Raw genomic sequence first — 84998 nt, 5'->3', positions numbered from 1 at the left:
GGGGGGGGGTTTTGGTGGGGGGGGGCGCGGGGGGGCGGTGCCGGCGGGGGGCGCGCTCCGCCCCCCCCGCCGTGGGGGGGGGGTGGGGGGGCCCCCCCCCCCCACAACACCGCGAGCGTCGGGGCGCCACGGTCCCGTCCAACGCGCGCCACTCCGACCCACCCGCGCCGCCGGGCGGCCCGGAGTGGCGCCGTGGACAGCTGCCGGGCCGGGCCCCCGGACGGGCCCATCGCCCGCCGGGGCGCGGACCCGACGCGGCCCCGATGCGGACCTCCGGCTTCGCCCGCCCCGCCCTGAGTCCGAGCGGCCCCCTGGACCCGCCCCATCCCGAGTCCGAGGGGACCCCGCGCGGTCCCCGGCCCGACTCTGTTCGGACGGATCAGGCGCGCGGCGCGATCACCACGGCCGTGCCGTAGGCGCACACCTCCGTGCCGACGTCGGCGGCCTCCGTGACGTCGAAGCGGAACATCAGGACCGCGTTCGCGCCGCGCGCCCGCGCCTGTTCCACGAGTCTTTCCATCGCCTGGTTGCGGGTCTCCACCAGGGTCTTCGTCAGACCCTTCAGCTCGCCGCCGACCAGCGACTTCAGCCCGGCGCCGATCTGGCTGCCGATGTGCCGCGAGCGGACGGTCAGCCCGAAGACCTCGCCGATGACCTGCTTGACCTCGTACCCCGGCACGTCGTTGGTGGTCACCACCAGCACGTCCGACTGGGACGTCTGACCGCCGCCGTACTCCTCGATGCCCATGCGTATGTACCTCCTGGCCCCTGCTTTTCCTGCTTCAAGCTTGGCTTTCGCCAAGATCGTACGCATCCGGGAAAGCCCCCATACGTCCCTGAGTCCCCCCTGAGGCACCCCGGATCGCCCGCCGGATCTACCCTTTCCGGCCCTTGCCCCGCACCCGGCCCCCGCGCCGGCGCCCGCCCCCACCCCGCGCCGATCTTCGGGCCCCCGGGCGCCGACCGCTGGAACCGAGGGTGTTCACTTCGCGTTGATAGCGTGGATGGGGCCGTCTGTACGACAATCCGGCGCAGGCCCCGCGCCCACCCCCGCCCCCACCGACCGCAGGAGTCCGGAACCCGTGAACACGCTTGCCCTCGGACCGAGCTGGCTGGACCCGGACTATCTGATCCAGACCTTCGGCCTGATCGGCGTCCTCGTCATCGTCTTCGCCGAGTCGGGACTGCTCATCGGCTTCTTCCTGCCCGGTGACTCGCTGCTCTTCACCACCGGCCTGCTCGTCACCACGAACAAGCTGGACACCCCGCTGTGGGCGGTGTGCGCGATGGTGGTCGCGGCGGCCGTACTCGGCGACCAGGTCGGCTATCTCTTCGGCCGCAAGGTCGGCCCGTCCCTCTTCAAGCGCCCCGACTCCAAGCTGTTCAAGCAGGAGAACGTCGAGAAGGCGCACGAGTTCTTCGAGAAGCACGGCCCGAAGTCGCTGATCCTGGCCCGCTTCGTGCCGATCGTCCGCACCTTCACGCCGATCATCGCCGGCGTCAGCCGGATGAACTACCGCTCCTTCATCGTCTTCAACCTCATCGGCGGTCTGCTGTGGGGCGCCGGCGTGACGCTGCTCGGCTCGGCGCTCGGCAAGATCGAGTTCGTCAACAAGCACATCGAGCTGATCCTCGTCGGGATCGTGCTGATCTCCGTCGTCCCGGTCGCCATCGAGGTCCTGCGCGCCCGCGCCCAGGCCAAGAAGAACCCCGCGCCGCAGACGCCCGACGCCCCCGACACCCACGACACCCACGGTGACCAGGGCACGTACGGCGACCAGGGCGCCCATGGTGCCTACGACGCCTACGGCAACCAGGGCACGTACGGAGACCAGGGCACCCATGGTGCCTACGACGCCTACGGCAACCACGGCACGTACGGCGATCAGGGCACCTACGGCAGCCAGGGCACGTACGACGCCCACGGTGCCTACGGCGACCAGGGCACCTACGGCAACCACGGCACGTACGGCGATCAGGGCACCTACGGCAGCCAGGGCACATACGACGCTCACGGCACGTACGGAGACCAGGGGACGTACGGCACCCACGGCACCCACGGCACCGACGGCCCCCAGAACCCGCCGCAGGAGCACGGCCGCCACGCCAAGCGCTGAGAGACCGGCCCCGCACCCGCGGACAGTCCCCGGACACGACGCGACGCGACACAAACACGACGCAACACACAACGCGACACGACAGTGGCCCGGCACCCCACGAGGGGTGCCGGGCCACCGCCGTATCGCGTCGCGTCCGAGGTCAGAAGCCTCGGGTCCGCTTCGCCGCCCGGCGGGCCGCCGCCGCGCCCGGCGCCTGCATGAACATGCGGGCCAGTTCGCTTCCGAGGTTCACCCCGATGGCGATCGCCAGCGCCAGCGCCGCCGCCTTTGCCAGCGAGGTGAAGCCTGCGTCCAGGTTGTTCTGGGCTATCGCGAGGACACCGAAGTACGTCGCCGAACCGGGCAGCAGCGGACCGATCGCCGCCGTCACGTACGGCAGCGACGAGGTGTGGTGGTAGCGGGCGATCAGCTGGCCGAACAGACCGACCAGACCGGCCGCCACCGCCGTCGCCACGACCGCGGACCCGCCCGCCGTCACCGCTATCGACGCGTAGATCACCCAGGCGACCCCGCCGTTCAGCGTCGCGAACAGCACCGTCGCCCGCGACTGCTGCAACAGGATGGCGAAGGTCGCGCACAGCACCATCGACGCCAGGATCTGCACCACCGGCCGCTCCACCGGCCGCAGCACGCCCTCCGGGTTCAGCGGCGCCCCGATCTGCACCGCCAGGTACAGCACCGACAGCACGCCCACCACGATCGCGACGAAGAAGTACCCGACTTCGAGGAGCCGGGCCGAGGCCGTGATGTAGAAGCCGGTCAGACCGTCCTGGACGGCCGCGACCAGCGCCCGCCCCGGGATCAGCGCGAACAGTCCACCGGTGATCACCGCCGACGGCCGCAGATCGGCGTGCAGCACCGTCAGGGCCACCCCCATCGCCGCCGGCGGCATGGCCGCGACGAGGAACTGGTAGAACTCCGGCAGCCCCTGACCCGCGCACAGCCACGCCAGCCGGTCGCCGAGCATCGCGCCGAGCGCCGCCACGAAGAACACCGTCGGACCACCGCCGAGCAGCACCGACGCCGCGCCCGCCAGTACTCCGGCCGCGGCCGTGAGCACCCAGCCGGGGTACGGGTGCCGGTTGCGGCGGATCTCCGCGAGCCGCCGGTACGCCTCCTCCGGCGGTACGTCGTGGTCCGGGTCGGCGATGTCGGCGAGCAGCAGGTACACCGCCGCGAGCCGGGTGTAGTCGGTGCCCCGGCGCCGCACCGTGCGGTTCGCGGTCACCGGGTCGTCCACCAGCGACGGCTGATGGGTGATCGACAGGAGCGTGAACGTCACCGTCGGCTCGCAGCGGTCGAGCCCGTACGAGCGGCAGATCGCGAACATCGCCGCCTCGACGTCCTCCGCGCCCTCGCCGCCCGCGAGCAGCAGCTCGCCGATACGCAGCGTCAGGTCGAAGACGCGGGCGACCGACGGCCCCGCCTCGTCCTCCGCGTGCACCGTCTCCGGCACCGGCCGGTCGGCCAGCGGCAGCCGCAGCATGGTCCGCATCCGGTCCTGCCAGGGCGCGTCCTCCGACATCCGCACCAGCGGTATGCCGTACGCGGGAGTGAAGGCGGGCGGAGAGGACTTCGTCGAATAGGTCGACGGTTTCGCGAAGGCGGAACCTTCCTGCTCCGGCGCGGACGGCGCGGGCTCCGGCGCGAAACCGCTCGGCAGCGCGAATTCGGACGTCGGATGCTGCTCGTCCTCCACCGGTTCCGGTGTCTCCACCCCGACCGGGGGAACGAACGCGCTGCGCGCCTCGTCCGATTGCGGCTTCCGGTCCTCCGGCGCCTCGTCGGGCCCCTCCGGTTCCGCCACCACTCTGTCCGCCCTCATTTTGGCCTGGTACCCGTACCGCCGGATCCCATTCCGGTTCGGCTGATGCCCAGTATGTACGCGCGAAGGGCGGCGCACCTCAGCAGGTGCGCCGCCCTTCGCGATGAGCCGGGGGACCGTCAGTGGCCGCCCTGCTCCTTGAAGCGCTCGTAGGACTTCACGATCTCGGCCTCGGCCTCGACGCGGCCGACCCAGTCGGCGCCCTCGACGGACTTGCCCGGCTCCAGGTCCTTGTAGACCTCGAAGAAGTGCTGGATCTCGAGGCGGTCGAACTCCGGCACGTGGTGGATGTCGCGCAGGTGCTCCATGCGCGGGTCCGTCGCCGGGACGACCAGCAGCTTGTCGTCGCCGCCGGCCTCGTCCGTCATGCGGAACATGCCGATGGCGCGGCACTTCACGAGGCAGCCCGGGAAGGTCGGCTCGTCCAGGATGACCAGCGCGTCCAGCGGGTCGCCGTCCTCACCGAGGGTGTTCTCGACGAAGCCGTAGTCCGCCGGGTAGGCGGTCGACGTGAAGAGGCGGCGGTCCAGGCGGATCCGACCGGTCTCGTGGTCGACCTCGTACTTGTTCCGCGACCCCTTCGGGATCTCGATGGTGACGTCGAACTCCACGGGTGGATCTCCTCCTGAATCAACACATGTCAATGCTCGCGACGACGCGCGGTGATTAAGTGTCTCTCACACATGCACCTGATCGCGAAAGGGGCTGGTCGCCACATGCCGGATTCGAGAACCTGGCAGGTCGTGGCGGGTTCCGCCGCGCTCGGCCTGGCCTTGGCCGTGGGCGCCGTCACCGCTTCCGGCCCGTGGGACTCCGGTCAGCGTAAGGCCGAGCGGGACCGCGCGGTCACCGGCGGTGTCCGAGGTGGCGCACATCACTTTGGCGACCGGGCCGCCGCCGACCCGCACCGGCCCGCGCCCGCTCCCAGCGCACCCGCCGTGCTCGGCGCCCTCGGCACCACCGGCGGGCCCGGCAGCCACGGCAACGCCCCCTCCTCGACGATCACCCGGCCGGGCGACGACCCCGCCGCCCTCGCCGCCGCGCTCACCCCCCTGCTCGCCGATCCCGGCCTCGGGCCGCTGCGCACCGCGACCGTCGTCGACGCCACCACCGGCAAGCGGCTGTACGGCGAGGGCGCGAGCACTCCGATGACGCCCGCGTCCACGATCAAGATCGCCACCACGGCCGCCGCGCTGTCCGCCCTCGGCCCCCGGCACCGCATCGCCACCACCACGGTCGCCAGCCCCGACGGACGCACCGTCACCCTCGTCGGCGGCGGCGACCCCACGCTCGACCGCACCCGGCTCAAGGCCCTCGCCGAGGCCACGGCCCGCGCCGTGAAGGCCTCCGGCGCCCGGACCTCCGGCGCCTCAGGCAACGGCGCCCCGGCCTCCGGAACGACAGCCTCCGGTACGGCGGGTGCCGAGGCCCCCGAGTCCGTACGCCTCGCCTACGACACCAGCCTCTACCAGGGCCCCGTCCTGCACCCCATCGGGCCGAACGAGAACATCTCCCCGGTCACCGCCCTCATGACCGACGAGGGCCGGCTCGACCACAGCCACCACGGCCCCGCGCCGCGCAGCGCCGATCCGGCAGGCGACACCGCCACCGCCTTCGCCGGCCTCCTGGAGGAAGCCGGCCTCACCGTCCAGGGCGACCCCCGGCCCGCGAAGGCCCCCAAGGGCGCCCGCCCGCTCGCCCGTACCGACTCCGCGAGCCTCGACGACCTCGTCGAACGCACCCTCACCCACAGCGACAACGACCTCGCCGAAGCCCTCGCCCGGCAGACCGCCCTCGCCCACCACCGGCCTGCGAGCTTCGCCGGGGCGCAGCAGGCCGTCCACGACGAACTCGGCCGCCTCGGCCTCCCGCTGGCCGGCACCCGCTTCGCGGACGGCAGCGGACTCGACCGCGCCGACCGGGTCACCGGCGCCCTGCTCACCGGCGTCCTCACCCGGGCGGCCGACCCGGCCCGCCCCACTCTGCGGACCGTCCTCACCGGACTGCCCGTCGGCGGCTTCAGCGGCACCCTCGCCGGACGCTTCGACGCCACCGCCGGCTCCGCCGCCGAGGGCGCGGGCCTCGTCCACGCCAAGACCGGCACCCTCACCGGCGTGAACACCCTCGCCGGCACCGTCGTCACCGCCGACGGCCGCCTCCTCGCCTTCGCCTTCCTCACCGGCAGGACCAGCGCGCCCGACGCCGCCCAGTCCGCCCTCGACCGGCTCGCCGCCGCCCTGACCCGGCCCGTCGGAGCCGCCGCGGGGCCCGCCGGGACCACCGGGCCCGGCAAGAAGCAGCAGCCGCACTGACCCCGCACTGACCCCGCACCGGCCCCGCATCCGGCCCGGCCCGGCCGGATGCGGGGCACCCGGAAGGACCCTTCCCCGCCCCGGCGCCCGGCGACCCCCGACCCGCCCCCGAACGAACCCTGATCCCCACCCCGGGACACCCCCGAGCCCGTGGCCCGCCCGTCCCGGAACCGTCCCCGAACCGGCGCCCGAACCCTCACCGAATACGCGCCGAGAACGTACCGTTGACGCATGACGAGCATCGGTGGTGCAGGCACATCGGGGATGGTCGACTGGAACCTCGCCGTCGCGACGGCGACCCGCCTGGTCCGGCCCGGCCCGGAAGTCGGCCGCGACGAGGCCCGCCGTGTCGTCGCCGAGCTCCGCGAGCACGCGAAGGCCGCCGAGGAACACGTCCGCGCCTACACCCGGATGTTCCCCGAGGGCCGGGACCCGGGCGACTACGCCGACACCCCCGTCCTCGTCGTCGACCGGGCCGGCTGGGTCAAGGCCAACGTCGCCGGTTTCCGCGAACTCCTCACCCCGCTCCTCGACAAGATGCGCGAACGGCGCTCCACCACCCCCGGCGGCGCCGTCCTCAGCGCCGTCGGCGGCAAGGTGACCGGTGTAGAACTCGGCATGCTGCTGTCCTTCCTGGCCTCCCGCATCCTCGGCCAGTACGAGACCTTCGCCCCCGCCACCCGCGATCTGCCCGCCGCCGCGGGCGGCGGCGGCCGGCTGCTGCTCGTCGCGCCCAACATCGTCCACGTCGAACGCGAGCTGGAGGTCGCCCCCCGCGACTTCCGCCTCTGGGTCTGTCTCCACGAGGAGACCCACCGCACCCAGTTCACCGCCGTCCCCTGGCTGCGCGACCACCTCCAGGGCGAGATCCAGGCCTTCCTCGCCGCCACCGACGTCGACCCCGCCACCGTCGTCGAACGCCTCCGCGAGGCCGCCCAGGTCCTCGCCGGCGGCAACCGCCCCGAGGGCGAACAGGGCGAGCCCGGCCCCACCCTCGTCGAACTCGTCCAGACCCCCGAACAGCGCGAGATCCTCGGCCGTCTCACCGCCGTCATGTCCCTCCTCGAAGGCCACGCCGACTTCGTCATGGACGGCGTCGGCCCCGACGTCGTGCCCTCCGTCGCCGAGATCCGCGAGAAGTTCCAGCAGCGCCGCGCCCGCGGCGCCTCCCGCCTCGACCTCGCCCTGCGCAAGCTCCTCGGCCTCGACGCCAAACTCCGCCAGTACCGCGACGGCGAGCGCTTCGTCCGCGCCGTCGTCGACCAGGTCGGCATGGACGGCTTCAACCGCGTCTGGACCTCCCCCAACACCCTCCCCACCAAGTCCGAGATCGCCCGGCCCGCCGACTGGGTGACGCGCGTGCACCGTAAGGCAGACTCGTAGACCGGAGTACGGAGCAACGGAACACGGGAGTACGGAGTCCGGCGTACGCACGCGGCGGGACGAGGGACCCGCGGCGGACGGCGTTCAACGGACGGCGGCCGACGGACGCGCTCAACGGACGGCGGACGCCAGGACCGGAAGGCGGAAGGCGGAAGGCGGAAGGGACGCACCCCACGGCCCTCCAGGCCACCGGGGTACCCCGCACACCCCGCCAATCACCCATCCGAGGGACCGTAGACGGCGGGTGAGGCGTGCAATGCTCGGGCAACGACCGGATTCTGTCACCATCGACGCACTCTGAGTGACCGAAGCGAGTGACCGAACCCCCACCTCCGGCCGTTAAGACTCCGACCGAGGCACCCCACACTCATCACGAAGGGCACCGGACATGGGTCCCCATCCTGCGGTCGCGGCGATACGCCTGGCGGTCCGCCGCGTACTCCACGACGTTCTCACCGAGCACCAGACCACCCCTCCCCCCGGCGCGTCCCCTGGCGAGCACCCGCTCGTGCTCGTCGCCTGCTCCGGCGGCGCCGACTCCATGGCACTCGCCTCCGCGCTCGCCTTCGAGGCCCGCAAACTCGACGTCCGCGCCGGCGGCATCACCGTCGACCACGGCCTCCAGCCCGGCTCCGCCCAGCGCGCCCGCGAAGTCGCCGACCGGATGACCGCACTCGGCCTCGACCCGGCCCTGACCATCGCTGTCACCGTCGGCCCCGAATCCACCGCCGCCGCCCACGGAGCCGTCTACACCGGCGGCGCCGCCCGCCGGGTCGGCCCCGAGGCCGCCGCCCGCGACGCCCGCTACGCCGCTCTCGACGCCGCCGCCGAACGCCACGGCGCCACCGGCATCCTGCTCGGCCACACCCGTGACGACCAGGCCGAGACCGTCCTCCTCGGCCTCGCCCGCGGCTCCGGGATCCGCTCCCTGTCCGGCATGGCCGCCGTCTCCGGCGTCGCCGGCCGCTACCGCCGCCCCTTCCTGGAACTCGACCGGCAGACCGTCCGCAAGGCTTGCATCGCCCAGGAACTCGCCATCTGGGACGACCCCCACAACACCGACCCCGCCTACACCCGCTCCCGGCTCCGCCACGAGGGCCTGCCCGCCCTGGAGAAGGCGCTCGGGAAAGGCGTCGTCGAAGCGCTCGCCCGTACCGCCCAGCTCTCCCGCGACGACGCCGACGCCCTCGACTCCTGGGCCGCCCACGCCGAAGCGGACGTACGCGACGAAGCGGGCCGTCTCGAATGCGCCAAACTCTCCGGACTGCCCCCCGCCGTACGCCGCCGCGTCCTGCGCCGCGCCGTGATCGCCGAGGGCGCCCCCGCCGGTTCCCTCTTCGCCCGGCACATCGAGGAAGTCGACCGGCTGATCACCGGATGGCGGGGCCAGGGGGCCATCAATCTGCCCGGCCGCGTCGAGGCACTGCGCCAGGGTGGCAGACTGGTCATTCGGCAAGGCTGACAGCAAAGTCGCAAGCTGCAACGAAAGTGACCCGGGTGAACGAGAAGGACATGGGTACCGACCTCCAGTCGGTCCTCATCACCAAGGAAGAGATCGACGCGAAGCTGGCCGAGCTGGCCGCGGAGATCGATGCGGAGTACGCGGGCAAGGACCTGCTCATCGTCGGCGTCCTCAAGGGCGCCGTGATGGTGATGGCGGACCTGGCGCGCACGCTGTCCTCCCCCGTCACCATGGACTGGATGGCCGTCTCCTCCTACGGAGCCGGCACCCAGTCCTCCGGTGTCGTCCGGATCCTCAAGGACCTCGACACCGACATCAAGGGCCGCCACGTCCTGATCGTCGAGGACATCATCGACTCGGGTCTGACCCTGTCGTGGCTCCTGTCGAACCTCGGCTCGCGCGAGCCGGCCTCCCTCGAGGTCTGCACCCTCCTGCGCAAGCCGGAGGCCGCGAAGGTCGACATCGACGTGAAGTGGATCGGCTTCGACATCCCCAACGAATTCGTCGTGGGATACGGCCTGGACTACGCCGAGAAGTACCGGAATCTCCCGTTCGTCGGCACGCTCGCCCCGCACGTCTACGGCGGCTGAGTCCCCCGTAACTCCCCCGGAACCCCGGGGAACCCGCACCGCCTTCCCGCCGTTGAAGCATGGGAAGGCGGTCGCGGGTGACAATGCTGGGGTACCGTCCGAAGAACAGCTTTTTCACACCGCAGCTCTTCTCAGCAGCATTTCCCTAACAGCATTCACCTACGGGCAGGAGGGACGGGGCGCCGCTTACGCCCCGTATGGATGGACGTGAAGCGATACTTCCGTGGGCCGGTCATGTGGATCGTGCTGGCCGTCCTCGCCGTGGTCGTGCTGATGCAGGTCGTCGGCTCGTCCGAGGGCTACAAGACGGTGGACACCGGCAAGGTCGTCCAGGCGATCGACAAGAACCAGGTCAAAACCGCAAAGATCACCACCGGTGACGAACAGGTCGTCAAGATCGACCTCGTCGACGGTGTCCAGATCAACAAGAGCAGCAAGGTCCAGGCCAACTACATCGGCACGCAGGGTGTCACCCTGGCCGACAAGCTCCAGGAGAAGTTCGAGGCAGGGCAGCTCAAGGAGGGATACACCATCTCTCCGACGAAGCAGTCCCCCTTCGTCTCCGTTCTGCTCTCCCTGCTGCCCTTCGTCCTCATCGTGGTCGTCTTCCTCTTCCTGATGAACCAGATGCAGGGCGGCGGCTCCCGCGTCATGAACTTCGGGAAGTCCAAGGCCAAGCTCATCACCAAGGACACCCCCAAGACGACCTTCGCGGACGTCGCGGGTTCCGATGAGGCGGTCGAGGAACTCCACGAGATCAAGGAATTCCTCCAGGAGCCGGCCAAGTTCCAGGCCGTCGGCGCCAAGATCCCCAAGGGTGTGCTGCTCTACGGCCCGCCCGGAACCGGTAAGACCCTCCTCGCCCGCGCCGTCGCCGGCGAGGCCGGAGTGCCGTTCTACTCGATCTCCGGCTCCGACTTCGTCGAGATGTTCGTCGGTGTCGGCGCCTCCCGCGTCCGCGACCTCTTCGAGCAGGCCAAGGCCAACGCCCCGGCCATCGTCTTCGTCGACGAGATCGACGCGGTCGGCCGCCACCGCGGCGCCGGCCTCGGCGGTGGACACGACGAGCGCGAGCAGACCCTGAACCAGCTCCTCGTCGAGATGGACGGCTTCGACGTCAAGGGCGGCGTCATCCTCATCGCGGCCACCAACCGGCCCGACATCCTCGACCCCGCCCTCCTGCGCCCCGGCCGCTTCGACCGCCAGATCGCCGTCGACCGCCCGGACATGCAGGGCCGTCTGGAGATCCTCAAGGTCCACCAGAAGGGCAAGCCGGTCGCCCCGGACGTCGACCTCGGCGCCGTCGCCCGTCGCACCCCCGGCTTCACCGGTGCCGATCTGTCCAACGTCCTCAACGAGGCGGCGCTGCTCACCGCCCGCTCGGACAAGAAGCTGATCGACAACGCGTCGCTCGACGAGGCCATCGACCGCGTGGTCGCCGGTCCGCAGAAGCGGACCCGGATCATGTCGGACAAGGAAAAGAAGATCACCGCGTACCACGAGGGCGGACACGCCCTGGTCGCGGCGGCCTCCCCGAACTCCGACCCGGTCCACAAGATCACCATCCTGTCCCGCGGCCGGGCCCTGGGTTACACCATGGTCCTGCCCGACGAGGACAAGTACTCGACCACGCGCAACGAGATGCTCGACCAGCTCGCCTACATGCTGGGCGGGCGCGCCGCCGAGGAACTGGTCTTCCACGACCCGACCACCGGCGCCGCCAACGACATCGAGAAGGCCACCGCCACGGCCCGCGCGATGGTCACCCAGTACGGCATGACCGAGCGGCTCGGCGCCATCAAGTTCGGCGGCGACAACACCGAGCCCTTCCTCGGCCGCGAGATGGCGCACCAGCGCGACTACTCGGAAGAGGTCGCCGCGCTGGTCGACGAAGAGGTCAAGAAGCTCATCGAGACCGCGCACAACGAGGCGTGGGAGATCCTGGTCGAGAACCGCGACGTCCTCGACAACCTGGTCCTGGCCCTCCTGGAGAAGGAGACCCTGGGCAAGGAGGAGATCGCCGAGATCTTCGAGTCGATCATCAAGCGCCCGGCCCGTCCGGCGTGGACCGGCTCGGCCCGCCGTACCCCCTCCACCCGCCCGCCGGTGCTCTCGCCGAAGGAGCTGGCCCTGACCAACAGCGCCAACGGCTCCTCCTCGACGCCGCCGGTGGACACCACCAAGACGATCGAGGTGTCCCCGGAGGACACTCCCGACGCCTGACCGGACCGGAACCGGCCGCCGGGAGACCGGCGGCCGGGCCCCGGAATGGAAGCCGCGCCCCCGCAGGTTTTAGCCTGTGGGGGCGCGGCCTATTTCGCGCCATGTCAGTAGACGGACGGAACGAGGCACACATGACCGACCCGGTGACGCCGACCGGCGAAGGCACGATCGGCGAGTACGACGAGAAGCGCGCCGAGAACGCCGTACGGGAGCTTCTCATCGCGGTCGGCGAGGACCCGGACCGCGAGGGCCTGCGCGAGACGCCGGCGCGCGTGGCGCGGGCGTACAAGGAGCTGTTCGCGGGCCTCTGGCAGAAGCCGGAGGACGTTCTGACGACGACCTTCGACCTTGGACACGACGAGATGGTCCTCGTGAAGGACATCGAACTGACGTCGCAATGTGAGCATCACCTCCTCCCGTTCCACGGCGTGGCGCACATCGGTTACATCCCGGCGGAGTCGGGCAAGATCACCGGGCTGTCGAAGCTGGCCAGGCTGGTGGACGTGTTCGCGCGCCGTCCCCAGGTGCAGGAGCGGCTGACCACCCAGGTCGCCGACTCGCTGATGGAGATCCTGGAGGCCCGGGGCGTGATCGTCGTCATCGAGGCCGAGCACATGTGCATGACCCTGCGCGGCGTCCGCAAGCCCGGCGCGAAGACGACCACCTCGGCCGTGCGCGGGCAGCTGCGTGACGCGACCACGCGCGCCGAGGCCATGTCGCTGATACTCGCGCGCTAGACAGCCGAGGGTCCGCTCGCCGAGCGGGCCGAGCCGTACGCGTACCGAAGCCCCTGGGGCCGACCCGACCGGGTCGGCCCTCAGGGGCTTCGTCGTGAGCGCGCGGCCCGGCCGGTCAGGAGGCCGGGGCGCGGCCCGGGGTGTCGTGGTCGCTGTCGTTGCCGTCGTCCTCCGGGAGCTTGCAGACGCGCTCCAGGAACAGGGCGGCGGCGATGACGCCGATGCCCGCGAGGACGGAGAGGCCCGCGTAGAGGGCCTGGTCGCGGCGGGCGGGGATGTCCAGGGAGCCGAGCAGGAAGACGCCGACGCCGCCGTAGAGGCCGGCGACGAGGGCGGCGACCAGGGCGCTCGCCTGGCCGAAGACGAGCGCGCGGGCGGCCATCAGGGGCTCGACGCCCTTGGCGCCGGGACGGCGCTCGCGCTGGGCCTTGAGGCGGGTGCGCAGCGAGAGGGCCGTGGCGGTGAGGACGACGGCGATGACCGCGAGCACGATGGGCGCGGCGAGCGGCACGCTGGGGAGCGTGCCGAGCGCGTCCCAGAGGCGGGTGGCGCCCCAGGAGAGGATGCCGGCGGCGACGAACAGTCCGGCGAGCACCTTGAGCCGCAGTTGTTTCACCGGGGGTGTCCTTCGTCGGGGCGGGTGGACGGGGGTCTTCGACGAGACTAACGACTACTCGGGCAGCCGCAGTTCCAGGTCGCCGCGCGCCACGACTCCGTCGCGGCCGACGGCGGCGAGCAGGTCGGCGACGGCGCCGTGACCGGGCACCTGGGCCTCGGGGTCGATGTCGTGCCAGGGCGCGAGGACGAAGGCGCGCTGGTGGGCCCGCGGGTGCGGGAGGGTGAGTACGGGGTCGTCGGAGACGACGTCGGCGTACGCGACGATGTCGACGTCGATGGTGCGCGCGCCCCAGCGCTCGTCGCGGACCCGGTCGAAGGCCTCTTCGACGGCCTGGGCCCGCTCCAGCAGGGAGGACGGGGGCAGGGTGGTCTTCACGAGGACGACGGCGTTGAGGTACGAGGGCTGGGTGCCGGGCTCGACGCCCCAGGGCTCGGTCTCGTAGACGGGGGAGACGGCCTTGACCCTGAGGCCGGGGGTGTCCTCCAGCGCGTCCACGGCGCCCTGGAGGGTCTCCAGGCGGTTGCCGAGGTTGGAGCCGAGGGCGAGGACGGCCCACTTGGGGTTGGAGAGGGTGACGTCGGCGGCGTCGACGGCCGCGGTGACGGCGGCCGGGACGGGCTGCACGGTGGGATCGCTCTGCGGATTCTTCATGCGCGACTCCGGGTGATGGTGACGGTCACGTCGTCGAAGGGGACGGTGATCGGCGCGTCCGGCTTGTGGACCACGACCTCGACCTCCTGGACCACGGCGTGCTTGAGGCACTGCTCGGCGATGCGCTCGGCGAGTGTCTCGACGAGGTCGACGGGGTCGCCCTGGACGATGGCCACGACCTCCTCGGCGACGATGCCGTAGTGGACGGTCTTCGTCAGGTCGTCGTCGGCGGCCGCAGGGCGCGTGTCGAGGCAGAGGGTGACGTCGACGATGAAGGTCTGGCCCTCCTCGCGCTCCTTGGGGAAGACGCCGTGATGGCCCCGGGCCTTGAGGCCGCGCAGCGCGACACGATCCACGCGAATCACTCCTGCCTGTCGTACCTTGTCGTACCTGTCGTATGTGTCTGGTTTCGCGGTGGTCACGCGGCCTGTTCGGACGGCCGGTTTCCTCGGTCGAATCTACCTGCGGGGTCGGACGGCCGGTCCGGGGGCTCTCGTCCTGGCTGCCCCCGGGGCGGGCTCGTCGGCTCTGACCTGCGCTTTTGTGAAGGGGTGGGGGCTTGTCGGGGACGGCTTGCCGGAAGCTTCGGCCGGGCCGGCGGACGGGGCGGAGGTCTCAGGCGGGGGTGCCGCCGTGGCCCCGGTCGTCGCCGGATCCGCCGTGCTCGCCGTGTTTGCCGGTTTCGCCTGTTTCACCTGGTTCGGTCTCCGGCATGACGGGTGAACCGTGGTGGGACCACACCTTCCACCCGTCGGGCGTCCGGCGGAAGACGTTGGTGGCGACGACGAGCTGTCCGACGAGCGGGCCGAGCGTGGCGCCGTCCTCGGCGGGGCCGCCGCTGAGGATGTTCTCGGTGCAGGTGACCAGGGCGATGTCGGCGGTGAGGGAGATCTCGACGTCGGTGAGGAAGAACTGGATGTAGTCCGTGTTCGCCATGATCAGGGCGTACGAGCGGAGCACCTCGCCGCGGCCGCTGAGGACGGGCCAGCCGGGGTGGACGCAGGAGACGGGGGTGGCGCCGTCGTCGAGCCAGAGGTCGCTGACGGCGTCGAAGTCGCCGCGTTCGACGGCCTCGTAGAAGGCGGTGTTGGCGGCCTCGACGGCGGCCCGGTCCGCGGCCCGGCTCGCCGCCCGGTCCGCCGCCCGGTCCGCCGCTCGGCCCGCGGCCCGGCCGTCGCCCCAGGCGCCGTCCCGTTCCTCGTCGCGCCCGCCGGTCATCGGGCTCCTTCGACGGCTCTGGCGACCCGTACGGCGTCGGCGGTGGCCCGTACCTCGTGGACCCGGACGGCCCAGGCGCCCTCGTGGGCGGCCAGGGCGGAGACGGCGGCGGTCGCGGCGTCGCGCTCGCGCGCGGGCGGCGGGGCGGCGCCCTCGTGGGTGGTGAGGACATGGCCGAGGAACCGCTTGCGCGAGGCGGCGACGAGCAGGGGCCGGCCGAGGGCGCGCAGCTCGGGGAGGTGCGCGACGAGCGCGAGGTCGTGCGGGGCCAGCTTGGCGAAGCCGAGGCCGGGGTCGACGACGAGCCGCTCGGGGGCGATGCCGCCGTCGACGACGGCCTCCATGCGGGTGCGGATCTCGGCGACGACCTCGCCGACGACGTCCTCGTACACGGCCCGGCTGTTCATGGTGTCGCTGAAGCCGCGCCAGTGCATGACGACGAAGGGGACCTCGGCGGCGGCGACGGCGGGCACCATGCCGGGGTCCGCGAGGCCGCCGCTGACGTCGTTGACGAGGGCGGCGCCCGCGGCCACGGCCTGGGCGGCGACGGTGGCGCGCATGGTGTCGACGGAGACGGTGACGCCCTCGGCGGCGAGGCCGCGGACGACGGGCAGGACCCGGCGCAGTTCCTCGTCCTCGTCGACGCGGGGCGCGCCGGGGCGGGTGGACTCGCCGCCGACGTCGACGAGGTCGGCGCCCTGGGCGACGAGGTCGAGGCCGTGCTTGACGGCTGCGGTGGTGTCGAACCAGCGTCCGCCGTCGGAGAAGGAATCGGGGGTCACGTTGACGACGCCCATGACCGCGCAGCGGTCCCACTCCGGCAGGCCGGGCACCGTGCCCCGGTCGATCTTCGTACTCATGCTTCCAGCGTAGGGGGTGGTTTCCGGCCGCGTTTCAGGCTGCGCGGATCTCCTGTTCGGCGGGGCCCGGGGTGCGGTGGGCGCGGGGCCCGGAGTCGTCGCGGCGGAAGCGGCGGGCGAGGAACCGGGGGATGGGCAGGGAGAGGTTCACGAAGCCTTCGGCCTGCATGGCGGCGAAGCCGATGCGGGGCAGATCGCTGCTCTTGCGGTAGACGACGAAACGCGGCTCCCAGCGTGGCTGGAACTTGGCGTTGAACTTGTACAGGGACTCGATCTGGAACCAGCGGGAGAGGAAGACGAGCAGTCCGCGCCACATGCGCAGAACGGGGCCGGCGCCGATCTTCTCGCCGCGGGCGAGGGCGGCGCGGAACATGGCGAAGTTGAGGGAGATCCGGGTGATGCCGAGCCGGGGCGCCTGCTGGAGGGCGGCGACGATCAGGAGCTCGTTCATGCCGGGGTCGGCGGACCGGTCGCGGCGCATGAGTTCGAGGGACATGCCGTCGGAGCCCCACGGGACGAAGTGGATGATCGCCTTCAGGTCGCCGTACGGGGAGTCGGCGGCGGCGCCGGGCCCGCTGGTGCCGCCGGGCCGGTCGGGATCGCCGGGGGAGTCGGAGTCGTCCTTGTGGGCGGTCGCTATCACCGCGTCGCCGTCGCCGGGGCCGCCGATGCGGCCGAGGGCCATGGAGAAGCCGCGCTCGGTGTCGGTGCCGCGCCAGTCCTCGGCGGCGCGCCGGATCCGGGCGAGTTCGCCGTCGCTGAGGTCGCGGACGCGGCGGACCTTGGTGGTGTAGCCGTTGCGCTCGATGCGCTTGACCATCTGCCGTACGTTGCGCATCGCGCGGCCGGAGAGGGAGAAGTCGGCGACGTCGACGATGGCCTCGTCGCCGAGTTCGAGGGCGTCGAGACCGGTCTCGCGGGTCCAGACCTGGCCGCCGGTCTCGGAGCAGCCCATGACGGCGGGGGTCCAGGAGTGGGCCTTGGCCTCGTCCATGAAGCGTTCGATGGCGCCGGGCCATGCCTCGACGTCGCCGATGGGGTCGCCGCTGGCGAGCATGACGCCGGAGACGACGCGGTAGCAGACGGCGGCCTTGCCACTGGGGGAGAAGACGACGCCCTTGTCGCGGCGGAGCGCGAAGTGGCCGAGGGAGTCGCGGGCGCCGTGCCGTTCGAGCAGGGCGCGCAGCCGGGTCTCGTCGTCCTCGGTGAGCCGGGCGGCGGGGTGCTCGGGGCGGAAGGCGAGGTACGCGGTGGTGAGGGCGGTCAGCATGCCGAGGGCGCCCAGCGAGTAGCCGACGGTCCAGTCGGTGTTGCCGGTGTAGGAGACCGGGCCCTCGAAGCCGAACAGGCCGTAGAGGACGTGTTCGAGGCGGTCGGTGAGGCTGGGGCTGCCGACGACCCGGCGCGGGTGGGCGCTGACGATGACGAGCCCGAGGACGAGGGAGCCGGCGCCCATGAGGACGAAGTTGGCGAGTGCGCGCCAGCGGCTGCGCGGGTCGGGCAGGGCGGCGAACTGGTCGCGGTGGCGTACCAGCAGGGCCAGGAGCGCGAGCGACAGGACGACGCCGGTCACGGAGTGGCGCCAGGCGAACTGCGCGGCGGCGCCGAGCGGCAGCAGGACCACGGCGGCGCGCCAGGCGCGGCGCTTGTTGCGCTTGAGACCGTGGGCGAGGAGGAGGAGCAGGACTCCGGCACTGAGGGAGAGGGCCGCGGAGAGCGGTCCGAGGGTGCCGGGGAGGACCTCGGCGACAGCGTGCATCCGGCTGGCCCGGAAGCGGGGGAAGACCCCCGCGACGATGTCGATGAGACCGATCAGGGTGCAGGCCGTTCCGACGAGTGCGGGTACCTTTTCGGGCTGTGGTCCCCGGGGAATCCAGCGTGTGCGTCCCCGTTCAGGAACCGATCCTGAATTGTCCCCATCTACCGTGACAGACATCGCTTCCCGTGCTTCCCGTGGATCCGCGAGTGATCGTTGATCCTCCGGAGGCCGTGTGGTGGTTTTCGGGCCGTACCGGAGGTTTGCGCCTTCTAGGACGGTCCAGCGGTGGGGCGGGTTCACTCCGCCGTCAGGGAAATTTCCGGGGAAGATCAGGGTAGAAAGCTCGGGCGACACATGGGTCTCACCAGCAAATACGTTCTCGCGCTGGCGGTCACCGCGGCGATCGCGCTGTTCGTTGTCACCGTGTGGCTGTGGCCGCGCCTCGCGCGCGGCGGCTGGCGCACGGTCCTGGGCCGGATCGGGCTGCTGCTCGCCACCCAGCTGGCCCTCTTCGCCTCGCTGGGTTTCGCGGCCAACAACTCCTTTCTCTTCTACGGCTCCTGGGCGGACCTGTTCGGCCAGGAGCAGGGCATGGGGGAGGTCGTCACCCATGCGGACGGCACCAGGGAGGTGAAGGTCGTCGGCCGGCAGCCGCTGGACGTGCCGGGGGCCGGGAGCCCGGCGCTCGGCGGGCAGATACAGAAGGTGGTGATAACGGGTCGGGAGTCGGGGATCACCTCTCCGGCGTACGTGTATCTGCCGCCCGAGTACTTCCAGCCGCGCTACGCGAGGACGACGTTCCCCGCCGCCGTGGTGCTGACCGGCTATCCGGGGACGGCGGAGAACCTGATCAAGGGGCTGCGCTATCCGAAGACGGCGTACGAGCAGGTCAAGAGCGGCCGGATGCGGCCGATGGTGCTGGTGATGCTGCGTCCGACGGTGGCGCCGCCCAGGGACACCGAGTGCGTGGACGTGCCGGGCGGCCCGCGGACCGAGACCTTCTTCGCCGAGGATCTGCCGACGGCGGTCTCGGCGGCGTACCGGGTCGGGACGCAGGCGCGGAACTGGGGCTTCATGGGGAACTCGACCGGTGGCTACTGCGCGCTGAAGATCGCGCTGCACCACCCGGACCGGTTCTCGGCCGCGGCCGGTTTCTCCGCGTACTACAAGGCGGCGGACGATGTGACGACCGGTGATCTGTTCCACGGCGACGAGGCCGCGCGCAAGCGGGCGGACCTGCTGTGGAGCCTGGACCACGAGCCGCAGCGGAAGGTGTCGTTCCTGGTCACGACCTCGCGGCACGGGGAGGACAACCTCAAGGGCACGATGGCCTTCATCCGGAAGGTGAAGCCGCCGGCCCGGGTCGCCTCGATCGTGCTGCCCAGCGGCGGCCACAACTTCAACACCTGGAACCGGGAGATCCCGCCGGGTCTGGTGTGGATGAGCCGGCAGCTCAGCGCGGACTGAGTGGACCGGGTGGACCGAGTGGACTGAGTGGACTGAGTGAACAACGGGACGGACCGAGGGAACGGGACGGACCGAGGGAACGGGGCGGGTCGGCCGGCCGGTGCGTGTCGCACCGGCCGGTCCGGCGTGAGGGGGCGGAGCGGCCGGAGCGGCCCCGTTCGGAGCAGCCCCGGACCCATTCGGCTCAGCGCGGGCCGACGGGTTCGGTGCCGCTCTCCCCGGCTGTCCGCCGGCGCAGGGCCCGGTGGACGCCGGTGGTGGTGAGGGTGCCGAGGACCCGGGCGGGATCGCCCGGGGCGTGGACGGCGATCAGCCCGGCGTCGTCCTGGAGGAGGGCGGCGAGGGCGTCCTTGAGGGAGACCCCGAGCGGGAGGCGCGGGGCGCCGGGGGCGGGGTTCTCCCGTAGGGGACCGGAGCCCTTCTGCTGGGGGAGAAATGCGGGTGCGGGTACGGGGGCGGGTACGGGCCCGGGGGCCGGAGCCGGGTCCCCTACGGGTGCCGGTCCGGCGACCGGGTCGAGATCGGCCTCGGTCAGCGGGGTGACGGCGAGCCGCCGCAGCGCGCGGTCCGCGCCGACGAAATCGGCGACGTACGGGTTCGCGGGCGCCGCGAGCACCGTGGCCGGCGTGTCGAACTGTTCGATGCGGCCCTGCCCGTAGACGGCGATCCGGTCGCCGAGCCGCACCGCCTCCGCCAGATCGTGGGTGACGAGCAGGACCGTCTTGCGGACGGTGGCCTGGAGGTGCAGGAACTCGGTCTGGAGGCGCTCGCGCACCACCGGGTCGACGGCGCCGAACGGCTCGTCCATGAGGAGGACGGGCGGGTCGGCGGCGAGGGCGCGGGCCACGCCGACCCGCTGCCGCTGGCCGCCGGAGAGCTGCTCGGGGTAGCGGTGGCCGTACCGGCCGGGGTCGAGACCGACCAGGTCGAGGAGTTCGGCGGCGCGCTCGCGGGCCCGCGCCTTCTTCCAGCCGAGCAGGGCGGGCACGGTGGCGGTGTTGTCGAGGACGGTGCGGTGCGGGAAGAGGCCGACCTGCTGGATGACGTACCCGATGGTGCGGCGCAGCCGGACCGGGTCGACGGCGGCGACGTCCTCGCCGCCGAGCAGGATCCGGCCGGAGGTGGGCTCGACCAGCCGGTTGACCATCTTCATCGTGGTCGTCTTGCCGCAGCCGGACGGGCCGACCAGGGTGACCAGTTCTCCCTCGGCGACGTCGAAGGTGAGGTCGTCGACGGCCGGGGGTCCGTCCGCGCCGTCCGTGCCGCCGCCCGCGCGGTCTGCGTATCGCTTGGTCACGTGCTCGAACCGGATCATGGGTCCCCATTCTGAACTCGTGCCCTCGTGGTGTGAAGAAAGTATTTCCAAGGCGTAGGGGCCTTGTCAGTGGTGGGGAATAGGGTCGCCAGAAGCGGCGATCGGTGCGACGGTTGTCCGCGAGCGCGCGTGAACGGGGGTGAAGCGGCGCATGGCCGAGGCGAACTGCCTGGTGACCAACGACTGGATCTGCGGGGAGTATCTGCGCACCCGCGCCCAGGAGTTGACCGACGCCACTCTTCAACACATCGGTATCACGGTCGTGTCCGTGCTGCTCGGGATCGTCGTCGCGTTCCCCCTCGCCCTGCTCGTGCGGGCCCGGCCGCGCTTCGCCGGCCCCGTCCTCGCCCTCACCACCCTCCTCTACACGATCCCGTCGCTCGCGATGTTCTCGCTGCTCCTGCCGCTGTTCGGGCTGTCGTCGGCGCTGGTCGTCACCGGCCTGGTGCTGTACGCGCTGACGATCCTGGTCCGCGGCATCCTGGCCGGTCTCGACGCCGTGCCCGCGGAGACCCGCGAGGCGGCGCGCGGCATGGGGTACGGGCCCGGCCGGCTGCTGTGGGAGGTCGAACTGCCGCTCGCGCTGCCCGCCCTGATGGCCGGAATCCGTATGGCGACCGTCTCCACGATCGCGCTCACCACGGTCGGCTCCCTCGTCGGCCGAGGCGGGCTCGGCAATCTGATCGAGGACGCGATGCCCACCTTCTTCAAGGCCCAGGTGCTCACCGCCGCCGTCCTGTGCGTCCTCCTCGCGGTCGCCGCCGATCTGCTGCTGCTCGGGCTCCAGCGGCTGCTCACCCCCTGGACCCGGCAGCGGGCGGGCGGCGGCGGCCGGGCCCGGCCCGGGGAGGGCGGCTGACATGGGCGTACTCACGGGCGCGTGGACCTGGCTGGCCACCGGAGCGCACTGGACCGGCGAGGAGGGGATCGGCCACCGGCTCGCCGAGCACCTGTACGTGAGCGGCGCCGCGCTGCTCCTCGCGTCGGCCATCGCTCTTCCGCTGGGACTGTGGCTCGGCCACCTCGGCCGGGGCGGCGCCCTCGCCGTCAACATCTCCAACGCCGGGCGCGCCGTCCCCGTCTTCGCGGTCCTCGCCCTGTTCATGGTCTCGCCACTGCGCAACACCGGCTATCTGCCGACGATCGTCGCGCTCGTCCTGTTCGCGATACCCCCGCTGCTCACCCACGCGTACGTGGGCGTACGGGAGGTGGACCGCGCGGTCGTCGAGGCCGCCCGGGGCATGGGCATGTCCGGCGGACAGCTCTTCCGCGCGGTGGAACTGCCCCTCGCGCGTCCGATGCTGATGACCGGTCTGCGCTCGGCGGCGGTCCAGGTCGTGGCCACCGCGACCCTCGCGGCGATGGTCGGCCTCGGCGGCCTCGGCCGGATCATCACGGCCGGGTTCAGCCGGTACGACACCGCGCAGGTCGTCGCCGGAGCCGTCCTGGTGGCCGCGCTCGCGCTGCTGGTCGAGGGGGTGCTGGTGGCCGCCGACCGGCTCGGCGGGCGGGCGCTCGGCGGGCGGGCGCTCGGCGGCCGGCCCGGACGCGGGACGGGTTCCGGGGACCGGGGCGTGAGCGGGAGTGGGAGTGGGGCGGGTGCGGAGGGCCCGGACGGGATCGAGGGCCTGGCCGGGATCGAGGGCCTGGCCGGGACCGAGGGGCGGCGGACTGCGGGGCGGCTGACCGTGGGGCGGCGGGGCGCGGTCCGGGACACGGACGTTCGCAAGAAGGACAACGGGAATGGGTGATCTGGTGGGCAGGACCTCGCGCATCGTGGGCGCGGCACTGGGCGTGGCGGCACTGACGCTCTCGCTGGCCGCGTGCGGCGGCGACAGCCTGGAGAAGTCGAAGAACGGCGGGGCCGGGGGCGGCGGTACGGGCGGCAAGGGCACGCTCGTCATCGGCGCGGCCTCCTTCACGGAGTCGAAGGTGATCGCCGAGCTGTACGCGCAGTCGCTGCGCGCCGCCGGATACGGCACGAGCATCACCACGGTGCAGAATCGCGAACTGTACGAACCGTCCCTGGAGAAGGGCGAGATCGACGTCGTACCGGAATATGCCGCGACGCTCGCGGAATTCCTCAACGCGAAGACGAACGGGCCGAAGGCACCCGAGGAGAAGCCCGTCGCCTCCGGCGACCCGGTCGCCACCACCGAGGCACTGAAGAAGCTCGCCGAACCCCGCGGACTGAAGGTGCTCGCCGTCGGCGAGGCCGTCGACCAGAACGCCTTCGCCGTGAGCGCGGAATTCGCCCGCGAACACAAGCTGGAGACGCTTTCCGATCTCGGCAGGACAGGGCTGAAGGTGAAGCTCGCGGCCGGCGACGAATGCGCGGAACGGCCCTTCTGCGTGCCCGGCCTGAAGAAGACCTACGGCATCGACGTGACCGGCATCGACCCCAAGGGGGTCGGCACCCCGCAGTCCAAACAGGCCGTCAAGGACGGCGTGGACCAGCTGGTTCTGACCACGACCACCGACGCCACCATCGACTCCTTCGGACTGGTCCTGCTCAAGGACGACAAGAAGCTCCAGAACGCGGACAACGTCGTGCCCGTCGTCCATGCCAAGGACGCCGGCGCACCGGAGATAGCCGCCGCTCTCGACAAGGTCACCGCCGCCCTGACAACGGCGGATCTCGCCGAACTCAACCGCAAGGTGGACGCCGAGCGGGCGAAGCCCGCGGACGTCGCCAAGGCATATCTGGAGACGAAGGGGCTGCTCAAGAAGTAGCCCCAGGGCAAGGGGAATCGGCAGGTCCGGTCCGGGAACGGGGACGGGCCGGACCCGCCACGGCGAGAACGCGCCAAGAGATTGCCGGGGTCGTCCCCCATACGCCGCCTACGCACGGTAAATTTCAGGCCATGCCACGTGGACGTCACCGCCATTCCCCACCCCTGCACAAGCTCCTGCCACCAGCCTCGGTCGCCGGGGCTGCTGTCGTCTGTGCCGCAGGCGCCTGGCTGTTCGGTGAACCCGTGGTGCTCAGACTGCTCGTCGCCGCGGCGGCGGCCGCCGCCGTCACCGGCGTCGTCCTCATGCGCCGCCGCGACCACAGCGCCGGCCGTCAGGTCGCCGAACTCACCCGCGCCCGCGCCGCCGACCAGTGGAAGACCGAGGAGCGGATCGCCGAGCTGGAGTCCGACCTGGAGGAGGCGCGCGAACTGCGCGCCCGCCTCGACGCCAAGCTGCGCGCCAAGCGCGTCGAACTGGCCGGTCTGCGCAGCGAGCACGCCGATCTGCTGCGCCGTTACGCCACGGCGGAGACCGAGCGCGCCAGCGCCCTGGAAGGCCGCCGTGTGCTCGCCCTGGAGAGCGGCACCGCCGCCGCCAAGGCGACCCCGGCCGCGCTGCCCCCGGCCGACTCCACGCCTGAGGCCGCGCCTGAGGCCGCGCCTGAGTCTGAGGCCGAGGTCGTGGCGGAGGCTGTGGACGAGTCCGGGGCCGTCTCCCCGCTCACCCCGGAGGCGTTCCGCCGGGCGGCCGAGGCCCTGCTCGCCCTGGAAGCCCGCGCCGAGGGCGGCCACGCGCCGCGGTCCGAGGCTCAGGACGAGTCCGAGGACGAGTCCGGAGTCGAGCCTGAGGCCGAGCCTGAGATCGAGCACGCGGCCGAGGCAGAGGGCGAGCACGCGGCCGAGTCCGAGGTCGGCATCGAGGGCAAGGCCGAGGTCGAGCACGACACCGAGGACAAGGCCGAGGACAAGGCCGAGGTCGAGGTCGAGACCAAGACGGAGCCCGAGCCCAAGGCCCCCGAGGCGGCCGGCGCCGAGGCCCCGGTGGAGCCGCACACCAGGCCCGTCGCCCTGCGTACCGTGCCCGTCGCGGCCGCGATCGTCCCGTACGCCGCGCGCCGCCCCGTGCCCCGTCCGTCCGGCGGGTTCGACTACTTCGGCACCCACGCCGCGCCCGGCGCCAAGAAGCAGGCCGCCGCGATCGAGGCCGTCCAGGACACCGACCTCGCCGACGTCGTCGGCGAAGAGGTCCTGGCCGACGCCGACACCCCGTCACCCGCGGCCGAGCCGCGCGCCATCGGCCAGGTCATGGGTCAGGTCATCGACCTGACGGCGCACGACGAGACCGAGCAGCTGGACCTCACCGAGCTGCGCGGGGCGGTCAACTCGTAAGAGCCACTCCACGACGTACACGCGCGGCGGGAGCCGGTGGACCACGGTCCACCGGCTCCCGCCGTTTTGGCATATGCCGCTCGGGCTGGGTGGCCCTATTCAGCGCTACTTGGGCCTACTTGGCTCTACTTAGCCCTACTTGGCCTTACTTGGCCCTACTTATCAATGTCGCCGACCACGAAGAACAGCGACCCCAGGATCGCCACCATGTCCGAGACCAGCGTGCCCGGCAGCAGCTCCGTCAGCGCCTGGATGTTGTTGTACGACGCCGAGCGCAGCTTGAGCCGGTACGGCGTCTTCTCGCCCTTGGACACCAGGTAGTAGCCGTTGATGCCGAGCGGATTCTCCGTCCAGGCGTACGTGTGGCCCTCCGGCGCCTTCAGGACCTTCGGCAGCCGCTGGTTCACCGGCCCCGGCGGCAGCTCCGCGAGCCGGTCCAGACACGCGTCGGCCAGCTCCAGCGCGTTGTGCGTCTGGTCGAGCAGACACTCGAACCGGGCCAGGCAGTCGCCCTCCGTCCGGGTCACCACCCGCAGCACGTCGCCGAGCTCCCCGTACGCCAGATACGGCTCGTCCCGGCGCAGATCGAAGTCGACCCCCGACGCGCGCGCGATCGGCCCCGACACCCCGTACGCGTGCACCGTCTCCGGCCGCAGCACCCCGACCCCGCGGGTCCGCCCCCGGAAGATCTCGTTGCCGAGCACCAGCCGGTCGTACACGTCCATCCGCGACCGCACATCCGCGACCGCCTGCCGCGCCCGGCCGAGCCAGCCGGCCGGCAGGTCCTCCTTGAGGCCGCCGACCCGGTTGAACATGTAGTGCATCCGGCCGCCGGAGACCTCCTCCATCACCGCCTGGAGCTCCTCGCGCTCCCGGAACGCGTGGAAGACCGGCGTGATGCCGCCCAGCTCCAGCGGATAGGAGCCGAGGAACATCAGATGGTTCAGCACCCGGTTCAGCTCCGCGAGCAGCGTCCGCGTCCACACGGCCCGCTCCGGCACCTCCATGCCGAGCATCCGCTCGACGGCCATCACGACCCCGAGCTCGTTGGAGAACGCCGACAGCCAGTCGTGCCGGTTCGCCAGCATGATGATCTGCCGGTAGTCCCGCGCCTCGAACAGCTTCTCCGCCCCGCGGTGCATATAGCCGACGACCGGCTCGGCCTCCCGCACCAGCTCGCCGTCGAGCACCAGGCGCAGCCGCAGCACGCCGTGCGTGGAGGGATGCTGCGGCCCGATGTTCAGCACCATGTCGGTGCTCTCCGCCGCGCCGCCGATGCCGACCGTCGTCTCCCGCTGCGCCCTCTGCGTCATGCCGCTCAGTATCTCGCGGGGGCGCCGACGTGCTGGACCAGCCAGAGGAAATCGCCCAGACCGCCCGGAGCGGTCAGCTCCGCCGCCTCGCCGGCCGCCGCGAGCGCGCGTACGTAACCGGCCGGATCGGTCGAGGCCAGGGCGAGCGGCGGACGCCCCCCGGACACTCCGAGGTCGCGCAGCGCCTCGCGCTGCGTGACGATCCGCGTCCGTGACCCTGCGCCCGTGCCTGTGCCCGGATCCGTGCCTGTGCCTGTGCCCGGATTCGCCCCCTCCTCGACTGCTCCCTCCCCGCCGACCGCCGCCGCGCACGCGTCCAGCGCCACATGCGCGGTCAGATCGCGGCTGCCGTCCGGCACCGGGGCGACCTCCCGGCCCTCGCGGAACGCGGCCAGCGTGCCGAACGGCGGACGCGCCGCCCGCAGATGGGCATAGTCCACCGCGACCGCGGTACCCGCCGACAGCGCCCCGACCGCCGCCGCCCACGCCTCGTCCCTCGGCCGCCCGATCTCCGCCCGCTCACCCGGCTCCCCGAGCGGCCACCACCGTTCCAGCCACGCCGCGTCCGCCCCGGCCACGACCGTGCCCAGACGCTCCCGGCCGGCCGCGTCGACCTCCACGTACCGCACCGCCCCCGCCTCGTCGACCTCGGCGATCTCCACCGGCACGTTGTCCAGCCACTCGTTGGCGAACAGCAGCCCCCGCAGTCCCTCGGGCACCCGGTCCGTCCAGACGATCCGCGGATCCAGCCCCGCCGGCCGGGCCGCGCGCTCCACCCCGTACGCCCGTACCCGCAGCCCCTCCGGCGCCGCCGCCAGCACCCCGGCGAGCAGCTCGCCCCGCCCGGCGCCCACGTCCACGAACGCGACCTCGCCCCCGTTCCCGTTCCCGTCCCCGTCCCCGTCCCCGTCCCCGTGCCCGCGCCCGTACTCGCCCAGCTCCCGCGCCGTACGGACGAGCAGCCGCGCCACCGCGCCCGCGAACAGCGGCGACGCGTGCACCGACGTACGGAAGTGCCCGGCCGGACCCTCCGGGCGCAGGAAGAAGCCGCCCGGCCCGTACAGCGCCTCCTCCATCGCCGCGCGCCAGCCCCGCCACCCCTGCCACCGGCTCGTCTCGTCCCTCACGGCAACCAGTTTCCCCTCTGCCTCCACCTTGGGGAGTAGGCACGGTCGGGTAAGGATCGAACCCACGGTTGACTCCCGCACCTGCCCGTCTTCCCTACGCTTTGTCACGTGCAGCGCATCTACGATTTCCTCCGCGGACACCCGACGGGCGTCGACGTCTTCTGGGCCGTCGTCCTTTTCGGGCTCTCGTGGGTGGGCGCGCCCCCGCTGACCGGTTCGCTCCCCGCGTACGCCGTCTCCTCCGGGCTGCTCAGCCTCGCGGTCGCGCTGCGCCGCCGCGCGCCCGCGAAGATGCTGCTCCTCGTGATCGCCGTCGGCATCTTCCAGCTGGTCTTCGGGGTCACTCCGTTCGTCGCCGACTTCGCGATGCTCGTGATCATCTACACGGTCGCCGCGCACGAGGGCCCCCGCTGGGCCTCCCGGCTCGCGCTCGTCGGCGGACTCACCGCCTCGCCCCTCTCCCAGCTGGCCTGGCCACCGGACATGCCGCACTCCCGCGGCCCGCAGATCTTCTTCGCGGTCATCATGACGGTGCCCTTCGCGCTCGCCTGGGTCCTCGGCGACTCCCTGCGCACCCGCCGCGCCTACTTCGCGCAGCTGGAGGAACGCGCCGCGCGCCTGGAGAGGGAACGCGAAGCCCAGGCCAAGGTCGCCGTCGCCGCCGAACGCGCCCGGATCGCCCGCGAACTGCACGACGTCGTCGCCCACAACGTCTCCGTGATGGTCGTCCAGGCCGACGGCGCCGCCTACGTCATGGACACCTCGCCCGAGACCGCCAAGCAGGCCCTGGAGACCATCGCCGGGACAGGCCGCCAGGCCCTCGCCGAGATGCGCCGGCTGCTGGGCATCCTGCGCACCGGCGAACACCAGGAGGCGGGGGAGTACGTGCCCCAGCCCGACGTCCGGCAGATCGAGGACCTCGTCGAGCAGGTGCGGGGCACCGGCCTCGTCGTCGACTTCAAGGTCGAGGGCACCCCGCGCCCGCTGCCCAGCGGCGTCGAGCTCACCGCGTACCGGATCGTCCAGGAAGCCCTCACCAACACCCGCAAGCACGGCGGCCCCGACGTCGGCGCCAGCGTCCGGCTCCTCTACTTCGACGACGGGCTCGGGCTGCTCGTCGAGGACGACGGGCGCGGGGCGCCGCAGGAGATGTACGAGGACGGCGGCGCGGACGGGCGCGGTCACGGCCTCATCGGCATGCGCGAACGCGTCGGCATGGTCGGCGGGACTCTCGACGCCGGCCCGAGGTCCGGTGGAGGCTTCCGTATCAGCGCCCTGCTTCCCTTGAAACCCGCCCACTGACCCCCCGGGTTTCCGAATCTCCGGCCCCGGCCCCGACCCCGGCCCCGGCCCTGGCTCTCGACCCCGCCTCCGACCCCGACCCCGACCCTTAAGGATCTGCCCTGATGTCCATCCGCGTGATGCTCGTCGACGACCAGGTGCTGCTGCGCACCGGTTTCCGCATGGTGCTCGCCGCCCAGCCGGACATGGAGGTCGTGGCCGAGGCGGGCAACGGGGTGGAGGCGCTGGAGGTACTGCGGACGGCCGAGGTCGACGTGGTGCTGATGGACGTCCGCATGCCGAAGCTGGACGGCGTCGAGACGACCCGGCGGATCTGCGCCGAGCCCGACGCGCCGAAGGTGCTGATCCTGACCACGTTCGACCTGGACGAGTACGCGTTCTCCGGGCTCAAGGCGGGGGCGAGCGGCTTCATGCTGAAGGACGTGCCGCCGGGCGAGCTGCTCGCCGCGATCCGTTCCGTGCACAGCGGCGACGCCGTGGTCGCCCCGTCCACCACCCGCCGCCTGCTGAACCGGTTCTCGGCGATGCTGCCGTCCACCGGGCAGGAGGCCAGGGCCGCCGACAGCGCGCTGCACCGGCTGACGGAACGCGAGCGCGAGGTCATGCTGCTGGTCGCCCAGGGCCTGTCGAACGGCGAGATCGCCGCCCGTCTCGTCCTGTCCGAGGCGACCGTGAAGACGCACGTCGGCCGGATCCTGACCAAGCTGGGCCTGCGCGACCGGGTGCAGGTTGTCGTCCTCGCGTACGAGACGGGCCTGGTCCGGGCCGGCGGCCTCTGAGCCCCAGCCCAACCCAGCCCAGACCCGTCCGGGCCGGGCTGGTCCGTCCCGGCCCGCGTCAGCGGAGCACGGACTCCAGGAAGTCGCTGCCGAGCCGGGCGACGACGGGGAAGTCCAGCTGGTGCAGCACGTACCGGCCCCGGCGCTGGGTGGTGAGCAGCCCCGCCTTCTTCAGGACGGCGAGGTGGCGGGACACCTCGGGGGCGGTGATCGCGTGCGCGTCGGCCAGCTCGCTCGTCGAGTACGGGCCGCGCGCCAGGCTCCGGCACAGATTCATCCGCATGGGGTGGGCCAGCGCCTCCACCCGGGCCCGCACCAGGTCGACGGGCGGGGTGCCGCCGACCTCGTGGGCGGCCGCCGGGTAGTGGATGACCGGCTGCCAGCCGGGCCCGTAGACCGCGGTCAGATGCGGCCAGCCGAACACGGTCGGGATCAGCGTCACGGCGGTGTCCCGGGCCGAGGTGCGGCCCTGCACCAGCTTGTCGACGACGATCCGGCTGCCGCGGTCGTCCTCCTCCAGCGCGAGCGCGGGAGAGGCGGCGGCGAGGGCCTCGGCCAGGCCCTTGCGGCGCAGCAGCTCCGACTTGTGGCGGGCGTCGGCGGAGAGCTGGAACCGGACCCGGCGCCAGGTGTCGCCGAAGAACGCCTCGTCGCAGTCCTCCAGGAGCCGGCGTATCCAGGCCCGCATGCCGGCCGGGTCGGCGAGGACGCGGGCGACGAACGCGGCCTGGCGCGGGCCGCGCGCCGCCGCCAGGTCGAGCGCGCGGCGCCGGGAGTGTTCGTCGACCAGCGGGGACGGCAGACCGCGGCCGTAATGGGCGCTGCTGCAGGAGATCTCGAGGGCGGAGCCGACGAACTTCTCGTCGTCGAGCCGGTCGATGTCGTCCAGCTCCTCGCCGAGCGTCTCGCGGGGCTGGGCCGGGATGAGGAAGTCGGAGCGGGTGGACCGCCACATGAAGTCGGCCTCGTGCAGCCGGTCGGCGAGCCCGGGCTCCAGCGCGGCGGCGGTCGTCGTCGTCCAGGCGTGCTGGCCCGGGTGATGGGCCGGCTCGGACAGGGCGTGCAGGGAATTGGCCAGCTCGGCCAGGGGCGAGGGGCAGAAGACGATCCGCTCGTGCGGCAGCCCGGTGATGTCGATGGTCACGCTCACACCCCTATGGTGCCGGGGCCGGTGCGGGGGATGTCGTCCCGTTTGACCAGGGCCGTCAAACGACGGGCAGGGGCCGGGCCGGCGGGCGCACGGTGGGGCCATGAACGCACTCCACCAGTACCTCTTCGACAGCTACCGGTCCGCACGGCTCGGCGAGACCCCGCCGCCGGCTCCCGGCACCCACGATCTCGCCGCCCTGCGCGCGGTCGTGAGGTGGACCCGGCGCCGTCGGGAGGGGACGGACACCGCACCGGGGACGGACACCGCACCGGGGCCGGGTGTGGGTTCGGGTTCGGGTCGGGACGAGGTGCGGGGGCCTCGGTGGGGTCGGCTCGGGCCAAGCTAGGCCGGGTCAGGGCGGGTCGTGGCAGGGCAGGGCCAGGCTGGGCCAGGTCAGGCCGGGGCTGGGCCGGGCCCGGCCTGTCGTGCCGGCCGATGTCGTGTCAGCCCGTGTCAGCCCGCGCCCCCGGGCACGACCAGACCGCTCTCGTACGCGATGACCACCGCGTGGGTCCGGTTCTGCGCGCCGAGTTTGGTCAGGACGTTTCCGACGTGCGTCTTCACCGTCTCCAGGCTCACCCCGCACGACCGCGCGATCTCCGGGTTGGACAGACCGGTGGACATCAGCCGCAGCACCTCCTCCTCCCGGCCCGTCAGCGCGGCCCGCGGCAGCGCCTCGGCCGAGCCCAGGGGGCGGGCGGTGACCATCCGGCGCAGGGCCGCGGGGAAGAGGATCGCCTCGCCCGCTGCGACCACCCGCACCGCTTCCGCGATCTTGGGCACCGGGAGCCGCTTGAGGACGAAGCCGCTGGCCCCCGCGCCGAGTGCGGCGGTGACATGGCCGTCGTTCTCGAAGGTGGTGATCACCACGACCTTCGGAGGCCGGGCCGGTCCGTCCGACCCGTCAGTCCCGTCCGTCCCGTCCGGTCCGGCGAGGAGCCGCCGGGTGGCCTCGATGCCGTTGAGGCGGGGCATCCGTACGTCCATCAGGACCACGTCCGGCCGCAGCCGCCGCGCCTGCTCGACCGCCGAAAGGCCGTCGCCGGCCTCCCCGACCACCGTGATCCCCGGCTGCAGACCGAGTAGCGTGCGCAGACCGCTGCGGGTCACCTCGTCGTCGTCCGCGATCAGCAGAGTGACGGGAGGGACGGCGGTGACGGGAGCGGCAGGAGCCGTAGGGGGAGCGACGGGAGCAGGAGTGGGGGCGGCGGAGGTGCCGAGGGCGGTGCCGGTCACGCCGGCCGCCGCGTCGGCGCCGGGGTACGCGTCCGCCGTCGCGCTCGGGTGCGATCCGGTCATACGGGCGACCGTACCGGCAGCCGGACCGTGAGCCGCCAGTCCTCCGGCCCGTCCGGACCGGCGTCGATCTCGCCGTGCAGCAGCCGAACGCGCTCGGCGAGCCCCGGCAGACCGTGTCCGGACGTCGGGAAGCCCCGGCCACCCGGCTTCGTCCCGGTCCCGCGCCGGTTGACCACGGTCAGCTCCAGCACATCCGGTGCCGCCGCCACCGCGACCCGGATCGGGCCACCCGCTCCGTGCCGCAGCGCGTTCGTCAGCCCCTCCTGCAGAATCCGGTACGCCGCCCGGGAGAGCGTCCCCCGTACCCGCGCGACCTCGCCCGACAGCTCCGGCTCCACCACCGTGCCCGCCTGCCGCAACCGTTCCAGCAGCTCGGGCAGATCGGCCAGGGTCCGCGCCGGGGCCGACGCCGGTGCCGTCCCGTCCTGCCGTTCGCGCAGCATCCCCAGCACGTAGTCCAGGTCTTCGAGAGCGGCCCGGGCCGACTCCTCGATGCCGCGCAGGGCGGCCCGCGCAGCCGCCGGGTCGGCGTCGAGGACCTGGCCCGCCACCGCCGCCTGGATCGTGGCGGCCGTCAGCGTGTGTCCGATCGAGTCGTGCAGTTCGTGGGCCAGCCGATTGCGTTCCGCCAGCTCCCGCTCCCGCTCGGCGGCCAGCGCGAGCCGCTCGGCCGAGGAGGGACCGAGCAGCCGAGGGGCCAGCCGGCGCAGGGTGAGTGTCACCGCCAGGCACAGGCCCATCGCCAGCAGGAGGCAGACGAGCGCCGCCACCCAGCTCCACGGGCCGCCCCCGTCCAGCCGCAGCGACCGGCCGCGCACACTCACCCCGGCCTCGGCACCCGCCCAGCCACCGGGCAGGAGGAGGGCCGCCAGGAACAGCAGAACGCCCGGCTGCACCCCCGCCCACCCCAGCGCCACCTGCGCCAGCAGCCAGACCGGGGTCCGTCGGCGATCGGCGCCCGACAGTGCGGGAGAGGCCGTGTGCCGGAGGGGGCGCACGGGGTCGGGCAGGGGCACCCGCAGCATCCGCCGCGCGCAGGTGATCAGCACCCGCCGTGTCGTGTGGGCGAGCCCGAGCACACCGATCAGCACGGACCAGACCAGCACGGTCAGAGCGAGCCGCACGCCCAGGGGAGCGGACGGCCACAGCAACGCGGGCAGTGCCGCGAACGGCAGCAGGGGAAGGCTCGCCAGCGCGCCGCAATAGGCGAAGAGCGCACCCGTGTACGTGGAGCCGCGCAGCAGCGGCCGGATTCCCCTGAACATAGCCGGGCCAGTATGGCCGGGCGGCTCACCGGGTCCCTCCCCCGATCGGGGGAGGGAACTCTCCCGCCTTGCCGTGATGTCCTCCGGGCCCCCGGAATCCAACAATCGGGGCCTCACCGCCACCGCCGACCGGCCGGCGGGACGGAGCACCGCAAGGACGGGCTGATGAACGCTCAGGACATCGCGACGACACCGCCGAACCCCACGGCACCCACCCGGCCCCGGGTCGCCTCCCCGGGACTTACGGTCCCGGGCCCCACGGCTCCCGGATCTACGGTCCCGGGACCTACGGCTCCGGGAGTCACGGCCCAGGGCCCGACGACTCCCGGCCCCATGGCTCCCGGCCCCACGACTCACGAACTTGCCGCACCGTGGCGTACACCCGCACCCCCGGGACCGGCGGCACCGGGGAACGGCCTCGCCGTCGCCGCCATGGTGCTGGGCATCTGCGGTCTGCTCACCTCCGCCGTCCTGCTCGGCGGTCCCCTCGCCGTGATCGGTCTGATCCTGGGCATCGCGGCACTGACGAGCGCCCGGCGGACCGGGGCCGGCCGGGCCATGGCCGTCATCGCCCTGGTGACGTCGTCCCTCGCGATCGCGGTGTCCGGTCTGGCCGTCGTCTTCCTCGGCTGGTACGCGAACAAGACGCAGGAGTGCTACCGGCCCGACAGCCTTCGGGCGTACGCGCGGTGCGTCCGCCTCCACCTCGACGACCGGCCCGCCGCACCGCACCGGTGAACCGGCCCTCCCCCTCTTCTCCCCGTCTTTCCCCTCCCTCCCTCCTCCTCGACAAGGACGAGCAGCACCATGCGCGACGGATCCATCCGCCCTGTCCGCCCGATCCGCTCCCTCCGCGGAGTCCTCCTCCTCGCCGCCGGGCTCGCGGCTGCCGCCCTCGCGGCGCCGGCCGTCGGCACTGCCCTCGCCGGGCCCGACGCGCCGGACCCCTCCCACGCCCAGGACCCCCTGAGGCCGTACACCCAGCAGAAACTCCACTGGAAACGCTGCGACCCGAAGGGCCCCGACACCCTCCGGTGCGCGACCCTCAAGGTGCCGCTGGACTACGCCGACCCCGGCGGCAGGACGATCGGCCTCGCGATCTCCCGGCTCAAGGCGGACAGCGCGGAGGAACGACGCGGTGTCCTGCTGCTCAACCCGGGAGGCCCCGGCGCACCGGGACTGCTGCTGCCCATCGACCCGCTCCTGAGGATTCCGGCGGAGGTACGGCGGCGGTACGACCTCGTCGGCTTCGACCCGCGGGGCGCCGGGCGGAGCACCCCCGTCAACTGCGGCCTCACCGCCGAGGAGCAGGCCGGCCCGCCGTACAAGGCCGAGACCTTCACGAAGGACGTGGAACGGGTCCGCGCGGTCGCCGAAAAGTGCCGCGCCGCCGCCGGTGCCACCCTGCCGCACCTCACCACGCGCAACAGCGCCCGCGACATGGACGTCATCCGGGCCGTCCTGGGCGAGCGGAAGATCTCGTACCTGGGGATCTCCTACGGCACCTATCTCGGCGCCGTCTACACGCAGCTGTTCCCCCAGCGGGCCGACCGGATCGTGCTGGACAGCGCGACCGACCCCACGCGGATCTACCGGGGGATGTTCCAGGACATGGCGAAGGCGGCCGAGCATGCCTTCACCCGGTGGACCGAATGGACCGCCGGGCGGCACGCGACGTACGGACTGGGCGACACCCCGGCCGAAGTCCGCGAGACCTTCCGGAACCTGATCGCGCGGGCGGACCGCACGCCCGTCGTGTTCGAGGGGCAGCCCCTCACCGGTGACGACATCCGCGCCGACAACCGCACCTTCTTCCACCTCCGCGAGGCCGCCGAACGGATCGCCGCGCTGAAGAAGGCGGCCGAGGACGGCGCCCCGGCGCCGTCCGGCCCGCCCGAACCGGCCGAGGACCCCGACCAGTCCGACCAGGCCGGCGAGTCCGACGAGTCCGACGACAGCGACGACAACTACGCGTCCGTCGCCTGGTCCGTCATGTGCGCCGACACCCGCACCTGGTCGCACGACCCCGAGCGGTACCGGCGCGAGGCGGTCCGCGACACGGCCCGCTATCCGCTGTACGGCGACTTCGCGGCCGCCATCACGCCGTGTGCCTTCTGGCAGCGGGGCAGCGAGCCGCAGACCACGATCGACAACGGGGTCGGCGCGCTGATCACACAGAACGAGTGGGACTCCCAGACGCCTCTCTTCGCAGGTCAGGCCATGCACCGGGCCCTGCGTGGCTCCCGGATGGTCACCGTCGCGGGCGGCGAGGGGCACGGCGTCCTCTACGCGACGGACGGCGAGACCTGCGCGGACCGGGCGGCGACCGATTACCTGACCACGGGCAGGCTCCCCGCCGCGGACCTGACCTGCCGGGCCGCGGCCGGACCGAAGCCCGGACCGGAGTAGCGCCCGCCACGGGTCGGTACGTGTGCGGTGCCCGCTACGCCCGCACACGGGTGGGGGGCCTCCCCCCCCGCCCCCCTGCCCCCGCCCCACCCCCGCCCTCCACCTCCCCCGCCACGTCCGTCCCGCCCGCACACACGCCGGGACCCCGTACACGCAGGACCCGTGCGCGCACCCGCCCGTCACGCCCGCACGCGCGCCAGGGACCCGTGCACCCCCGTCAGGCCCCGTACGCCGCGCAGGAACCCGTACGCCCCCTCGCCCGCTAGGCCCGCACACCCGCCAGGACCCCGTACACACACCCGTCCGTCACGCCCGCACGCGCGCCAGGAACTCCCGTACCGCCTCCTTCACGTCCTCGGCCGTCCACTCCAGGCCCGGCGCGCTCACTGTCACCTCCGTCATCGCCACCCCCGGCGGGCCGCCCGCGGGCGCGGGGAACCAGCGGCGGAACAGGCAGGTGCCGGTGTCCTCCGTGAGGGCCAGTCCCGCCGCCGTCAGGGTGTCGGCCTCGTACGGCAGCCACACCTGGAACTGGTGGGTCGCGGGTATCTCCGGGTGCACCCGGAACCAGCCCACGCCCTCCTTCTCGAAGGCATCTCGCAGCGCCTCGGCCACGATCCGGGCCCGCGCCACGTACGAGGGCAGCCGGGGCAGCTCGGTGTCGAGGCCGCGCAGGGCGGACAGGGCCGCCGGGTACTGCTGGAAGAGCATCCCGCCGTAGCGGTGGCGCCACAGCCTGGCTTCCTCCACCAGGTCCTCGGGGCCGGCGAGCGCCGCGCCGGAGATACCGCCGAGCGACTTGTAGAACGAGACGTACACACTGTCCGCCAGGCCCGCGATCTCCGGCAGCCCCCGGCCGAAGTGCGTCGCGCAGTCCCACAGCCGGGCGCCGTCGAAGTGGACCACCGCGTCCCGCTCCCGGGCCGCCTCCACCGCGTCGACCAGCTCGTCCCAGGACGGCAGCACGAACCCGGCGTCGCGCAGCGGCAGCTCCAGCATCAGCGTCCCGAACGGCTCCGGGACCTCCCGTATCTCCTCCGCGGTCGGCAGCCGCCGCGCGTCGGTCGGATGGACCGTGCGCAGCCCGCTCACGGCCCCGAACGCACCGTCCTCATGCACTTCCGGATGGCCGAGCGGATGGAGGGCGACGACCGGATTGCCGGTCCGGCCGGCCCAGCAGCGCAGGGCCACCTGCTGGGCCATGGTGCCCGTGGGGAAGAAGACCGCGGCCGGGAATCCCAGCTCTTCGGCGACCCGCCGCTCCAGTGCCTCCACCACGCCGTTCCCGTACAGGTCGGGCAGCTGTCCTCCGTACGGCGTGGTCCCGGCCCACTCGGCCAGGTCCCGCAGTCCGTCCGCGACCGTGTGGTCCAGTGAGGCGGTCCACAGCTTGCGCGGCGCTCCGCCCCACACCCGCGCCCGGCGCACGTCCGGCCGCTCCACCTGTTCCACCTGTTCTGTCTGCTCCGGCGCCGCCGCGCCCCCGGCGCCCGCTCCCGCCGACGCGTCCGCCACTGTCTCTTCTCGTCGCTCTTCCGCGAGCCGATCCGATTCCATGGCCCGATGATGGGTCATGCGGGGATTTTCGTGCCCGGAGTTTTCCACAGCCTCGGGATGATGGTCGTACGAATGGATCCGTGGACGAGCGCCCTGGCGGCCGACCCCGACCGACCCGCCCGACAACCCACGACAACCCGCGAAATCCAGACGCACATCCGGCGCGCGACCGTCGTTTCCCCGGCCGTCCTCCGGGCCGTTTCCCCGCCGCCGCCCTGCCGTCCCGCACCCCCGAGGACCGCCCCCGGACCGCCCGGGGGACAGCCACCCGGACAGCCACCTGGACCGCCCCCGGACCTCCTGCGGACAGCCACCCGGACCGCCCCCGGACCGCCCGGGGACAGCCCGTGAGAGGCCCCGAACGCTGGCGTAGCATGACGAGAAATCGTCCGGTACCCCCCGCGGACTGGAACGGAAGAAGGCCGACCCCACACCGTGAACGCACCCCCAGAACCCCAGCCCCCGCAGCCCCGGCAGCCCCAGGCGGACCGCGCCGAGGACCGCCCCGCCCGGCTCACCGTGGGAGTCGTCGGCGCCGGCCGCGTGGGCCCCGCCCTCGCCGCCGCGCTCCAGCTCGCCGGGCATCGCCCGGTCGCCGTCTCGGCGGTCTCCGACGCCTCCCGGCGCCGCGCCGCGACCCTCCTGCCCGACGTCCCCGTCGTCGAGCCCGCCCGCGTGCTCGCCCTCGCCGACCTGGTCCTGCTCACCGTCCCCGACGACGCCCTGCCCGGCCTCGTCGAGGGTTTGGCCGAGACCGGCTCCGTGCGCCCCGGCCAGCTCCTCGCCCACACCTCGGGCCGCTACGGGGTCCAGGTCCTCGATCCGGCCCGCCGGGCCGGCGCCCTGCCGCTCGCGCTGCACCCCGCCATGACCTTCACCGGCACCTCCGTCGACGTCCAGCGACTGGCCGGCTGCTCCTTCGGCGTGACCGCCCCCGAAGAGCTGCGGCTGGCCGCCGAGGCCCTGGTCATCGAGATGGGCGGCGAGCCCGAGTGGATCGCCGAGGAGAACCGGCCGCTCTACCACGCGGCCCTCGCGCTCGGCGCCAACCACCTGGTCACCCTGGTCGCCCAGGCCATGGAGCTGCTGCGCGCCGCCGGCGTCTCCGCCCCGGACCGGATGCTCGGCCCGCTGCTCGGCGCGGCCCTCGACAACGCCCTGCGCTCCGGCGACGCCGCCCTCACCGGGCCGGTCGCCCGAGGCGACGCGGGCACCGTCGCGGCCCATGTCGCCGAACTGACCAAGCACGCGCCCGGCACCGTCGCCGGCTATCTCGCGATGGCCCGCGCCACCGCCGACCGGGCGCTCGCGCACGGCCTGCTCAAGCCCGAGCTGGCCGAAGATCTGCTGGGCGTGCTCGCCGAGGGGGACGACCACCGATGACCACCACCCCGAACCCGGCCCCGAACCCGGCCTCGAACCGGAACCAGGCCCCGGCCGCCACCCCGGCCCCGACGGCCACCCCGGCCCCGACGGCCACCCCGGCCGCCACCCCGGCCCCGGCCGCCGCCACCCCGGCCCCGGCCGCCGCCACCCCGGCCCCGACCACCACCTCGGCTCCGGCCGCCACCACCCCGGCCCTGGTCCGTACGGCCGTCGACCTGCTCGCCCTGCCGCACGGCGGCGGCCGCCGCGCCGTCGTCATGACCATGGGTGCCCTCCACAACGGCCACGCCACCCTGATCCGCGCCGCGCGCGAGCACGTCGGCCCGGCCGGCACCGTCGTCGTCACCGTCTTCGTCAACCCGCTCCAGTTCGGCGCGGGCGAGGACCTCGACCGCTACCCGCGCACCCTCGACGCCGACCTCACCCTCGCGAGGACCGCCGGTGCCGACGCCGTCTTCGCGCCCGCCGTCGACGAGGTCTACCCGGGCGGCGAGCCGCAGGTACGGATCACCGCCGGCCCCATGGGCGAACGCCTCGAAGGCGCCTCGCGGCCCGGCCACTTCGACGGTGTCCTCACCGTCGTCGCCAAGCTCCTCCACCTCACCCGTCCCGACCTGGCCTTCTTCGGCCAGAAGGACGCCCAGCAGCTGGCCCTGATCCGCCGCATGGTCCGCGACCTGAACTTCCCGGTGGAGATCGTCGGCGTGCCGACCGTCCGCGAGGCCGACGGGCTCGCGCTGTCCAGCCGCAACCGCTACCTGTCCGCCCCCGAGCGCCGCACCGCCCTCGCCCTGTCCCGTGCCCTGTTCGCCGGCGCCGACCGGCTCGCCGCCCAGGAGGCGCTGCGCGCCCGGGCGACGGCCCTGCCCGGTACCCAGGGCCGGTCCGGGGACCGGGCCGAGGCGCTGTCGCGGCTCGGCGAGGCCCGCGCCGCCGCCGACGCGCACGCGGTCGCCCAGGCCGCCGAGCACCACGCGGCGGGGGCCGTACGGGCCGCCGCCCGCGCCGTACTCGACGAGGCGGCGAAGGCCGAGCCGCCGCTCACCCTCGACTACCTGGCGTTCGTCGACCCGGCCGACTTCACCGAGGTCGCCGACGACCACACCGGGGACGCGGTGCTCGCCATCGCCGCGCGGGTGGGCGCCACCCGGCTCATCGACAACCTCCCCCTCACCCTTGGAGCGGTGAAGTGACCGGAATACGGCTGGACGCCCCCGCCCCCGGCTGGACCGTCGACGCCGACGTCGTCGTGGTCGGCTCCGGTGTCGCCGGTCTGACCGCGGCCCTGCGCTGCACCGCGGCCGGGCTGCGTACGGTCGTCGTCACCAAGGCCCTCCTCGACGCCGGCTCCACCCGCTGGGCCCAGGGCGGCGTCGCCGCCGCCCTCGGCGAGGGCGACAGCCCCGAGCAGCACCTCGACGACACCCTCGTGGCCGGCGCCGGGCTCTGCGACACCGAGGCCGTCCGCGCGATGGTCACCGAGGGCCCCGACGCCGTCCGCCGGCTCATCGGGACCGGCGCCTCCTTCGACGTCGCCGCCGACGGCACGATCGCGCTGACCCGGGAGGGCGGCCACCACCGCCGCCGGATCGTGCACGCGGGCGGCGACGCGACCGGCGCCGAGATCTCCCGCGCCCTCGTCGAGGCCATACGCGCGCGTGGCGTGCGCACCATCGAACACGCCCTGGTCCTCGATCTCCTCAAGGACGCCGACGGCCGTACGGCGGGCGTCACCCTCCATGTGATGGGCGAGGGCCAGCACGACGGCGTCGGCGCCGTCCACGCCCCCGCCGTGGTCCTCGCCACCGGCGGCATGGGACAGGTCTTCTCCGCGACGACCAACCCGTCCGTGTCCACCGGCGACGGCGTCGCGCTCGCGCTGCGGGCCGGCGCCGAGATCTCGGACCTGGAGTTCGTCCAGTTCCACCCGACGGTGCTGTTCCTCGGCGTCGGCGCGGAGGGCCAGCAGCCGCTCGTCTCCGAGGCGGTACGGGGCGAGGGCGCCCACCTCGTCGACGCCGACGGGGTCCGCTTCATGCTCGGTCAGCACGAACTGGCCGAACTGGCGCCCCGCGACATCGTCGCCAAGGCGATCACCCGCCGGATGGCGGAAAAGGGCGCCGACCACATGTACCTCGACGCCCGTCACTTCGGCGCCGAGATGTGGGAGAACCGTTTCCCGACGATCCTGGCCGCCTGCCGGGCGCACGGCATCGACCCCGTCACCGAGCCGATCCCGGTCGCCCCCGCCGCGCACCACGCGTCCGGCGGCGTCCGCACCGACCTGCGCGGCCGTACGACCGTTCCCGGGCTCTACGCGTGCGGGGAGGTCGCCTGTACGGGGGTGCACGGCGCCAACCGGCTCGCGTCGAACTCGCTCCTCGAAGGTCTGGTCTTCGCCGAGCGCATCGCCGCCGACCTCATCGCGCACGGCCCGCACACGGAGAGCGCCGCTATCCATGGAACGGGCGCGCCCGAGGCCGGCACCCGGACCGAGCCCGAGGCCGCAATCTGGGCCGGCACCGAGACCTGGGCCGAGATCGGCACGTCCACCGGCGCCACCGGCGCCGACGGCACCGCGGCCACCGGCCCCTGGACCGTGATCGAGACCCGGACCGCGCCCGGCTCCACCGAGACCTGGGCCGAGACCGTCCCCACCACCGGCACCGCCGTCCTCCCGCTCCTCGCCCCCGAGGTCCGCCGCGAGATGCAGCGGATCATGACCCGGGGCGCGGGCGTGCTCCGCTCCGCCGAGAGTCTCGCCGAAGCCGCCGCCGCCCTGGACGACCTGCGCCGCGGCCCGGCCGACGGCGCCGGCGAGCACAAGCCCGCCGTACCGGGCGTGGACTCCTGGGAGACCACCAACCTGCTGTGTGTCGCCCGCGTCCTGGTCGCCGCCGCCCGCACCCGCGCGGAGACCCGCGGCTGCCACTGGCGCGAGGACCACCCCGACCGCGACGACCGCGACTGGCGCCGCCACCTCGTCGTACGCCTGACGCCGGACCGGCGCCTGACGGTCACCCGTACCGCCACCCCGGACTTTCCCGCCGTAACCCCCGATGCACCCAGGGAGCAGTAAGTGACCACGCCGAGCACCCCCGAGGAGAGCCGTCCCGAGCCCGTGGACGTTCCCCTGATCCAGATCAGCGCCCCGTCCGGGCAGGACGCGGAGGCCGGCGGCTGCGGCGACGGCTGCGCCTGCGGCGAGGGCGACGAATTCGAGTGCGGGCTCGACCCGGCGCTCGCCGAGCTGCTCGCCGACGCCGGGCTCGACCCGGTCCAGGTCGAGGACATCGCCCACCTGGCCATCGCCGAGGACCTCGACGGCGGCGTCGACGTGACGACCGTGGCCACCGTCCCCGAGGACGCGGTCGCGACCGCCGACTTCACCGCCCGCGAGGCCGGCGTGGTGGCCGGACTGCGGGTCGCCGAGGCGGTCCTGTCCATCGTCTGCACCGACGCGTTCGAGGTCGAGCGGCACGTCGAGGACGGCGCCCGCGTCAAGGCCGGCGAGAAGCTGCTCAGCGTCACCGCCCGCACCCGCGACCTGCTGACCGGCGAGCGCAGCGCCCTCAACATCCTGTGCCGGCTGTCCGGCATCGCCACCGCCACCCGCCGCTGGGCGGACCTCCTCGAAGGGACGAAGGCCAAGGTCCGCGACACCCGCAAGACCACCCCGGGCCTGCGCGCCCTGGAGAAGTACGCGGTGCGCTGCGGTGGCGGCGTCAACCACCGCATGTCGCTGTCCGACGCCGCACTGGTGAAGGACAACCACGTGGTGGCGGCCGGCGGCGTGGCCGAGGCATTCGCGGCCGTGCGCGAGGCGTTCCCGGAGATCCCGATCGAGGTCGAGGTCGACACGATGCACCAGGTCCGCGAGGTCCTGGACGCGGGCGCCGACCTGATCCTGCTGGACAACTTCACCGTCGGCGAGACGGAGGAGGCGGTCGCCCTGGTCGCGGGCCGCGCGACCCTGGAGTCCTCCGGCCGGCTCACCCTGGACAGCGCGGCGGCCTATGCCGCCACCGGCGTCGACTACCTCGCGGTGGGCGGTCTCACCCACTCCTCCCCGATCCTCGACATCGGTCTCGACCTGCGCGAGGTGCGCGCCTGATGCTGCTCACCATGGACGTCGGCAACACGCAGACGGTCCTCGGCCTCTTCGACGGCGAGGAGATCGTGGAGCACTGGCGCATCTCGACGGACCCGCGCCGCACCGCCGACGAGTGGGCGGTGCTGCTCCAGGGCCTGATGCGGATGCACCCGCTGCTCGGCGCCGAGCTGAGCGACGGCGTCGCGGGCATCGCGATCTGCGCGACGGTCCCGTCGGTGCTGCACGAGCTGCGCGAGGTGACCCGTCGCTACTACGGCGACGTCCCCGCCGTCCTGGTGGAGCCGGGCGTCAAGACGGGCGTCCCCGTCCTCACGGACAACCCCAAGGAGGTCGGCGCCGACCGCATCATCAACGCGGTCGCGGCCATCGAGCTGTACGGCGGCCCGGCGATCGTCGTCGACTTCGGTACGGCGACCACGTACGACGCCGTCACCCCGCGCGGCGAGTACGCGGGCGGCGCGATCGCGCCGGGCATCGAGATCTCGGTCGAGGCGCTGGGCGTCAAGGGCGCCATGCTCCGCAAGATCGAGCTGGCCCGGCCGCGCAGCGTCATCGGCAAGAACACCGTCGAGGCCATGCAGTCCGGCATCGTCTTCGGGTACGCCGGTCAGGTCGACGGTGTCGTCGCGCGGATGAAGCGCGAGCTGGTGGGCCCGAACGGGGACCCGTCGGACGTCACCGTGATCGCGACGGGCGGCCTCGCGCCGATGGTGCTCTCCGACTCGAACGAGATCGACGAGCACGAGCCGTGGCTGACCCTGATCGGGCTGCGCCTGGTGTACGAGCGGAACGTGGCGCGGCTCTGACCGCGTGACGTGACCCGGCGGGCGGGCGGGCCGGCGGCGGGGCGGGGCGGGGCAGGGTGGCGGGCACGACGGCCGCCGGACCGCCCCGCCGCCCGCCGCCCGCCGCCCGCCGCCCGTCGGCTGCTCGGCTCCACGCCCGCCCTGCCCCGAACCCCCGCTCGCCCAGGCCCCCCACCCCTCCCCTTCGGCGGCATTCGTCGTCCCTCCGGCCGTCAATCCACCCGTGCGCGCGGTTTTCCCGCCGGGACTCGCCCGGAAGATCGAAAAGCAGGGTTTTTGTCCGATTAGCGCGTATCGTCGGCCCATGCCCACGCCCTACGGACCCCGCGGCGGCATGGCGTTCAGCGCGGACGAGCTGTGCGTGCTCCGCCGCGCCCTCGCCACCGCACTCAACCCTGCCCCCCTTCAGGACGAGGACGTCCAGGAGTGTCTGCGCCTGGCCGATTCCGTGGACGAGGCCGTGCGGGAGGCCGGCCGTCACCGCGCGTTCCTCCTCGCCGACCTGACCCGCTACCGCCAGGCCCTCCCCGGCTCCCTCACCGGCTATCTGGAACTCCTCCAGGACGCCCTCGCCGCCGGTCACGACCCGCACGCCGACGACCTCGCCGCGCTGCGCGCCCTGCGCGGCAACGCCACGGCCGCCGCCCTGCTCGCCCGCTGCCTGGTACTCGCGGAGCGGTCCGTCCGGATCCGCCTCGGCCGTGTCGCCCAGGCCCAGGCCCGTACCCCCGTCCGGGCGCCCGCCCCCATGGCCCCGGCGCGGACCGCCGGCCCCGGCGCCCCCTTCGCGCCCGTCCTGCCGCAGCGCACCCGGCTGCTCGCCCTGCCGGGCGGCCGGGCCGCCGACGAGCGGGGCAAAGGGGCGAAGCGGCCCCCGCCCGCCACCCCGTCCCGGCCCGGCGCGAAGCCGCCCGAGCCGGGCGAACGGCCCGTCCCCAAACCGTCCGAAGTGTTCCCGCCGCGCCGGCGGCCGGCAGTGCCGCCCCCGGCCGAGGAACGCGTCGCCGGATAGCTACTCTGGACGTCATGGACTACGTATCCGCGCTCCTGCCCCCCGTCGTGATGGCCGTGTTCTTCATCGCCCTCGTCGTGACGATCGTCAAGACCCAGGGCGGCCCGAACAAGGCCAAGGAGGACGCGGCCGTGGACGCCGCCCTCGCCCGCGCCGAGTCGGCCCGGCAGCCGGGAGCCGACACCGTCGCGTAGCCCCCGCGATGCACGGGCCGCCCGCCCTTTAGGGTGGCGGCCCCGCGCATCCGCACGCCCCGAGGACGTACGACCGCCGTCAGGCCGTACGTCCTTTTTGTTCCCCAGTGGGGCGATTTATTAATAAATGGACGTGTATTCGGTCGTCTCGCACTAAGGTGGCGCTGTGCCCCGTCAACTGGGAGAACTGGAAGACGCGGTCATGACCCGCGTCTGGCAATGGAACCGTCCGGTCACCGTCCGGGAAGTCCTGGAAGATCTCCAGCAGGAACGGTCCATCGCCTACACCACCGTCATGACGGTATTGGACAATCTCCATCAGAAGGGCTGGGTGCGCCGGGAAGTCGAAGGCCGTGCCTATCGATATACGGCGGTCTCCACCCGCGCCGCCTACTCGGCCGCACTGATGAACGAAGCGTGGGCGCAGAGCGACAACCCCGCCGCCGCCCTTGTCGCCTTCTTCGGCATGATGTCGCCCGGCCAGCGCGAGGCACTCGACGACGCCGTCCGCATCGTCCAGCGCGGCAACCCCGACACGACCGAGGCCGTTCCCGCCGCCGTTCCCGCCCCGGCCGAATCGGCGGAATCCACGGAATCGGCGGAAACCGCGAAGCCCCCGGAAGCCGCCGCGGCCACCGAACTTGGCGAAGTCGCGGAGCCGCCCGCGAAACCCGCCGAACCCGCCGAATCCGCGAAGCCCGCCGGCGCGACGGGGCCCGCCGGAGCCGGGAAACCCGCCGAAGCCGCCGCGTCCGCCGAGTCCGCCGCCGTCACGGAACCCGCTCCCGCCGCCCCCGGTGAATCCGGCGAACCCGCCGAGGGGGACGAAGAGGACGCCGGGTCCGGGCGGTAACGTCCCCCCATGTCATCCCCGTCATCCCGGTCATCCTCGGCGTCTTCGTCGTCCCCGTCGTCTTCGTCGTCCGACTCCGACTCCGCCTCCGCCTCCGCCTCGGCCCCGGCATCGCCCCCGGCCCAGGCCCCGGCGTCCTCCGCCCAGCCGCTGCCGCCCGCCTCCGTCCCCGAGCCGGCCGCCGCCCGCCGGGCCGCCGGCGCCATCACCGTCCGCCGGGCCCGCACCTCCGACGTGGCCGCGCTGCGCCGCCTCGTCGACCCGTACGTACGGCGCGGCATCCTCCTCGACAAGGCGACCGTGACCCTTTACGAGGACATCCAGGAGTTCTGGGTCGCGGAACGCGACGACGACGCCACGGTCGTCGGCTGCGGCGCGCTGCACGTGATGTGGGAAGACCTCGCGGAAGTACGTACTCTCGCGGTGGACCCTTCCTTCAAGGGCGCCGGAGTGGGACATCAGGTGCTCGACAAGTTGCTGCACACCGCCCGTTGGCTCGGTGTGCGCCGGGTATTCTGCCTCACCTTCGAAGTGGACTTCTTCGCGAAGCACGGCTTCACCGAGATCGGGGAGACTCCGGTCGACGGAGATGTCTACAGTGAGCTCCTGCGTTCCTATGACGAGGGTGTCGCGGAGTTCCTGGGACTCGAACGAGTGAAGCCGAACACCTTGGGCAACAGCCGGATGCTTCTGCACCTGTGATCGGGGTACGGAACGGACCATCTATGTCCGAATCGCGCATGTTTCCCGCGCTGCCGGGGTTCTGAACCTCTCCCAGGGGTTTGTGTTTTCCCGGGAAAAGCGGTTTCCTTTCCGCGTACTGCATTTTCGATGAAAGGAAATCCGGTGGCACAGAAGGTTCAGGTCCTTCTTGTCGATGACCTCGACGGTGTCGAGGCGGACGAGACCGTGACGTTCGCGCTCGACGGGAAGTCCTACGAGATCGACCTCACCACCGCCAACGCGGAAAAGCTCCGTGGCCTGCTCGAGCCGTACACCAAGAATGGCCGCCGTACCGGCGGGCGAGGTGCCGGTACCCGTGGCAAGGGCCGTGCCGCCGCTTCCGCCGGCAGCCCGGACACCGCGAAGATCCGCGCGTGGGCGAAGGAGAACGGTTACAACGTGAACGACCGCGGCCGCGTGCCCGCCGACATCAAGGCGGCCTACGAGGACGCCAACCGCTGACCCGCCCGCTGCCGGCCGGCCGGTGCCACGGCACCCGGCCCCGGCAGGCGGTCGCGGTCCGCACCCAGCAGCCGCGTCCGATGGCACGCGGCGGCGGCGGTGGCGACCAGCCGCGCCAGACAGGGTCCGCCGCTCGCGCCGCCCGCACCGCTCCAGGGGGAGGGGCGCAGGGCGGGCAGCGAGGACTCCGCGCCGGGACCCGGCGGCGGAGGGCGCAGCCACACCGCGGCGCCGCCGGGCCCACCCGGCCGGGCGGACGGCGCGGGGGCGGTCATCAGACCGCCCGCTCCAAGGGCCCGCAGGTCCAGCCGGATCCCGCCCCATTCCAGCCACTCCAGGAGTCCGGGCAGCTCATCGGCGCTTCCGGGGGCGAGCAGGAAGCACATCCGCCGCCCCGTGAGGGCCACCGGACCCGTCCCGGGCCCCGGCCCGGCACCCATCCGGCGCAGCGTCTCGCGGCCGGCCGCGTCCGGCAGCTCCAGGACGTCGAAGCGCACCCCCGTCCGCAGGCGTACGGGCGGCCCCGCCTCGGCGGGCCAGCCCAGCTCGCGCTCGTACCACCGGGCCCACCGGACCCACCGCGCCTCCGGGCCCGTCCGGCCCCCCGGGTCCGCCCGGGCCGCACCACCGCCGAAGGACGCGTCGCGAGGCGTGCCGCGAGGCGCGTCGCGAGACACGTCGAGAGGTACGTCGACGGGTGCGCGGGGGACGGGAAGAAGGGTGGCGGGAGGCATATTCGGGGAACGTCCCACCGGGAGTTTGGTCACGCTCGGTCCTTGATCCGGAGCGAGGAGTGTCCATGATGGGGGCGTACGGGTGCATTCGGGCGCGCAAGGTTGTTCGCCCGTAGCGGAGGGAACCGGGGTGCGCCGCATGGAGTGTCCGTGCCTACGGGTAAGACATTCCATGTGAGGAGGGGCGTCTCGCAGACAGAAGCGCCACACGTTCGCCATCGGCGTACTTAAGCCGAGGCTGACGGCTTGGCCTGCGGGAACATCGTCTCGCACCATCGAGTTGGAGCATTTGTCGAGTGTTCGGCAAGCGGTCTCCCCTGTAAGCAGGGGGTGATCCGGACGGATGTCGGCAGTTGGAATGAGCGGTCCCCGCTTGCGGGACTAAGCTGCGGAAGGACAGGGAGGGGATCGACCCCTAACTGACTGACCGCTCTGAGGAGCGATTAACGATGTTCGAGAGGTTCACCGACCGCGCGCGGCGGGTTGTCGTCCTGGCTCAGGAAGAAGCCCGGATGCTCAACCACAACTACATCGGCACCGAGCACATCCTTCTGGGCCTTATCCACGAGGGTGAGGGTGTCGCCGCTAAGGCCCTGGAGAGCCTCGGGATTTCGCTCGAGGCGGTCCGCCAGCAGGTGGAGGAGATCATCGGTCAGGGCCAGCAGGCCCCGTCCGGGCACATCCCCTTCACTCCCCGTGCCAAGAAGGTCCTGGAGCTGTCGCTCCGCGAGGCCCTCCAGCTCGGCCACAACTACATCGGCACCGAGCACATCCTGCTCGGCCTGATCCGCGAGGGCGAGGGCGTCGCCGCCCAGGTCCTCGTGAAGCTGGGCGCCGACCTGAACCGGGTGCGGCAGCAGGTCATCCAGCTGCTCTCCGGCTACCAGCAGGGCAAGGAGGCGGCCACCGCAGGCGGTCCCGCCGAGGGCACGCCCTCGACCTCCCTCGTCCTCGACCAGTTCGGCCGCAACCTCACCCAGGCCGCCCGCGAATCCAAGCTCGACCCGGTCATCGGGCGCGAGAAGGAGATCGAGCGGGTCATGCAGGTGCTGTCCCGCCGTACGAAGAACAACCCGGTCCTCATCGGCGAGCCCGGCGTCGGCAAGACGGCGGTCGTCGAGGGCCTGGCGCAGGCCATCGTCAAGGGCGAGGTGCCCGAGACCCTCAAGGACAAGCACCTCTACACCCTCGACCTCGGTGCCCTGGTCGCCGGCTCCCGGTACCGCGGTGACTTCGAGGAGCGCCTGAAGAAGGTCCTCAAGGAGATCCGCACCCGCGGCGACATCATCCTGTTCATCGACGAGCTCCACACCCTGGTGGGTGCGGGCGCCGCCGAGGGCGCGATCGACGCCGCCAGCATCCTCAAGCCGATGCTGGCCCGCGGTGAACTCCAGACCATCGGTGCCACCACTCTCGACGAGTACCGCAAGTACCTGGAGAAGGACGCCGCTCTCGAGCGCCGCTTCCAGCCCATCCAGGTCGCCGAGCCGTCGCTGCCGCACACGATCGAGATCCTCAAGGGTCTGCGCGACCGGTACGAGGCCCACCACCGCGTCTCCATCACGGACGAGGCGCTGGTCCAGGCCGCGACCCTGGCCGACCGCTACATCTCCGACCGCTTCCTGCCGGACAAGGCCATCGACCTCATCGACGAGGCCGGCTCCCGCATGCGCATCCGCCGGATGACCGCGCCGCCGGACCTCCGCGAGTTCGACGAGAAGATCGCCGCCGTCCGCCGGGACAAGGAGTCCGCGATCGACTCGCAGGACTTCGAGAAGGCCGCCTCGCTGCGCGACAAGGAGAAGCAGCTCCTCGCCGCGAAGACGAAGCGCGAGAAGGAGTGGAAGGCCGGCGACATGGACGTCGTCGCCGAGGTGGACGGCGACCTGATCGCCGAGGTCCTCGCGACCGCCACCGGCATTCCGGTCTTCAAGCTGACCGAGGAGGAGTCGAGCCGCCTGCTGCGCATGGAGGAGGAGCTCCACAAGCGCGTCATCGGGCAGAACGACGCCGTCATCGGTCTCTCGCGCGCCATCCGGCGTACCCGCGCCGGTCTGAAGGACCCGAAGCGCCCTGGCGGTTCGTTCATCTTCGCCGGCCCGTCGGGTGTCGGTAAGACCGAGCTGTCCAAGGCGCTCGCCGAATTCCTCTTCGGCGACGAGGACGCGATGATCTCCCTCGACATGTCGGAGTTCAGCGAGAAGCACACGGTTTCGCGTCTCTTCGGTTCCCCGCCCGGATACGTGGGCTACGAAGAGGGCGGCCAGCTCACCGAGAAGGTGCGCCGCAAGCCGTTCTCCGTGGTCCTCTTCGACGAGGTCGAGAAGGCCCACCCCGATATCTTCAATTCCCTTCTCCAGATCCTGGAGGACGGTCGTCTGACCGACTCCCAGGGCCGGGTCGTGGACTTCAAGAACACGGTCATCATCATGACGACCAACCTCGGTACGCGGGACATCTCGAAGGGCTTCAACCTCGGCTTCGCGGCCCAGGGCGACACGAAGTCCAACTACGAGCGGATGAAGGCGAAGGTCAGCGACGAGCTGAAGCAGCACTTCCGCCCGGAGTTCCTCAACCGTGTGGACGACGTCATCGTCTTCCCGCAGCTGACGCAGGACGACATCCTCAAGATCGTCGACCTGATGATCGACCGCGTGGACGACCGCCTGAAGGACCGGGACATGGGCATCGAGCTCTCCCAGTCCGCCAAGGAGCTGCTCGCGAAGAAGGGTTACGACCCGGTGCTCGGCGCCCGTCCGCTCCGCCGGACGATCCAGCGCGAGATCGAGGACACCCTCTCCGAGAAGATCCTCTTCGGCGAGCTGCGCCCCGGCCACATCGTGGTCGTGGACACCGAGGGCGAGGGCCAGGAGAAGACCTTCACCTTCCGCGGCGAGGAGAAGTCGGCTCTGCCCGACGTTCCTCCGGTCGAGGCGGCGGGCGGCGCGGGCCCGAACCTGTCGAAGGAAGCCTGACCAGTCAGTAAGCAGTGAGGGGTGGCCCCGGAACCGGTGACGGTTCCGGGGCCACCCCTTTGGCGTGGGATCAGAAGGTGATGACCTCGACGGTCGGGGGGAGGTGCTCGGTGCCGGTCAGCTCGGTGCTCGCTCCCAGGAGCCGCAGCCCCGGCAACCCGGCCAGGGCGGCCACATCGGCTTTCCCTCCCGAGCGGGCATAGAGATCGAGCTCCTCCAGCGCCGGGAAGATCCGTACGAGCTGATCCAGCGCTGGGAGCTCGTTGTGGATCAGGTGGATGGCCCTGACGTGGTCAAGCGTGACGCCGTCCGGGCAAAGGGTGAGGCCTTTGCTGTCGATCCAAAGGGTACGGACCCTGGTGAGGTCGGCGAGCTGGTGCCAGGCCCCGGCGTTCAGGAGGGGGGCCTTCCATAGGTTCAGCTGCTTCAGATGCTCCAGTCGCGCCAGATGCCTCAGCCCTTCCCGGGGCCAGGCCGCCGGCAGCTCCAGACTGGCGAGCGGGGCCCCCGTGGGCAGATCAGTGGCGGACCAGACGGTGGTCGCGCTGGTCTGAACGATCAGGTAGGACAGCCGGGTCAGTCCGGCCAGCGCTGCGAGCGCGGACTGTTGGCGGCGTCGTCGCAGATGGAGGGAGACCGGGTCGCAGGCGGTGAGCAGCCGGGCGAGCGATGGGTCCGAGACGCCTTCGCCGATCTCCAGGTGATCGGGGCGCAGCCCGAGCCGCAGCAGCTCGTCGGCGTGCTCGTCGCCCGGCACGAAGTACCGGAGATGGGTCGGGTCGAGCCGGGCGACGACCTCCTCGGCGTACTCCCGGGCATCGAAGCGTGACCAGGCCCAGATCAGCTGGGAACGGATGGGGAGATCGGGATGGTCCGCGAAGCGGGCCAGATAGGGGAGGGCTGCGCCGGCCACGATGTGCGAGGCGGTGATCACCGAGTTCAGTACGTCCCCTGGTTCCAGGTCGTCGGGGCCGCCCAGCAGGTGCAGCACCGCCCGCCCACCCGCTGCCAGCTCGCGGGCCTCCTCGAACGAGCGGGGCGGGATGACCTCGGCGGTGCGGGCCAGGATCTCCTCCCGTACACCCGGGGAGACCTCGGTCGCGTGGTCCAGCGCGGTCGCCGCGACGACCAGGACCCGTAGCTGGGTGGCGCGGTCGTCTGCGGAGTCCGCGACCTCCAGCAGTTCGCGCAGCAGCTCGTCGCACTCGCGCGGGCGCGCATGCCCTACCGCCATGCGGATGACGTCCTCCCACTGATCATCGGCCGCGTGGCCGACAAGCAGCCCGATGTCCCAGCGCTCCACCAGGTGCTTCGCCGCGAGGAAGTCCTGGAAGGTGCGGTGGACGAACTCCACCGTCTCCGTCGTGGGCTCGCGGAGCAGGCCGCTGCGGTGGAGGAGGTGGGTGAAGACCGTCTCCGGGTTCCCGCAGGCGTGGGCCTCCGGGATGGAGGGGACGGCCTCGGCGACGATCGTCATCGCCCGCTCGCGGTCGATCTGGGTGCGGCCGTTCACCGTGAGCCAGTAGGCGAGGCGCTGGATCAGCCGGATCTGCGAGTCCTCGGACAGATGGACGCCGGTGGGTGACCCCATGTCCCGCTCGCGGTCGCGCCGCTCAAGCAGCATCGAGAGGGCGGCCTCGTAGAGGGCCTTGCGGCCACGGGGGAGGAAACCCCGGCGGTCGCGGTGAAGAGCGCAGATGAGACCGCACATGAGGGGATTGGTGGCGAGCAGGCCGACGTCCTCGTTGGCGCGCAGGGCGTCGAGGAGGGGCTGCTCGTACGAGGCGGCATCCGGGCCGGCCGCGCGGTGCCAGCGCCGGACGAAGGTGGCGACCTCGGCGCGGGTCATGGGGGAGAGGGTGAGTTCGGTGAAGCCGTCGGGGGTCAGCCAGTCGTCCCGTACGGCGGTGGGGCGCGAGGTGACCAGCCAGCGGTTGCCGTCGTCGTAGGCGGCGAGCAGATCGCGCAGCCAGGTGCGGGCCCGGCCGCGTTCGGCCTCGGGGATCTCGTCGATGCCGTCGACGAGGACAAGGCCGCGTCCGGCGGCGAGGACCCGGTCGACCCAGCCTTCGGGCGCGGACAAGGGGGAGCCGGCGGCGGAGAGGAAGTCGGCGGCGGCGGGCAGTCGCTCTCCGTGACGGGTGAGGGTACGCAGCGGGAGGACGAAGGGGATACGGCCCCGGAGATACGTCATGCCCTCCACCGGCTCCTCGGCCGCCGCCGCGAGGGTGAGCCACTGGCTGAGCGTGGTCTTGCCGGAGCCCGCCTGGCCGCGCAGCAGGATCCGGTCGTGCCGGGCGAGGGCGTGGTCGGCGCGCAGGGAGCGTACGGCGGGGTGGACGGCGCTCCGGAGATCGAAACCCTCGCCCGCCCGGGGCTCGGCCTCCGCCTCACCACTCCCCGTCGCCTCCAGTGACAGATACGCCATGTCCAGCGGCCACTCGGCCTCCGACCGGTACAGGTCGATGCCGTAGATGGTGAGCCGGCCGTGCTTCGCGGCCAGGTGCTTCAGATAGCGGCGCTCGAAGGCGGCGTCCCGGACGTCCGGGTGCGGGAGGCGGTCCAGGACGGCGTCGGTCCTGGCGGCGAGGGCGGCCTGGGCGCGGGTCTGCTCGACCAGGGTGCGGGCGACGAAGCCGGGACGCTGGGTGAAGAACTCCAGGATGTGGCGGCAGGCGGCCCCGGTGACCGCGTCCAGGAAGAGGACCGAGGAGTCGGCGAGCCCGTCCGGGGCCGGGGCGGCGGCGCGCAGCCGGGCCGCGAGGGCGTCGGCGCCGAGGTGGACGGCCTGGACGTCGTCCATGTCGAGGTCGCCGAGGGAGAGCAGGGTGGCCGCGAGGGCCTCGGCGATGGCCCCGGTCTCGTCGGCGGGGAACGGCCGCTCGCCGGGACCGGCCGCCGCCCGTTCGACCAGGGTGACGGCGAGCTTCCGTACGTCCTTCTCGGTCAGCGTGCGCTTCTCGCCGCGGAAGGTGACGAGCCCCGAGAGCCGGATGCCGCGCGCGGAGCCCGGGAGACCGGCCCCGGGGACGCTGCTGACCAGCAGTTTCTTCACGAGTGGGCCGATCGCGGTGGAGGCGAGGCGGCTGCCGACGACTGCTGGATCCATCTGTCTTCCCCCTACCGGTCCCGTGCTCCCCACGGACCTCCCCAGGAACCTCCCCGAGAGCCGTCAGCGTAGTCCCGGGGGAGCCCCGGGGAAGTCCAGGACGCGTTTTCCCGAGGCATTTCGAGTGACCCAGGTCGCATAAGCCGGGTGACCCAGGTCGCATTCACAGCAGGGCCATCGTGACAAGCGGCACAGCGTTTTCGGAGGGTACTAAGGGAAATAGTGCTGCCTTTTATGGCTGATTCAGGACATTGACGGGCGAAGGGGAGGGTGGGGAATCGCAAGCGGAGCGCGGGGCGGGCGGAGCCGGGGCCCGGGCTGGGCGGCAGGGCCCTGACGTGCGGATAAGTGCGGGCGCGAGGCGCCTTGATCGCCGGTTTTCCGGGGTATTTCAGGGGGTCGTCAAGGGCTGGACTTCAGGGGAGATCATTACGACCGCATGTCGTAGATAGGGCGTTTTGGGTTGGTTGGGGAGTCGGGTTACCAAGGATGAGCAAGCCCGGCGCCGAGCGCTCACCGCATTCGCGTCGGGATCCCGTTCCACCGGAGGTTTTCCCCGTATGTCGAAGCGCGTCACGAAGCCCAGCATCCGCACCACCGCCGTCGCCCTTGCCGCCGCCGGCCTGGGAGCGTCGCTGGTGGCCGGTGCCGGCTCCGCGTTCGCCGCCGAGCACACGGCTGCCGTCGGCAGTCCCGTGAACGTCACCGCGTCCGCCGCCGTCGCCAAGCAGGCCGACGTCCAGGCTCAGGTCGCCGCTCAGGTCAAGGCCGCCGTCTCCAACGCGAAGGTCAAGACCGTCGCCGCCGAGAAGTCCGCTGCCTGGGTCAAGCCGGTCAGCTCCTACACCCTGTCCGCCTCGTACAACCAGGGCGGCGCCATGTGGGCCAGCAAGCACTCCGGCCAGGACTTCGCCGTCCCGGTCGGCACCCCGGTCAAGTCCGTCGGCGAGGGCACGGTCGTCAAGGCCGGTCCGAACGGTGGCGGCGACGGCCCCGCGTACGGCAACGCCATTGTCGTGAAGCACGCGGGCGGTACGTACTCGCAGTACGCCCACCTCTCGAAGATCCAGGTCACCGTCGGCCAGAAGGTCTCCGCCGGTCAGCAGATCGCCCTCTCGGGCAACACCGGCAACTCCTCCGGCCCGCACCTGCACTTCGAGATCCGCACCACCCCGAACTACGGTTCCGCCGTCAACCCGGCTGCCTTCCTGCGCACCCACGGCGTCACCATTTGATGTGCCCCTGGGCACCTCTGACACACCTCTGACCGAGCGCCCGAGCTTGAGCCACCACACCCCCTCGGGGTAACCCCCGAGGGACGGCTCAGCGGCCCTTCTGGGCCTGTTCGATCAGATCGAGGGCGACCTCGAGGACGGCTTCCCGCTTGTCCTCGGGGTCGCCCTCGAAGTGGTTGTGCAGGAAAAACGTGCCGGCGTGCAGCGTGAAGAGCGCGCTGACACAGCGGACCTTGTCCGTCATCGGCGAGTCCGGGTCCTGGAGCAGATCGTTCAGAGCGAGCATGCGCTCCTTGAAGGTCAGCCCGACACTGAGTTCCCGTACGGCCGCCTGGTTGTCCTGCATGAAGCGGAACAGGGGGGCGGCGGCGAGGAGCGCGGCCTGGTAGCGGCGCAGCACCTCCCGCTTGGTCTCCAGAGTGTGCGGCTGCTCGCGGGCCCAGGCGATCAGCTCGTCCATGGGGCGCGTGAGGTCCTGGAAGATCCCGACGAGGATGTCTTCCTTGGTCTTGAAGTGGTAGTAGAGGGCCGCCTTGGTGACGTCCAGGCGCTCGGCGATCTCGCGCAGCGAGGTCTTCTCGTACCCCTGCTCGGCGAAGAGCTCGAGGGCCACGTTCTGGATGCGCTGGCGGGTGTTGCCTCGTGCCTGGGCCATGCTCTCTCGCTCCCACGAAACTTACTTGACGACCGGCTAGTTACAGGTCACTATTTTCGCCAGTGTAGTAACTAGCCGGGCGGCAAGTAAGGAAGCGACGTGGGGGACATGGCCGACACGACGAAAAAACAGCGGGACAAGCGGGGTCCGACAGGGGCGAAGGCAGCGGCGGCAGCGGTGGAGATACCGGTGGACGCGTCGGCGGAAACGCCGGCTGAGGCGACGGCCGGGGGGAAGGCGGAGCCGCAGCCGCGCAGTGTCCGCGTCGTCCTGCTCGCCCTCATGATCGCGATGCTGCTCGCGATGCTGGACAACATGATCATCGGCACGGCCATGCCGACGATCGTCGGTGAGCTCGGCGGCCTGGAGCACCTCTCCTGGGTCGTCACCGCCTACACCCTGGCCACCGCCGCCTCCACCCCCATCTGGGGCAAGCTCGGCGACATGTTCGGACGCAAGAGCGTCTTCCTGACCTCGATCGTCATCTTCCTGATCGGCTCCGCGCTCAGCGGCATGGCCCAGGACATGGGCCAGCTCATCGGCTTCCGTGCCGTCCAGGGCCTGGGCGCCGGCGGTCTCATGGTCGGTGTGATGGCGATCATCGGCGACCTGATCCCGCCCCGCGAGCGCGGCAAGTACCAGGGCATGATGGCCGGCATCATGGCGCTCGCCATGATCGGCGGACCGCTGGTCGGCGGCACCATCACCGACCACTGGGGCTGGCGCTGGTCCTTCTACATCAACCTGCCGCTCGGCGCCGTCGCCCTCGTGATGCTGACCGTCGTGCTCCACCTGCCGAAGAAGGACCGCGCGCCCGGCACCCGGATCGACTTCCTCGGCGCCGCGCTGCTGACCGTCGGCATCACCGCGATCGTGCTGGTCACCACCTGGGGCGGCACCGAGTACGCGTGGGGCTCGGCCACCATCATCGGCCTCGCGGTCGGCGGCACGCTGTCGCTCGTGGCGTTCGTCTTCACGGAGCGGTACGCGGCCGACCCGCTCATGCCGCTGCACATCTTCCGCAGCCGCAACTTCAGCCTCATGTCGGCGATCGGCTTCCTCACCGGCTTCGTGATGTTCGGCGCGGTGCTCTTCCTGCCGCTGTACCAGCAGTCCGTCCAGGGCGCCTCCGCGACCAACTCCGGCCTGCTGCTCCTGCCGATGCTGCTGTCGATGATGGTCGTCTCGATGATCGCCGGCCGCGTCACCACCAGCAGCGGCAAGTACAAGATCTTTCCGATCATCGGCGGCGCGTTCATGGTCGTCGGCCTGTTCCTGCTGTCCACCATGGACATCCACACGACGCGCTTCACCTCCGGCGTGTACATGGCGGTGCTCGGCGCCGGCATGGGCTTCCTGATGCAGATCACGATGCTCGTCGCGCAGAACAGCGTCGAGATGAAGGACATGGGCGTCGCCTCCTCGTCGACCACCCTGTTCCGCACCCTCGGCTCGTCCTTCGGTGTCGCGATCATGGGCGCCCTGTTCAACCACCAGGTCAACCACGAGATGGCGGCCCGCGGCGGCGCCGACCTGACCGCCCGGTCGGCGCAGCTCGACGCGGCGAGCCTGGCCAAGCTGCCGGCCGCGCTGCGTGAGGCGTACCAGTACGCGGTCTCCGCCGGTACGCACTCCGCGTTCCTCGTCTCCTCGGCCGTCGCCGTCCTCGGCTTCGTCCTCGCCTTCTTCGTCAAGGAGGTCGCGCTGCGCGGGACCGGCCTCGCGAAGAAGGACGAGGAGAAGGGTGAAGGGAAGAACGGAGGGGCGGACGCTGTGGTGGCGGACGCCGCGCCGAAGCTCACCGAAGCGGTCTGAGCACCCTCACCCGTACGGATACGGGGTACGGGGTTACGGGGACGGCCCCCGGTGTCGCACACGCGCGACGCCGGGGGCCGTTTCCGTACCCGTCCCCTTACGCGCAGACGGGTCGGATGCCGCGTGCTCAGTCCCGCAGGCGCAGCACGGGGAAGCTGCCCGTGGTCGTCGGCGCGTGCTCCGGCAGCCACAGCACCGCGATCGCGCCGCCCGTCCCCTCGGGCGAGCCCTCGGGCGCGGCGTTACGGAAGGTGAGCCGGGCGCCGAGCACCCGGGCCTGGCCGGTCGCGATCGTCAGACCCAGGCCGTGGCCCTTGCCCGCGCGGTCGGCGCTGCCCGTACGGAAGCGGCTCGGGCCCTCCCGCAGCAGCGCCTCCGGGAAACCGGGGCCGTGGTCGCGGACCCGGACCACCCGGCCCTCGACGGTGACCTCCACCGGCCGCGCCTCCGCACCCGTACCCGAGCCCGTACCCGCATCGGGACCTGCGCCGGCACCGGACGCCGCTCCGCCGGCCCCCGCGCCCTTGCCGTGCCGGGCCGCGTTCGCGAGCAGGTTGCCGAGGATCCGCTCCAGGCGCCGAGGATCGGTGCTGACCCAGGACTCGTGCACCACCCGGATCACCGCGTCCGGGGCGAAGACCCGCACGCGCCGCTCCACGAACTCGCCGAGCGCGATCTCCTGGAGTTCCGCCCGCTCCGACGCGCCGTCGAGCCGGGCCACCTCCAGGACGTCCTCGACCAGGGTCCGCATGGCCTGCGCCCGGTCCCGTACGAGCTCGGTCGGCCGCCCCGGCGGCAGCAGCTCGGCCGCCGTGAGCAGCCCGGTCACCGGGGTCCGCAGTTCGTGCGCGATGTCGGCGGTGACCCGGCGCTCGGCCTCGATGCGCTCGTTCAGGGCGTCGGTGAGCGCGTCGATGGCCCGCGCCAGCTCGTCCGTCTCGTCCCGTACGACACCGCCGATGGCATCGCGGACCCGCAGGTCCGTATTGCCCTGGGCGACCCGGCCGGCCGCCGCGGCCGCCTTGCGCAGCCGGCGCGACAGCTGGCCGCCGATGAGCACACCGAGCGCGCAGCCGCCGAAGACCACCGACACCGAGCCGATGATCAGCGCCCGGTCCAGGTCCTTCATGATCGTGGCGCCCCGGTCGGCGAAGGGCACGTGCAGCGACAGGACGTCGCCGTTGGCGAGCGGTACGGCCGCCCAGACGTCCGGCGGCCCGCCGCCGCGATGCTCCTGTACGTAGGTGCCGCGGCGCCGGTCGTGCATCAGCTGGTCGAGCTGGGTGGGCAGCGCCGGGTCGTTGATCTTGGTGCCGAAGCGCGGTTCCTTCGGCTTCGACGTCTCGTACACGCGCTGGGCGAAGAGCAGCCGCCACATCTGCACGTCACGGGCGTTGTCGAGCATGGAGACCCGGGCCGCGTTGTGGACGACGAGGCTCAGCGTGACCGCGACGAGCGCGCCGACGGCCGCGATGGCGACGGCGATCTTCCAGCGGACACCCGTGCGCAGCGCGCGCCCCTTCTCCTGGTCGCCGCCGGGGCGGCCGGGGGCGTCGGGTTTGGCGGGCTTGCCGGACGGAGCGGACCCGCTTGTCGTACCGGAGGCACCGGAGGCACCGGACGTATCGGAGGCACCGGACGTACCGGACACACCGGAGGCGCCCGCCGTGAGGCCCCGCAACCGCTCCGCACCCCGGCGCAAGCCCCGGTTCACGCGCCGCTCCGTACCCTGCCCCGTGCCCCGCTCCGCGCCCTGCTCCGTGCTCCGTTCCATGCCCCGGTTCACGCCCTGAGCTTGTAGCCGAAGCCGCGGACCGTCTCGATCCGGTCCTGGCCGATCTTGGTGCGCAGTCGCTGCACATGCACGTCCACGACCCGGGTGTCGCCGCCCCACCCGTAGTCCCAGACTCGTTCCAGGAGCTTGTCCCGCGACAGCACCGTGCCCGGCGCGGCCCCGAACTCCAGCAGCAGCCGCATCTCCGTCGGGGTCAGCGCGACCGGCGTACCGGACCGGCGCACCTCCATGCCCTCGGTGTCGACCTCCAGGTCGCCGCCGCCGAAGACGAGCACCCCGCCCGCCGCCGCGCCCGCGCGTCCGCCGCCGTCCGTACCGCCGCTTGTGCCGCCGCCCGGGCCGCTCGCGTGCCCGAAACGGCGCAGGACCGCGCGGATCCGGGCCATCAGCACCGAGCCGTCGAACGGCTTGGTGACGTAGTCGTCCGCACCGGCCTCCAGCCCCAGGACGACGTCGATGGAGTCGGCCCGCGCCGACAGCATGATCACCGGCACGGTCGACTCGTCCCGGATCCGCCGGCACAGGCTGACCCCGTCCATCCCGGGCAGCATCACGTCGAGCAGCGCGATGTCGGGGCGGCGCGCCCGGAAGGCGTCGAGCCCGGACAGGCCGTCGGGCATGGCCGTCACCACGAAGCCGTCCCGCTCCAGGGCGAGCTGGGTCGCCTCGCGGATGACGTCGTCGTCCTCGACGAACAGGACATGGGTCTCGGCCATGGGGATGCCTTCCGTCCTTTCTCGGAATCGGAATTCGGGAGGGGGCTGGGGAGGGGGCGTGCGATGGGGCGTGCGGGCGGCCGCGGATCAGTCCGGGGGCGGGCTCGGCGCCGGCTCGGCCGGCTCCATCCCGCCTTCGCCGACGGCCTTGCTGTAGTCGTTGTGCACCCAGTCGTGCTGGTTGAACTTGTTGCCCGACCAGCGGTACGTGATCACGTCCTCGCCCGAGGGATACGCGACCGAGTCCCCCTTGGCGTACACCTGCCGGGTGACGATCAGATCGCCCCGGTCGATGGTGCCGTACACCGCCCCCGTCTCCTCGATGAAGACGTTCGTGTACGAGTCGTCGTTCTCCCGCCGGTACACGTACGTCCCTATGCCGACCGCGTCCCCGCAGGTCATCACGTTGACGACTATGTCCGGGTCGCCGGAGTTGGTGAGGTGCCCGTACGAGGTGTCCACCGGGTAGGCGTCCCCCGCGCACGGCTTGAGGTCTTCCTTCACCTGCTTGCCGATCTTCGGGTCGGCCTTGAGCAGGGCGATCGGGTCGACCCGCCGGGCGTTCTGGCCGCCGTCGGGGTTCTGGCCGGCCGGGGCGGTCGGGGACGCGGGGACCGGGGCGTGCGAGGAGCCCCCGCCGGTGTGGGCCGCGCCCTCGTCGCGCGAGCCGGTGCCGCCGGTCGAGCAGCCGGCGACGAGTACACCGATGGCGGCGAGCCCGGCCATCGCCGTGATGCTCGCCGCCCGATATCCGGCCTTGTTCGCCGTGGCTCTCAGGCCGCGCACCGCTCCCGCTCCCGCTTGTCGTCTCCGCCGTGTACGGCCTGTCCGCTGTATCCGTTGCGCCCGCTGTGTCCGCCGTGCCCGCCGTGTACGGCCGGTCCGCCGCGTACGGCGGCCGTGGTCCGCCCCAGCACGCTCGCGGCCAGAGCCCGGGTGTCGCCGTCGGCGGCCCGGTTCTCCAGTTCCTGGCGCAGCCGGGCCAGCGCGCGGTGGAGCGTGCTCTTCACGGTACCGGTCGACATGCCGAGGGCGGCAGCCGTCTCCTCGGTGCTCATCTGCTCCCAGTGGCGCAGGACGACGACACTGCGCTGCTTGGGGGCGAGCACCCGCAGGATGTCCATCAGGAGGGCCCGGTCGGCGTGCTGCTCGGTGGCGTCCTCGACGCGCGCGTCGGGCAGCTCCTCGGTGGGGACTTCCTCCAGCTTGCGGGCCCGCCACCACTCGGTCCGGGTGTTGATCATGACGCGGCGGAGGTACGCGTCGGCCAGCGACTTGTCGGCGATGCCGTCCCAGCGGCCGAAGGTACGGGCCAGCGCGGTCTGGAGCAGGTCCTGGGCGTCGACGGGGTCGGGTACGAGCCGGCGGGCGCTGCGCAGGAGCGCGTCCTGCCGTGTGCGCACGTACTCCTCGAAATCGAGCACCTTGCCGCCGCCGAGCCCCTCGCCGTGTGCCATCCGAACCGCCTCCGATCCCCGTGACCTGCCCTGTTCGCCCCGGTTTCCGGGTACATGCAAAACGCTACGGAACGGTTGTCACGGGGGTGTGCGGGGCAGCCGTCGGCGGGCGCACGGCTGCCCATCGGTTGTGTAACAGCGGATCGCGCGGTTCCGGATGGGGGCGGCGAGCGGTGGCGGCACGGGGCCGCGGGGACGGTGGGGACGGTGGGGGAGTGGCGCGACGCGCGGGACGGCGGGGCGGGCCGTCGGCGGGACCGCGATGGGGCGGCGGTGGGGCGGCGGGAATGGGACGCGCGCGCCCCCGGCCCGGGGTGCGGGGCGGGGGCGCTGGGTGCAGGGGGAGGCGGGGGCGCGCGGGGCCGGACGGCCAGGGAGCCCGGGCCCGAGGCCGGGCCGTGCCCTCAGGACACGAGCCCCAGGCCCCAGGGAACCAGCAGCCTCAGGTCGGCCGGTCTCAGGAAACGGCCGCTCTCAGGACAGCGGCAGCCGGTACCGGCCGCCCTCCAGCGGCTCGACCAGCCCGTCGGCGACCAGCCCGTCGAGGGCCCGGGTCCGCTGCATCGGCTCGTCCCAGACCGCGTCCAGTGCCGCCTGCGACACCGGGTCCGTGGACTCCCGCAGAACGGCGAGCAGCTTGCCCCGGACCTGGCGGTCGGTGCCCGCGTACGTCTGGCCCCGGCGCGGCGGCCCGTCGTGGGCCGGCTTGCCCGAGAGCCGCCAGACGCACTGGTCGGCGAGCGGGCAGCGCCCGCAGTCCTCGTTCTTCGCCGTGCACACCAGCGCGCCGAGCTCCATGGAGGCGGCCGCCCAGCGGGCCGCCGTCGCCTCGTCCTCGGGCAGCAGCGCCCGGGCGAGGCGCCGCTCGGCGGCCGTGGTGGCGTTCGGCGGGTACTGCACACCGGTCGCCGCCCGCGCGAACACCCGGCGCACGTTCGTGTCGAGCACCGGGTGGCGCTGCCCGTACGCGAAGGAGGCCACCGCCGCGGCCGTGTACTCCCCGATCCCGGGGAGCGCGATCAGCCGGCCGTGATCGCGCGGTACGTCGCCGCCGTGCCGTTCCGTTATCGCCACGGCCGCCGCGTGCAGCCGCAGCGCCCGGCGCGGATAGCCGAGCCGGCCCCAGGCGCGGACGGCCTCGCCGGGCGCCTCGGCGGCCAGGTCGGCGGGGCGCGGCCAGCGCGCCAGCCACTGCTCGTACACCGGCAGGACCCGGACGACCGGGGTCTGCTGGAGCATGAACTCGCTGACCATCACGCCCCACGCCCCCGCCTCGGGGCGGCGCCACGGCAGGTCGCGGGCGTTCCGGTCGAACCAGGCGAGGACGGGCCTGTGCAGCGCGGCCGGGACCTGCGGCGCGGCGCCGTCGGGAACGGCCGTGCCGGCGGCGCGGCGGGCTTCGGCGTCACGGGCGCCGGCGACGGCCGAGGCCGCGCCGGCGTCCCGGGCGCGGGCGGAGGAGTCGGGGAAGGAGCCGGGGGTGGGGGCGTCGTAGGAAGTCATGGCACTCCCGATCCTGACATGTTCCCGCGCGGATCAGTACGCGCCGTGGCGCGCGCGCCCGGGGCGCGCGGAGGCGCGGCCGCGCGGACCGCGGCCCACGCACCACACCGCCGCGCTGCTCCGACTGGACCGCGCGGAGTCGACCAGCGAGACCACCGGACGGCGCGCCGCCTTCATGACGACGAGCGCGACGAGGGCGCCGGTCAGCAGGCCGACCGTGACGTCGTGCGGGTAGTGGACACCGACGAAGACCCGGGAGAACGCCATCAGCAGCGCCATGGGCGCGGTCAGCCAGACGATGCCGCGCCAGGACAGCGCGAGCGCGAGGGCGGCGGCACCCGCGATGGCGGAGTGGTTGCTGGGGAAGGACCAGTCGCCCAGGGTCGGGCAGTCGACGAGGGGACTCGGTGCCCCGGCCACCGCACGGCACGGACGGTCCTCGTCGACCAGCGACTTCAGGCCCTCGCTCACGACGTAACCGAAGGCCGTCGCGAGCGGGGCGAGCAGCGCGAGCGCCATCGCGTCGCTCGAACCGCGGCGCATCCGCCACCAGCCGGCCACGAACAGCACGCCGAAGAGCAGCAGACCCAGCTCGGTCCACACCTCCGCCAGCTTCTGGAACCAGTGGGGGGTGGAATGCGCGAAGTCCAGTATGTCGAGATAAAGGCGCTCGGAGAGATCGAGGAGGTTGTCCATGGTGGTCGACGTTAACCGGCTTGTGGAGGTGCTCGCTCCGGCCGGAGGACGACAGGGCTCCCCGACGAAAGTAGGGGGTGGCGGCCCGGCGGGCGGGAAACGCCCGGCGTACGCGTGCTGAAGTCGCCCTGAATCCCGGCTGAACCGGATCGGAACGTGATCGGAACGCGCCCTGAATCGACCGTGGACCGGTGCGGGGCCGGGCCGTGAATCCACGCCGGGCCGGACCGTGGACCGGCGCGGGGAACGCCCCCCTGGGAGCGCCACCGGAGCACCCTCCGCGAGGTTCCCGGTCCGGGCGGATGTGATCATCGGCAAAACTTCGCACTTGGGGCGGCATGGAGGGCGGGAGTTGGGCACGATCTCTCGTAAGGTTCGTGACGTGGGATCTCTGCGCAATCCGGTCGGGCCGCTTCCCTCCTCCATCTACTGGCGCAGGAGGGCCGTGGCGCTGTGCCTGGTCGCCCTTCTCGCGCTGCTCGGCCTATGGGCCGTCACTTCCGGTGGCGGCGGGGGGAAGAAGACCGACGACAAGGCCAACGGTGCTTCCCCCGCACCGGCGATCACCCCCGGCCCCTCCGGCACCGGCCCGGCGATCAGTCAACAGCCGGGCGGCCGTGACGAGTCGGACGACGACACGGGCGGCGACGGCGGTACGGGCGGCGGCTCCGGCAAGGACGGCTCCGGTACGGGCTCCGGCGCCGACGGCAAGGGCGCGGGCTCCGGTGGCGGCTCCGGCGACGCGGGCGGCAAGAACGGCGACACGGATGGCGCCGGCGGCGACGGTGGTGCCGGTACGGGCGCGGGCCAGCGGGTTCCGGCCGGTTCCTCGCTGCCGAACTGCGGCCCAGGCTCCCTCCAGTTGACGCTCGGCCGCGACAAGAACGCCTACGCCCCCGGCGAGAAGCCCCGCTTCAAGCTGCTCGTCAAGAACACGGGCGGGGCCGACTGCAAGGCGGATCTCGGCCCGAAGAACGCGGTGTTGACGGTCCGTGACACCACGGGCGTGCTGTGGTCCTCGAAGGACTGCCCCAGCGTCGCGACCCCGCTCTACTTCAAGGTCCCGGCCCACTCCACGATCACCCACACCGTGGAGTGGGACCGCCACCGCAGCGCCCCGCAGTGCGCGACCGCCGAGAAGCGCGGCGAGGTCGCCCCGGGCACCTACCTGGTGGAGGCCGCGGTACCGGACGCGAAGGTGACGCCGGTGTCGTTCCAGCTCACGAAGGACTGACGCGGCGCGGCAGGCGCGGCACGGCATGGCGCGAGGCCCCGGGGACCAGGACGGTCCCCGGGGCCTCGCCCGTACTGTCACCACCCGTGAACCCGCACGCACCGCACGAGCCGGCAATCGGTGGTGTGAAGGCGACCCGAGGGCGCCCCGGCCACGCATATGCCAGAAGGGGCGGTCAGGACGTTGAACGCCCCGACCGCCCCTCCGGGCATATGCGTGTGCTCGCATGCGCGGACGATACGACTAGACGTACCGCTCCAGGATCGACGACTCCGCCAGCCGCGACAGCCCCTCGCGCACGCTGCGCGCCCGGGCCTCGCCGACGCCGTCCACGGTCTGGAGGTCGTCCACGCTCGCCGCGAGCAGCTTCTGCAGCCCGCCGAAGTGCTCCACGAGCCGCTCGATGACGGCGCCCGGCAGTCGCGGCACCTTGGCGAGGAGCCGGTAACCGCGCGGGTAGACCGCCGAGTCCAGCGTCTCGGGCGAACCGCTGTAGCCCAGGGCCCGGGCCACGTTCGGCAGTTCGAGCAGCTCGGCGTGGGTCAGCGCGTCCAGCTCGGTCAGCGCCTCGGCGACCGTGCGGGAGCGCTTCGCCGACGGCTCGGGCACGTAGTCGCGGACGACGAGCTCGCGCTCCGGCTCCACACCCGCGATCAACTCGTCGAGCTGGAGCGACAGAAGCCGTCCGTCGGTGCCCAGCTCCACCACGTACTCGGCGATCTCGGTGGCGATCCGGCGCACCATCTCCAGACGCTGGCACACGGCCGTCACGTCCCGGACGGTCACCAGGTCCTCGATCTCCAGGGCGGACAGCGTGCCCGCGACCTCGTCCAGGCGCAGCTTGTACCGCTCCAGCGTCGCGAGGGCCTGGTTCGCGCGGGACAGGATCGCGCCCGACTCCTCCAGGACCCGGCGCTCGCCGTTCACGTACAGGGCGATCAGCCGCATCGACTGCGAGACGGAGACGACGGGGAATCCGCACTGCTTGGAGACCCGGTCCGCCGTACGGTGCCGGGTGCCGGTCTCCTCGGTCGGGATCGACGCGTCCGGGACCAGCTGCACACCGGCCCGCAGGATCTTGCTGATGTCCTTGTCGAGGACGATCGCCCCGTCGAGCTTGCACAGCTCGCGCAGCCGCGTCGCCGCGAACTCGACGTCGATGACGAATCCGCCGGTGCACATCGACTCGACGGTCTTGTCCATGCCGAGGACGATCAGACCGCCCGTGTTGCCGCGCAGAATGCGTTCGAGCCCGTCGCGCAGGGCGGTGCCGGGGGCGACGGCGCTGAGCGACGCACGCATCAGCGCCTCGTTGTCCTTGGCTGCCACTGAACTCCTCCGGCTCGTACGGATGGGCGAGACCAGGGCAAAGTCTAGCGACACCACCCCGTCGGCCTCCGCCGCGCGCCGGGAGGCCCCGCCCTTCGGCGGCGCTCGTCGCGCCGCCTTCGCTGCCCGCACGGGACCGGTCCTGCCCGCTTCCGGCACACTTCCGGCCCGTTCGGGACCGTTCCCGACCGGCTCCGGCCGCGTTTTCGGCCCCGCCCGGTCTCCGGTACCCCGGTGCGGCCTCCGCTACCCCTCCCGGGGGCCGGCTCCCCCTCGCAGGGCCTCAGGGGTTGTCCGGCGTTCCCCTGGCCCTCGCCGGGCCTCCGCAGGCGTTCCCCGCTCCCCGCTCCCCGTCCCTATCGCTTCGCGGATTCCGCCGTCTCCGTCACGTCGGAGCCACGGGCCCGGCGGCCGCCGCCGCGCGGCAGCGCCCGCAGCGCCTCGCCCATGTCCGCGACCTCGACGACCTTCATGCCGGGCGGCACCTTGCCCGGGTCCGTCGGGACCAACGCGTGCGTGAAGCCGAGCCGGTGGGCCTCCGCGAGCCGGCGCTGGACGCCTGTCACCCGCCGGACCTCGCCCGCGAGGCCCACTTCTCCGATGGCCACCAGGTTCTTCGGCAGCGGGGTGTCGCTCGCGGCCGAGGCCAGGGCGAGCGCGATGGCCAGGTCGGCGGCCGGTTCGGACAGCTTCACGCCGCCCACCGTCGCGCTGTAGATGTCGCGCTTGCCGAGCGCGCTGATCCGGCCCCGCTGCTCCAGGACCGCGAGCATCATCGACACCCGGGAGGTCTCCAGACCGGACGTCGTCCGGCGCGGCGACGGGATCTGCGAGTCCACTGTGAGCGCCTGCACCTCGGCCACCAGCGGCCTGCGGCCCTCCAGCGTGACCGTCAGACAGGTGCCGGGGACAGCGGTGTCACGGCGCGTCAGGAACAGTCCGGACGGGTCCGCGAGCCCGGTGATGCCCTCGTCGTGCAGCTCGAAACAGCCGACCTCGTCCGTCGCCCCGTACCGGTTCTTCACCCCGCGCACCAGCCGGAGGCGGGCGTGCCGGTCGCCCTCGAAGTGCAGCACCACGTCGACCAGGTGCTCCAGGAGCCGGGGACCGGCGATCGCGCCGTCCTTGGTGACATGGCCGACGAGCAGCGTGGACATGCCGCGCTCCTTCGACGCCCGGATCAGCGCCCCGGCGACTTCGCGGACCTGCGCCATGCCGCCCGGCGCGCCGTCGATCTCCGGGGAGGCCACGGTCTGCACCGAGTCGAGGACCAGCAGCGAGGGCTTCACGTCGTCGAGGTGGGCGAGGACCGCCGACAGGTCCGTCTCCGCCGCCAGGTACAGGTGATCGCTCAGGGCGTGGATCCGGTCGGCGCGCAGTCGCACCTGGCTCGCGGACTCCTCGCCCGTCACATAGAGCGTGCGGTGCTGGTCGCTCGCGGCCTTGGCGGCGACGTCGAGAAGGAGCGTCGACTTGCCGACGCCCGGCTCGCCCGCGATCAGGACGACCGCGCCGGGCACCAGACCGCCGCCCAGGACCCGGTCCAGTTCGTCGACGCCGGTGCTGCGGGCCGTCGCCTGCCGCCCGTCGACCTGGCCGATCGGCAGCGCGGCCGTCGACACCCGGCCCGCGGCCGTGGTCCGTACGGCGGGCGTGCCGTATTCCTCGACCGTGCCCCAGGCCTGGCATTCGGGGCAGCGGCCGAGCCACTTGGCGGTCTGCCAGCCGCACTCGGTGCAGCGGTAGGACGGCCGGTCCTTGGCGGTTTTGGTACGAGCAGCCATGGGCGCCACCGTATAGCCCGGGTCTGACAACGGCCCCGTTCCGGGCCCCGTCCCGGCCCTTCCCCGACCCGTCTCCGGTCCTTCCTCGGCCTCTCCCCGGTCCTTCCCCGACCCGTTCCGGCCCTCGCCCCCGCCCTGTCCCGGTGCCCTCCGCACCGCCCCGGCCGGGCCGGTTGTCCCCCATCAGGTGATCGGTTCACCCGTATGGATTAAAAGCGTGCAAGCCGAGCGAACGGCTCCTTCCCTCGCCCCTACGGTCACCGGGTGACGAGCAGCAGCCTGGACCACCCCACGCGAGGCGACGCCGGCGGGACCGGCGGCGACGGCGGCACCCGTCCGCCCGGGCGCCACACCGCGCGGAACGAGCGGGCCGAGCGGGCCGAGCGCCACGAGCGATCCGGACGGCCTGGACGCTCCGGGCGCTCCGGGCGGCACGACAAGGCCGAGAAGCACGAGAAGCACGAGAAGGACGAACGGCCGGAGCGGTTCGAGCGGTACGACACGTACCTCGACAGTCTGTTCACCTACTGCCTCTCCGTGCTGTGCGACCACGACGCGGCCGCCACCGTCCTCGGGGACGTCCTCGCCCTCGCCGAGCGCCACCAGGGCCGCTGCCCCGCCGACGAGTCCGGCCGGCGCGCGTGGCTGTACGCGCTGGCGCGCTGGGCCTGTCTGCGTGCCCTCGGCGAGCAGCGCCGCGGCCGGCGCGGCGCGCACACAGGCCGCCTCGCCACCCCGTCCCCGGCGTTGGATCAAGCCCCGGCCCTCGGCCCCGCCCCGGCCCCGGCCCTGGCCTTTGAACAGCCCACGGGACCTACCGGACCTACCGGACCTACCAGACCCACCGGACCTACCGGGACCACCGAGGCCGCCCGTCGCCGGGCCGAACTCGCCGCGCTCGCCTGGCCCGAGGCCGCCGGGACCACGCCCGAGCAGCGCGAGGCCCTGGAACTGGCGGTACGGCACGGGCTCGGCCACCGCGAGATCGCGGCCGTCCTGTCGCTCGACGCGGTGCGGACCCGCGAGCTGCTGTCCTCGGCCGCGTGCGAGGTGGAGCGGACCCGGGCCGCGCTGGCCGTCGTCGAGACGGGCGGCTGTCCGACCGTCGAACGGCTCACCGGCGACCCCCGGGTCCTGCTCTCGGCCACCCTGCGCACCGAACTGGTCCGGCACGTCGACGACTGCCCGCGCTGCCGCCGCGCCGCCGAACGCGCCGGCGCGCGCGGCCCCTGGCCGGGCGCCCTCACCTCGGCGGCCCTCACCTCGCCCGAGGCGTCCGGCGACGCGTCGGCCGCCGCCGGCCGCGCGCTGCCCGTCGTGTCCGCCCCGCGCGCCGCCGCGTACGGCGCGGCACGGGTCCCGCGCCCCCGGTCCGGCGCCCCGCGCTTCGCGGCGACCGGCTTCCCGATGGACCCGAAGGACCTCGCGGCGCGCCGCGCACGCGCGCGTACCCGCGTCCTGACCACCACCCTGGTCGCCGCGGTCGTCGCCGCGCCGGTGCTCGCGCTGTGGACCTCGTACCGGGGTGTGCCGGGCGCGGGGGAGGGCGCCGACGGCACCCGGATCAGCGCGCGCGAGGCGGCGGACGGGCCGGGGATCGGCAGCGACGGACTGCCCACCGCGCGCTACGAGAACACCGGCAGCGCCCGCGCCACCCCCGCCCCCCACTACACCCAGGGCAGCCGTTCCCCGGACGTGTCGGTCGAGGTGATCAGCCCCGGCGCGCCCGCCACCGGGCCGGTGGCGTCCGGCGCCACCGTGTCCGCCCGGATCGCGGCCACCGCCCGAGGCAGCGGCACGACGACCCTGCTGACGCTCACCAACCGGGGCGGCCGCCCCGGCACCTGGGCGCTGTGGTCCGACGCGCCCTGGCTGTACGTGAGCCGGGCCTCCGGCAGCCTCGGCCCCGGCGAGTCGGTCACCGTCCACATCTCGGTCGACCGCCATCGCCAGCCCGGCGGCTCCTGGAGCGCCCGGGTCGGCGTCCAGCCGGCGGGCGCGGTGGTACGGATCGACGGGTACGGGACGCGCCCGGCGCCCGAGACGACCCGGCCCGCCCCGCCGCACCCGACCGGCGGACCGACGACCCCACCGCCCACCAGCGCCCCGCCGACCGGCCCGCCGCCCACGGACGAGCCCACCCGGCCCCCGGCCACACAGCCGCCCACCGACCCCGCCACGACCGAACCGACCCCGCCGCCCACGCCCACGGGCCCGCCCCCGACGGCAGAGCCCCCGGACACGGACCCGGACCCGGGCCAGGCGGCGGCTGCCCGGCGCCGCCGTTAAGGCTCAGGTCAGCCCCATAGAAACCCGTAAATCGCGTAAATCGCGCGAAAAGACAACGACCCGGCCTCGCGGAAGTCCGCGAAGCCGGGTCGGTCGGAGTCGGGCCGGGCGGTCAGGCCAAGGCGCCGGGTCCGTGCCTGGTCAGGGTCAGGTCAGGACAGGCCAGTTCAGTTCAGGTCAGGGCGTCGGGTCCGCCGGGTGCGGGGCCACCATCGGCAGCTGCGAGGCCAGCCGCGCCTCGCACATCCCGACCAGGACGTCGTAGGCCGCCTGCCCCATCATCTCGACGAGCTCCGGCCGGTACGAGACGTACACCGGCCGCTCGCCCACGTGCGCGGACGTCGCCGTCGTGCAGTACCAGTGCAGGTCGTGGCCGCCCGGGCCCCAGCCGCGCCGGTCGTACTCGCCGATCGACACCTGGAGCACCTTGGAGTCGTCGGGCCGCTCGACCCAGTCGTACGTCCGCCGTACCGGCAGCTGCCAGCACACGTCCGGCTTGGTCTCCAGCGGCTCGACACCCTCCCGTACGGCCAGGATGTGCAGCGCACAGCCGGCGCCGCCCGCGAAGCCGGGGCGGTTCTGGAAGATGCAGGAGCCCTTCCAGCGGCGGGTCTGCCGGTCGCCGTCCTCGTCGGTCTGCGTCCAGCCGCTCTCGGCGCCGACATCGTGGAACTGCCACACGTCGGGCGTGAGACGCGCCACGTGCCCGGCGACCCGCTGCTCGTCCTCCTCGTCGGAGAAGTGCGCGCCGAGCGTGCAGCAGCCGTCGTCGGGGCGGCCTTCCTTGATGCCCTGGCAGCCGTTGCCGAAGACGCAGGTCCAACGGGAGGTGAGCCAGGTCAGGTCGCAGCGGAAGACCTGTTCCTCGTCGTCCGGGTCGGCGAATTCGACCCAGGCGCGGGGGAAGTCCAGGCCCTTCTCGTCCGGTTCCGGGGCGGTGTCCTTCCCCGTTCCCTCCCCCTTCCCCTTGTCCTTGGTCTTCTTCCCGACCTTGACCGACTTGACCGACTTCGCGGCGTGGGCGATGCGGGCAGCCTTCGCCTGCCGCGCGGCGTCCGTCTTCTCCGCGGGGGTGGCGGCGGTCACGTCGGCGCCGTCCTTGCCGATGTCTTTGCCCGGCTTCGCCTTTTTCGTCTTTGGCACGACTCCAAGCGTATGCGGGCGGGCGCAGTAGCGTTTCGTCCATGAGACTCGGAGTCCTCGACGTCGGTTCGAACACGGTGCACCTGCTGGTGGTGGACGCCCACCCCGGCGCCCGCCCGCTGCCCGCGCACTCGCACAAGGCGGAGCTGCGGCTCGCCGAGCTGCTCGACGAGCGGGGTGCCATCGCCGAGGCGGGGGTCGAGCGGCTGATAGCCACCGTCCGTGACGCGCTCACCGCCGCCGAGGACAAGGGCTGCGAGGAGGTGCTGCCGTTCGCGACCTCGGCGGTGCGCGAGGCGAGCAACGCCGACGACGTGCTGTCCCGGGTGTACGCGGAGACGGGCATCGCGCTCCAGGTGCTGAGCGGCGAGGAGGAGGCCCGGCTGACCTTCCTGGCCGCCCGCCGCTGGTTCGGCTGGTCCGCGGGCAAGCTGTTCCTGCTCGACATCGGCGGCGGCTCGTTGGAGGTCGGCTTCGGTATCGACGAGGAGCCGGACGCCGCCGTGTCCCTGCCGCTCGGCGCGGGCCGGCTCACTGCGGGCTGGCTGCGCGGCGACCCGGCGGACCCGGGCGACGTGAAGGCGCTGCGCCGGCACGTCCGCGCGCAGATCGCCCGTACGGTCGGCGAATTCAGCCGCTTCGGGACGCCCGACCACGTCGTGGCCACGTCCAAGACCTTCAAGCAGCTGGCACGGATCGCGGGCGCCCCCGGCTCGGGTTTCGGGCTGTACGTCCAGCGGAACCTGACCCGCGCCTCGCTCGCCGAGTGGGTGCCGAAGCTGGCCACGATGTCGGCGTCCGAGCGTTCCACGCTGCCCGGCGTCTCGGCGGGGCGCGCGGCCCAGCTGCTCGCGGGCGCGCTGGTCGCGGAGGGGGCGATGGACCTGTTCGGGGTGGAGTCCCTGGAGATCTGCCCGTGGGCGCTGCGGGAGGGCGTGATCCTGCGCCGCCTGGACCACTTGCCGTAACGCCGCCGCGGCAGCCGCCTGCCGCTCGCTGCCCGCTGGGGGCCACCGTCCGCCGGGGGCCGCCGGGGGTCCGTACCGAGCCCGCCAAGCCCCTACCGGCCCCCCGCCCCCGCCACCCGAGGTGCGGGAGAGCGGGCGGGAGACGGGGGAGGAGGCCGGGCCCGGCGGGGTGACCGGAACCACCTCCCCGCCCCCGGGCCCGCCCCGTACCCTGTCTGCGTGGCAGAACGAGTCGTGCGGATCCCGGAAGCGAAGGTCGCGCTGTCGACGGCCTCCGTCTACCCGGAGTCGACGGCGACCGCCTTCGAGGTCGCCGCGCGCCTCGGCTACGACGGGGTCGAGGTCATGGTGTGGACCGACCCGGTCAGCCAGGACATCGAGGCCCTGCGCCGGCTCTCGGACCACCACCGGGTTCCGATCCTCGCCGTGCACGCGCCCTGTCTGCTGATCACCCAGCGCGTCTGGTCCACCGACCCGTGGGTCAAGCTCCAGCGCGCCCGCGCGGCGGCCGAGAAACTGGGCGCGTCGACGGTGGTCGTGCACCCGCCGTTCCGCTGGCAGCGGCAGTACGCGCGCGACTTCGTGTCCGGCATCTGGCGGATGGCGGACGAGACGGACGTCCGGTTCGCCGTCGAGAACATGTACCCGTGGCGGTACAAGGACCGCGAGATGCTCGCGTACGCCCCCGAGTGGGACGTCACCAAGGACGACTACCGGCACTTCACCGTGGACCTCTCGCACACGGCGACCGCCCGTACCGACACCCTCGCCATGGTCGACCGGATGGGCGACCGGCTCGGCCACGTCCATCTCGCCGACGGGCGCGGTTCGGCGAAGGACGAGCACCTGGTGCCGGGCCGGGGCACCCAGCCGTGCGCCGAACTGCTCGAAGGGCTGGCCCGGCGCGGCTTCGACGGGCACATCGTGATCGAGGTCAATACCCGCCGGGCCATGTCGTCGGCCGAACGCGAGGCCGACCTCGCCGAGGCGCTGGCCTTCACCCGCCGCCACCTGGCCTCGGCGGCCCCGGGCCCACGCGCCTGAGGACCTCGGAGCCTGAGGACCCCGGCGCCTGAGCGCCCGAGCACGGCCCCGACGGAAGCGAGACCGGTCCCACCGCTTACGGCACCCCGCACCACCCCCCCCCCGCCCTCTCGGCTCTCTCGGCCCCTCCCGCCCCTCGCGTCCCGGACCCCACGCCCCCCTCCCCTTGTCCGTGATGCGGACAGCCTGTCCAAATCGTGGAGCCAGGGCGTAGGCTCGAAGGCAAGCACACCCGTCACGAGAGGCGAGCGACGATGCCCCAGCTGAGGTCCCGCACTGTCACCCACGGCCGCAACATGGCGGGCGCCCGCGCCCTGATGCGCGCCTCCGGTGTACCGGGCGAGGACATCGGCCGGAAGCCGGTGATCGCCGTGGCCAACTCCTTCACCGAGTTCGTCCCCGGCCACACCCACCTCCAGCCCGTCGGCCGGATCGTCTCCGAGGCCATCACCGCGGCCGGCGGCATCGCCCGCGAGTTCAACACGATCGCCGTCGACGACGGCATCGCCATGGGCCACGGTGGCATGCTCTACTCGCTGCCCTCCCGCGACCTGATCGCCGACAGCGTGGAGTACATGGTCGAGGCGCACTGCGCCGACGCCCTGATCTGCATCTCCAACTGCGACAAGATCACCCCGGGCATGCTCATGGCGGCCCTGCGCCTGAACATCCCCACCGTCTTCGTCTCCGGCGGCCCGATGGAGTCCGGCCGCGCCACGCTCGTCGACGGCTCGGTCCGCACCCTCGACCTGGTCGACGCGATCTCGGAGGCCGTCAACGACAAGGTCTCCGACGAGGACATCCGCCGCATCGAGGAGAACGCCTGCCCGACCTGCGGCTCCTGTTCCGGCATGTTCACCGCCAACTCGATGAACTGCCTGGCCGAGGCCATCGGCCTCGCCCTGCCCGGCAACGGCTCCGTCCTCGCCACCCACACCGCCCGCCGCGCGCTGTACGAGGACGCCGCCCGCACGGTCGTCGACATCACCCGCCGCTACTACGACGAGGACGACGCGTCCGTCCTGCCGCGCTCCGTCGCCACCCACGCGGCCTTCGACAACGCCATGGCGCTCGACATCGCCATGGGCGGCTCCACCAACACGATCCTGCACCTGCTCGCCGCCGCCCAGGAGGCCGGTCTCGACTACGGCCTGAGCGACATGGACGCGGTCTCGCGCCGGGTGCCCTGCCTGGCCAAGGTCGCGCCGAACGTCGCGCCGGGCGGCACGTACTACATGGAGGACGTGCACCGCGCCGGCGGCATCCCCGCCATCCTCGGCGAGCTGCACCGCGCCGGGCTGCTGAACGAGGACGTCCACGCCGTGCACAGCCCCTCCCTCGCGGAGTGGCTGAAGAACTGGGACGTGCGCGGCGGCTCCCCGGCCGAGGAGGCCGTCGAGCTGTGGCACGCGGCGCCCGGCTGCGTCCGCTCCGCCACCGCCTTCTCCCAGTCCGAGCGCTGGGACACCCTCGACACCGACGCCGAGAACGGCTGCATCCGCGACGCCGCCCACGCCTACTCCAAGGACGGCGGACTCGCCGTGCTGCGCGGCAACCTCGCCGCCGACGGCGCCGTGGTGAAGACCGCCGGCGTCGACGAGTCGATCTGGACCTTCGAGGGCCCGGCGGTCGTCTGCGAGTCGCAGGACGAGGCCGTCGAGAAGATTCTCAACAAGCAGGTCAAGGACGGCGACGTGGTCGTCATCCGCTACGAGGGCCCGCGCGGCGGCCCCGGCATGCAGGAGATGCTCTACCCGACGTCCTTCCTCAAGGGCCGGGGCCTCGGCAAGACCTGCGCCCTGGTCACCGACGGCCGGTTCTCCGGCGGCACCTCGGGCCTCTCCATCGGCCACGCCTCCCCGGAGGCTGCCTCGGGCGGCACCATCGCGCTCGTCGAGGACGGCGACCGGATCCGGATCGACATCCCGAGCCGCTCGATCGAGCTGCTGGTCGACGACGCGACCCTGGACGCCCGCCGCGCCGCGCTCGGCGGCGTCTACGCGCCGAAGAACCGCGAGCGCAAGGTCTCGGCGGCGCTGCGGGCGTACGCGGCGATGGCGACCAGCGCCGACAAGGGCGCGGTCCGCGATGTGAGCAAGCTGGCCTGACGGCGGGCGGGCAGGCGGGCGGTGTGAGGCCGCCCCCGGCTTACGGCCGTAAAACACAGCGTCCACGCGCGCGGGGCGTGAGCGGCACCGAGCCGCCCACGCCCCGCGCGCGTACGTGTCTCTAACCGTCAGGGGGCGTACGCCGCGCCCCGCGCGCGTACGCGTGTGTCACCGCCGGGCCGCGCGTCACCGGCCCGGAGCGGTCACCATGACTCGGGGTCCGTCGCGTCCACGGCGAACACGGACCCGTCCGGGACCCCGGCGATCGCCCGAGGGCCGAGGACGACCGGTGCGGGCAGGCTGGCGGTGAAGGGATAGCGGCCGCCCGAGGTACGGGGCCGGGTCTGGCCCAGCAGTTCGCCGCGCGCCGCGTCCACGGCGAGCAGCCGTCCGTCCCCGGTCGTCAGCAGCACCCGGCCGTCCGCGACGACCGGCCGCGACGACCGTGCCACCTCGGTCTCCAGCCGCCACAGCTGGGCCTTGTCCGCATCGTCCGCCCCATGCGTACCGCCTGCCCCAGCTGCCCCAGCTGCCCCATCTGAGCGTGCCGTGTCGACCGCGACGAGCGTGCCACCGACCCCGACGATGTGGACGACGTCGCCCGCGACGGCCGCCTGGGCCTGGTCCATGGGAGCGGCGAGCGGCACCCGCCGGACGCCCGCCCGGTCGGCGAGATCCACCCGCACCACGGCGTCGGTGAAACCGTCGAGATCGTCGGAGAGCAGGAGCAGCGCGCTCCCGGTCGCGCCCACGGGTTCGAGGAGCCCCGGCACCTGCCGGGTCCACAGCACCGTGCCGTCCGCGGCGCGGACCGCGCCGACCAAGGTCGAGTGCCCGTCGGGCGCGGGGGTGGCGGTGTACGCGGTCCCGGCCCCGGTCCCGGTTCCTGCCTTGGCCTCGGTTCCTGCCCCTGCCCCGGCCCCAGTCCCGGCCTCGGCCCCGGCCCCGGAATCCGGCGCGGTGAGCCACCGGGTCCCGGCGCCCCCGATCCGCTTCGACCAGAGCTCCCGCCCGGTCGCGCCGTCGAGCGCGCGGACCTGCCCGGCGCGCGGACTCACGAGCAGCACCGTGCCACCGGCGGGCACGACCTGGTCGCCGCCCGCGAGCGGGGTGCTCCAGACCACGTCGCCGCCCTCCGGCGCGTACGCGTCGAGCCGGCTCCCGGCACCGTCCGCCGCGAGCACCAGACCGCCCGACAGCACGGGGGCACGGCTCTCCCGCGCCTGCCCGCCGTCGTCCGCGCGCGCGGTCCACACGATCGTCCCGCTGTCGGCGTCGAGCCGGGCGAGCGGCGCCTTCGGGCCGGAGCAGTAGACGTCCGACCCGGCGGCCGTGCACAGCGGGGGCCGGCCCTCCCCGGTGCCGTCGGCGAGCGCGGTCTCCCAGGGGCGGAACGTCCGGTTCTGTTCGTTCGCGGTCGGGCCGATGGTGTCCGGGCCGCCGCCCCAGACCCGTACCCCGACCAGGGTTCCCACGGCCAGGGTCGCGAGGAGCGGGAGAGCGACGGTCCACCGCAGCCCGCGCCGCCGACCGCCGTCCGTCCGGCCGCCGTCGGTCCGGCTGCCGTTCGCGACCTCGGCGGTCCGCCCGGCCGCGCGCTCCGCGTCGTGCTTCCCGGCCCGCCGGTCCGAGCGGTGCGTGGGGGCGTCCGCCACGGCGCCGAGGGCGGGCGCGGTCTCGCCGTCCACCGGCCGCCGCTGGGCGGGTACGAGCCCGATGGCCCCCGCGCCCGAACCCGCACCCGCGCCCGCACCGACGCTGTCGGCTCCGGCTCCGGCCCCCGCCCCGGCCTTCGTCCTCGCGCCCGCGCCCATCGCCGGGTGCCGCAGCCGCGCCATGATCTCGTCGGCGGTGGGCCGTTCCGCCGGATCCTTCGCCAGACAGCCGCGCAGCAGCGGAGCCAGCGTGTCCGGTACGCCGGACAGCTCGGGCTCGTCGTGGACGACCTGGTACGCCACGATGTACGGGCTGTCGGAGTCGAACGGCCCCCGCCCGGTCGCCGCGTGCACCAGCACGGCGCCCAGGGCGAACACGTCCGCCGCCGAGCCGACCTCGCGCGGACGCTGGAACTGCTCCGGCGCCATGAACGGCGGCGTACCGATCAGCCGCCCCGTCTCGGTGTGCAGCATGCTGTCGGCGGGCCGTGAGATGCCGAAGTCGATGACCTTGGGGCCGTCCGGCGCGAGCAGCACATTGCCGGGCTTCAGGTCGCGGTGCACCACTCCCGCGCGGTGGATGTCGCGCAGCGCCTCGGAGAGACCGGACGCGAGCCGGCGCAGCTCGTCGAGGCCGAGCGGACCGCCCCGCTTCACCCGGTCGGAGAGGGTGGGGCCGTCGATGAACAAGGTGGCCATCCACGGCCGCTCCGCGTCCGGATCGGCGTCGACCACCGGCGCGGTGAACGCCCCGCTCACCCGCCGCGCGGCCGCCACCTCCTGCCGGAAGCGCGCCCGGAACTCCGGATCGGCGGCGTGATCGGCGTGGACGACCTTGACGGCCAGGCGCAGCCCGGAGTCGGACATGGCCAGCCGGACCACACCCATTCCGCCTGAACCGAGTACTGGCCCGAGTCTGTACTGACCGGCGTAATCCGGCCGTTCCGCTTCCGGAAACGGCCCGGCATTGCGCAGCGGCGGCATCCGCCCACCCCCGTGTTCGTCCGCGAGCGCGACGAGCGGAGCCTAGTCGATGACCTGTGCGATTCCGGCGGCGCCTTTGCTAGCCTGCGCGGCGTGTCGGTGTTCATCACCGCACATTCACCAGCAACGGGGGAGGAACACATGGGTTCTGACGAGGCGACGACGATGTCCGGAGTGGCTGAATCCGGTACGTCGGAGACGGGCGCGCAGACGTCCGCCGAGACGGTCACCGACACGACCGACGGTGCCGTCACCACCATGGCCGCGAAGCGCTACCCGGTCGCGCCGGGCGTCCAGCTCAACGTCCGCTCCGGCCCCGGCACGAGCTACGAGATCGTGAAGCTCCTGCCGCTCGGTGCCTCCGTGCCGGTCAACTGCCAGCGGCGCGGCGAGACGGTCACCGGCCCGTACGGCACCTCGAACATCTGGGACAACATCGCCAACGGCCAGTACGTCTCCGATACGTACGTCCTCACCGGCAGCGACGGCCTCGTCGCCGTGCCCTGCTCCTGATCCACGGCTCCGCGCCCTGATCCACGGTTGCTCCGCGTCCTGACGCGGGCCTCCGCGCCGTCGCCGTCGCCGTCGCTCACGGGATAATCGTTCCTGTGAGCGACGACGACCGCCCCGGCACGGGCACGCCCGCCAAGAGCGGCAACAACGCCAACGACGGCAAGTCCGCCAAGACCGTCAAGACCGTCAAGTCCGCAGCCTCCGGCACAAGCCCCGGCCCCCAGCCCGAGGAGATCCGTTTCTTCGGTACGACCTGGGTCGCGCACGACGGTGCCTACGGCCTGCGCCGCGCCGTCGTCGCCGTCGGCGCGCTGCTCGCCGCCGCGGCCGGCGCCTTCGCCCTGTGGTTCGGCTTCCGGGGACTCCAGATCGCCGAGGTCGGCGGCTTCGTCGACATCCTCGTGCTCGTCATGTTCGGGATCTGCAGCGTCATCGCCTTCCGCAAGACGTGGGAGGGCTTCACCCGCCGCCCCACCGACCCGGCCCGCGAGGACGCGCTGCGCGGTCTGAAGACGATCGGCTTCATCGGCTCGCTCCTCGCGTACTCCTGCCGCGCCCTGGCCGAGGCCCCCGGCGAGGGGCTGCGCCGCACCGAGTACGAGACGGCCCTCGTCCAGTACGAGAAGCGCCGCGCGCAGCGCACCGGCAACCCGTCCTCCCGTAAAAAGAAGCGATAAGCCGAAAGCGCCCACAGCTCACAACCCACAGGCACAAGTGACCCAGGCCCAGGGACAAAGGACGGACAGCGGCCCGAACGGTCCTTGACCCCGTCCACCCCCGGCCGCACGATGCCCGCATGGTTCGCAGTGCCCGCCCGGCGGACGACCCCGCCCCCGTCCCCGCCCCCGCCGCCCCCGCGCTCGCCGCGCGCGGCCTCACCGTCGTCCGAGGCGGCCGGCCGGTCCTGCGCGGCCTCGACTTCACCGTCCCCCGCGGCCGGGTCACCGGTCTCCTCGGCCCCTCCGGCTGCGGCAAGACCACCCTCATGCGCGCGATCGTCGGCACCCAGGCCAAGGTCACCGGCACCCTCGACGTGCTCGGCCACCCCGCGGGCGCCGCCGCGCTGCGCGCCCGGATCGGCTACGTCACCCAGGCCCCGTCCGTCTACGACGACCTCACCGTCCATCAGAACCTCGCCGCCTTCGCCGCGATCCTGCTCCCCGGCCGCGCCCACCGGGCCGGGCGCCGCGCCGCCGTCGACCGGGTGATCGAGGACGTCGACCTCGGCGACCACGCGCACGTCCTGGCCGGCCGGCTCTCCGGCGGGCAGCGCAGCCGCGTCTCGCTCGCCGTCGCCCTCCTCGGCACCCCCGAACTCCTCGTCCTGGACGAACCGACCGTCGGCCTCGACCCCGTCCTGCGCCGCGATCTGTGGGACCTCTTCCACCGCATCGCCGCCGACCGGGGCACCACGCTGCTCGTCTCCTCCCACGTCATGGACGAGGCCGAGCGCTGCCACCGGCTGCTCCTCCTGCGCGAGGGCGAACTCCTCGCCGACGACACGCCCGAGGCACTGCGTCGCCTCAGCCCCGCCGGCACCGTCGAGGCCGCGTTCCTCCACCTCGTCGACACGGCGTCCGACCCCCGTACGGACCCCGGCCCCGACTCCCCTCCCGGACCCGCCCCCGGCACCGGCCCCCACGACCAGGAGCCCCGCCCATGAACGGCGCCCGCACCCTCGCCACCGCCGCCCGCGTGCTGCGCCAGCTCCGCCACGACCCGCGCACCCTCGCGCTCCTGCTGCTCGTCCCGTGCGTGCTGCTCGTCCTGCTCCGCTACGTCTTCGACAGCAGCCCCGAGGTCTTCGACGGCATCGGCGCGTCCCTGCTCGGGATCTTCCCGCTGATCACCATGTTCCTGGTGACGTCGATCGCCACCCTGCGCGAACGCACCTCCGGCACCCTCGAACGCCTCCTCGCCATGCCTCTGGGCAAGGGCGACCTCATTGCCGGCTATGCCCTCGCCTTCGGCCTGCTCGCCGTCGTCCAGTCCGCCCTCGCCACCGGGCTCGCCCTGTGGTTCCTCGGCCTCGACGTGGTCGGCTCGCCCTGGCTGCTGCTCCTCGTCGCCCTGCTCGACGCGCTCCTCGGCACCGCCCTCGGGCTCTTCGTCTCGGCCTTCGCCGCCTCCGAGTTCCAGGCGGTCCAGTTCATGCCGGCGGTGATCTTCCCCCAGCTGCTGCTGTGCGGCCTGTTCACCCCGCGCGACCAGATGGCCCCGGCGCTGGAAGCCCTCTCGAACGTGCTGCCCATGTCGTACGCCGTCGACGGCATGAACCAGGTCCTCCAGCACCCCCACGTCACCGCCGACTTCGTCCGCGACGTCCTCGTCGTGGCCGGCAGCGCGGTGCTCGTCCTCGCCCTGGGCGCCGCGACCCTCCGCCGCCGCACCGCCTGACCGCCGCACCGCCTGACCGCCGCACCGCCTGACCGCCGCACCGCCTGACCGCCGCGCCCCCGTGTTCCCGCGCCCCCGCACCTCCCGATCCGTACCCCAGCCGCTCCCCCTCATCGCCCCCGTCCTGCCCGCCCCTCGGACGAAAACCCCACGCCAGGCCCCCTGATGCGAGGATGTCCCCGCACGTGGAGACCCGCCCGACGAGGTGAACAGAACGATGACCCAGACCGTCGCAGTCCTCGGCACCGGCAAGATCGGTGAAGCCCTTCTCAGCGGCATGCTCCGCGCGGGCTGGCGCCCGGCCCAGCTCCTCGTCACGACCCGCCGCGCCGAACGCGCCCGGGAACTCCACGACCGCTACGGCGTCGAGACCGTCGACAACGCCGAGGCCGCCAAGCGCGCCGACATCCTCATCCTCGCGGTGAAGCCCCAGGACATGGGCCGCCTGCTGGACGAACTCGCCCCGCACGTCACCGCCGACCGCCTGGTCGTCACCGCCGCCGCCGGCATCCCGACCGCCTTCATCGAGGAACGCCTCACGGCCGGCACCCCGGTCGTCCGCGTCATGCCCAACACTCCCGTCCTCGTGGACGAGGGCATGTCCGTGATCTCGGCGGGCAGCCACGCGACCCCCGCCCACCTCGCGCACACCGAGGAGATCTTCGGCGGCGTCGGCAAGACCCTGCGGGTCCCCGAGTCCCAGCAGGACGCCGCCACCGCGCTGTCCGGCTCCGGCCCGGCGTACTTCTACTACCTGGTCGAGGCCATGACCGACGCGGGCATCCTCCTCGGCCTGCCCCGCGCCCAGGCCCACGACCTGATCGTCCAGGCCGCGATCGGCGCCGCCACCATGCTCCGCGACAGCGGCGAACACCCCGTCAAGCTCCGCGAGGCCGTCACCTCCCCTGCGGGCACCACCATCTCCGCCATCCGCGAGCTGGAGAACCACGGGGTACGGGCCGCCCTGATCGCCGCCCTCGAAGCGGCCCGCGACCGCAGCCGCGAGCTCGCCAACGGCAACGGCTGAGCGACCACCGGCACCAAGCCGGCCACAACCGCCACTGCCACCACCGCATCCCCGACCACGACCACCCGGGGCCCCGCACTACGACGCGGCAGCCCCGGCAAGCACCTCCGCCGTGGTCACGACCCGGGCGAACCCCCCGCCGTGCAGCGACACCGCCGTCGCCCGGGTCAGCTCCTCCGCCGTCGCCGTCCATCCGAACGGTCCGGTCAGGTCGAAGGTGTGCATCGCGTCGAGCGCGTAGACCACGTCGTACCCCAGGTTCCCGCCCATCCGGGCCGTGGTCTCGTTGCACATGTTCGTCTGGATCCCGGCGAGCACGAGCTGCCCGATGCCCGCGCCCCGCAGCCAGGTGTCCAGATCAGGCTCCCCGTAGAAGCCCGAGTTCACGGTCTTCGTCACCAGCAGCTCGGGCCCGGTGCCCTTCCCCCGCCGCTCCTCGACGAGCTCCTTGAAGTCGTTGCCCGGCTGCCCCGGCCGCAGCGGCGATCCGGCCACCACCGAGTCGTGCCGGATGTAGACGACCGGCCGTCCCGTCTCCTGCCACCGGTCGAGCAGCGCGGTGATGTTCTCCTCGGCCGCCGGATTGTCCCGCCGCCCCCAGAATTCCTCGTCCTCGAATCCCTTCTGTACGTCGATGAGCAACAGCGCCGCGTTCTCCCGAATCTCCATGCCGTCGATCCTGCCGCCGGGCCGGCCGCCACCCCAGTGGCGCGAATGCCATGGATCGATGGTTTACTGCCACGCCATGAGCGACCGACGACCCCAGCGACCCCCGCGACCCCAGCGCATCGCCCTGCTCGCGTTCCCCGGCGTCCGTGTCTTCGACGTCTCCGTCATCACCGAGGTCTGGGACACGGACCGGCGCGACCGGGGCGTCCCGCCGTTCGAACTCCGCCGTACCGCCGCCGACCCGTCCGTACCCGTCCCGCTCCGCGGCGGCCTCAGCCTCACCCCGGACCGCCCGCTCAGCTGGCTCGACGAGCTCACCCCCGCCGACCTGGTCGTCGTCCCCGGCATCGAGGACCCCGACGCCGACCTCCCCGCCCCCGTGCTCGACGCCCTGCGCCGCGCCCACACCGCGGGCGTCCCCGTCGCCGCCCTCTGCGCCGGGGCCTTCGTCCTCGCCCGCGCCGGTCTGCTCGACGGCCGCCGCGCCGTCACCCACTGGCGACTGGCCCCCGCCCTCGCCGAACGCCACCCGGCGACGCGCGTCGAACCCGAGGCGCTCTTCATCGAGGACACGGGCGTCTGGACCTCGGCCGGCACCGCCGCGGGCATCGACCTCTGTCTCCACCTGGTCCGTACGGCCCACGGCGCGGAAACCGCCGCCACGATCGCCCGCTCGATGGTCACCGCGCCCTTCCGCAGCGGGACCCAGGCCCAGTTCATCGAGCACCCCACCCCGCGCGCCGACCGCGACGCCGACACGCTCGCCGCCGTACGCGCCCACGCCCTCGCCCGTCTCGACGCGCCCCACACCGTCGGGAGCCTCGCCGCCCGCGCCGGCATGTCCCCGCGCTCCTTCGCCCGCCACTTCCAGGCCACCACCGGCACCACCCCGCTGCGCTGGCTCATCGCGCAGCGCGTCGCCGCCGCCCAGAAGCTCCTCGAACGCACCGACCACCCGCTCCCCGAGGTGGCCCGCCGCGCGGGCTTCGGCAGCGAGGTCACCATGCGCCAGCACTTCGCCGCACACCTCGCCACCAGCCCGCGCGACTACCGCGCCGCCTTCCGTCACACCACGGGCGCGACCGCTTCCACCGACTCCGAAGCGGCCCCCGACAGCGCCCCTTCCGACCCCGGCACCGCCACGGGCTCCACGGGCTCCGCCGGCTCCGGTACGGCGGGCAGCAGCCCGATCGCCCGGTAGGCCCGGTCCACCACCGGCCGCGCCATCCCGCGCGCCCGCTCGGCGCCCCGCCGCAGCACCCCGTCGACGTACGCCGGATCCGCCGCGATCTCCGCGTGCCGCTCCCGCAACGGCCGCAGCAGCTCGACGACGGCCTCCGCCGTGTCCTTCTTCAGAGCCCCGTACGAGGTGTACGCGCCGGCCAGCTCCGCCGGGTCGCCCCCGGTCGACGCCGCGAGGAGATCCAGCAGGTTCGCGATCCCCGGACTGGTCTCCCGGTCGTAGACGACGTCCTGCCCGCTGTCCGTGACGGCCCGCATGACCTTGCGCCGCGCGGTGTCCGCGTCGTCGAGGAGATAGACGATCCCGGAGCCGTTCTCGTGCGACTTCCCCATCTTCGAAGAGGGGTCCTGGAGATCCATGACCCGCGCCGCCACCTTGGGGTTCGTCGCCTTGGGCACGGTGAAGACATGCCCGTACCGGTGGTTGAACCGCACCGCCAGATCCCGCGCCAGCTCCACGTGCTGGGTCTGGTCCTCGCCCACCGGGACCTCGTCGGTGCCGTACGCCAGGATGTCCGCCGCCATCAGCGCCGGATACGTCAGCAGCGACAGCCGCACGCTCTCCCCGGCGTCCCGCGCCCGCAGGCTCTTCTCCTTGTACTGGATCATGCGCCGCATCTCGCCGTCCGTGGCGACGCACTCCATCAGATACGACAGCCGCGCGTGCTCGTCCACCTGGCTCTGGACGAAGAGCGTGCACCGTTCCGGGTCGAGCCCGGCCGCGAGCAGCAGCGTCGCGGCCTGCCGGGACAGCCGCCGTACCCGCGCGGGATCGTGCTCCACGGTCAGCGCGTGCAGATCCACCACGCTGAACAGCGCGTCGGCCTGGTGCTGGTCCACCTCGACCCACTGCCGTACGGCGCCCAGGTAGTTCCCCAGCGTCAGATGACCGGTCGGCTTGATCCCACTGAAGATCCGCTTCATCGTGCCGTTCTCCCTCTCTCCTGTGAGCGCCGCCGGCCCGACGGCCTGGGCTCCCGGAGGGGGAAACACGAACGGCCGCCGAGGCGGCGGCCGTTGTCTGCATGCGCGAGTGCGGGCCGCCGGTCAGGCGGCCCACCACTGGGTGGTGTGCGCATGCGTAGTCATGACGAACACCGTACCCCTCAGGGCCAGGGTTGACACGCGTTTGACCGAACCGTAGTGTTCTCCGAGTTGTCCGACGTGAGCACCGGCCCCGGTCGGCCCCGGACAGCGATTCCGCAAGAACCACTTACACCTGAGGGTGTCGATTCGTCGTCCCGTCATGCGTTCTGTTTTTCTTGCGAAATGAGGAATCCGCGTTCGAGCTTCGGACGCAGCCGCCGATTAGCTCGGGGGCCGGGAATCCGCTAAAGTCTCACCAGTCGGAACGGCCGCCCAGCGGTCGGGAAGACGAAATCCCGCCGACCGGGAATCGGAGCCGAAAGGGTCTGATAAAGTCGGAAAGCGCCGAAAGGGCCGGAGGGTGAAAGCCTGAAGGAACGGAAAGCGCGGAGCGGATCGGATCGAAAACATCTGATAAGC

Annotated in this window: 69 protein-coding genes and 2 pseudogenes; 40 read left to right on the top strand and 31 right to left on the bottom strand. The window is 72.8% G+C overall.

Annotated elements, in window-relative coordinates; all coding sequences use genetic code 11:
* Nucleotides 1-379: 379 nt before the first annotated feature.
* Nucleotides 380-748, bottom strand: coding sequence for a YbjQ family protein (locus ABZ990_RS21615; RefSeq protein ID WP_361233793.1), 369 nt, complete (start codon nt 746-748; stop codon nt 380-382).
* Between the two features lie 334 nt (nt 749-1082).
* On the opposite strand from ABZ990_RS21615, the gene ABZ990_RS21610 reads away from it, so the two are divergent.
* Nucleotides 1083-2117: a VTT domain-containing protein gene (locus ABZ990_RS21610; protein ID WP_361233790.1), complete on the top strand. Its 1035-nt coding sequence runs from the start codon at nt 1083-1085 to the stop codon at nt 2115-2117.
* A 142-nt stretch (nt 2118-2259) separates the two neighbouring features.
* Here ABZ990_RS21610 and ABZ990_RS21605 read toward each other — a convergent pair whose 3' ends face one another.
* Together ABZ990_RS21605 and ABZ990_RS21600 are read right to left on the bottom strand one after the other, a co-directional pair.
* On the bottom strand, nt 2260-3945 hold the full coding sequence (locus ABZ990_RS21605; protein ID WP_361233786.1) for a threonine/serine exporter family protein: 1686 nt from the start codon (nt 3943-3945) through the stop codon (nt 2260-2262).
* 119 nt (nt 3946-4064) lie between these two features.
* Nucleotides 4065-4556 carry an inorganic diphosphatase gene (locus tag ABZ990_RS21600; protein ID WP_361233783.1) on the bottom strand — a complete coding sequence of 164 codons (492 nt, stop codon included), beginning with the start codon at nt 4554-4556 and terminating at the stop codon, nt 4065-4067.
* A gap of 105 nt (nt 4557-4661) precedes the next feature.
* Between ABZ990_RS21600 and dacB the strand changes: the two genes are divergently transcribed.
* The 6 genes from dacB (at nt 4662) to folE (ending at nt 12652) form a co-directional block, all read left to right on the top strand.
* Complete coding sequence (gene dacB, locus ABZ990_RS21595) at nt 4662-6257, top strand: D-alanyl-D-alanine carboxypeptidase/D-alanyl-D-alanine-endopeptidase (RefSeq protein WP_361233780.1); 1596 nt, start codon at nt 4662-4664, stop codon at nt 6255-6257.
* Between the two features lie 231 nt (nt 6258-6488).
* Nucleotides 6489-7640, top strand: coding sequence for a zinc-dependent metalloprotease (locus tag ABZ990_RS21590; RefSeq protein ID WP_361233777.1), 1152 nt, complete (start codon nt 6489-6491; stop codon nt 7638-7640).
* A 388-nt stretch (nt 7641-8028) separates the two neighbouring features.
* Nucleotides 8029-9102 (top strand): tRNA lysidine(34) synthetase TilS, encoded by a 1074-nt coding sequence (gene tilS / locus ABZ990_RS21585; RefSeq protein ID WP_361233774.1) that lies wholly within the window; start codon nt 8029-8031, stop codon nt 9100-9102.
* 50 nt (nt 9103-9152) lie between these two features.
* Nucleotides 9153-9692, top strand: coding sequence for a hypoxanthine phosphoribosyltransferase (gene hpt / locus ABZ990_RS21580; protein WP_361233823.1), 540 nt, complete (start codon nt 9153-9155; stop codon nt 9690-9692).
* A gap of 201 nt (nt 9693-9893) precedes the next feature.
* Nucleotides 9894-11915: an ATP-dependent zinc metalloprotease FtsH gene (ftsH, locus tag ABZ990_RS21575; RefSeq protein ID WP_361233771.1), complete on the top strand. Its 2022-nt coding sequence runs from the start codon at nt 9894-9896 to the stop codon at nt 11913-11915.
* Between the two features lie 131 nt (nt 11916-12046).
* Nucleotides 12047-12652 (top strand): GTP cyclohydrolase I FolE, encoded by a 606-nt coding sequence (folE, locus tag ABZ990_RS21570; protein WP_361233768.1) that lies wholly within the window; start codon nt 12047-12049, stop codon nt 12650-12652.
* Between the two features lie 115 nt (nt 12653-12767).
* On the opposite strand, the gene ABZ990_RS21565 is transcribed toward folE, so the two are convergent.
* The 6 genes from ABZ990_RS21565 to ABZ990_RS21540 form a co-directional block, all read right to left on the bottom strand.
* Nucleotides 12768-13268 carry a DUF3180 domain-containing protein gene (locus ABZ990_RS21565; RefSeq protein ID WP_361233765.1) on the bottom strand — a complete coding sequence of 167 codons (501 nt, stop codon included), beginning with the start codon at nt 13266-13268 and terminating at the stop codon, nt 12768-12770.
* A 54-nt stretch (nt 13269-13322) separates the two neighbouring features.
* Complete coding sequence (gene folK, locus ABZ990_RS21560) at nt 13323-13922, bottom strand: 2-amino-4-hydroxy-6-hydroxymethyldihydropteridine diphosphokinase (RefSeq protein WP_361233762.1); 600 nt, start codon at nt 13920-13922, stop codon at nt 13323-13325.
* Nucleotides 13919-14287, bottom strand: coding sequence for a dihydroneopterin aldolase (folB, locus tag ABZ990_RS21555; RefSeq protein WP_361233760.1), 369 nt, complete (start codon nt 14285-14287; stop codon nt 13919-13921). The genes folK and folB overlap by 4 nt, the downstream gene beginning before the upstream one ends.
* A gap of 250 nt (nt 14288-14537) precedes the next feature.
* Nucleotides 14538-15140, bottom strand: a complete 603-nt coding sequence (locus tag ABZ990_RS21550; RefSeq protein ID WP_361233758.1) for a nuclear transport factor 2 family protein — start codon at nt 15138-15140, stop codon at nt 14538-14540.
* The gene (gene folP / locus ABZ990_RS21545) at nt 15137-16000 is read right to left on the bottom strand and encodes a dihydropteroate synthase (protein WP_361233755.1); all 864 of its coding nucleotides are present in this window, start codon (nt 15998-16000) and stop codon (nt 15137-15139) included. Before folP ends, ABZ990_RS21550 begins: the two co-directional genes overlap by 4 nt.
* 34 nt (nt 16001-16034) lie before the next feature.
* Nucleotides 16035-17936, bottom strand: coding sequence for a phosphatidylglycerol lysyltransferase domain-containing protein (locus ABZ990_RS21540; protein ID WP_361233752.1), 1902 nt, complete (start codon nt 17934-17936; stop codon nt 16035-16037).
* Nucleotides 17937-18113: 177 nt separating this feature from the next.
* Here ABZ990_RS21540 and ABZ990_RS21535 point away from each other — a divergent pair, with 177 nt between their 5' ends.
* Nucleotides 18114-19226 carry an alpha/beta hydrolase-fold protein gene (locus ABZ990_RS21535; RefSeq protein ID WP_361233750.1) on the top strand — a complete coding sequence of 371 codons (1113 nt, stop codon included), beginning with the start codon at nt 18114-18116 and terminating at the stop codon, nt 19224-19226.
* A 184-nt stretch (nt 19227-19410) separates the two neighbouring features.
* Here ABZ990_RS21535 and ABZ990_RS21530 read toward each other — a convergent pair whose 3' ends face one another.
* Nucleotides 19411-20541, bottom strand: coding sequence for an ATP-binding cassette domain-containing protein (locus ABZ990_RS21530; RefSeq protein WP_361233747.1), 1131 nt, complete (start codon nt 20539-20541; stop codon nt 19411-19413).
* A gap of 151 nt (nt 20542-20692) precedes the next feature.
* Here ABZ990_RS21530 and ABZ990_RS21525 point away from each other — a divergent pair, with 151 nt between their 5' ends.
* The 4 genes and pseudogenes from ABZ990_RS21525 (at nt 20693) to ABZ990_RS21510 (ending at nt 24665) form a co-directional block, all read left to right on the top strand.
* On the top strand, nt 20693-21400 hold the full coding sequence (locus ABZ990_RS21525; RefSeq protein ID WP_361233744.1) for an ABC transporter permease: 708 nt from the start codon (nt 20693-20695) through the stop codon (nt 21398-21400).
* Between the two features lies 1 nt (nt 21401).
* A pseudogene (locus tag ABZ990_RS21520) lies at nt 21402-22043 on the top strand (ABC transporter permease); the annotation flags it as partial.
* A 241-nt stretch (nt 22044-22284) separates the two neighbouring features.
* Nucleotides 22285-23274 (top strand): ABC transporter substrate-binding protein, encoded by a 990-nt coding sequence (locus ABZ990_RS21515; protein ID WP_361233741.1) that lies wholly within the window; start codon nt 22285-22287, stop codon nt 23272-23274.
* A gap of 131 nt (nt 23275-23405) precedes the next feature.
* On the top strand, nt 23406-24665 hold the full coding sequence (locus ABZ990_RS21510; protein ID WP_361233738.1) for a hypothetical protein: 1260 nt from the start codon (nt 23406-23408) through the stop codon (nt 24663-24665).
* Between the two features lie 155 nt (nt 24666-24820).
* Here the strand turns inward: ABZ990_RS21510 and ABZ990_RS21505 are convergent, their stop codons facing one another.
* The gene (locus ABZ990_RS21505) at nt 24821-25978 is read right to left on the bottom strand and encodes an NADH-quinone oxidoreductase subunit D (protein WP_361233735.1); all 1158 of its coding nucleotides are present in this window, start codon (nt 25976-25978) and stop codon (nt 24821-24823) included.
* Between the two features lie 5 nt (nt 25979-25983).
* On the bottom strand, nt 25984-27054 hold the full coding sequence (locus tag ABZ990_RS21500) for an SAM-dependent methyltransferase (protein WP_361233820.1): 1071 nt from the start codon (nt 27052-27054) through the stop codon (nt 25984-25986).
* 159 nt (nt 27055-27213) lie between these two features.
* Between ABZ990_RS21500 and ABZ990_RS21495 the strand changes: the two genes are divergently transcribed.
* Together ABZ990_RS21495 and ABZ990_RS21490 are read left to right on the top strand one after the other, a co-directional pair.
* Nucleotides 27214-28407, top strand: coding sequence for a sensor histidine kinase (locus ABZ990_RS21495; RefSeq protein WP_361233732.1), 1194 nt, complete (start codon nt 27214-27216; stop codon nt 28405-28407).
* A 104-nt stretch (nt 28408-28511) separates the two neighbouring features.
* On the top strand, nt 28512-29186 hold the full coding sequence (locus ABZ990_RS21490) for a response regulator transcription factor (protein WP_361233729.1): 675 nt from the start codon (nt 28512-28514) through the stop codon (nt 29184-29186).
* A gap of 58 nt (nt 29187-29244) precedes the next feature.
* Here the strand turns inward: ABZ990_RS21490 and ABZ990_RS21485 are convergent, their stop codons facing one another.
* The 3 genes from ABZ990_RS21485 to ABZ990_RS21475 form a co-directional block, all read right to left on the bottom strand.
* Nucleotides 29245-30336: a DUF5937 family protein gene (locus tag ABZ990_RS21485; RefSeq protein ID WP_361233726.1), complete on the bottom strand. Its 1092-nt coding sequence runs from the start codon at nt 30334-30336 to the stop codon at nt 29245-29247.
* Nucleotides 30337-30789: 453 nt separating this feature from the next.
* The gene (locus ABZ990_RS21480; RefSeq protein ID WP_361233723.1) at nt 30790-31635 is read right to left on the bottom strand and encodes a response regulator transcription factor; all 846 of its coding nucleotides are present in this window, start codon (nt 31633-31635) and stop codon (nt 30790-30792) included.
* Nucleotides 31632-32900, bottom strand: a complete 1269-nt coding sequence (locus tag ABZ990_RS21475; RefSeq protein ID WP_361233720.1) for a histidine kinase — start codon at nt 32898-32900, stop codon at nt 31632-31634. Before ABZ990_RS21475 ends, ABZ990_RS21480 begins: the two co-directional genes overlap by 4 nt.
* A 432-nt stretch (nt 32901-33332) precedes the next feature.
* Between ABZ990_RS21475 and ABZ990_RS21470 the strand changes: the two genes are divergently transcribed.
* Complete coding sequence (locus tag ABZ990_RS21470) at nt 33333-33638, top strand: DUF4190 domain-containing protein (protein ID WP_361233718.1); 306 nt, start codon at nt 33333-33335, stop codon at nt 33636-33638.
* A gap of 69 nt (nt 33639-33707) precedes the next feature.
* A complete protein-coding gene (locus ABZ990_RS21465; RefSeq protein WP_361233715.1) occupies nt 33708-35309 on the top strand; it encodes an alpha/beta hydrolase in 1602 nt (533 codons plus the stop codon).
* Between the two features lie 306 nt (nt 35310-35615).
* Here ABZ990_RS21465 and ABZ990_RS21460 read toward each other — a convergent pair whose 3' ends face one another.
* Nucleotides 35616-36884 (bottom strand): beta-eliminating lyase-related protein, encoded by a 1269-nt coding sequence (locus ABZ990_RS21460; protein ID WP_361233712.1) that lies wholly within the window; start codon nt 36882-36884, stop codon nt 35616-35618.
* A 501-nt stretch (nt 36885-37385) separates the two neighbouring features.
* On the opposite strand from ABZ990_RS21460, the gene ABZ990_RS21455 reads away from it, so the two are divergent.
* From ABZ990_RS21455 to ABZ990_RS21410, 10 genes are all read left to right on the top strand, one after another.
* The gene (locus ABZ990_RS21455; RefSeq protein ID WP_361233817.1) at nt 37386-38249 is read left to right on the top strand and encodes a DUF2520 domain-containing protein; all 864 of its coding nucleotides are present in this window, start codon (nt 37386-37388) and stop codon (nt 38247-38249) included.
* A gap of 197 nt (nt 38250-38446) precedes the next feature.
* A complete protein-coding gene (gene panC, locus ABZ990_RS21450) occupies nt 38447-39445 on the top strand; it encodes a pantoate--beta-alanine ligase (protein WP_361233814.1) in 999 nt (332 codons plus the stop codon).
* Nucleotides 39442-41331 (top strand): L-aspartate oxidase, encoded by a 1890-nt coding sequence (locus ABZ990_RS21445; protein ID WP_361233709.1) that lies wholly within the window; start codon nt 39442-39444, stop codon nt 41329-41331. Before panC ends, ABZ990_RS21445 begins: the two co-directional genes overlap by 4 nt.
* Nucleotides 41332-42366 (top strand): carboxylating nicotinate-nucleotide diphosphorylase, encoded by a 1035-nt coding sequence (gene nadC / locus ABZ990_RS21440; protein ID WP_361233706.1) that lies wholly within the window; start codon nt 41332-41334, stop codon nt 42364-42366. It abuts the gene before it with no gap.
* The gene (locus ABZ990_RS21435) at nt 42366-43172 is read left to right on the top strand and encodes a type III pantothenate kinase (RefSeq protein ID WP_361233704.1); all 807 of its coding nucleotides are present in this window, start codon (nt 42366-42368) and stop codon (nt 43170-43172) included. The genes nadC and ABZ990_RS21435 overlap by 1 nt, the downstream gene beginning before the upstream one ends.
* A gap of 334 nt (nt 43173-43506) precedes the next feature.
* Nucleotides 43507-44184 carry a hypothetical protein gene (locus ABZ990_RS21430; RefSeq protein WP_361233811.1) on the top strand — a complete coding sequence of 226 codons (678 nt, stop codon included), beginning with the start codon at nt 43507-43509 and terminating at the stop codon, nt 44182-44184.
* 14 nt (nt 44185-44198) lie between these two features.
* Nucleotides 44199-44378 (top strand): hypothetical protein, encoded by a 180-nt coding sequence (locus ABZ990_RS21425; protein ID WP_361233701.1) that lies wholly within the window; start codon nt 44199-44201, stop codon nt 44376-44378.
* A gap of 166 nt (nt 44379-44544) precedes the next feature.
* Complete coding sequence (locus ABZ990_RS21420) at nt 44545-45231, top strand: BlaI/MecI/CopY family transcriptional regulator (RefSeq protein WP_361233698.1); 687 nt, start codon at nt 44545-44547, stop codon at nt 45229-45231.
* 150 nt (nt 45232-45381) lie between these two features.
* The gene (locus ABZ990_RS21415) at nt 45382-45933 is read left to right on the top strand and encodes an amino-acid N-acetyltransferase (RefSeq protein WP_361233808.1); all 552 of its coding nucleotides are present in this window, start codon (nt 45382-45384) and stop codon (nt 45931-45933) included.
* Between the two features lie 144 nt (nt 45934-46077).
* Nucleotides 46078-46416, top strand: coding sequence for an Lsr2 family protein (locus ABZ990_RS21410; protein WP_361233695.1), 339 nt, complete (start codon nt 46078-46080; stop codon nt 46414-46416).
* Here the strand turns inward: ABZ990_RS21410 and ABZ990_RS21405 are convergent.
* Nucleotides 46395-47183: an SCO3374 family protein gene (locus ABZ990_RS21405; protein ID WP_361233693.1), complete on the bottom strand. Its 789-nt coding sequence runs from the start codon at nt 47181-47183 to the stop codon at nt 46395-46397. The genes ABZ990_RS21410 and ABZ990_RS21405 overlap by 22 nt on opposite strands.
* Before the next feature lie 416 nt (nt 47184-47599).
* Here ABZ990_RS21405 and ABZ990_RS21400 point away from each other — a divergent pair, with 416 nt between their 5' ends.
* Nucleotides 47600-50125, top strand: coding sequence for an ATP-dependent Clp protease ATP-binding subunit (locus ABZ990_RS21400; RefSeq protein WP_361233691.1), 2526 nt, complete (start codon nt 47600-47602; stop codon nt 50123-50125).
* 70 nt (nt 50126-50195) lie between these two features.
* Here ABZ990_RS21400 and ABZ990_RS21395 read toward each other — a convergent pair whose 3' ends face one another.
* Nucleotides 50196-53234, bottom strand: a complete 3039-nt coding sequence (locus tag ABZ990_RS21395) for an NACHT domain-containing protein (protein ID WP_361233689.1) — start codon at nt 53232-53234, stop codon at nt 50196-50198.
* A gap of 560 nt (nt 53235-53794) precedes the next feature.
* Here ABZ990_RS21395 and ABZ990_RS21390 point away from each other — a divergent pair.
* Nucleotides 53795-54469 (top strand): M23 family metallopeptidase, encoded by a 675-nt coding sequence (locus ABZ990_RS21390; RefSeq protein WP_361233686.1) that lies wholly within the window; start codon nt 53795-53797, stop codon nt 54467-54469.
* A gap of 88 nt (nt 54470-54557) precedes the next feature.
* On the opposite strand, the gene ABZ990_RS21385 is transcribed toward ABZ990_RS21390, so the two are convergent.
* Nucleotides 54558-55124, bottom strand: a complete 567-nt coding sequence (locus ABZ990_RS21385; protein ID WP_361233684.1) for a helix-turn-helix domain-containing protein — start codon at nt 55122-55124, stop codon at nt 54558-54560.
* Nucleotides 55125-55232: 108 nt separating this feature from the next.
* Between ABZ990_RS21385 and ABZ990_RS21380 the strand changes: the two genes are divergently transcribed.
* Complete coding sequence (locus ABZ990_RS21380; protein WP_361233681.1) at nt 55233-56939, top strand: MDR family MFS transporter; 1707 nt, start codon at nt 55233-55235, stop codon at nt 56937-56939.
* A gap of 127 nt (nt 56940-57066) precedes the next feature.
* Here the strand turns inward: ABZ990_RS21380 and ABZ990_RS21375 are convergent, their stop codons facing one another.
* The 6 genes from ABZ990_RS21375 to ABZ990_RS21350 form a co-directional block, all read right to left on the bottom strand.
* Complete coding sequence (locus ABZ990_RS21375) at nt 57067-58713, bottom strand: HAMP domain-containing sensor histidine kinase (RefSeq protein ID WP_361233678.1); 1647 nt, start codon at nt 58711-58713, stop codon at nt 57067-57069.
* A gap of 8 nt (nt 58714-58721) precedes the next feature.
* Nucleotides 58722-59450, bottom strand: coding sequence for a two-component system response regulator CseB (gene cseB, locus ABZ990_RS21370; RefSeq protein ID WP_361233675.1), 729 nt, complete (start codon nt 59448-59450; stop codon nt 58722-58724).
* Nucleotides 59451-59537: 87 nt separating this feature from the next.
* Entirely contained in the window at nt 59538-60236 is a 699-nt protein-coding gene (locus ABZ990_RS21365) for a hypothetical protein (protein WP_361233672.1), read from the bottom strand.
* Entirely contained in the window at nt 60224-60907 is a 684-nt protein-coding gene (locus tag ABZ990_RS21360; RefSeq protein ID WP_361233669.1) for a SigE family RNA polymerase sigma factor, read from the bottom strand. Before ABZ990_RS21360 ends, ABZ990_RS21365 begins: the two co-directional genes overlap by 13 nt.
* Before the next feature lie 474 nt (nt 60908-61381).
* Entirely contained in the window at nt 61382-62410 is a 1029-nt protein-coding gene (locus tag ABZ990_RS21355; RefSeq protein ID WP_361233666.1) for an A/G-specific adenine glycosylase, read from the bottom strand.
* Between the two features lie 33 nt (nt 62411-62443).
* Nucleotides 62444-63106 (bottom strand): phosphatase PAP2 family protein, encoded by a 663-nt coding sequence (locus ABZ990_RS21350; RefSeq protein ID WP_361233663.1) that lies wholly within the window; start codon nt 63104-63106, stop codon nt 62444-62446.
* 382 nt (nt 63107-63488) lie between these two features.
* Between ABZ990_RS21350 and ABZ990_RS21345 the strand changes: the two genes are divergently transcribed.
* Nucleotides 63489-64340, top strand: coding sequence for a hypothetical protein (locus ABZ990_RS21345; RefSeq protein WP_361233660.1), 852 nt, complete (start codon nt 63489-63491; stop codon nt 64338-64340).
* 243 nt (nt 64341-64583) lie between these two features.
* On the opposite strand, the gene disA is transcribed toward ABZ990_RS21345, so the two are convergent.
* Together disA and radA are read right to left on the bottom strand one after the other, a co-directional pair.
* Nucleotides 64584-65642, bottom strand: a complete 1059-nt coding sequence (gene disA / locus ABZ990_RS21340) for a DNA integrity scanning diadenylate cyclase DisA (RefSeq protein ID WP_361233805.1) — start codon at nt 65640-65642, stop codon at nt 64584-64586.
* 383 nt (nt 65643-66025) lie between these two features.
* Nucleotides 66026-67453, bottom strand: a complete 1428-nt coding sequence (gene radA / locus ABZ990_RS21335; RefSeq protein ID WP_361233657.1) for a DNA repair protein RadA — start codon at nt 67451-67453, stop codon at nt 66026-66028.
* Nucleotides 67454-67717: 264 nt separating this feature from the next.
* On the opposite strand from radA, the gene ABZ990_RS21330 reads away from it, so the two are divergent.
* Nucleotides 67718-69742: a hypothetical protein gene (locus ABZ990_RS21330; RefSeq protein WP_361233654.1), complete on the top strand. Its 2025-nt coding sequence runs from the start codon at nt 67718-67720 to the stop codon at nt 69740-69742.
* 177 nt (nt 69743-69919) lie between these two features.
* On the opposite strand, the gene ABZ990_RS21325 is transcribed toward ABZ990_RS21330, so the two are convergent.
* Entirely contained in the window at nt 69920-70768 is an 849-nt protein-coding gene (locus tag ABZ990_RS21325; protein WP_361233802.1) for a hypothetical protein, read from the bottom strand.
* Between the two features lie 158 nt (nt 70769-70926).
* Here ABZ990_RS21325 and ABZ990_RS21320 point away from each other — a divergent pair, with 158 nt between their 5' ends.
* From ABZ990_RS21320 to ilvD, 3 genes are all read left to right on the top strand, one after another.
* Nucleotides 70927-71853: a Ppx/GppA phosphatase family protein gene (locus tag ABZ990_RS21320; RefSeq protein ID WP_361233651.1), complete on the top strand. Its 927-nt coding sequence runs from the start codon at nt 70927-70929 to the stop codon at nt 71851-71853.
* A gap of 219 nt (nt 71854-72072) precedes the next feature.
* On the top strand, nt 72073-72897 hold the full coding sequence (locus tag ABZ990_RS21315) for a sugar phosphate isomerase/epimerase (protein ID WP_361233648.1): 825 nt from the start codon (nt 72073-72075) through the stop codon (nt 72895-72897).
* A gap of 254 nt (nt 72898-73151) precedes the next feature.
* On the top strand, nt 73152-75005 hold the full coding sequence (gene ilvD / locus ABZ990_RS21310; RefSeq protein WP_361233645.1) for a dihydroxy-acid dehydratase: 1854 nt from the start codon (nt 73152-73154) through the stop codon (nt 75003-75005).
* A gap of 203 nt (nt 75006-75208) precedes the next feature.
* On the opposite strand, the gene ABZ990_RS21305 is transcribed toward ilvD, so the two are convergent.
* Nucleotides 75209-77644, bottom strand: coding sequence for a serine/threonine-protein kinase (locus ABZ990_RS21305; RefSeq protein ID WP_361233642.1), 2436 nt, complete (start codon nt 77642-77644; stop codon nt 75209-75211).
* A gap of 258 nt (nt 77645-77902) precedes the next feature.
* On the opposite strand from ABZ990_RS21305, the gene ABZ990_RS21300 reads away from it, so the two are divergent.
* From ABZ990_RS21300 to proC, 5 genes are all read left to right on the top strand, one after another.
* Nucleotides 77903-78157, top strand: a complete 255-nt coding sequence (locus ABZ990_RS21300) for a peptidase (protein ID WP_361233799.1) — start codon at nt 77903-77905, stop codon at nt 78155-78157.
* Nucleotides 78158-78390: 233 nt separating this feature from the next.
* Entirely contained in the window at nt 78391-78834 is a 444-nt protein-coding gene (locus ABZ990_RS21295; protein ID WP_361233796.1) for a hypothetical protein, read from the top strand.
* 119 nt (nt 78835-78953) lie between these two features.
* A complete protein-coding gene (locus ABZ990_RS21290) occupies nt 78954-79820 on the top strand; it encodes an ABC transporter ATP-binding protein (RefSeq protein ID WP_361233639.1) in 867 nt (288 codons plus the stop codon).
* Nucleotides 79817-80554, top strand: a complete 738-nt coding sequence (locus tag ABZ990_RS21285) for an ABC transporter permease (protein WP_361233636.1) — start codon at nt 79817-79819, stop codon at nt 80552-80554. Before ABZ990_RS21290 ends, ABZ990_RS21285 begins: the two co-directional genes overlap by 4 nt.
* Nucleotides 80555-80771: 217 nt before the next feature.
* The gene (gene proC / locus ABZ990_RS21280; RefSeq protein ID WP_361233634.1) at nt 80772-81581 is read left to right on the top strand and encodes a pyrroline-5-carboxylate reductase; all 810 of its coding nucleotides are present in this window, start codon (nt 80772-80774) and stop codon (nt 81579-81581) included.
* A 78-nt stretch (nt 81582-81659) separates the two neighbouring features.
* Here the strand turns inward: proC and ABZ990_RS21275 are convergent, their stop codons facing one another.
* The gene (locus ABZ990_RS21275; RefSeq protein ID WP_361233631.1) at nt 81660-82250 is read right to left on the bottom strand and encodes a cysteine hydrolase family protein; all 591 of its coding nucleotides are present in this window, start codon (nt 82248-82250) and stop codon (nt 81660-81662) included.
* A gap of 76 nt (nt 82251-82326) precedes the next feature.
* On the opposite strand from ABZ990_RS21275, the gene ABZ990_RS21270 reads away from it, so the two are divergent.
* Entirely contained in the window at nt 82327-83451 is a 1125-nt protein-coding gene (locus ABZ990_RS21270; RefSeq protein ID WP_361233629.1) for a helix-turn-helix domain-containing protein, read from the top strand.
* Here the strand turns inward: ABZ990_RS21270 and trpS are convergent.
* Nucleotides 83424-84416 (bottom strand): annotated as a pseudogene (gene trpS, locus ABZ990_RS21265) (tryptophan--tRNA ligase); the annotation flags it as partial. The gene ABZ990_RS21270 and the pseudogene trpS sit on opposite strands and share 28 nt — an antisense overlap.
* Nucleotides 84417-84998: the final 582 nt, after the last annotated feature.

Origin of the sequence: Streptomyces sp. NPDC046203 (assembly GCF_040646255.1) — a bacterium.
Lineage (GTDB): Bacteria > Actinomycetota > Actinomycetes > Streptomycetales > Streptomycetaceae > Streptomyces.
This window is presented reverse-complemented; position numbering and strand designations above follow the sequence as displayed.

Coding starts and splice junctions, on each gene's coding strand:
- ABZ990_RS21540 (WP_361233752.1), bottom strand. CDS start 17,936: ATGTCTGTCACGGTAGATGGGGACAATTCAGGATCGGTTCCTGAACGG.
- ABZ990_RS21515 (WP_361233741.1), top strand. CDS start 22,285: ATGGGTGATCTGGTGGGCAGGACCTCGCGCATCGTGGGCGCGGCACTG.
- folE (WP_361233768.1), top strand. CDS start 12,047: ATGACCGACCCGGTGACGCCGACCGGCGAAGGCACGATCGGCGAGTAC.
- folK (WP_361233762.1), bottom strand. CDS start 13,922: ATGAAGAATCCGCAGAGCGATCCCACCGTGCAGCCCGTCCCGGCCGCC.
- ABZ990_RS21475 (WP_361233720.1), bottom strand. CDS start 32,900: ATGTTCAGGGGAATCCGGCCGCTGCTGCGCGGCTCCACGTACACGGGT.
- ABZ990_RS21375 (WP_361233678.1), bottom strand. CDS start 58,713: ATGGAACGGAGCACGGAGCAGGGCGCGGAGCGGGGCACGGGGCAGGGT.
- ABZ990_RS21395 (WP_361233689.1), bottom strand. CDS start 53,234: ATGGATCCAGCAGTCGTCGGCAGCCGCCTCGCCTCCACCGCGATCGGC.
- tilS (WP_361233774.1), top strand. CDS start 8,029: ATGGGTCCCCATCCTGCGGTCGCGGCGATACGCCTGGCGGTCCGCCGC.
- ABZ990_RS21550 (WP_361233758.1), bottom strand. CDS start 15,140: ATGACCGGCGGGCGCGACGAGGAACGGGACGGCGCCTGGGGCGACGGC.
- ABZ990_RS21460 (WP_361233712.1), bottom strand. CDS start 36,884: ATGACCCATCATCGGGCCATGGAATCGGATCGGCTCGCGGAAGAGCGA.
- ABZ990_RS21275 (WP_361233631.1), bottom strand. CDS start 82,250: ATGGAGATTCGGGAGAACGCGGCGCTGTTGCTCATCGACGTACAGAAG.
- ABZ990_RS21435 (WP_361233704.1), top strand. CDS start 42,366: ATGCTGCTCACCATGGACGTCGGCAACACGCAGACGGTCCTCGGCCTC.
- ABZ990_RS21500 (WP_361233820.1), bottom strand. CDS start 27,054: ATGGAGGAGGCGCTGTACGGGCCGGGCGGCTTCTTCCTGCGCCCGGAG.
- ABZ990_RS21290 (WP_361233639.1), top strand. CDS start 78,954: ATGGTTCGCAGTGCCCGCCCGGCGGACGACCCCGCCCCCGTCCCCGCC.
- ilvD (WP_361233645.1), top strand. CDS start 73,152: ATGCCCCAGCTGAGGTCCCGCACTGTCACCCACGGCCGCAACATGGCG.
- radA (WP_361233657.1), bottom strand. CDS start 67,453: ATGGCTGCTCGTACCAAAACCGCCAAGGACCGGCCGTCCTACCGCTGC.
- ABZ990_RS21465 (WP_361233715.1), top strand. CDS start 33,708: ATGCGCGACGGATCCATCCGCCCTGTCCGCCCGATCCGCTCCCTCCGC.
- ABZ990_RS21390 (WP_361233686.1), top strand. CDS start 53,795: ATGTCGAAGCGCGTCACGAAGCCCAGCATCCGCACCACCGCCGTCGCC.
- ABZ990_RS21355 (WP_361233666.1), bottom strand. CDS start 62,410: ATGACTTCCTACGACGCCCCCACCCCCGGCTCCTTCCCCGACTCCTCC.
- ABZ990_RS21350 (WP_361233663.1), bottom strand. CDS start 63,106: ATGGACAACCTCCTCGATCTCTCCGAGCGCCTTTATCTCGACATACTG.
- ABZ990_RS21360 (WP_361233669.1), bottom strand. CDS start 60,907: ATGGCACACGGCGAGGGGCTCGGCGGCGGCAAGGTGCTCGATTTCGAG.
- ABZ990_RS21385 (WP_361233684.1), bottom strand. CDS start 55,124: ATGGCCCAGGCACGAGGCAACACCCGCCAGCGCATCCAGAACGTGGCC.
- ABZ990_RS21615 (WP_361233793.1), bottom strand. CDS start 748: ATGGGCATCGAGGAGTACGGCGGCGGTCAGACGTCCCAGTCGGACGTG.
- proC (WP_361233634.1), top strand. CDS start 80,772: ATGACCCAGACCGTCGCAGTCCTCGGCACCGGCAAGATCGGTGAAGCC.
- ABZ990_RS21505 (WP_361233735.1), bottom strand. CDS start 25,978: ATGACGCAGAGGGCGCAGCGGGAGACGACGGTCGGCATCGGCGGCGCG.
- dacB (WP_361233780.1), top strand. CDS start 4,662: ATGCCGGATTCGAGAACCTGGCAGGTCGTGGCGGGTTCCGCCGCGCTC.
- hpt (WP_361233823.1), top strand. CDS start 9,153: ATGGGTACCGACCTCCAGTCGGTCCTCATCACCAAGGAAGAGATCGAC.
- ftsH (WP_361233771.1), top strand. CDS start 9,894: ATGGACGTGAAGCGATACTTCCGTGGGCCGGTCATGTGGATCGTGCTG.
- ABZ990_RS21425 (WP_361233701.1), top strand. CDS start 44,199: ATGGACTACGTATCCGCGCTCCTGCCCCCCGTCGTGATGGCCGTGTTC.
- ABZ990_RS21380 (WP_361233681.1), top strand. CDS start 55,233: ATGGCCGACACGACGAAAAAACAGCGGGACAAGCGGGGTCCGACAGGG.
- folP (WP_361233755.1), bottom strand. CDS start 16,000: ATGAGTACGAAGATCGACCGGGGCACGGTGCCCGGCCTGCCGGAGTGG.
- ABZ990_RS21590 (WP_361233777.1), top strand. CDS start 6,489: ATGACGAGCATCGGTGGTGCAGGCACATCGGGGATGGTCGACTGGAAC.
- ABZ990_RS21305 (WP_361233642.1), bottom strand. CDS start 77,644: ATGCCGCCGCTGCGCAATGCCGGGCCGTTTCCGGAAGCGGAACGGCCG.
- ABZ990_RS21470 (WP_361233718.1), top strand. CDS start 33,333: ATGGTGCTGGGCATCTGCGGTCTGCTCACCTCCGCCGTCCTGCTCGGC.
- ABZ990_RS21285 (WP_361233636.1), top strand. CDS start 79,817: ATGAACGGCGCCCGCACCCTCGCCACCGCCGCCCGCGTGCTGCGCCAG.
- ABZ990_RS21490 (WP_361233729.1), top strand. CDS start 28,512: ATGTCCATCCGCGTGATGCTCGTCGACGACCAGGTGCTGCTGCGCACC.
- ABZ990_RS21535 (WP_361233750.1), top strand. CDS start 18,114: ATGGGTCTCACCAGCAAATACGTTCTCGCGCTGGCGGTCACCGCGGCG.
- ABZ990_RS21525 (WP_361233744.1), top strand. CDS start 20,693: ATGGCCGAGGCGAACTGCCTGGTGACCAACGACTGGATCTGCGGGGAG.
- ABZ990_RS21605 (WP_361233786.1), bottom strand. CDS start 3,945: ATGAGGGCGGACAGAGTGGTGGCGGAACCGGAGGGGCCCGACGAGGCG.
- ABZ990_RS21300 (WP_361233799.1), top strand. CDS start 77,903: ATGGCCGCGAAGCGCTACCCGGTCGCGCCGGGCGTCCAGCTCAACGTC.
- ABZ990_RS21510 (WP_361233738.1), top strand. CDS start 23,406: ATGCCACGTGGACGTCACCGCCATTCCCCACCCCTGCACAAGCTCCTG.
- ABZ990_RS21480 (WP_361233723.1), bottom strand. CDS start 31,635: ATGACCGGATCGCACCCGAGCGCGACGGCGGACGCGTACCCCGGCGCC.
- cseB (WP_361233675.1), bottom strand. CDS start 59,450: ATGGCCGAGACCCATGTCCTGTTCGTCGAGGACGACGACGTCATCCGC.
- ABZ990_RS21270 (WP_361233629.1), top strand. CDS start 82,327: ATGAGCGACCGACGACCCCAGCGACCCCCGCGACCCCAGCGCATCGCC.
- ABZ990_RS21320 (WP_361233651.1), top strand. CDS start 70,927: ATGAGACTCGGAGTCCTCGACGTCGGTTCGAACACGGTGCACCTGCTG.
- ABZ990_RS21400 (WP_361233691.1), top strand. CDS start 47,600: ATGTTCGAGAGGTTCACCGACCGCGCGCGGCGGGTTGTCGTCCTGGCT.
- disA (WP_361233805.1), bottom strand. CDS start 65,642: ATGCGTGCGTCGCTCAGCGCCGTCGCCCCCGGCACCGCCCTGCGCGAC.
- ABZ990_RS21430 (WP_361233811.1), top strand. CDS start 43,507: ATGGCGTTCAGCGCGGACGAGCTGTGCGTGCTCCGCCGCGCCCTCGCC.
- ABZ990_RS21530 (WP_361233747.1), bottom strand. CDS start 20,541: ATGATCCGGTTCGAGCACGTGACCAAGCGATACGCAGACCGCGCGGGC.